Below are 111,621 nucleotides of genomic sequence, written 5' to 3'. Positions count from 1 at the left end.
AGTAGTCGACCCCGCCGTCGGTCAGGTCGACGATTACCTGCTGGATCGGGTCCGAGTGCTCCTTGGGATTGACGAAGTCGGTGGCGCCGAACTGGCGCGCCAGCTCGAACTTGTCGGGATTGACGTCGATGGCGATGATGCGGCTGGCCTTGGCCATCTGCGCGCCCTGAATCACCGCCAGGCCGATGGCGCCCAGGCCGAACACGGCGACGGTGGAGCCCGGCTCGACCTTGGCGGTGTTGAGCACCGCGCCGATGCCGGTGGTCACGCCGCAGCCGAGCAGGCAGATCTTTTCCAGCGGTGCTTCCTTGGAGACCTTGGCCAGCGAGACTTCGGGCAGCACGGTGTACTCGCTGAAGGTGGAGCAGCCCATGTAGTGGTGCAGCATCTGGCCGTCGAGCGAGAAGCGCGAGGTGCCGTCGGGCATCAGCCCCTGGCCCTGGGTGGCGCGCACCGCCTGGCACAGGTTGGTCTTGCCCGATCGGCAGAACTTGCACTTGCCGCACTCGGCGGTATAGAGCGGGATGACATGGTCGCCGGGCTGGAGGCTGGTGACCCCTTCGCCCACAGCCTCGACGATGCCGGCGCCCTCGTGGCCGAGCACGGAAGGAAACAGCCCCTCCGGGTCGGCGCCGGAGAGAGTGAAGGCATCGGTGTGACAGACGCTGGTCGCGGCGATGCGTACCAGCACTTCACCGGCCTTGGGATCCTGGACATCGATTTCGGTGAGCTCGAGGGGCTTGCCTGCTTCGAGAGCAACAGCGGCACGCGACTTCATGCAGTTCTCCTGATGGTTTGCTATCCAGTTTGTATCGATCCCTATCAGTCTAGGTGTGGCCAAGGTTATGATGATATAGAAACAGCGACACAACATTATTCCAAATGAGCAATAATGGGGTGCCTATGGCTCACTGGGATGGCATCGAGGCTTTCGTGGAAGTCGTCCGTCTTGGCACTTTCGCCGCAGCGGCACGACAACTTCAAGTTTCCAATTCACATATCAGTCGACAGGTGGCCCAGCTCGAGCAAGAGCTTGGCTTGCCCCTGCTTTACCGCACCACACGTCAAATTCACCTTACCGATGCCGGCGAACGCTACTATGCGCGCTGCCGCGAACTGCTCGACGGCTTTCGCGAAGCCGAAAACGCCTTGCAGAGCCTGCAGGAGTTGCCCCACGGCGTACTTCGCCTCAGCTGTGCCACTACCTTCGGCGAGCGTTTCCTCGCCCCCCTGGTGAATGACTTCCTGCGCCTGCACCCTCAGCTCGAGATGCGCCTTCACCTGACCAACCGTCAGGTGAACGTGATCGACGAAGGCTACGACGTGGTCATTCGCATGGGTACGCTGCAGGACTCAACGCTGGTGGCGCGCCGCCTGTGCGAGCGGCACGAATACGTCGTCGCGTCCCCCGCTTACTTCCAGGGCATCTCGCAGCCGCACTCGGTAGCGGAACTCATGCATCACCGCTGCCTGATCGGTACCCGCGACCACTGGCGCTTCGACATCGAGGGATTGCACCGCGATATTCGCGTGCAAGGACCCTGGCAGGCCAATTCGGGGCTCGCGCTGCTGGATGCGGCGCTCAAGGGGCTGGGGTTGGCGCAACTGCCCGACTATTACGTCATGCCTTATCTTGCCAGCGGCGAGCTGATCGAAGTGCTCTCCAGCTTTCAGTGCCGCGATGCGGGAGTGTGGGCGGTCATGCCAAGGCATCGCCAGCATGCCGCCAAGGTGCGCCAGTTCGTCGATTACCTGGTCGAGCATCTACCCGCCAGCCTGGAGCAAGCCTGCTCGTTGACGAGGGAATAAAAAAGGCACCCCGCAGGGCGCCAGGAAGAGGCTTGCCAATCGTTACTTAAAGTTCTTGCGATACATCTTCACTGCCTCGCCCACGATGCCGCTGCGGAAGCTGAGCACGCAGAGAACGAAAATGGCGCCCAGGATCGGCCCCACCCAGTTGCCCAGTGGCGACTGCGCAAGCAAGTGCTGCAGGCTGACTACCAGCCCTGCCCCTACCATCGGACCGAACAGCGTGCCAACGCCGCCGAGCAGCGTCATCAGGATCACCTCGCCTGACATGTGCCAATGGGCATCGGTCAGCGAGGCGAGCTGGAACACCAGCGTCTTGGTGGAGCCGGCCAGGCCGGCCAGGCCCGCAGAGAGGATGAACGCCACCAGCTTGTAGGCATCGACGTTGTAGCCGAGCGAAACGGCACGCGGCTCGTTCTCGCGGATCGCCTTGAGTACCTGGCCGAACGGCGAGTGCACGGTACGCTGGATCAGGGCAAAGCCGAACAGGAAGACCGCAAAGACGAAGTAATACATTGCCAGGCTATTGCTCAGGCTGATAAAGCCAAGCAGTTCGCCGCGCGGCACGCCATGCAGGCCATCTTCGCCGCCGGTAAAGGGCGCCTGTATGTAGAAGAAGAACACCAACTGTGCCAAGGCCAGGGTGACCATAGCGAAGTAGATGCCCTGCCGTCGGATCGACAAGGCACCGAAGATGGCCCCTAACACCACGGCGGCGGCCGTACCTGCCAGTATGCCCACTTCCGGGGTCAGCGCCGGATAGCTCGACAGCAGGTAGCCTGTCACGTAGCCACCGGTAGCCAGGAACGCCGCATGGCCGAATGAGAGCAGGCCGGCATAGCCCAGCAATAGGTTGAAGGCGCAGGCGAACAGGGCGAAGCACAACACCTTCATCAGGAACACTGGATAGGCGAAGAAAGGCGCCACCAGGCCGATCGCGATCAGCACCAGATAGAAGGCATTGCGACGCAGGTTGGCGCGACGCTCTCGCTTGATGGATGGGGTCACGGTCTGAGTCGTGGCCATGTCGTCATGCCTCCTTGCCGAAGAGTCCGGTGGGTCTGATTAGCAGCACCAGAATCATCACCAGGAAAATTACGGTGTTGGCCGCCTCGGGGTAGTACACCTTGGTCAAACCCTCGATCAGCCCCATGGCCAGGCCAGTGACGATGGCGCCCAGGATGGATCCCATCCCCCCGATGACCACCACGGCGAAGACTACGATCAGCAGGTTGGAGCCCATGGTCGGCGACACGGGATAGAGCGGTGCGGCAAGTACCCCGGCGAAGGCTGCAAGTGCCACGCCGAAGCCGTAGGTAAGCGTCACCAGCAGCGGCACATTGACGCCGAAGGCCTGCATCAACGACGGGTTCTCGGTGCCGGCCCGCAAATAGGCCCCGAGGCGTGTTCGCTCGATGATGAACCAAGTGCCAAAGCAGATGACAACAGCTGCCAGCAGCACCCAGGCACGGTACTTGGGCAGGAACATGAAACCGGTCTGGTAGCCGCCCTGAAGCGCCTCGGGGGTTGGGTAACGCGCCCCGGAAACACCGAAGAAGTTGACCAGTGAACCTTCGAAGATCAGCGCCAGGCCAAAGGTCAGCAGCAGCCCATAGAGATGATCGAGGTGCGCGATTCGGCGCAGCAACACACGCTCGACCAGCATACCGCCCAGCCCCACCACCAGCGGTGTCAGCAGCAGGGCGGCCCAATAGTTGATACCCAGGTATTGCATCCCCAGCAGGGTGGTGAACGCACCCAGCATATACATGGCACCGTGGGCGAAGTTGACGATCTTCAGCAGGCCAAAGATCACTGCCAGGCCCAGGCTCAACAGGGCGTAGAAGGCGCCGTTGATAAGGCCCAGCAGCAGTTGGCCCATGAACACCGCCAACGGCACCCCGAATATCATCGTCATGTCGGATTCTCCTCGCCCTCAGAGGGCGGTGGCCGCAGCCGCCGCCGACTTGCATTGCTTCAGTTCTGTACCAGGTCGCACTGGCTCTCTGAAAGCGGACGGTAGGCCTCTTCGGCGGGAATGGAGGTAAGGATTTCATAGAGATCCCACTCGTGAGTGGACTCCTCCGGCGACTTCACGCGGGCCAGGTACATGTCGTGCACCATGCGGCCGTCCTCGCGAATGCGGCCGTTGCGGGCGAAGAAGTCGTGTATCGGCTGCTTCATCATGTACTCGCGCACCGTCTGGGTATCGTCGCTGCCGGTAGCCTCGACGGCCTGGAGGTAGTGCATGGTGCTGGAGTAGATACCGGCCTGGACCATGGTCGGCATTCTCCCTACGCGCTCGTAGTAGCGCTCGGCCCACTCGCGTGACTCATCGTCCATGTTCCAGTACCAGCCGGTGGTCAGCAGCAGTCCCTGGGTCGTCTCGAGCCCCATGGCATAGACGTCGTTGAGAAATACCAGCAGACCGGCGAGCTGCTGACCGGCCTCGACCACGCCGAACTGACTGGCGGTATTGATGGCGTTGACGGTGTCGGCTCCCGCATTGGCCAAACCAATGATCTTGGCGCCGGAGCCCTGGGCCTGGAGGATGTAGGAGGAGAAGTCGTCGGTCGGGAACGGATGGTGCACACCGCCGATGACCTCGCCGCCGTTCTCTTCAACCACTTTGGTTACGTCGCCTTCAAGGGCATGGCCGAAGGCGTAGTCGGCAGTGAGCATGAACCAGGTGTCGCCACCCTGCTCGACGACGGCACGCGCGGTACCGTTGGCGAGCGGATAGGTGTCGTAGACCCAGTGAATGTGATTCGGGGTGCAGTGCTCGTTGGTGATGCTCGACGCCGCCGAGCCGGAAACGATGCCCAGCTTGTCGTTGGCTTCCAGCACATTGGTAACGGCAATGGTCACCGAGGATGCGACCATGCCTGCCACCAGGTCGACGTTGCGCTGGTCGACCCATTCGCGCACAGTGTTGGCGCCGACGTCGGCGCTGTTGCGGTCGTCGGCGCTGAACACCTCGATCGGCGCACCGTCGACGCTACCGCCGAAGTCCTCGATTGCCATGTTCAGCGCCTCCAGACCGCCCGGACCGGCCAAATCACGGTAGGTGCCGGACATGTCGGCGAGGTAGCCGATGCGCACTTCTCCGTCGCTGATCTCGGCTTGGGCAGTTGCGGCCATCATCGAGGCGGCAATGGCAATGCTGCTGGCGAGGGTCTTCTTGTTGAAGGTCATTTTCGTCTCCATGGCCCGTTCGGGCGGCTTGTTGTTGTCACGCACACTGCGGTAAATCGCGATTCGTCGTAGTTACGGAATCAATGGTTACGAATTGCTTGTGGTTCTTGTTTTGCTGGTAAGGCACGGCTTGGCAAGTGGCGCGCCTGCCAAGGCATAGCGAGCCGGGGCTTGCTTCGTGGCTGGCTAGACTCCTAGCAGGCTGTTGAGGTGATCACGCTTCGATGACAGCTCGGCCGCACTTATCTCCTCGATGATACGGCCGTGCTCCATGACGTAGTGCCGATCCGCCAACGGTGCGGCGAAGCGGAAATTCTGCTCCACCAACACAATGGTCATGCCGCGGTCGCGCAGCTTGACCAGCACCTCGGCGAGCTTTTGCACGATGACCGGGGCCAGCCCTTCGGTAATTTCGTCAAGCAGCAGCATACGGGCACCGGTGCGCAGGATGCGCGCCATTGCGAGCATCTGCTGCTCGCCGCCCGAAAGGCGAGTACCCGGGCTACGACGTCGCTCGTAGAGGTTGGGAAACATCTCGTAGATCTCGTCGATCGACATGCCACCCGAGCGCACCGTGGGCGGCAGCAAGAGATTCTCCTCCACGTCGAGACTGGCGAAGATGCCGCGTTCCTCGGGGCAGTAACCGATACCCAACCGCGGGATGCGATGCGGCTTGATGCCGATGGTTTCCGTCCCGTTGATCATGATCGAGCCGGTGCGCCTGCCGACCATGCTCATGATCGACTTCAGCGTGGTACTGCGACCCGCGCCGTTGCGGCCCAGCAAGGTGACCAGCTCACCGCGACGCACCTCCATGTCGACACCATGAAGGATGTGCGATTCGCCATAGAAGGCATGCAGGTTGCGGATGCGCAGCATCTCGGCACCGTCGTGGTCACGGTATTCGCTACGCGTCGGTTGTTCGACGACCTGGCTCATGCGCTGGTCTCCTCTGCCTCACTGCCCATGTATGCCTCCCGCACCTGCGGGTCGGCGGAAACCGTTTCATAATCCCCTTCCGCCAGCACGGCACCGCGGGCCAGTACGGTAATCCGGTCGCACAAGCGGCTCACCACGCTGAGGTTGTGTTCGACCATCAGCACCGTACGTCCCTTGGCCACACGACGAATCAGCTCGACGATGCGATCGACATCCTCCGCCCCCATGCCTTGGGTCGGCTCGTCGAGCAGCATCAAGGTCGGATTCATCGCCAGGGTGGTAGCAACCTCCAGCGCACGCTTGCGACCATAAGGCATCTCCACGGTCAGCACGTCGGCGTATTCACGCAGGCCGACTTCGTCGAGCAGCTCGATGGCACGCTCATTGAGGTGATCCAGGGTGCGCTCGGATTTCCAGAAGTGAAACGAGGTACCGATTGGCCGCTGCAGCGCCACGCGCACGTTCTCCAATGCGGTCATATGAGCGAATACGGCGGAGATCTGGAACGAACGCACCATACCCATGCGAGCAATCCCGTTGGCCTTCATGCCGGTGATCGCCTTGCCGCGGTAGAGAATCTCGCCCCGCGTCGGTGGCAGGAACTTGGTGAGGAGGTTGAAGACGGTCGTCTTGCCGGCACCATTGGGTCCGATCAAGGCGTGGATATGCCCCTCACGGACTTGCAGGTTGACGTCGTCCACCGCCGTGAAGCCACGGAACTGCTTGGTCAGCCCGCGAGTTTCGAGGATGAACTCCTGGGTCATGTGGCGTCCTCTCTGGATCGCTTACGGCGATCCCATGCTGTTTATTGTCGTTGTGCTGAAGGCTGCAACTCGTGCTCGGCTCAGCCCGGACTTCTAACCTTTACGTTAACGTAAGCTAGAGGAGAGACACCCGCGGGGCAACCGTTGAAGAGTCGAACTCGACCAATGGCGTAGAGGCAGTCACATTTCAATAGCTTGCAAACAAAAACGCGATGCCGCATGGGCATCGCGTCGATAGGAAGTGAGACTCGGTTAGCCAGCGGCCGCGCCGCCGTCCGTCAACACTCGATGGCGTTCACGGCAAGCCCGCCACGAGACGTCTCCTTGTACTTGTCCTGCATGTCGCGCCCGGTGTCGCGCATGGTGCGAATCGCCTTGTCGAGCGAGATGAAGTGCTCGCCATCGCCACGCAGTGCCATCTGGGCGGCGTTGATCGCCTTGACCGAGGCGATGGCATTGCGCTCGATGCACGGCACCTGCACCAGGCCGCCTACCGGGTCGCAGGTCAACCCGAGGTTGTGCTCCAGGCCAATTTCGGCAGCATTCTCCACCTGACCGACGCTGCCTCCCATGACTTCAGCAAGCCCCGCTGCTGCCATGGCACAGGCCGAACCCACCTCGCCCTGACAGCCGACCTCGGCGCCGGAAATGGAGGCGTTCTTCTTGCACAGAATACCCACCGCTCCGGCGGCCAGCAGGAAGTCCACCACGTCGCGCTCGCAGGCACCGGACTGAAACTTCATGTAGTAGTGCAGCACTGCGGGAATGATACCGGCCGCGCCGTTGGTCGGTGCAGTGACCATGCGCCCCCCGGCGGCATTTTCCTCGTTTACCGCGAGGGCAAAGACATTGACCCAGTCCATCGCGCCGAAGGTCGTCGCGATCAGGCTCTGGTCGTTGCCTGCCGCCTGCAGGCGACGATGCAGTGAAGCGGCACGCCGCTTGACGTTCAGCCCACCGGGCAACACGCCTTCCTGCTCCAGACCGGTATCGACACAGGCGCGCATGGCCTGCCAGATCTGCCATAGGCCATCGCGAATCTCGGCTTCGCTGCGCCACGCTTTCTCATTTTCCAGCATCAGTTCACTGATGCGCATGTCATGCATGCGGCACAGGGCCATCAGCTCGGCAGCCGAGTTGAAGTCATAGGGCAACAGAGTATGGTCCTGATCCAACTCGCCGCGCTCGGCCTGGCCCTCGTCGATGACGAAGCCTCCGCCCACCGAATAATAGGTATTGCGCCACAACTCTTCGCCGTGGCCATGAGCGACCAGCGTCATGGCATTGGGATGGTAAGGCAGGCACTCCTCGTACCACTGCATATCGCGCGCCCACAGGAAGGGAATCGCCAGCCGACCGTCAAACATCAGCGTGTTCGCTTCGAGCAACTCTTCGATGCAGGGCGTGACAACGGCAGGATCGATCCGGTCGGGGCGCTCCCCCATCAATCCCATGATCACGGCGCGATCGGTACCGTGCCCCTTGCCGGTGGCACAAAGCGAGCCGTACAGTTTCACCTCGATGCGAGCCACCCTTTCGAGCAGGTCCTGTTCGCGCAACGCCTGCACGAAGTCATAGGCTGCGCGCATCGGACCCACGGTATGGGAACTGGATGGGCCAATGCCGATCTTGAACAGGTCGAATACGCTGATTGCCATGGATCACCTCGTCGGTAGCCAGCCGATCGCCTCACGTCATGAACAGTCATGCGGGCTAACGAATCAGTCTGGCTAAAACATGTTTGCCTTTACGGCAAGGATGACCTTATGTTGGTGGCGAATCCGACATTCGGCAAACGAGAATAATTGCTCAAGGGTATAGCAAAACTAAACCATGAACCGCCTGCTCCATGCCCAGACCCATGCCTGGCTGAAAGTTTTCGCCGTCAGTGCCCGCCATCTCTCCTTCACCCGCGCGGCCGAAGAGCTGCATGTCACCACCGGCGCGGTGAGCCAGCAGATCAAGCAGCTCGAGGAGCGGCTGGGTTTCAAGCTGTTTCGCCGCCTGCCGCGGCGTCTTGAGCTCACCGAAGAGGGCAAACGCCTTGCCGCCGTGGTCGACGAGGCCTACCAATCGGTCGGCCTCGAGGTGAAACGCCTGCGCAGCGGCGTGATGAGCGGCGTCATCCGCCTGCGCAGCGTACCCGCCTTCCTCAGCAAGTGGCTGATGCCACGCCTGCCGCGGCTTCAGGCTCGCTTTCCCGATATCGAACTGCAAGTCATCGCCGAGGACAGCAGCCTGTCGCTGCGCGAGGGTGAGTTCGACCTGGCGATCGACCTCAATGACGGTCATTACCCGGGGCTTGCCATCACCCCGCTGATCGAAGAGATGATCTTTCCCGTCTGCGCCCCCGCCCTGATGCGGCGCCGGCCGCCGCTGTCGCGACCCGATGACCTGGCCTGGTATCCACTGCTGCATGACGTCACCGCCTGGCGAGGGGGGCACCCATATGCCGAGTGGGAACACTACCTGCAAGCCATCGAGGCACCACCGCTCAACGTTCGCCGCGGCTACACCTTCAACCGTCACCGCCTGGCACTGGAAGCGGCGGTCGCGGGCATGGGGGTCGCCATTGCACGCCAGGCGCTACTGACCGACGAACTACAGACCGGCAGCCTGATAGCGCCCTTCCCCCAACGCATAGCGACCGGCAAGCGCTACGGCATCGTGCATACCAGCGGGGCGCTTGACGACCGCCGAGTCGCCGCAGTGCATGACTGGATCGTGGAGGAGACGCAGCGCAGCCGGGAACTGGCCATGGCAGGTCTCAACCGATGAAGCTACAATTCCTGCCTTGTCCGATACCTGTCCTGCCCCAGCGGAATTTCCATGCCACGAACCTCCTTGTCGCCGCAGCCAACGGCACCCATCGGCCTTGGCGCAGCCTGCTTTCGCGCCACTCTTTACATCTTGCTGATCGCCGCGCTTCTGCAAGGCATCTATTACGAAGCGCTGTATCTTCCTGCCCGGCGCTCCTTCGCCGAGCTGGGTTTCACCGAGCTGTGCCAAAGCATATTGTTGGTAGCCAGCGCTCTGCTGCTGTGCACAGCCCCCGCCCGGCATGAGCTGCCCACCGTCTCGCTGCTGTTACTCGCATTGTTCGTCGCCTCGCTGATTCGCGAGCAGGACTACTACCTGGACAAGTATATCTTCGACGGTGCCTGGCAACTGCTGGTGACGCTGGTGCTGCTCCCCTGCCTCTCGCTTGTGCTGTGGCGCCGTCGACGCCTCGTGAAGGAATTCGAGGCCTACAGCAACAGCTTCTCGTTCGGCCTGTTCGCCTCCGGCTTCCTGGTCACCTACGTATTCTCTCGCCTGTATGGGCGCAGCGAGATGTGGATGGCCATTCTCGAAGAACACTATCAGCGCACCTTCAAGGAAGCCGCCGAGGAGATCACCGAGCTACTCGGCTATAGCCTGATCTTGATCGCCGTCGTCGAACTCATTCTGCTCGCGAGACGCTGGCAGCAGGCCCGGGTAACGCCCTGACTGGCACTTCCTTCTCCACCACCTCCAACGCAAGACGCCTGCAGCCATGGCTGCAGGCGTCTAGTCGTTTGCCCGAGGATCTTCGGGCGAGCGCTACTCGTCGAGGAACGAGCGCAGCGGCTCCGAACGGCTGGGGTGGCGCAGCTTGCGGAGTGCCTTGGCCTCGATCTGGCGGATCCGCTCGCGCGTGACATCGAACTGCTTGCCGACCTCCTCGAGGGTATGGTCGGTGTTCATGTCGATACCGAAGCGCATGCGCAGCACCTTGGCCTCGCGAGCGGTCAGCCCACCCAGCACGTTGCGGGTGGCCTCGATCAAGCCCTCGCCGGTAGCCAGGTCGACCGGCAGCTGCATGGTGCCGTCCTCGATGAAATCACCCAGGTGCGAGTCGTCATCGTCGCCGATGGGCGTCTCCATGGAGATCGGCTCCTTGGCGATCTTGAGCACCTTGCGCACCTTGTCCTCGGGCATTTCGAGGCGTTCGCCCAGCTCTTCGGGCGTCGGCTCGCGGCCCATCTCCTGCAGCATCTGCCGCGATACGCGGTTGAGCTTGTTGATTGTCTCGATCATGTGCACCGGGATACGAATGGTGCGCGCCTGGTCGGCAATCGAGCGAGTGATCGCCTGGCGAATCCACCAGGTAGCGTAGGTCGAGAACTTGTAGCCGCGGCGGTACTCGAACTTGTCGACTGCCTTCATCAGGCCGATGTTGCCCTCCTGGATCAGGTCCAGGAACTGCAATCCGCGGTTGGTGTACTTCTTGGCAATGGAAATCACCAAGCGCAGGTTGGCCTCGACCATCTCCTTCTTGGCCCGGCGCGCCTTGGCCTCGCCGATAGAGAGCCTGCGGTTGATTTCCTTCAACTCCCCCACCGCCAGTTGCACCATATCCTCCTCGAAGGCGATACGACGCTGGGCACGCTGAATGTCGGCACGCAGGGGCTCCAGGCGCTCGGCGAACTTGGCGTTCGCCCCCATGAACTCGTCGACCCACTGTTGACGCGACTCATTGCCCGGAAATGCCTTGATGAAGGTCTTGCGCGGAACCTTGGCCTTCTTGACGAACAGCTGCATCACCGTCTTTTCTTGAGCACGAACCTGCTCGACGCTGATACGCACCTGACCGACCAAGCGTTCGAAATGCTTGGGCACCAGCTTGATCGGCGAGAACAGCTCGGCTAGACGCTCCATCTCGACCTGGGCTTCCGGGCTGCCCCGGCCATGCTTGGCAAGCGCTTCGCGTACCAGTTCGTTCTGTTCACGGATCTGCTCGAAGCGCGCCTTTGCCTCCTCAGGGTCGGGACCGCCGGTGGTCTCCTCCTCAGCCTCGCCGGCATCGTCATCGTCGTCGCTGGCGTCATCGTCATCGGCGGTATCGCTGAGCTCCTCTTCGGGAACTTCGGCCTCGGCAACGCCGGGAATGCCTTCGTCTGGGTCGATGAAACCGGAAAAGAGATCGGAAAGGCGACCGGGCGCCTCTTCATCCTGGGTGGCGTCGTATGCCTCGAGAATCGATTCCACCGCACCCGGTAGCCAGGCGAGGGCCGACATCACTTCACGCGTGCCCTCCTCGATGCGCTTGGCGATCTCGATTTCACCCTCGCGGGTCAGAAGCTCCACGGTCCCCATTTCGCGCATGTACATACGCACGGGGTCGGTGGTACGGCCCACGTCGCTCTCCACCGCCGCCAGGGCAGCCACGGCTTCTTCGGCAGCCGACTCATCGGCGGAGTGATCCGACATCATCAGGGTATCTTCATCGGGAGCTTCCTCGACGACGCTGATACCCATGTCGTTGATCATGCCGATGATATCTTCCACCTGATCGGGATCGGCAATATCCTCGGGTAGGTGGTCGTTGACCTCGGCGTAGGTCAGGTAACCCTGTTCCTTGCCACGCGCGATCAACTCCTTCAGACGTGACTGCTGCTGCGCATTTCCAGCCATAGAAACCCTATCTCGACGAAGAAGAATGAAGCACCTGAAGCGCTGGGGTGGAGAAAACTCATGAAGCCCAATAGTATAGCGGGAAACTCCGCGAGCCCGCCAGTGCGGCCCATTTGCTCGTTCACTCAGGTGTGTTAGTTTAAACGGTTATGCTGTCGCGGGGGCTCAGTGCATGCCTCCTATGTGGTGGCGGTAGACAAGAATTCAACCCACCACCCGTATCCTTCGTCGTCCGTGACGCCTGCATCTCAACTTCCCAGCTCGGCCAGCAACGTCATGAGTCGCTGTCGCTCCTCAGGCGAAAGCCGCTCTCCCGAGCGCTGCCTTGCCAGAAGCGCATCAATCTGCTCTTGGCACGATGGCCGCCTCTGGTGCCGGCGAAAATGCTCGACCAGACCATCCAGCTCCTGGCCCCTGACACTGCGAGGAATCAGCATTTCGCGCCGGGCCAGCTGCGCCAACCGCTCGCCCTGGGCACTGCCCTGGAAATGAGCCAGCACTACCTGTGGGCTGCGGTAGCGCCCGGCACGTAACAGCCGAACCAGCTCGCGACACAGATTGCCATCTCCCTCTCCCTCCGGACACCAGTCGTCCTCGGCGGGCAGACGTTCGACCAGCGCCGGCTCATGCACCAGGAGTTGCAGCACTCGCGCCACCAGCCCCAACGAAGCTCCCTTGGCCGGCGACACATCGCTCACCGCCCCCTGCCCGACAGGCACTTCGGCAGGCGCAGCACTCGGCTCTGCCGCTGACGCCGCCCCGTCCTCATCACGCGCCAAGAGCGCTTCGAAACGCGACTGGTCGACCCCGGTGCGCCGCGCCAGCTCGCCCAGCAGTACCGTCTGCAGCATGCCCTGCGGCAGGCGGCTTGCCGCCTTGAGCACCTGACTGGCGAAGCGCTCGCGATCCTCGACTCGCGACAGGTCGCGCCCCCGCGCCGCCTGATCGAACAGGAATTCCGACAGCGGGCTGGCACAGGTGATGCGACCCTCGAAGGCTTCACGTCCTTCACGACGCACCAGCGTGTCCGGGTCCTCGCCCTCGGGCAGGAACAGGAAGCGCGCCTCCCGCCCGTCGATCATCTGCGGCAGCACGGTTTCCAGCGCACGGCTTGCCGCCTGGCGTCCCGCCTTGTCGCCATCGAAGCAGAACACCACTTCGTTGACCATGCGAAACAATCGAGCCAGATGCTCCTCGCTGGTAGAGGTTCCCAAGGTAGCAACGGCATTACGGAGGCCGTACTGAGCCAGCGCCACCACGTCCATGTAGCCTTCGACGATGACCACTCGCTTCAATCGCGGGTTGGCCTGTCTGGCCTCATAGAGTCCGTAGAGTTCTCGTCCCTTGTGGAAGACCGGTGTCTCGGGCGAATTCAGATACTTTGGCTTCGCATCACCGAGCACCCGGCCGCCAAAGGCAATGGTGCGCCCACGCACGTCGCGGATCGGAAATATCACTCGATCGCGGAAACGGTCATAGGTCCGCCCACTCTCCTCGCGCTGCACCAACAAGCCGTACTCGACCTGCACCGCTTCCGCTATGTCCCGCGCACTCAGGTGGCGCTTGAGCGCCTCCCAGTCGTCCGGGGCATAACCGATGCCGAAGTCGCGACACACCTCTTCTGCAAGACCGCGTCGAGCCAGGTAATCCCGTGCCGACTGTCCTTCGGACATCTTCAACCGCTCACGATAGAAGCTGGCCGCGAGCTCTAACAGGTTGACTCCTTCCTGACGCTTGCGTTCACGCGCCTGGGCACGTGGATCGTCGGCGCCCTCCCGCGGCACCTCGAGCCCCAGCCGTGACGCCAGTTGATCCACCGCTTCGGGAAAACGCAGCTTGTCGTACTCCATCAGGAAACGCAGGGCATTGCCATGGGCACCGCAGCCGAAGCAATGGTAGAACTGCTTGTCGGCACTGACGGTAAACGACGGGGACTTTTCCTGATGGAAAGGGCACAGACCGGAATAGTTGCGCCCGGCCTTCTTCAGCTGCACTCGCTCACCCACCACTTCGACCACGTCGACGCGTGCCAGCAAGTCATCGATGAAACGCTGAGGGATCTGGCCGGCCATGCAGGTCTCGCCACCTCCCGTCGGGGCAGATGAAGGAAAGAGTGGAACGGGTCGTGAAAAACAAGCGGCCACCTGACGGCAGCCGCTTGGTCATCCTTCCGAAAGCACCGAAGCCCAAGGCGTCGGTACTCCCTTAGTACGGATCAATAGAGCCGTTCGAAACGCTTGCGCTCACGCTGGAGCTTCTTGGCGTGACGCTTCACCGCAGCAGCTGCCTTGCGCTTGCGCTCTGCAGTCGGCTTTTCGTAGTGCTCGCGACGACGCACTTCGGAAAGGATGCCGGCTTTTTCACAGGAACGCTTGAAGCGGCGCAGCGCGACGTCAAACGGCTCGTTATCACGTACTTTGACAGAAGGCATTAAGCACTCACCTACCTTAGAAATCTTGAGTTCGGTTCGAACGTACTCCTATGGCTGGAACCGTGCCGTTTATCACGGCAGGCATGGCCAGGTGCACGACCCAATTGTACAGCGCACAGTATTTTAGTCGGCGACATCAAGCATTGCAAATCTGCGTGTCTGGGAAGGGGATGGCAACGCTCCGATTTGGTAGAATGCCGGCTTTCACTCTTCACGAGCCTGCACCATGCGAGTCCTTGGCATCGAGACCTCCTGCGACGAGACCGGCGTCGCGATCTACGACACCGACCGCGGCCTGCTGGCCGACGCCCTTTATAGCCAGGTCGCCATGCATGCCGAGTACGGTGGCGTGGTGCCGGAGCTCGCCTCGCGTGACCACACCCGGCGTTTGCTGCCCTTGATTCAGCAGGTACTCGACGAAGCCGGCATGACCCGCCGCGAACTGGATGCCATCGCCTATACCGCGGGGCCGGGCCTGGTCGGCGCCCTGATGGTCGGCGCCAGCACCGCTCATGGGATGGCCCGAGCGCTGAATATTCCGGTACTGGGCGTGCACCACATGGAAGGTCATCTCATGGCCCCCATGCTCGAAGAGCCCTCGCCCGCCTTTCCCTTCGTCGCACTGCTGGTCTCCGGCGGCCATACCCAACTGGTCGAGGTCCAGGGCCTGGGAAGGTACCGCCTACTCGGCGAATCGGTCGACGACGCTGCCGGCGAAGCCTTCGACAAGGCTGCCAAGATGCTCGGGCTATCCTATCCTGGTGGCCCCTTGGTGGCCCGGCTGGCCGAAGCGGGCGACCCGGGGCGTTTTCGCTTCCCCCGCCCCATGACCGACCGCCCGGGCCTCGACTTCAGCTTTTCGGGGCTCAAGACGCACACCCTGACCACCCTGCGCCGGCTCGAGCAGGCGGGCAAGCTCGACGATCAGGCGCGCGCCGACGTCGCCCATGCCTTCGAAGAGGCCGTTGTCGATACTCTGGTGATCAAGTGTCGCCGGGCACTCGATGACACCGGCCTGAAGCGCCTGGTCATGGCCGGCGGCGTGAGTGCCAACACGCGCCTTCGCGAGCGCCTCGCGCATGAGGTCGTGAAGCGCAGTGCTGAGGTCTATTACCCACGCGGAAGGTTTTGTACCGACAATGGCGCCATGATTGCCCTTGCCGGCGCACTGCGGCTGCTGGCCGGCGAGCGTGACGAAGTCGGTCGCATGCAAGCCGTGCCGCGCTGGCCGATGGAAACCCTCGCGGTACCGGCCGGCAGCTGACACTCGGTGCCCTCGCCCTCCAGGCAGTCTGGAAAATCGTGCGGGCACGCTCATGGCGGGCTAGAGTCCCGGTTCGTCGCCGTGACGCAGCCGGTGAATATTGAGCAGGTGCCGCACCAGCACCAGTGCGGTAAAGGTCACCACCACCAGCACGTAATCCGGTGCCAGCCACAGACTGGCCAGCGGAGCGATGCCGGCACTGACCAAGGACGCCACGGCTGCCGTCCGCACCCGCCAGGCCAACAGCACCCACAAGGCGGCACAGCACAACGCCACCCAGGGCGTCAGTACCAACAGCACGCCGAAGGCGCTGGCCACTGCCTTGCCGCCACGAAAGCGATGCCAAGGCGGGTAGCTGTGTCCCAGCAGCACGGCCAGCCCGACCACACCTTGGGCCCATGGCGCCAGACCAAGCCCCATCGTCAGCCACAGCGCAGGCATGCCTTTCAGTGCGTCGAACAACAAGGTTACCGCCGCCAGCCGGCGACCATGCAGGCGCAGCACGTTGGAGAAGCCCGGGTTGCCCGAGCCCTCCAGGCGGGGATCCCCAACGCCTGCCACTCGACAGACCCATAGCGCGCCCAAGCAGGAGCCGCTGGCGTAGCCCAGCAATGCCAGTGTCAACAGCAGCAGTAGCCCTTCGACCGTCACCCGCCCCCGCCTCCTTCATGCACCCGTCGCAGCATGATGCCAGCCCCGGCGCCTCGGGGACAGCACCGCAAGCCTGTCATTGTGTCCCGACGCTCACGTACAATCGGGCCTCCTTTACCTGCTTGGAGCCGTGCATGGACTGCGTACTGATCGAGTCGCTCGAACTCGAGACGGTTATCGGCGTATACGATTGGGAGCGCAGCATACGTCAGCGGCTGACGCTCGACCTGGAACTGGCCACCGACATTCGCCCGGCGGCTGCCGACGACGACCTGACCAAAACGCTCGATTACGCCGCCATCAGCCAGCGTATCGCCGGCTTTGCCGACGAGCATGACTTCGCCCTGGTCGAAACCTTCGCCGAGCGCCTTGCCCAGCTCTTGATGGGAGAATTTGGCGTACCCTGGCTGCGGCTGACACTGCGCAAGCCAGGTGCCGTGCCCACAGCGGCAGCCGTAGGCGTGCGCATCGAGCGTGGCACACGCCAGGAGAGCACTCGATGACCCAGGTAAGCGTCAGCATCGGCAGCAACATCGACCGGGAGCATCACGTCCGAAGCTGCCTGGATGCCCTTGAGGCCACCTTCGACGGCCTCCTCGTCTCGCGCGTTTATGAAAGCGAGCCGGTAGGCTTCGAGGACGGCCGCAATTTCTACAACCTGGTGGCGGTGTTCGACAGCGACTGGTCGGCCGGGGAGCTACAGGCCTGGTGCAAGCGCATCGAGCAAGATCACGGCCGCCGCAAGGGCACGCCCAAGTTCAGCCCACGGACGCTGGACATCGACCTGCTGACGGTTGGCGATCTCGTCGGCGAACACGACGGGGTCATGCTGCCGCGCGACGAGATTCTTCATCACGCCTTCGTGCTGCTGCCACTTTCGGAGCTGTTACCGAATACGCCCCATCCCGAGGTCGGGCGCACCTACGCCGAGCTGTGGTCCGAATTCAAGGCCGACGATCAGCGCCTATGGCCCGTAGCGTTTGCTAGGAATCCTTAGGCGGTGCGGTAGACTCCGCAACAGAAGCCTTTCGTGGAAGCGTTCTAAACAGATCATCGAGCGCATCAACGCCGACGGCTGAGCCGGCGGCAAGGCGCAGTCAAGGCTGCGACAGTTCGCGCGCGAGTATCGCCTCGCGACGTCGCCCCAGCTCCTCGCCCAGCGCGCCGCCACTGAAGCCTTCCGCCAGCAGATCCCTGGCCTCAAGCCGGGAAACCGAACGCCACGCCCATTCGAGCCGCTCGGCCAGAGCCGAATCATCCACCGCCAGCAGGGCCAGCAGGGGCTCAACTCGCTCGCTTCGCCGCCAGGCATCGATACCGTCCAGCCAACGCTTCACGTTATTCGCATCGAGCATGGCTTGGTGGCGCAGCTGGCGGGTAAGCGCAGCCTGGCGACCCAGGTCGCGATAGCTGCGAGGCAGGCGCAACCGCTCGGCCAGCGCCTCCTGCCGGGCTTCGTCGAGATGCTCTACCAGCCGTGCCCAGCGCCAGCGGGGGCGCTCCTCATCGAGTATGCCGCAAGGTAGTCGGGAGAGCCTGTCCAACGCCCTGCCGAACGCCGGACCGTCCTCGACGAGTTCCGGCGTCAGTACCTCCAGCGCACCGCAATTCTGCAGGGTACGGAAGTAGACCGCAGGGTCGGTCTCCCCCAACGCCTTCTCGGTCTCGGTCCAGACTCGCTCTGCCACCAGATGCGAAAGCTCGCCGCTCTCGACGAGCTCGCGCATCAGCGCCCAGGTTTCCTCGGCGATGGCGAAGCCGAGCCCGGCGTAACGTGCCAGGAAACGCGCGGTACGCAGCACCCGTAAAGGATCCTCGACGAAGGCCGGCGAAACATGACGCAACTGCTTGGCTTCGAGGTCGACCATGCCGCCGTAGGGGTCGACCAGCTCACCCTCCGGCGTCTCGGCCATGGCGTTGATGGTCAGGTCGCGGCGGGCCAGGTCCTCTTCCAGCGTCACGTCGGGGCTGGCGTGAACCTCGAAGCCGGTGTACCCATGGCCGGACTTGCGCTCGGTACGCGCCAGGGCGTACTCCTCATGGGTCTCGGGATGCAGGAAGACCGGGAAGTCGCGCCCCACCGGGCGGAAGCCGCGACGCTGCATCTCCTCCGGCGTCGCCCCCACCACGACCCAGTCGGTATCGACGGTGGGCCAACCCAGCCGAGCGTCGCGCACCGCGCCGCCAACGCGATAGACCGCAAGGCCTTCGCGACAGCGATCCTGCAATCCGCTCATGGACGACCGCGCTCCACCCGTTCGGGCAGACGATGCTCCCATTCGGTGAAACCACCATCGAGGCTGTAGACTTCGGCGAAGCCCTGCCCCGCCAGCCAGGCCGCAGCCTGCTGGCTCGAGTGGCCGTGGTAGCACACCACCACCAATGGCTGCTCGCGAGGCGCCGATTCGAGCAGTGCCGGTGCGCTGTCGTTGTCGAGGTGACGGCTACCGGGAATGTGGCCGCCGGTGAAGCTCATGAGGTCGCGAATATCGACCAGGATGAGCGGGTCGTCGGCCTCGATCCAGGCCGTCAGGGTATCGATCGTCAGATGTTGGAACGAAGGGGTCGCCATAAGGCCTCCCATATAGCAGAAATGGTCAGCGGCGCTGACGACTGGGTACGCCGATGCGTTCACCGCTAGAGAGATTCAGCGCGACGAGGCTGCCACCCCACACGCAGCCGGTATCCAGTGCTTCGGCGCGCACCCGGGCACCTTCGGCACGCCCCTCCAGGGCCGCCCAATGGCCGAACAGTAGCCGCGGGTCGTCGCTGCGAGGATAACGGAACCAGGGGGCGAAACCGGCAGGGGCGCTGTCGAGCCCCTCCTTGGCGCTGAAATCGAGACAGCCGTCGGCGTCGATGAAGCGCATGCGCGTCAGCACATTGACGATGACGCGCAGGCGATCGATACCGTCGAGCGATGCCGCCCAACAGGCGGGCTCGTTGCCGTACATTCGCTCGAGAAAGGACCCGCTGCGCTCACTTCCGAGCCGCTCCTCGACCTCACCGGCCAGCTCTGCCGCCTCCCCGGGGGACCACTGAGGCAGAAGACCGGCATGCGCCATCACGGTATCGCCCTGCCCCTCGAATACCTGGCGCACCAATAGCGGCCGCGACTGCAGCCAGTCGAGCAGCGCCTCTCGGTCGGGAGCGGCCAGGATCCCGTCCAGGGTGTCCTTGCGGTTGAGCCGGGCTCCCCCGCGCGCCACGGCCAGCAGGTGCAGGTCGTGATTGCCGAGCACGGTGAGCGCGGCATCTCCCAGCGCACGCACCTCGCACAGGCAGGCTAGCGATTCGGGGCCACGGTTGACCAGGTCGCCGGCCATCCACAGCCGGTCGCAAACGGGATCGAAGTCGATTCGCTCGAGCAGCTCGACGAACTCGGCATGGCAGCCCTGCAAGTCTCCAATGGCGTAGTCGGTCATGGCATTTTCCATTGCGGCGTGGCTTTGGTCCCTGGCGGCCGAAGTCCGCCCCGGGCCGCTGATATCAGTGTACCTGGTTGGGGCCGGCCAGTCGGAAGGGGGCGATGGCAACCTCGAAGGGACGCTGGCTGGCCGTATCGACGCAGGTGTAGGCGCCCTCCATCACGCCTACCGGGCCGTCGAGAATGGCGCGACTGGTATAACGAAAGGTTTGACCGGGCCCAATCATTGGCTGCTGCCCCACCACCCCCTTGCCGCGCACCTCTTGCACCTTGCCGCTGCCTTGGGTAATACGCCAGTGCCGAGCCAGCAGCTGAACGCTGCGCTTCGAGTGGTTATGAATCGTCACTGTATAGCTGAACACGTAGCGCGATTCGTCGCGCGAGGACTCGTCGTCGCGAAAAGCGGGTTCCACATCGACCAGCACTTCCCGTTCCAATGGCATGTCCGGCGTCTGGGTCATGACGTCGCCTCCGTAGCGGCCAGGTGGTTGGCAATGCGAACGAACTCCTCGACAGCGAGGGTCTGGGGCCGCCGCGCAGGGTCGATACCCAGCTCCGCCATGGCCTCGCCCTCGATCACTCCCTTGAGGTTGTTACGCAGGGTCTTGCGCCGCTGGCCGAAAGCCTGGCGCACGATACTGAACAGCAGGGTCTCGTCAGTGGCTGGACACGGCAACTCGGTGAAGGGCGTCAGCCGCACGATGGCCGAGTCGACCTTGGGCCTCGGCACGAACGCCTCCGGCGGCACCGTGAACAGGTCGTCGACTCGACAACGATACTGCGCCATCACCGACAGCCGCCCCCAGTCGGGACCACCCGGTTCGGCGGCAAGACGTTCCACTACCTCCTTCTGCAGCATGAAGTGCATGTCGGTAATGGCATCGCCCGCCTCGAGCAGATGGGCGATCAGCGGCGTGGAGATGTTGTACGGCAGATTGCCTACCACCCTCAGTGGCTCGCCGTCGCCACGCAGGGCGCTGAAATCGAACTTCAGCGCATCGCCTTCGTGCACGACGAACTCCGGGTAGTTGAAGAACTGCACGCGCAGACCCGGGATCAGGTCACGGTCCAGTTCGATTACCTCGAGGCGGCCACCTGCTGCCTCGATCAGCGGCGCGGTCAGGGCGCCCTGCCCGGGGCCGATCTCTACCAGCCGGTCGCCCGGGCGCGGCGAGATCGTGCGCACGATGCGCGAGATGATGCCGGGGTCACGCAGAAAATTCTGGCCGAAGCGCTTGCGAGCGCGATGAACCGGCGGGCGCGATGCCATGCGAAGAGTCCTTGTATGGGTCAGTGCAGAAACCGACGTCTATTGCTGCTATCTCGGGGCGGCCGCTCCGCGACTGGTCATCTCGGCGGCCAGCGCTACGGCGACTCGAAGGCTGCCGGCATCGGCCAGGCCACGGCCGGCCAGGTCCAGCGCAGTGCCATGGTCCACCGAGGTGCGTACGATCGGCAGGCCCAAGGTGATGTTGGCGGCTCGTCCGAAGCCGGCATACTTGAGCACCGGCAGGCCCTGATCATGATACATCGCCAGCACGGCATCGACGTCTGCCAGATGACGCGGCGTGAACAGGGTATCGGCCGGTAGCGGTCCGTCAAGGGCGAAGCCTTCAGCGCGCAAGCGCTCGATACAAGGCTCGATCACCTCGATCTCCTCACGCCCGAGATGCCCGCCCTCGCCGGCGTGAGGGTTGAGACCACACACGGCGATGCGCGGTACGCCAATGCCGAACCAGCGCTTCAGGTCCGCATGCAGGATGCGAAGGATTCGCTCCAGGCCGGGCCCGGTGATGGCATCGGCAACCTCACGCAGCGGCAAGTGAGTCGTGGCAAGCGCCACTCGCAACGCACTGCTACCCTGCCAGCCGACCTGCCCGGCATGCAGAGCGCTGTCGGTGGCCAGCATCATGACCACCTCATCGACGCCACAGGCATCACGCAGGTATTCGGTGTGTCCACGAAATCCGGCGTGGCCGGCATCCAAGATCACGCCCTTGTGCAGCGGCGCGGTGACGATGCCGTCGGCGCTCCCGTCAAGGCAGGCGGTGACGGCCACATCGAGGGTCTCGAGTACATAGCCGGCATTGGCCACGGCCAGTTCTCCCGGCCGGCTCGGCGCGCGCAGCGCTACCGGCCATACCGGCAGGACGCCGTGGCGCGCTTCCGGCACCGGCTCGCCCCGCGCAAGCTCGAGCAGGTCGATATCGAGACCCAGCAGTGCGGCCCGTTCGGCCAGCAGCGTCGGGTCCCCCACCGCCACCACTCGCCCAGCGGGGCCTTCACCCAGCGCCAGTAGCAGGGTCAGCTCGGGACCGATGCCGGCGGGCTCGCCGCTCGTCACGGCCAGCACGGGAGAGGGTGACCGCATGCTGTCAGCTGCCGCTGGCGAGTCGGTTGTCGACGAAGGCCTCGGCACGGATCTCCTGCAGCCAGGCATCGAGCGCCTCGTTGGCTTTGCGCTGGAATACCATCTGGCGCGCCTGGTCGGGGCTCACGCTGCCGCCCTGCTGCTCAATGAAACGTTCAACCTCACGATTGCTGACGTTGACTCGTCCCCCTATCTGGCGCTGATGCAGCTCGCGCAGCAGCATCTCGCGGCGAATCTCCTCTCTGACGGTGGCCATGGAGAGTCCGTCGGCTTCCAGCGCATCGGCAAACTGGTCGAGGTTCATGCCGTTGCTCTCGGCAATTTCGCGAATCTGGCGATTGAGAGCGGTATCGTCGATGGATAGCCCGGCATCCGCCGCCATCTGCAGCTGGATCTGCTCGAGAATGATCTGCTCAAGTACGTGTTCGCGCAGCGTCGACTCGGGCGGTAGCTGCTGTCCCTGGGCGGCAAGTTGGCTGCGCGCCTGCGCCATACGCTCTTCGAGCTGGCTCTGCATGATGGCCTGCTCGTTCACCACGGCCACGATACGATCCAGGGCCTGGCGCTGTACCGGCTGGAAATTCTGTTCCTGGGCCATAGCCGCAAGCGGCACGGCGCCGAGGCACAAGGCTAGCCCCAAGGCGCCCAGAGTGGCGATTGGTGAAATCCGCATGGTTCTCGTTCCTCTCATGTCTCTCACTTGTGTGGCATCCCGTGCCGATTAGAAAGCCGTGGTACGGTAGCCAGGAATGGCACGTTCAAAGTAGTCGCCGGCATCGCCGCCGACGCCGCCCAACCCCTTGAAGACGAAGCGCAGGAAGATACCTCGGTCAGTGGTATCGTCCTCGATGGTATTGGCGGTGTCGTTGTCCTCGACCCACTCACGCCACACCAATTGCACGCCGTAGCAGCAGTCGTTCCACTGCACACCGGCCATCTGATCCAGACTACGTCTGTTGGTGTGGTCGTACAAAAAGCGACCTATCAAATCTATTCTCGGATTGGCCCGGTAGGCGAAGGAGAGCTCATATTCCTCGCGGTCGTACCCCAGGCGGTCCTCATCTTCTCCCGAAGGATCGAATCCTTCGAGTTGCCAATTGTAGGCAAGGTTCAACACATGGCCTCGTGGGTCGCGATAGGCGACACCTACGCTATTTCTCTCGGTCCGGTTGCGCTGATCGTCATAGAGCCACTCATAGCGCGTACTCCAGCGCTCGTTAACGCGCCAGTCAAGACGCGTGACCACCGGTGAACGATCCCGTGTCGCCTGGTAAAGACGCTCGCCGTCATCGAGCGCTGGCGAAGGCAAGGTATCAGGATCGCCGGCCATGTCGATATTGCGGTCGTCGAAATAGGCCGCCTGCCCCACACCGATCATGAAACGTTCACGACCGGCGGCATCCTCGAGGAAACGACTGCTGATTGCGTAAGAGAGACGATGGAGGTCACCGATACGATCGGCGCCGGAGAAGCGATACGGCGACCACAGCTGGTTCCAGGAAAAGGCACGTTCGTCGCTATCGAACTCAGGAAACTCACTCTGGTCGCGAGCGGGAACGTAGGCGTAGTTGAACCGCGGCTCCAGCGTCTGGCGATAGGCGCGCCCTCCGAGGTCCAACTCGCGCTCGAATACCAGACCGCCATCGATCGAGGTAACCGGCACCGCCCGCTGCAGGTCGGTATCTCGCTCCGTCTGGCGCTCGCCGTAGTCCAGGTCGTAGGCGGTATAGAGCCACTCCACCCGCGGCTCCAGATGGCCCCAGGTCTCATCGAAACGCCACCCGGTTGCGGGTGAGAGATGCAGGCGGGTGCCGATGGCCGCCTCACGTAGAGGAACGCGATTGCGATCCACATCTCGCCAGAAATAGGTGACGTTGGATCGCCATTGCTGATAGAGCCCCCCGGACTGTGTCCAGCGTGCATTAGCGGTCAAGCTGGGCAGGCGATAGAAAGGCTTGTCGCGGTCGCGCAGCGGGTCTTCCAGCTTCTGGTAGCCCTGGGCACGTGCCTCAAGATTCCATACGTCGCCGCGATAGTCGAGCTGGGCCAGGCGGGGCATGCTGCTGGGACCGTCGCCGAAGGCACTGCCGAAATCGTCGAAGTAGCGCCCGTCGCTGGCCGCCCCATAGCGCAGGTTGTAACTCGTGCGCGAATCGAAGTACCCGCGGTGCAGGTAGTCCACGTACCAGCGGTCCTCGCCCTCGTAACGCCCCGCCGCGCTGTCAGAACCACCGCCGTCGCTGGAGAGATAGGCGCCCTCGATCTGCCCGGCATCGCTGGGAAAGAGATAGCGATATTCGCCACCGAGCAATAGTCCGTGCCCACTGATCCAGCGCGGCGTGATGGTGGCATCGTGATTGGGCGCGATATTCCAGTAGAACGGCTGGGCGTAATCGAGGCTGTCGCTGGAGAGCCCCAGCGCGGGCCACAGAAAGCCCGTATGGCGGCGATCGTCGATGGGGAAACGCACCCAGGGCCAGTAGAACACCGGCACCCCACCCATCTCCAGGCGCGCGTGGCGGGCGGTGCCAAAACCGCTCTCGCGATCGAGCACCAGATCACTCGTCGCCAGTCGCCACAGGGAATTGCCGGGGTCGCAGGTGGTAAAATTCGACGAAGTCAGCCGGTAGCGTCCATCCTCCAACCGCGCCAGTTGCAGCGCATCGCCGCGCAGGTGCTGGTCGTGAATCACGTAGTGGGCCGAATCGATGCGGGCCGCATCGCTATTGAGCGAAACCTCGGCTGCCTCGCCACGCACTAGCAGGTTGAGATCGCGCAGCGCGAGAGGCCCCTCGGCGTAGGCCCAATCCCGCTCAGGCGGTACGCTCACCCGTGGTGATTCAAGCTGGCTGTCGCCACGCCGCAGAACCACTTCACCGCCGAGAATCGTCTCGCCGTCGTCCCCGTAATAGGCAGTGTCGGACTCGGAGCGAACCTGACCGGGCTCGTCGGTGGCGGGCAGGCGATAAGCCGGCATCACGTAGACGCCACGGCACAGCGCCTCGGCGGGGCGGTCTTGGCCCCAGGGATGCCAGTCGAGCTGCCATGCCGGTAACGGCTCGAGCGCCATCGTCGATGGCGCGCCAAAGGTCAGGCCGGATGTAATCAGGCCGGCCAACGCCGCACCTGCATGTCGCTTGCCCATGGTCCCTCGATGTCCTTGGCGAAGAGAATCGGTATTATACAGACCGCACCCAGCCTGTCGTATGCGACAGACCGCTCAGCATGCGGCGGCGCCCTACGAGCGTCAACCGGCAGCGCTCAGCACAACAAGGAGCCAGCATGACTTCGGTCGAAAACTCGACGCGATTGGAAGCCCTGCGCCACTGGGCGGCAGCACAGCATCGCCTGCCCGCGGCAGCGCTCGATCTGCGCCTGGCCGCGGGCGATGCCAGTTTTCGCCGGTACTTTCGCCTGCGCCTGCCCGACGGCCGTTCGCGCATGCTGATGGACGCTCCGCCCGCCCATGAAGATAGTCGTCCATTCGTCGAGATCGCCCGTCGCTGGCGAGCCGGCGGCCTGCCGCTGCCAGCCCTCCATGCGGTGGATCTCGGGTCGGGCTTCATCGAACTCGACGACCTGGGCGATACGCCGCTGCAGAGCCGGTTCTCCGGCAACGACCATACCGACACCCTGGTTTGGCACGACCACGCCATCGAGCTGATCCACGCGCTGCAGAATCGCGCCGCTCCGGCTGTTCTGCCCGCTTACGATGCGACACTGCTCGGCCGCGAGCTGGATCTCTTCCCCGAATGGTGCCTGGAGCGCTGGCTCGGCTTGGCTCTCCCTCCCGGCTGGTCAGAACTGCGCCAGGCATTGATCGACTCCGCCCTGGCCCAGCCGGTGGTCGCGGTGCACCGCGACTTCGATGCCATGAACTTGATGGTGCAGGACGAACGGCTTTATCTGATCGATTTCCAGGACGCCGTGGCCGGACCCATCAGCTACGACCTGATCTCGCTGCTGCGTGGACGCTACTGCCGCTTCTCCGCCGAGCGCTTCGCCGGTTGGGTGGAAGACTTCCGGCTTCAGGCGATCAGTGACGGCCGCCTGCCCAGAACCACCGGCAGCGAAACCTTTCACCGCCAGGCCCAGGCCATGGCCGCACAGCGCGCGCTAAAGGTGCTCGGCATCTTCTGCCGGCTGACCCTGCGCGACGCCCGCTCGGGCTATCTCGAACGCTTGCCGCATTTTCTCGCCCATCTCGAGGAGAGCCTCATTGCTCTGCCCGAACATGCCGGCTTCAATAGCTGGCTTGCCGACTCTTTGCGTCCCGCACTCGAGCGGCGCCTGGCCGAAGCGGGCCTGCAGGTGGCGACATGAAGGCCATGATACTGGCGGCCGGCCTGGGCAAGCGCATGCGGCCGTTGACCGATCACTGCCCCAAGCCGCTGCTGCCGGTCGCGGGCAGGCCGCTGATCGTGCACCATCTGGAGCGCCTCGCGGCGGCCGGCATTGGCGAAGTGGTAATCAACGTCAGCTACCGCGCCGAACAGATCGTTGCAGCCCTGGGTGACGGCAATGAGCATGGCGTATCGATTACCTGGAGCCGCGAGACGACCCCACTGGAGACCGGCGGTGGCATCCGCCAGGCGCTGCCGCTACTGGGCAATGCCCCCTTCCTGCTGGTGAATGGAGACGTCTGGAGCGATTTCGATCCTGCCAGCCTGCCCTCGCTGGGCGGCGACCTGGCCCACCTGGTACTGGTCGACAACCCCGCGCACCACCCCACGGGGGATTTTCACCTCGACGCCGCCGGGCGTGTACACCCTCTGGGTGAGCCGCGGTTGACCTACGCCGGGCTCGGCCTGATCGATCCGGCCCTGGTCGCCGACCAAGCGCCGGGCGAGTTCCCCCTGGCCCCACTACTGCGCGAGGCGATGCACGCCGGACGAATCGGCGGCACCCATCACCGCGGCCGCTGGGTCGACGTCGGCACGCCGGAGCGCCTGGCCGAACTGGACCGCGAGCTGAGCGGGCGTCAGGGCTGAGTCAGACTCCGCAGGGTGGTAAGCTGTCCGACCCGAACGTATCGATAAGGAAGCCTAGCTCATGAAAGCCAGCGTCAAGTGGACCGATGGCCGTCAGTTCGTCGCCGAGTCGGGAAGCGGCCACAGCGTGGTCATTGATGGCCCTCCCGACCATGGCGGGCGCAATACCGGGCCCCGCCCGATGGAGATGCTGCTCATGGGCATGGGCGCCTGCACTTCCTTCGACGTGCTGGAGATTCTCGAGAAATCCCGCGCCGGCGTGACCGATTGCGTGGCGAGCATCGAGGCCGAGCGCGCCGACGCGGTGCCGTCCGTGTTCACCCGGATTCACGTTCACTTCACCGTCAGCGGGCACAATCTCAAGGAGAACCAGGTCAAGCGCGCCGTGGAACTTTCCGCCGAGAAGTACTGCAGCGCTTCGATCATGCTAGCCAAGGGCGGCGTAGAGGTCACCCATTCCTACAGCATCGTCGACGACTGACTCGCAGTATCGCCTGGAAATAATGAGGCCCGCTCAGGCGGGCCTTTTGCATCTGTGGGTTCTTCTGCGGCAAGGAAGCGCCTAGATGGGAGGCGCATCGACGTGGCGCCAGAGGTATAGCGCCAGGTGTGAGCGGTAGGGAGTAAAGCGTGCTGCGGTGCGCAGCGTCTTGCGCCGCGGACTGGTAAGGCGCGCGAGGGTCTTGCGCGCAGCCACGTCTCCCTCGGGCCAGACGTCGGGCTCGCCGAAATAGAAGATCGAGATCATGTCGGCAGTCCATTGGCCCACGCCCCATAGCGCGGTCAGGTACCGCGAACGCTCGACATGGTCGAGCCCACGCAGGTCTTCGGCCTCTAGCCGGCCGGCACGGGCTTCTTCGGCGATCAGGCATAGCGCCCTGGTCTTGGCTCCCGAGAGGCCGCAGCCGCGCAGCACATCCTGGTTCGGTTCGACGAAAAACTCCATCAGCGGGGCGTCACCAGCGGCATCGCGTACCCGCGCCCAGATCGAGCGCACCGCCTTGATCGATAGTTGTTGCCCCGCTATCGAACGGCACAGGCGCTCGGCCAACGGCTGGCCGTCGTCGATGCTCAGCGTCAGCGGGCCACCGCACTCGATGGCATCGGCGAGCGGCGGGCTCAGCTCGCGAGCGACTTCGATGCAGCGCCGATGAATCTCTTGTGACATGGCGCCCCGCTCAGAACCGATAGACGCTCTTGGTCATGACCTTGGACATCAGGCTCATGCCGAACTTGACCGGTGCTGGAAAGCGCGCCCCACCGGCCTCCAGCGCGAGATGCGCATGGTGCGCCTCGTCGATGGCCATCTGGCGCAACACGGCTCGGGAGCGGTGGTCGCCCGCGGGAAGCTTGACCATGTGCTCATCAAGATGCTTGCCCACCTGCTCCTCCGTGGCGGCGACGAATCCCAGGCTGACCCGATCGCCGATGGCGCCTGCCACAGCGCCCAGGCCGAAGGAGGCGGCATAGAATACGGGGTTGAGCACGCTGGTGCGGCTGTCGAGCTCCTGCAGACGCTCGTCGCACCAGGCCAGGTGGTCGATCTCCTCCTGAGCGGAGTGCTCCATCTGGCTGCGCACTTCCGGTAGCTTGGCCGTGCAGCCCTGCCCCTGGTAGAGCGCCTGAGCACACACCTCGCCGGTATGGTTGACGCGCATCAGTCCCGCAGCATGGCGACGCTCGTCGGCCGTCATCTCGTCGTCCTGGATGTCGGCCGTGGCCGGCGAGGGCCGCGACGCCACTGCTGCATGTGGAATCAGCGTGCGCAGTACGGTATCGAACTGGTGGATCAAATTGTCGGCATGGGAGTAGTTGCGGTTCATCTCGCTCTTTCCTGTGCGAAGCCTTCTCTACGCAGCCTCAGCTGTACGCGGCAGAACGAAAATTATCTCTCGAACACGCGCCAGACGAAGGCTGCAGGCAAGCATGCCGGCGCCACCCGCAATGGGGTGGCGCCAAGTATGGGATGCACCTGATGCGTCGCACGCCTCGACGCGCGCGGCTTGCTCCGCATAGCGCCGGCTAGCCAGCCGGCCAAGTAAAGCGTCGACCGCCCATCAGGTGCATATGAATATGATAGACCGTCTGTCCTCCCTGGTCATTGCAGTTCATCACCACGCGATAGCCCTCGTCGGCGATGCCGCGCTCATCGGCCAGCCGGGCCGCGACATACGGCAGGCGGCCGACCAGGACCTGGTCGCTCTCCTCGATGTCGTTCAGGGTGGCGATGTGCTGCTTGGGTATGATCAGGATGTGGGTCGGGGCCTGGGGGTTGATGTCGTTGAACGCCAGCACCTCTTCGTCCTCATAGACGATGTCGGCCGGGATCTCGCGCTTGACGATCTTGCAGAACAGGCAGTCTTGCATCGGTTCGGGCTCCTTTCTCGTCGCCATGCTCGGTATTCGCTGCCGCTCAGCGTCAGCGAAAGCGCCGCTGGGCCAGCAGATGACGCACCAACGGCGCCAGGATCAGCTCGATGGCCAGCGACATGCGCGCCCCCGGCACAACCAAGGTATGCGGACGGCTCATGAAGGAGTCTTGAATCATCGCCAGCAGCCAGGGAAAGTCCACCGTCGAGGGGTCGCGAAAGCGGATCACCACGAACGACTCGGCATCGTTGGGGATATCCTGCACCTCGAAGGGGTTCGACGTGTCCACCGTGGGCACGCGCTGGAAGTTGATGTGGGTGCGCGAAAACTGCGGCTGGATGTAGCGCACGTAGTCGTCCATGCGTCCCAGGATGGTGTCGATCACCGCTTCCTGTGAGTAGCCCCGCATCTTGATGTCGCGGTCGATCTTCTGGATCCACTCGAGGTTCATGGTCGGCGCGACGCCGACCAGCAGGTCGACATGCCGGGCGATGTCGTGCTCCGCCGTCACCAGCCCGCCATGCAGGCCCTCGTAGAACAGCAGATCGGTGCCGCAAGGCAGCGGCTGCCATTCGGTGAAGGTACCCACCTGGTAGCCCGCCTCGATCATCTGCTTGTCTTCGGCATGGATGTAGTGCCGGAAGGTGCCGGTGCCGTGCTCGCCGTACTCATGGAACAGCGCCTCGAGGCGATCGAGCAGGTTGGCCTCGACGGCGAAGTGGGACAACTGGTCCTTGCGCTCGGGCTCCTCGCGAAAGATGCGGGCCAGCTCCTCACGGGTATAGCGATGGAAGGCATCGCCGTCGACGAACGCCGCATGCACGTCCTCACGGGAGAACATGCGCTCGAAGGTACGCTTCACCGTGGTGGTACCGGCGCCTGACGAGCCGGTCACGGCAATGATCGGATATTCGCGCGACATCAGGCGCTCTCCGCTCCGGCAATGGCCTGGCTAACGGCATCGGGTATGGCAACGCTGCGCCCTTGGGCGGGATCCACCAGTACCACGTTGAGACGCGCGGTGGCCACGGGACGGCCGCCTTCGGCGTGGCGCACCCGGTGATAGACGACGATCGCCTTGCCCACCGGAGCTGGAATGGCGGTTTCCACCACCAGCGCATCCGGCCAGCGAGCTTCAGACTGGTACTGCACGGCCAGGTCGGCCACCACACTGGGAAACCCGCCCATGTCCCACTCACTGAGCCCGAGCGATCCGAACGCATGTATGCGCGCCTCATGGAGCAGCGATACCAAGGTGTCGTGCCCCAGGTGGCGGCCGTAGTTCATGTCGGTGATGCGCACCGACAACGGCTGCCGATGCACGATGACGGACTCCGGAAATTCCAGCTTGATGCGCTCCATGCCCACTCCCTGACTCTTGTTATTTGATTGATGCGACGGTATTGCCGCGATCAGTCGGCCTGCCGCTCCCGGGCGATGGCGCGATAGGCGATATCGCTGCGGAACTGGGCACCGTCCCAACGGATCGCCGCCACACCCTGGTAGGCCAGATCGCGTGCCTGGGCTACGCCCTGCCCCAGCGCGGTGACGCACAACACACGGCCTCCACTGGTTACTACCCGGCCCTGATCGTCCTCTGCGGTGCCGGCATGGAACACCTTGCAGCCGGTGGCAGCGGCGGCAGCGAGGCCTTCGATCGCGTCGCCCTTACGGTAGCTACCCGGATAGCCGCCAGCGGCCATCACCACGCCGACGGCAGCATGTGGGTCCCACTCACAAGTATGGCCTGCCAGTTCTCCGCGTGCGCCCGCCAGGCACAGCTCAGCCAGATCCGATTGGAGGCGCAGCATGATCGGCTGGGTTTCGGGATCGCCGAAGCGGCAATTGTATTCGATGACCTTGGGATTGCCCTCGGCGTCGATCATCAGGCCGGCGTAGAGGAAGCCGCTATAGGCATGCCCCTCCGCCGCCATGCCGTGCACCGTGGGCATGATGACCCGCTCCATGATGCGCTCATGCACGCTCTCGGTCACCACCGGTGCCGGTGAGTAAGCCCCCATACCGCCGGTGTTGGGACCGGCGTCACCGTCCAGGGCGCGCTTGTGGTCCTGGCTGGTGGCCATCGGCAGCACCGTGGTGCCATCGACCATGACGATGAAACTCGCCTCCTCGCCATCGAGAAACTCCTCGATCACCACACGGGCCCCGGCGTCACCGAAGGCGTTGGCTTCGAGCATGTCGCGCACCGCTGCCTCGGCCTCGGCCAGGGTCATGGCCACGATCACCCCTTTGCCTGCCGCCAGTCCGTCGGCCTTGATCACGATCGGCGCACCCTGCTCGGCAAGGTACGCCAGCGCCGGCTCGACCTCGGTAAAGGTGCGGTAGGCCGCAGTGGGAATGGCATGGCGGGCCAGAAAGTCCTTGGTGAAGGACTTCGAACCCTCGAGCTGTGCCGCGCCCCGGGTCGGCCCAAAAATGGCCAGGCCCGCCTCACGGAAACGATCGACCACGCCTTCGACCAGCGGTGCCTCAGGGCCGACGATGGTCAGCGCAACGCCTTCGTCGCGGGCAAAAGCCACCAGGCGTTCCAACTCGGTCGCCTCGATGGCAACGTTGGTCAAGCCCGGCTCATGGGCCGTGCCGGCGTTACCGGGCGCCACGAAAACCTGCTCGACGCGGGACGACTGGCCGACTTTCCATGCCAAGGCGTGTTCGCGGCCACCGCCGCCGATGATCAGAACCTTCATCCGCTTGCTTATCCTGTCTATTGCTGCGCAGGCCCGGTTGACGATGGGCCTGATGTTCGGCTGGGAAAACGTCGCGGCATTATGGCAGAAAGCGGCCCGGCACGCCCCCGCCCAGAGCGACTATGCCTTGCCTGGCCAGGGTCAGCGACGTCCGCTGCATCGTCACTTGTCGTCGTTTTCGCCTTTCTCTTCCTTCGACTCCGGCTTGCCGGGCTGCCCCTTGCCGATCGCCTGCTGCCAGAAGCGCATGTTCTCCTCGGCCATCTCGCGCATCAGTTCCATGGGCGAGTGGCGCATGGCCTGCTGCCACTGGTCCTGCATGCGCTTCTGCTGTTCGAGCATCAGTTGGGTGCCCTGCTCGAGATAGCGTGCCAACGGTAGCGGTTGAGCCATGTCGTAGACGCGGATGAACTGTGCCAACAGGTCGTTGGAGAACACCTCGGCCTCGCCATCGGCCTGCTCCTGCTCAATGATGATCGACAGCAGGATGGTACGGGTCAGGTCCTCCCCGCTCTTGGCATCCTCGACCCGAAATGGTTCTTCGTCGAGAATCAAGCGGCGCAGATCCTCTAGCGTCACATAGCGACTCTGTTGGGTATCATAGAGCCTGCGGTTGGCATACTTGCGAATCACGCGCACGATGGCACTCCTTGTTGGAAAGGCAAACTGCCCTTGGCTGCTATTGTGCACCGCGCCACCGCCCTTGCAAATCGAAGCGACCAACGAGGCCCGATGAACCTGATCCTGCTAAGCCCCGAGGAGATCCAGCACGACCGCCTGGCATGCCTGCGCGACCCACGCCGCCTGCGTCACCTGAAGGAGGTTCATCGTGCCCGGGTCGGCGACAGCCTGACACTGGGCGTGGCGGGCGGCGGCATCGGTCGCGGCGAGCTCACGCTGCTGAGCGACGACGAGGCCCGCTTTTCCTTCGACGGGCTCGACATGCCCCCCCCTCCGCCGTTGCCGGTGCATCTGGTACTGGCCCTGCCGCGCCCGCGCATGCTGGCCAGAAGCCTCGAACACGTGACGGCAATGGGCGTGAAGCAGATCACACTGCTGCACACCCGTCGGGTGGAAAAAAGCTATTGGCAGTCACCGGAACTTGACCCGGCAAAGATTCGCGAACACTTGGTACTGGGGCTCGAACAGGCCCGCGACACGCAACTGCCCGAGGTACACCTGGCCAAGGGCTTTCGCCCCTTCGCCGATGAGCGCCTGCCAACGCTGCTCGAAGGCCGGCGAGGCCTCATGGCCCACCCCGGCATGACCCAGGCCTGCCCGACGGGCCTCAGTGAGCCGACCGTGCTGCTCGTCGGGCCGGAGGGTGGCTTCATTCCCCACGAGGTGGAGAGGCTGCTCGCAGCCGGCTGCGAGGGCATCCACCTGGGCGCTCGCATCCTGCGCGTGGAAACGGCGGTCGTCGCCCTGCTGGCGCGCCTGTTCTAGGGCGGTCTGCCAGGCGCTAGTCGGACGAGGCCTCATCGCCAAAAGCCTCTTCTTCGTCGGGATCGTGCTCCACCAAGGGGGCGTTCTCGCCGCACTCCGGCTCGCTCAGGAAGGTGCTGCGCACGTCCAACAGCCCCAGGTGGCCGATGGTGCGGCGTCCAAGCAGTAGGGGGTAGTTCATGTCACCACGGTCTCGCAGGCTGAACTGCTCCTCGTAGATGGTATCGCCCAGGCAAACTTTCATCAGCACCACGGGGCGACGGTCGACGCCGCCTGCACCGCGCAGCCTGAGACTGCGATAAAGCGGCAGCTCCAGCCATTCACTGAAGGTCTCGCCATTCGCTTCATCCTCCAGCTTGAGGCGAAAGCGCACCCACTCTTCGTCCTCCTTGTCGAAGCGTTCGATGTCGCGCGCATCGAGCGAGGACGTCAGTGCACCGCTGTCCAGCTTTGCCTTCACCTCGACGCCCCAGGGCTCGAGAGTGCTCTTCTCGACCCAACCGAACACCGCCCGCTCATCCTCAGCCGTTGCCGACATCGGCATCGCCAGCAGGAACAACGCTCCAGCCGAGGCCATCCAGCGCAGCGGGATATGACAAGACTGCCGGTAAATAGCCGACCATTTCATGGGCATGGACCAATCTCCTTCCTTCGCCAACGTTTAGTGGACCCTGTTCCGTCATGCCGGTTCCGGCCCCGACATATGCGTTACGTCTACTACACTGTCCGTGTCACCAAGGATAAGGAGGGCAAAACGATGACACAGCTACGCCTCACAAGGACGACCGTTGCCGTCTCGGCCGGCCTGTTCATCGCCGGTCTCGCCATCGGCGTGCAGGCTCAGTACGACCCGCAGGGTCTCTACTCCGCCCGTGCCATCTTCGACGCCGAGGTGCATTTCGAAGCCGCCCCGGCCAGCCAGCCCAGCGAAGTCGTCGACCTGCTCCTTGGCGACGACCAGAGAGTCCATGCCATCATCGTCGATACTCACGACTCAGTGGGCCAGGACGGCGACACGATCGTCTTTACCAACCAGCACTATCGGCTGGTCAATTACGAGGAAGAGGGCGAGACCCGGCACGACATCATCGTCGAGACCGATGCCGAGTCGCTCAAGGCCCTGCCGCGTTACGATCAGGACTGGTTGAACAGCGCACGCCAGCGCGCTCGTGAGGCCTGGCATACCGCGGGCGAAGGCACCGAAAGTGCCTGGCACCAGACCCAGAAAGGCCTCGAACGCATCGGCGAGGGTGCCGAAACCGCCTGGGAACGCGCCCAGGAAGGGGCCGAGCGGGCCGGACGCCGCATCAGCGAGACCCTCGACGACTGGACCAGCGAGAACGGCAACTGATCGACCTCCGCAATTGACTGCCGGGCTCGATGCGAGCCCGGTCACCTTCAAGGACGCTGCAGGCGCTGCAGCAGGTCCAGGGTGGCAAAACCATCCGGCGTGACGCCGATGCTGCGCTGATAATCGCGCAGCCCAGCGCGAGTGTTGGGTCCCATGACGCCGTCCGGCGTGCCCACTTCGAAGCCGCGCTCATTCAATGCTTGCTGCATCTCGCCCACTTGACTACGACTCAGCGGCTGAACCTCCCGCGGCCAGTCGGCCTGGATACCCTCGCGCCCAGCGATCCTGTTGGCCAAGGTGCCCACCGCCAGGGCATAACTGGTGGCGTTGTTATAGCGCAGGATGGCGCGATAGTTGGGTCCGACCAGGAAAGCCGGCCCACGCGCGCCGGCCGGAGCGATCACCGACGCCTGCTCGAAACCGGGCAGGCTACCGACAGAGATACCCTGCACGCCCTGCTCCGCCCACTCGCGGCTCGATCGACGCGTGCTCAGCTCGGTCTGGGAATAGTCGAAGCCTTGTGGCAGGCGGACCTCCACGCCCCAGGGCTGGCCGAATTGCCAGCCGGCCCGTGCCAGGTAGTTGGCGGTGGAGGCCATCACATCAGGAATGCTGCCCCAGATGTCGCGACGCCCGTCGCCGTCGCCATCCACGGCGTAGGACTCGAAGCTGGAGGGGATGAACTGGGTATGCCCCATGGCGCCCGCCCAGGAGCCGATCATGCGCTCCGGCGAGATATCGCCCGCCTCGAGGATACGCAGGGCGGCCAGCAGTTCGCCGCGGGCAAAGTCGCGCCTGCGCCCATCGAACGCCAGGGTTGCCAGCGCCTCGAGCGTGGAGAAGTCGCCGAAGTTGCCGCCGTAGTTGCTCTCGATACCCCATATCGCTACCACGACTTCGGATGGAACCTCGTAGCGCTGCTCCATACGCTGTGCCGTCTCACGATGTTCGGCGAGCTTGGCCTGCCCTTGGCTGATGCGAGCCTGGGAGACGGCACTGTCCAGGTATTGCCAGATGGGACGCACGAATTCCGGTTGCGAACGGTCGAGCTCGATGACACGTGGTCGATAGCGTACGCCATCCAGTGCACGCGCCAGGGTCGCTTCGCTGACTCCCTCATTGCGTGCCTGGCGGCGAAAATCGCTTAGCCAGACCCGAAAATCTTCGGGCGAAGCCCCCTCGGCCTCGCTGGGAGCGGGATCCGGTGCGTCATCCTCATTCGATGCAATGGCATCCGGCTGGCGCTCGTCGGCTGCCACCTCCTGTACGGGGCCGGACTGGCAGCCGGCCAGCAGCAGAAGGAGGAAGACGGCAGGAAAAAGTGGGTGAATCATGACAACAGTAATCCTTTACTTTGATGGCCATCGATCATCGCGCAGAAGCGGCTGACAGGCCAGTCTTGCAACCTGGGATCGATGTACCGCGCAAGCGGTTGCGCGACCGTTGCGAACGTTAATCGGGGTCGTTCTCGCGGGGTTTATGCACGGCATTGGCCTCCGTTTCAAGGCCGCTCTTGAGCTCATGGGTGAGCGGGTCATAGTTGGGGCGCAGTTCATCCTTGATCGTACCATGCCACAGCTTGGCACCGACGAAATAGCCGGCGCGGCCGATCACGTGAGCGGCCACCGGTGCTGTCAGCATGATGAAGAGAATCACCCCCAGCGCTCGCGCCACCACCGCCACTTCGCCGAAGTGCAGCGCCACTGCCAGCATGATCAGCGAGGTCCCCAAGGTGACCGCCTTGGTGGTGGCATGCATGCGCGTCAGTAGATCGGGTAGACGCACCAGACCGAGTGCGGCCAGGAACATGAAGATGGCGCCGACCAGGATCAGACCGCCCTTGAGCATCTCAATCATCGCGTGGCCCTCCGCGTTCCAGGAAGCGCGCAAATCCGATGGCCGCCATGAACGCCATCAGCGCCATGACGATGGCCACATCCAGCAGACTGGGCACGTCGGTGGCGATTGCCACCACTCCGATGATGCCGACGATCATCGAGGAGAAGAGTTCCAGCGCCACCACCCGATCCGGCAGGCTGGGGCCAATGTATAGGCGCACGAAGGCCAGGCACAGCGCCAAGGTCATGAGTACCAGACTCGACAGGATCACGATCGACACGGTCGCCTCCTCAGCTAGTGGAACAGTTCCAGCGCGCGGCGCTCAAGCTCCGCCAGGTTGCGGCGCAGTTCGGCCTCGTCATCGAGGAACATGGCGTGGATATAGAGCACTCGTCGGTCGTCGGAGACGTCCAGGCTCAGGGTGCCCGGCGTCAGCGAAATCAGGTTGGCCACCAGGGCGATTTCGAACTCGCTACGCGCCTTGAGCGGCATGGCAATCACACCGGGCCTCATGTACCAGGGCGGCGTGACGACATCGAAGGCGACCTTGAGGTTGGCCAGCAGCAACTCCTTGAAGAAGAAGCCCACGAAGCGAATCAGACGCGGGAGACGCTGGGCATAGCCGGCCAGCGCCGGCACTTGAGGTTGGATCAGCGCCAGCACCAGATAGCCGAAGGTCAGGCCGGCGAGCAGGTTGCCGCCACTGAAGTCGCCGGTCAGCACGACCCAGGCGACGCCCAGCAGCAGGTTCCAGGCGGCCCCGATCATGGCGAGCGCTCCTCGAGCGGGCCGAGTACCGCCTCGATATATCGCTCGGGCGCGAGCAGTTCACCCGCCGATGCCTCTGCCAAGTCATAGAGAGGCCCAGCGTTCAGGCCGATGAACAACGTACACAGCGCCAGGCCCACCGCTGGCAGCGACATCAGCCACAGCTCACGCTGCCCGACCGCCGGATGGGTGCGGGATTCGTTTCCGTCAGGCGCCGTCTTCCAGAACACTTCCGACCAGATCTTGACCATCGAGTAGAGCGTGAGCAGCCCCACCAGCAGAGCGATGGCGGTCACGCCGTAGGCTTCGGCCTCGATGCCGGCACGGATCACGATGAACTTGGCGAAGAAACCCGACAGCGGCGGCATGCCGGCCAGCGATAGCGCCGGCACCAGGAAGAGCACGGCCAGCCAAGGGTGACTGCGGTAGAGCCCGCCCAGGCGCTTGAGCCGGTAGCTGCCCTGAAGCCGATGCACGATGCCGCTGACCAGGAAGAGATTCGTCTTCACCAGAATGTGATGCACGATGTAAAAAACCCCGCCGATGATGGCCAGTGGGGTGAACAGCGCCAGGCCCAGGATCATGTAGCCGATCTGGCTGACGATGTGGAACGACAGTATGCGCCGGAACTCGTACTGGGCCGCCGCTCCCAGCACCCCCGAAAGCATGGTGAGCCCTGCGCCCCAAAGCAGGATCTCATGGGTATAGCCCGGGTTGTGATGGAAGATCAGCGTGAATACCCGATACAGCGCGTAGACGCCGACCTTGGTCAGCAGGCCGGCGAACAGCGCCGACACCGCCACCGGCGGCGTGTGGTAGGAGGCCGGCAGCCAGAAGAACAACGGGAAGGCCGCCGCCTTGATGCCGAAGGCAACCATGAACATCATCGCCAGCACATCGGCCATGCCGTTGTCTTCCAGGCTCGCCAGACGACGCGCGATATCGGCCATGTTGAGTGTGCCGACCATGCCGTAGAGCAGCCCCACGGCCACCAGGAAGATCACCGACGACAGCAGATTGAGAGTGACGTACTTGATCGCTCCCTCCATCTGCGTCTTCTCGCTGCCGAGTATCAGCAGTGCGAAGGAAGCAACCAGCATCACCTCGAACCAGACGTAGAGATTGAAGATGTCACCGGTGAGAAAGGCCCCGGCGACCCCAGCCAGCAACAGATGCATCAGCGGAAAGTAGCCGTAGGCCTCGTGGCCACGACCGGTAGTGGCCAGGGAGTAAAGCGCCACTGCGAAGCCGATGATACCGGTGAGAACCACCATGATGGCGCCAAGCAGATCGGCCACCAGGCTGATGCCGAAAGGGGCCGGCCAGTTACCCACCTGCAGCACCAGTATCCCCTCCCTGCTGACCGACGCCAGCAGCCAGATACTGGACGCCAGCAGCAATGCGGTACCAGACACCGCGACTATCCGCTGCATCAGGCGTGAGCGCCAGAACAGCAGCGACACGGCTCCGGCAAGCAGCGGGATCAGGATAGGCAGCGCAATCTGCGGGTTCACGTATCGGTATCCCTCATCCGGTCGAGGTCGTCGGCACGCACGATCTCCCAGGCGCGGCGTACCAGCACCACGGCGAACGACAGCACGCCGAAAGCGATGACGATGGCGGTGAGCACCAGCGCCTGCGGCAGCGGGTCGGCCACGACGCCCTCCGGCGCGATCATCCCCTGCGGCACCAGCGGCGGCGCACCGCGGGTCAGTCCTGCGGAGACGAAGATCAGCAGGTTGGCGGCATTGGAAAGCAACATCAGGCCGATCACCAGCTTGACGATGGAACGGCGCAGCATCATGTAGATGGCTGCGGCGAACAGAATGCCGATGGCAACGGCTAGCAGGGGTTCCATGGAGCCTCCTTGATGTCAGGCATCGTCTTCCCTGTCGGTGTCCACCAGGGCGGTGATGGCAGTCAGTACGGAACCGAGCACCACGAGATAGACACCGATATCGAATAGCAGCGGAGTCGAAGCCTTGAAGTCGATCACCGGAATCGTCCACCACTGAGCGGTGAAGAACGGCTCGCCCTGCCACCAGGCCGGTAGGGTCGAGAGCACGCCCAGCGTCAGTCCGGCGCCGATCAGGTCGCGGGGCGAGACCTTGAGCATGGCATGCATGGCCCGCCCGCCGTAGGCGAAGAGATAAAGCGTAAAGGCACCCGACGCCACCAGCCCGGCGATGAAGCCGCCGCCCGGTTCGTCATGTCCGCGCAATAGCAGGAACAGCGAGAACAGCAGCTGCAGCGGCAGCAGAAGGCGCGCCGCCACGCTGAGGATCAGGGTGCCCGATCTAACCATCGTCACTCTCCCGCGGCGGGATGGGTTCGGTGCCACCCGATTTGGCATGGAAGCGCAGCATGGCCAGCACACCGACGGCCGCCAACGCCAGTACGAACATCTCGCCCAAGGTGTCCAGGGCACGGAAATCCACCAGAATGACATTGACGATATTGTGGCCGTGGCCCTGTGGCTGGCTGTTGGTGATCAGGTAGTCGGAGATGCGAGGCAAGCGCTCGCCGGCCAGCACCGAGAGCATCAGCAGCGTCACCATGATGCCGCTCAGCCCGGCCACGACCAGGTCGCGTGCGCGTTCGGTGGGCGTGGACAGGGTGGCGAAACGCGGCAGCCGGAACAGCACCAGCACCAGCAGGACCACCGTCAGGGTTTCCACCAGCAGTTGGGTGATGGCCAGATCCGGCGCGCTGAACAGGACGAAGACCAAGGCGATTGAGAAGCCCATGATGCCAACCGCGGCGACGGCAGCCAGGCGCGAGCGCATCACGCAGGCGGCCACCGCCCCGGCGACCATCAACCCGGCAACCATGGCCTCGTGCAGGTAAAGGTCCAGAGGTGCCTCGAGGCTCGGCACGTGGCGGAAGAACAGTGCATGGCCGACCAGTCCCAGTAGCGTCAGCAGCGTCACGATCAGGTAGTTACGAATATGTCCGTTCTGCAGCATCCGGGTCTGCCATTCGGCGACCATCACCAGTCCGGCCATCAAGGCCTCGTAGCCGGCTTCGGGGCCGCGCGCCATGAGCGGCCTGAGCCGGGCCAGGTGAGCCCGCAGGCGATCCCAGCGACGCCATACCGCCAACCCCAGCAGCAGGCTAGCCAGCGACATCATGAGCGGCAGATTGATGCCGTGCCAAAGTGCCAGGTGCACGTCATGGTCGACTGCGCCGATCTCGCCCACTGTCACCGCCACCAGGCCGTCGAGCCATCCCGGCGCCAGGCCGAATATCAGAGACAGCGCGGCTAGCAAGGCCGGCCCCACAAGCATGCCGAGTGGCGCCTCGCGGGGTGAGCGTGGCGTTCGACGCAAAGGCCCGAAGAACGGCCGCAGGGCAACGATGGCCGCCACCGCCAGGGTGAGGACGGAAGCCACGAACGTCAGCACGACAATCAAGATTCGATACTGCTCGGCAGCCAACGCCGACTCGAGAAGCAGTTCTTTGCCGACGAAACCCAGCAGCGGCGGCATGCCGGCCAGCGACAGCGCGGCAACCGCGGCAATCGCAGCGGTGCGGGGCATCGCATGGCGCAACCCGCCCATGTGGGTGACATCCTTGGTGCCGGTCTCGTGATCGAGAATGCCTGCCACCAGGAACAGCGCGCCCTTGTAGAGGGAATGCGCCAGCAGAAAGGCCACGAACGCGACCAGCGCCCCGGGGGTGCCAAGCCCCAGCAGCAAGGTCAGGGTACCCAGCGCCATGACCGTGGAATAAGCCAGCAATTTCTTGACGTTGGTGTGATGGATCGCCAGGAAAGCGCCGGTGACCATGGTCATCGCCCCCACCAGCGACAGGCTGAGTGTCCAGGCATCGGTACCACCGAGGGCCGGATGCAGACGGGCTAGCAGATAGATCCCTGCCTTCACCATGGTCGCCGAATGCAGGTAGGCCGAGACCGGTGTCGGTGCGGCCATGGCATTGGGCAGCCAGAAATGGAACGGGAACTGAGCCGACTTGGTAAAGGCGCCGATCAGCAGGCAAACAAGCAATGGCAGGTAAAGAGCGTGGGCGCGCAGCGCCTCGCCCCGTGTCGTCAGTTCGGCCAGCGACCAGCTGCCCCCCGCCATGGCCAGCATGACGAAACCGGCGAGCAGCGCCAGCCCGCCGCCAGCGGTGACATACAGGCCCTGTTGCGCGGCCTTGCGCGCCGACAGGTCACTATGATTGAAGCCGATTAGCAGGAAGGAGGTGATACTGGTGAGTTCCCAGAACACGAACAGTGTCACCAGATTGTCGGCCAGCACCAGGCCGAGCATCGACATCATGAAGGCGACGAGCACGACAAGGAAACGTGGCAGGTCGCGATGGCCGCGCAGGTAGTCGCCGGTATACACCAGCACCAGGCTACCGATCACCGTGATCAGCATGGCGAACAGCCAGGACAGACCATCGATCAGGAAACTCAGCGTGACGTCGAGCCCCGGCACCCAGGCCCACTCGAGCAGCAGCACTTCGCCCGCCGTCACCGTCGGCCACTGCCCGAGCAGCCAGGCGGCCAGGGAAGCCGGCAGCAAGGCCATTACCAGCGGCGTTCGATCACCGAACCAGCGGTGCAGTAGCGGTGCCATTCCCGCCACCACGAAGCCACCCAGTACGGCCAGCTGCATACGGCGTCCTCCCAGGCATTGGGTGGGCGCCACGCCAAGGCATCGCTCCCACCGGTTCGTCGCAATCCACTTTATAGAGACAAGGTATTGAATGGCAAGGAGGCACAAACGTGCCCGCTTTGCGTTGCCATGGTGGGAAGCGGCATTATAGGACCGTTCTGACCCAAGGACGGGAAACAAGCGCTTGATGCTTGCGTCCTCCTGTCCTGTAGGCAAACTATGCCCTCTTCCTCACGGACCCGCGCAGGATGAGCTAACGATGACATTGTTGTGGATACCCCTGCTACCGCTGCTGGGCATGCTGGTGCCCATGTTCAGCGCGCACCGAGGCCGACGCTTCTGCACGCTGGCCACCGCCGCGCCACCGACCCTCGCCCTGCTACTGGCCCTGGCTCAGTGGCCGGCGCTGGCGGCGGACGAAGCGTTGCGCTTCTCACTAGAGTGGCTGCCTGCCCTCGGCCTCGAGCTGGCCTTTCGGCTGGACGGCCTGTCGTTGCTGTTCAATCTGTTGATTCTCGGTATCGGCCTGCTGATTCTGCTCTATGCGCATTTTTATCTTTCACCCGAGGAGCCCTTCGGCCGCTTCTATGCCTATCTGATCCTGTTCATGGCCTCCATGGTCGGCATCGTCATGGCGGACAATCTGATCCTGCTGTGGCTCTACTGGGAGCTCACCAGCATCTCCTCCTTCCTGCTGATCGGCTTTTGGTCCCACCAGAGCGAGGCGCGCAAGGGCGCACGCATGGCCCTGACCGTGACCGGCGCGGGTGGCCTCGCCCTGCTGGCCGGCCTGCTGATGTTGGGCGATATGGTGGGCAGCTACTCCATGGACCAGGTGCTGGCGAGCGGCGACATCATCGTTGCCGACCCCCACTACCCGTTGATGCTAGCACTGGTGCTGCTGGGCGCCTTCACCAAGTCGGCCCAGTTCCCTTTCCAGTTCTGGCTGCCACACGCCATGGCGGCGCCGACGCCGGTCTCGGCCTACCTACACTCCGCCACCATGGTCAAGGCAGGCATCTTCCTGATGGCGCGACTGCACCCGGCCATTGCCGACAGCGCACTGTGGTCGGTAACGGTCTCGCTGGTGGGTGCCGCCACGCTGCTGTACGGCGCCTGGTTCGCGCTGCTCAAGACCGACCTGAAAGGCATACTGGCCTTCTCCACCGTCAGCCACTTGGGACTTATCACCATGCTGCTGGGGATCGGCAGCCCAATGGCCGTGCTAGCCGCGCTCTTTCATATTCTCAACCACGCCACCTTCAAGGCGGCGCTGTTCATGAGCGCGGGCATCGTCGACCACGAGACCGGCACCCGCGAACTCGGCCGTCTGGGCGGGCTGCGCCGCGCCATGCCGGTGACCGCCCTACTGACCACCCTCGCCGCAGCCGCCATGGCCGGCGTACCGCTGCTCAACGGCTTCCTCTCCAAGGAGATGTTCTTCACCGAGACCCTGGCCACCCCGGTATTGGGCGGGTTGAGCTGGCTGCTGCCGGCGCTGGCCACGCTCGGCGGCATTCTCTCGGTCGCCTACTCCCTGCGCCTGGTTCATGCGGTCTTCTTCAAGCCCGCCCAGGAACCGCCGCCGAAGGCGGCCCACGAGCCGCCGCGCCTGATGCGTGCCCCCGTGGAACTGCTAGTAGCGATCTGCGTGGCGGTAGGACTCGTGCCGGTGCTGGCCGAGGGGCTGCTCGCCCCGGCCGTCCGGGCCGCGCTGGGCGAGCCGCTCGAGTTTCACCTGGCGATCTGGCACGGCATCAACCTGCCGCTGATCATGAGCCTGATCGCGCTGGTCGCAGGGGCCGCTGCCTACTGGCGTCACGCGGATCTGCGGCGCTTCGCCCGCAGCTTTCGTCCAGTCGACGCCCGGCTCGTCTTCGAGTCGGCCGTTCAGCGCCTGGGCAATACCGCCGAAGCCGGACTTGCCTGGTTCGACGGTGCTTCGCTGCAGCGCTACATGTCCTGGCTGTTACTCGCCACCTTGGTTGCTGGCGCGCTGGGGCTCGTGGAGATGACCGGCCTTACCGGTGAGAAGGGTAACCAGCCCCTGGATGGCATCCTGTTGCTGGGTGCCGGCCTGCTGCTGTTCGGTGGCCTCGGCACCGCGATCACGCACCGCTATCGCCTGATTTCGCTGCTGCTGCTGTCGGTCGTTGGGCTGGTGGTGTCACTGACCTTCGCTCGCTTCTCCGCCCCCGACCTGGCGTTGACCCAGCTCTCGGTGGAAGTAGTGACCATGATCCTGCTGATGCTGGCGCTGTTCTTCCTGCCGCAGAAGACACCCCCGGAGTCTTCGAATCGCCGCAGCCTGCGCGACATCGTCCTGTCCGGCGCCCTCGGCCTGGTGGTGGCCAGCCTCAACTACGCCGTACTGACCCGCGACAACGCGCCGATCTCCGGTTTCTTCCTGGACAACAGCGTACCCGGCGGCGGCGGCCATAACGTGGTCAATGTCATCCTGGTGGACTTCCGCGGCTTCGATACCCTGGGTGAGATCACCGTGCTGGCGCTGGCGGGCCTGGCCATCTTCAAGCTGCTTAATCGCCTGCGCCTGTTCATGCCGCATAGTGACGGCGAAGGACGCGTGTGGTCGCCAGATCGCTACCCGGCGATCCTCACCTCCATCTCCATGGCGCTGCTGCCACTGGCCCTGTTGGTGTCCGCCTTCATCTTCCTGCGCGGGCACAACCTGCCTGGCGGCGGCTTCATCGCAGGCCTGATCACCGCCGTGGCGCTGATCCTGCTTTACATGGCGCGAGGCGTGGAGTGGGCGCAGCAACGGCTCGATTTTCCCTATCAGCCGGTGGCCGTTGCCGGGGTCGGCATCGCTACGCTGACCGGTCTTGGCAGTTGGCTGTTCGGCTATCCGTTCCTCACGTCGGCCTTTGGCTACTTCAGCCTACCACTGGTGGGCAAGTTCGAGCTGGCCACGGCCATGCTGTTCGACCTCGGTGTCTATCTCGCCGTAGTGGGCGCCACGCTGATGATCCTGGCCAACTTGGGCAAGGTCACCACGCCCCATCGTCCAGCCAAGGAGCCCGTAGAGAGCTTCACCGATACTACGACGCGCCCCAGCAAGGAGAACACCTGATGGAAAGCCTCTACGCCATCACCACCGGCGTATTGACCGCCTGCGGGCTCTATTTGACCCTGCGTGGGCGCACCTTCCCGGTCGTCGTCGGCCTGACCCTGCTCTCCTACGCCGTCAATCTTTTCCTATTCTCCATGGGCGGGCTCACTACCGACGGGGCGGCCATCGTCAATGGTGACGGTGAGTACGCCGATCCGTTGCCGCAGGCACTGGTGCTCACCGCCATCGTCATCGGCTTCGCCATGACCGCCTTCGTGGTGATCCTGGCGATGCGAGCACGCAGCGAGGCCGGTAACGACCACGTCGACGGCCGTTCGCACGACGACGAGGAGCGCAGCTGATGACGCACCTCATCGTTCTGCCCATCGTGCTACCCTTGGTGGCCGGGATCCTGCTGCTGTACCGCCGCCTGGGCGGCACACACCTGAAGCGCCTGGTCGGTGTTGGCAGCACTGCCTTGCTGGTCGCGGTCGGCATCGCCCTGGTCAGCCAGGCGGCAAGCGGCGAGGTGACCTACTATGCCCTCGGTGACTGGCAGCCGCCCTTCGGCATCGTGCTGGTCCTCGATCGCCTGTCGGCCTTGATGATACTGCTCACTGCCGTGCTGGCATTGGGCGCCGTGGTCTTCGCCTGCGACGGAGAGGACGAGCGCGGCAGCAACTTTCACGGCCTGTTCCAGTGGCAACTGATGGGGATCAACGGAGCCTTTCTGACCGGCGACCTGTTCAACCTCTTCGTCTTCTTCGAGGTATTGCTGCTGGCCTCCTATGCCTTGCTGCTGCACGGTGGCGGCAAAGCGCGTATTCAAGCCGGGGTGCACTATGTGGTGCTCAACCTGGCCGGCTCCGCGCTGTTTCTGATCGCCGTGGGCGTGCTCTACGGGGCCACCGGCACCCTGAACATGGCCGACATGGCGGCGCGCCTTGCCGAGCTACCCACCGAGCGGGCGGGGCTGGTTACCGCTGGCGGTCTGATGCTGCTGGTGGTATTCGGGCTCAAGGCCGCCATGCTGCCGCTCTATTTCTGGCTGCCGCGCACTTATGCCGCGGCACCCGCGCCGGTGGCGGCACTGTTCGCCATCATGACCAAGGTCGGCATCTACGCCATATTGCGTGTCTATTCGCTGATCTTCGGCGACCCCGCGGGCCCTCTCGCCAACCTGGAGCAGGCCTGGGTCTGGTGGCTGTCGCTGGCCACCCTGGTCGCAGCCAGCGTCGGTGTGCTGGCGGCACGCGACTTGCGCCTGCTGGTGGCCTACCTGGTGCTGGTCTCGGTGGGCACCCTGCTCGCCGGCATCGGCATGGGCTCGGCGCGAGCGGTCTCCGCCCTGCTCTACTACCTTATCCATACCACTCTGATCACCGGCGGGCTGTTTCTGCTGGCCGAACTCATCGGCCAGCAGCGCGGCAAGGCCGGCACTCGCCTGGTACGGGGCCGCCCGCTACAGCATGGTGGCTGGCTCGCCGGACTATTCTTCCTCGGCGCCGTCTCGGTGGCCGGCCTGCCGCCACTTTCCGGTGCCATCGGCAAGGCACTGCTACTTGTCGCTGCCGAGGGTAGCCAGCGACTCTGGCTGTGGCCGATCCTGCTGCTCACCGGGCTCTGCTCGCTGATCGCACTGTCGCGTGCCGGCTCCACACTGTTCTGGCGCAGCCAGGGTGAGTCTTCCGGTGATTCGCTAACCTGGCGCAAGTGGTTCGGCGTGGCCTGGCTCTTGGCCGCCTCACCGCTGCTGGTGATGCTGGCCGGTCCGGTCAGCGACTATACCAACGCCACCGCCGACCAGTTGGCCGATCCTCAGCTCATGATCGATGCGCTGCTGCCCAGCGCCGGAGATGCCCGATGATCAAACCTCGCTCCTGGCTACCGACACCGCTGCTGTCGATCCTGCTGCTCGTGGTCTGGCTATTGCTGGTGCGCAGCATGGCTTTCGGACAGTTCCTGCTGGGCGCCTTCCTGGCGGTGACGATTCCGCTAGCAACCCACCGTTTCTGGGATGCCCAGCCACTTATCGCCAAGCCCTGGCTGCTGCTGCGTTTCGTACTGCGTGTGCTGGGCGACATCCTGATCGCCAATATCGAAGTGGCCTGGCTGATCATCAATCCGCGCCGCCGCCTACACCCGCACTTCGTGGAATACCCGCTGATGCTGAAGGAGCGTTTCACCATCACGCTGCTGGCCAACACCATCAGCCTGACGCCGGGGACGGTCTCGGCCAACCTGCGCCTGGATGGCAAGACGCTGCTGATCCATGCCTTGAACGCGAAGGACGAGGCAGCGCTGATCGCGCACATCCGCGAGCGCTACGAGCAGCCGTTGAAGGAGATCTACGAATGCTAGACATAGCGCTGACGATCAGCCTGACGCTGGTGGTCCTCGCCCTGCTGCTGAACGTCTACCGGCTGGCCGTGGGGCCGGACATGCCCGACCGCATCCTGGCGCTGGACACCATGTACATCAACTCCATTGCGCTGATCGTGCTGATGGGGCTGTGGCTCAACACCAAGACCTACTTCGAGTCGGCCCTGTTGATCGCCATGCTCGGCTTCATCAGCACCGTGGCGGTATGCAAGTACCTGCTGCGCGGCGACATCATCGAATAGGAGGCCACATGACCCTGTACGTGATCCTCGAGGGCGTGATCGCCTTTTTCCTCGTCGCCGGCGGCGTTTTCGCCTTCATCGGCTCGCTGGGCATGGCCCACCTGCGCGATTTCTACATGCGCCTGCATGGCCCCACCAAGGCCACCACCCTGGGAATCGGCTGCATGCTGATCGCCTCGATGCTCTACTTCTGGGTCACCGAGGGTAAGCCTGATATCCAGGAGATGCTGATCACGCTATTCCTGTTCATCACCGCCCCGGTGAGCGCCCACCTGCTGGCCAAGACCGGGCTTCACATGCAGCTCAAGCACATCGACGAAACCGGTGGGCGCCCCCCCGAGCTACGCCCCGAGGAGATTGGCGAGAAGCCGGTCCCGCACCCCGACCGCGGTCATGGCTGAGTAACGGGCTGGCGGGCTACAGCCAGCCGGCCAGCTCGTTCTCGGCGATTTCCATCAGCGCGGCGACATGATCGTCGCGGTCGTTGAGGCAGGGAACGTAGGTGAAGCGCTCGCCACCGGCCGCCAGGAAGCTGTCGCGGATCTCCTCGTTGATCTCCTCCAGAGTCTCCACGCAGTCGGAGGAGAACGCCGGCGAGATTACCGCAATATGCTTTTTGCCTTGGCGCGCCAGCTCCGCCACGTGATCCACGGTCGGCGGCCCGACCCACTCTTCCGGGCCGAACTGCGACTGGAAGGCGGTCTGAATGGCGCCCTCGGGCCAGCCCAGCTGCTCGCGCAGCAGTCGCGTGGTCTTCTGGCACTGGCAATGGTAGGGATCGCCTTCCATGAGGAAACGCTTGGGTACGCCGTGGTAGGAAGCCACCAGTACCTCCGGCGGTGTTTCCGCGGCGGCGTACACCTCGCGTACCGAGTTGGCCAAGGCCTCGAGGTAGGCAGGATGCGCGAAGTAGGCCGGCACGGTGCGAATGGCCGGCTGCCATTTGAGTTTCATCAGCGTGCGAAAGGCGTGGTCGTTGGCCGTCGCGGTGGTGGGAGAGGCATACTGCGGATAGAGTGGGAAAAACAGGATGCGTTCGCAGCCCTCGGCTTGCAGCCGACGCAGCACGCTGTCGGTGGAAGGATTGCCGTAGCGCATGCAGAAGTCGACCCTCACCCGGTCGCCGTGGCGCGAACGGAGCCCCTCCGCCACCTTACGGGCCTGCTCGCGGGTGAAGGTCAGCAGCGGACTCTCGTTCTTCTCGCTGTTCCAGATACTGCGGTAGGCCTCGCCGGATTTGAACGGACGCCGGCTGAGGATGACCAGTTGCAGCAGCGGCTGCCACTTCCAGCTGGGATAGTCGACCACCCGCTTGTCAGAGAGAAACTCGCTGAGATAGCGCCGCATCGACCAGTAATCGGTAGCGTCCGGCGTGCCCAGATTGGCCAGCACGACGCCTACCTTAGGCTTTGCCACCGAGGGATGATCCGCTGGAGCATGGGCAGGACGCTCCCGCTCCATCGTTTCCGGCTCCACTTGCGATGTGGACATGCGCTGCGCTCCTCATGGAAAAAAGGAGCGACTATTGTATCAGGCGAGGAGCTTGCGCGGCATGAAGTTATACTATGAAAGCAATTTGTATAACTTGGATCAAGGTAGGCCCGGGACGGCTTGTCCGGGTCGCCGCTAACCTAGAATACCAGTGGCATGCGGGACGTCAGCGGATCGTGGTAGTGGGCCTGGCGGCCGATCACCTCATCCTGCGGTACGTGCTGAACCAGAAAGGCGCGATGAATGCCAGCGCGCTGCAACTCGAGATAGACATCCTCCAACGAACGGAACACCGTCGGCTTGCCGCGCTGGGTCAGGAGATGGCGACCTCCCTCCATATCTTCCAGTTCCACCTGGTAGCAGCGGCTACCGGAATGGGTGATGACTCGCACTTCGAAATTGTCGTGTCGGTTAACGAAACTCTTCAGTTGTTCGAATTCCATGGTTCCCTCCATGTCTAGGATGACGTGTCGTTGATGCCGGCTGGATATGCATCGGGCACAGCATGACTGTGCCCGATGTAATCTACATGACGCTGGCATATTCAACCTATGACAACACCGGAGACGGGAAGGTTCCCGAACACTGTTTGCAACCAGGACTATTGATAGTCGGAGGGATCGATCGCCTTGGCCAGCGAGTTGCGGTCGACCCACTTGCCCGCCTTGGTCTCCTTGTAGCGGAACACCACCCGGTCGCCGACTGTCACGGCGAGTTCGGCATCCTCAGTCTGGTAGCTGTAGGCTTCGCCGTCGACGATCAGTTGGAAGCGATAGAGATCCGGCATGCCCAACCACTCCTTGAATGGCCCTTCACGCTCCAGCGACTGGAGTTCGCCGCGCGCTTCCAGTTTTGGTGTGCGCTGACGCTTGCCGCGCCGAAATCCGCCTGCCATGGTGTCTCCTCGAAAACGTCTGTCGGGGGCTCGGCATTATACGGGGCCGCACGAGAGGCTCAAGCGCCGCCTTGAGTTATTCGCCAAACGCCTCGCCATAGCTGTCCGGCGCCAGATCCTCGAAGCGAGTGTACTTGCCGATGAAGGCCATGTGCACCGAACCGATGGGACCGTTACGCTGCTTGCCGATGATCAGCTCGGCCAGGCCCTGGTTGTCCGGGTTATCTGGATTGTAGACTTCGTCACGGTAGACGAAGGCGATCACGTCGGCATCCTGCTCGATGGCACCCGACTCGCGCAGATCCGACATGACCGGACGCTTGTTGGGGCGTTGCTCCAGCGAGCGGTTGAGCTGGGAAAGCGCGATTACCGGACAGCCGAACTCCTTGGCCAGCCCCTTGAGCGAGCGCGAGATCTCCGAGATCTCGCCGGTGCGGTTCTCGGAGAAACCGGGGATCTGCATCAGCTGCAGGTAATCGATCATCACCATCGCCAGGTTGCCGTGCTCACGCACCAGGCGTCGCATCCGCGAGCGCATTTCGTTGGGCGACAGCGCCGCGGTATCGTCGATGAACAGCTGCTTGTCCTTGAGCAGGTTCACCGCCGAGGTCAGCCGCGGCCAATCCTCGTCTTCGAGCTGACCGGTGCGTACCCGGGTCTGGTCGATGCGTCCCAGCGACGACAGCATACGCAGCATCAGCGCATCCGCCGGCATCTCCATGGAGAACACCATGACCGGCTTGTCGCTCGAGATCACTGCATGCTCCACCACGTTCATGGCGAAGGTGGTCTTGCCCATGGAGGGGCGTCCCGCGATGATCACCAGGTCCGAGGGCTGCAGGCCCGAGGTCATCTCGTCGAGGTCGCGAAATCCGGTGGAGAGCCCCGTCATCTCGCCCTTCATGTTGAACAGCTCGTCGATGCGGTCGACCGCCTTGGCCAGCAGTTCGCTCATGCCGATGGGGCCACCCGACTTGGGCCGCTCCTCGCTGATCTGGAACACCAGCCGCTCGGCCTCGTCGAGCAGTTCGTCGGCCGGCCGGCCCTGGGGGCTGAAAGCGCCGTCGGCGATCTGGCTGGCTGCACGAATCAGCTTGCGCAAGGTGGCCCGCTCGCGAACGATGTCGGCATAGGCGCGAATGTTGCTCGCCGAGGGCGTATTACGCGCCAGTTCGGCCAGGTAGGCGAGCCCGCCGACAGTGTCGAGCTGGTCGCGCCTCTCCAGCGCCTCGGAAAGCGTAACCACGTCGAGCGGCCTGGCCGCTTCGGCGAGGCCGATCATGGCGTTGAAGATCAGGCGATGCTCGTAGCGGTAGAAGTCGTCCGCCACCAACCGGTCGGCTACGTTGTCCCAGGCCTGGTTGTCGAGCATCAGGCCACCCAGCACCGACTGCTCGGCCTCGAGCGAGTGCGGCGGCACCTTGAGCGCGGCGGTTTCCTTATCGAGCTCGAGCGTGTCGTTCATGGCGCAACAACCTTCATGGGAACGGGCCGTGCCATTCTACCCGATGGCCGGGGTCCGCCCTACCTTTCGAAACGACAAAAACCGCGACCGAAACCGGTCGCGGCAAAGGATCGAAACAGCATGCGAGCTTGGCTCGTCCTGACGAGCCGTCCTGAACCTAGAACCAGACCTCGGTCTGGACACCGAAGCTCCATTGGCCGCCGGTGAAGCCTTCGCTGCCGAAAGCGTCATCGCCGTCGTAGCCGTTGAGCTCCTCGTCCCAATCGCTCCAGGAGGCAAACAGACGGATCTCGGGGCGCTGCCAGAAGCCGCCCACCTGAGGCTTGAAGGTCGGCGCAATGGTGAACTTGGTGTAGTCGCCCTCGGCGGCGCCGTTACCGCCGTAACCGCGGGAGTCGAGATCCATCCACTGGTAGCTGGCCTCGTACTGCATCTCGAAATTCTCGGTCAGCTCGTTGGCCAGGCGCACGTTGAGGGTCGCCCAGTCGTATTGGTCGCCCTCGACGTAACGGTCCGCACTGGTCTCGGCGAGAATCGCCGGCGCCACGCGCCACGTCGGTGCCAGGTAGGTGGTGCCATAAATGCCGAGGCGAGTCGCGGCGGCGTCATCGGTGAGGTCGCCGTCACTGCCGAGCCCCTTGACCTGGGCGCCCAAGCCCTGGCCGTGCAGCAGCGCCAGCTTGAAGTTGCCCTCGCCCAGGCCGAAGAAGCTGTCGCCATGATAGGCCACCATGGTGTGGAAACCGCTATCGGCGGCGTCCTGGCCATCGCCGATGTCACGCTCGTCATTGTCGGCAGCAGACAAGCCGTTGAGCATCCACTGCCAGTTGCCGAAGTAGTTGTTGGACGTGACGATCAGGCTGTCGGTAGAGCCCGTATCGCCGGGATCCTCGCTATCGACGGGGAAGTCGCTGAAGCTGCGCCCGTAGAGCGAGAAGTTGGAACGCCAGTTGTCGGCCAGCTGCATGTCATAGATACCGGCGCCGGTACCGGCGAGGAAGATGAAATCGCTGTCGAGCCAATGGATGTCGAAATTGTCGCGGTCGAAGCGCTTGCCGGCCCAGATCGAGGCGTTCTCGAAGGCTCCGGTGAAGCTCGGCAGGTCGCTGAACTCGGCATAGACCTGGCGCACGTTGAGGTTGGAGTCGTCATCCCAGTCGTTGCTGGTAGTGGCACCGCTGGCCAGCATGGTGCGGTAGAGCGCCTTGGCGCCGTTGTCGAACTGCATGCGGTAGTTGAGGATCGCCTCGGCGTAGGTATCGGGCTCGTTGCCCAGGCGACCCACGGCGCCACCCAATCCACCGACCGGCGTCACGTAGGGCCCGCCCTCGATGCTCTTGCGATCGTCGCCAAGCAACAACCCCGAGCGGGCGTAGACGTTGAACGAAAAGCCCTCATCACCACTGTCCTGACGCTCGACCTTGGCCAGGCGCTCCTCCACCTCCTCCGCGGACAGGCTGCCCTCGGCCTGGGCCTCGGCCAGTTCGGCGCGCTGCTCCGCGGCGGCGGCACGCTGCTCGGCGGCTGCGATGCGATTCTCGAGCTCGAGCAGGCGCTGCTCCAGGTCGGTGCTATCAGCAACGGCGTGCCCCATCATGCCGAAGCTGGCCACGGCCACGGCAGCAACGAGCGGATTTCGTAGCAAGGCGGTGTTCATCGCAGTTGTTCCTTTTATGTTTGTATGTTCGTTTGTTTTCACAAGAAGGAGGGGCGAAGCACGGCGCTGTATCGTTTCAGACAAGCATCGCAATGATGCCCAGATGGCCTGCCGCCCTGGCCTGAAGCGAAACGGATCCAGGCCAGGCCAAAACTTAATCGTTTAAGAGTTGTGGCGCAAAGGCAAACCGTAATATTACTACCAATGTCTAAGGAACTTATTTCCAGACGAAGAAAAACAAGGGGCGCGGGGAGTATTTCCCCCGCGCCCCTTGGCGTTACTGCTGCGTCAGTCGTGAGGCTTACTCGGCGACTACGACCACACGCACGGTAGCGACGACTTCGGCGTGCAAGTGCAGGTCGATGTCGTACTCGCCGGTCTGGCGGATCGGACCTTCAGGCATGCGAACTTCGCTCTTGGCGACTTCGATACCGGCCTGTGCCAGCGCTTCGGCCAAGTCACGCGGACCGATCGAGCCGAACAGCTTGCCCTCTTCACCAGCCTTGGCCACGAGCGACAGCTCGATTTCGGCCAGTTGGGAAGCACGCGACTCGGCGATCGCCTTGCGCTCGGCGGCCTGCGCCTCGAGCTCGGCGCGCTGCGCCTCGAAGGCTTCCACGTTGTCCTTGGTGGCCGGCACGGCCAGGCCGTAGGGCACCAGGTAGTTACGACCATAGCCGGGCTTGACGGCCACCTTGTCACCCAGGCCGCCCAGCTTGCCAATGTTGTCGAGCAGAATGACTTCCATCTCGTTAACCTCTTGTCAGTCGCTGCGAGGGGCCAGACGGCCGCGGAAATCCACGAACACGTCGATGAAGGCCACCAGCAGCACTATCAGAATCATGGGCCAGGTGGTGATCAGCAGTACGTAGAAAGCAATCAGCCACAGCCCGTTCATGCCTTTTATCCCGATGAAGCCATGCACCAATGCAATGCCGGCTACCAGCAACGGCACCCAGACCAGCATGGAGAGCGACGGCAAGCCCAGCACCATACTCACCACGCCGAGCACCACCAGCAGACCGAGTTCGCGCGGCGCCAGGCGCAGCGCATGGAACTCCTGGCGAAAGCCTCCGGGGTTGTAGAGCCCCGCTTGCCAGGCGCGCGCCAATGCCAGGCAACCGATGGCGGCGACCAGCACGACCAGACCGGTAATGCCACCGATCAGCAGCGTGGCCAGCTCTTCGGTATCGAAGCCTTGCCGCGCCAGCTCGGTCAGCATCGCGTCGATCTCGGCCGACCCCTGGCGCAGCTGCTCCAGCAGAGGCCCGGTACCGCCCGGCGGCACGAAGATGCCAAGCTGGATCATCGCCGCCGTGGCCAGCGTGCCGACGATCAGCGCCTCGCCCCAGCGCATGCGTGAGCGCAGAACCACTGCCATCAGCGTGACCAGCAGAACGCTGGCAAGCGGGATGGCATCGCCCTGGGTCCACCACCAACCGGCGGGGATGGCAGCGGCCACCAGTACCGGCAGCGCCGGCGACAGGCCGCGCCGCAGCGTGACCAGGGCAACGATGGCACCGCTCAGCCAGAACAGCCAGGGCACGATCGCTGCCAACGCTGCCCCGCCTGCGGCGTATGGCGTGCCGCGCATCAACCATCGGGCAATCGGCAACATCGAGACGCGGCTTACTGGTGGCTGTCGGTGTAGGGCAGCAGAGCCAGGTAGCGCGCGCGCTTGATGGCAGTAGCCAGCTGACGCTGGTAACGGGCCTTGGTACCGGTAATGCGGCTGGGTACGATCTTGCCGGTTTCGGTGATGTAGGCCTTCAGAGTGTCCAGATCTTTATAGTCGATCTGCTTCACACCTTCAGCGGTGAAACGGCAGAACTTGCGACGGCGGAAAAAGCGTGCCATGTAAAGACTCCTCGGTACGTGCTAGCGATCAGTTGGCTTCGGCAGTTTCAGTTTCTTCGGTGCGCGGCCGTTCTTCACGACGCGGACGCTTGTCGTCTGCCGGCTTCATCATCGGCGAAGCTTCGGTGATGGCTTCCTTGCAGCGCACCACCAGGCTGCGAATGATGGCGTCGTTGAAGCGGAAGATGTTCTCGATCTCGTCGAGAGTCTCGCCGCCGCACTCGACGTTCATCAGCACGTAGTGAGCCTTGTGAATCTTGTTGATCGGGTAGGCCAGGTGACGGCGGCCCCAGTCCTCCAGACGATGGACGGTGCCACCGCTCTCGGTGACGATGCTGGAGTAGCGCTCGACCATGGACGGCACTTGCTCGCTCTGGTCCGGGTGGACCATGAACACGATTTCGTAATGACGCATGGGTTCTCCTTTCGGGTTGGCAGCTTCCGCGTGAAACCAGAACTGGCGATCAAGGGAAGCAAGGAGGTGATAGTCAAATAATTACGCCCGCTCACGCAGGAACGGGCGCCTGTATTCTAGTGATCCACGTCGACACTTGCAAGATAGCGCGGCGTTCGCGACTCAACCGCCGGCGCCTCGGCGCTGACGTACCGCCTCGAACAGGCAGATGCCGGTGGCCACCGAGACGTTGAGGCTGGAGACACTCCCGGCCATGGGCAGCTTGACCAGGCCGTCACAGGCTTCGCGGGTCAGGCGGCGCATCCCCTTACCCTCAGCGCCCATCACCAGCGCAGTGGGTCCGCAGAAGTCGGCATCGAACAGCTGCGCCTCGGCTTCGCCTGCGGTGCCGGTAATCCATATGCCGGATTCCTTGAGCCGGGCCAGGGCTCGGGCCAGGTTGGTCACTTGGTAGACCGGCAGGCTCTCGGCGGCGCCGCAGGCGACCTTGCGCACCGTGGCGTTCAGAGGTGCCGCCTTGTCCTTGGGCACGATCACACCATGCACACCAGCGGCATCGGCGCTGCGCAGGCAGGCGCCAAAGTTGTGCACGTCGGTGACGCCATCGAGCACCAGCAGCAACGGCGGCGCCTCGTGGGGCCAGGCTTCCAGCTTGAACCACAGCGAGGCTTCGCTTTCGAAGGCCAGCGGCGCAGTGAAGGCGACGACACCCTGGTGCGCGGCTTCCCGAGCCAGGCGGTCCAGCTCGTCACGCGAGCGCAGCTCGATCCGCGCCCCACCCTGTCGAGCCCGATCGACCATCTCGGCCAAGCGTTGCTGCGCCTCCCCCTCCTGCACCCACAGCACACGCGGGGCGTCCCCGCGCTCCAGCAGGGCGCGAACGGCATGAACGCCGAATACTGCATCGAGCCCGCCCGGGATCCCGGGCAGGGCGGGGCCACGTGCCGCACCCTTCCCCGTATCACGCTGCCTGCCCTTGCGTCCCTTCGCCATCAGCCGCGCGCCTTCGGCTTGCGCGGGCCGCGACGGCGCTTGCCGCCCTTACCCTTGCCGCGCTCGCCCTTGTCGTCGGCCGCAGCCTTGCCAGCGTCGGGCCTGGGCGTGAAGGACGCCTCGCCTCCGCCACGGCGCTTGCGCGGCTCACGCTTGGGTCGCGGCTTGTCGTCCTCGAGGGCGAAGTCGATCTTGCGATCGTTCAGGTCTACACGTGCCACTTGCACCGTGACGCCATCGCCAAGACGATAACTCATACCGGTACGCTCGCCCTTGAGACGATGCTTCTCGGGTTCGTAGTGGTAATAATCCGAGGGCAACGAGGTGACGTGTACCAGACCCTCGACGTAGACCTCGTCGAGGCGCACGAAGATACCGAACTGGGTCACCGAGGCAATGGTACCTTCATAGACCTCGCCGAGCTTGTCGGACATGAACTCGCACTTGAGCCAATCTTCGACGTCGCGGGTGGCGTCGTCGGCGCGGCGCTCGGTCATCGAGCAGTGCTCGCCGAGCTCGAGCATCTGCTCGAAGGTATAGGGGCACCACTTGCTCGGCGGATCGACCTTGGCTCCCTCGGCGCGCAGTACGGTATTGGTCTGGCGCGGCCCGCGGACCACCGAGCGAATTGCACGGTGCACCAGCAGGTCGGGATAGCGGCGGATCGGCGAGGTGAAGTGAGCGTAGGCCGGATAGGCCAGGCCGAAGTGCCCCTCGTTCTGCGGCGAATAGACCGCCTGGCTCATGGAGCGCAGCATCACGGTCTGGATCACGTCGGCGTCCGGGCGGCCACGAATCGCCTCGGCCAGCGCCTGATAGTCCTGCGGCGTGGGCTCGTCGCCACCGCCGACCGACAGGCCCAGCTCATTGAGGAACAGCCGCAGCTTGTCGAGCCGTTCCGGCGAGGGCCGTTCGTGGATACGGTAAAGCGCCGGCAGATCGTGCTTGTCGAGAAAGCGTGCAGTGGCGACGTTGGCCGCCAGCATGCACTCCTCGATGATCTTGTGGGCATCGTTGCGCTTGCGCGGCACGATCTTCTCGATCTTGCGCTCTTCGTTGAAGAGTATGGCCGTCTCGGTGGTCTCGAAGTCGATGGCGCCGCGCTCTTCGCGGGCTTGCCGCAGCACACGGTAGAGCTCGTGCAGACCCTGGAGCGGCTTGGTCAGGTCGCGGTACTCCTCGCGCAAGGCATCCGCCTCGGCATCGTCGCCGTCGAGGATCGCCGCCACCTTGTTGTATGTCAGGCGAGCGTGCGACTGGAACACCGCCTCATAGAAGTGGTAGCGGCTGATAACCCCGCTCTTGGAGATGTTCATCTCGCAGACCATCGCCAGGCGGTCGACGTGCGGGTTGAGCGAGCACAGACCATTGGAGAGCAGCTCGGGCAGCATCGGCACCACCTGTCCCGGGAAGTAGACCGAATTGCCGCGACGGATCGCCTCCTCGTCGAGCGGTGTGCCCGGACGCACATAGTGCGACACGTCGGCGATGGCGACGATCAGCTTCCAGCTACCGGACTTGGTCTTCCAAGCGCACACGGCGTCATCGAAGTCCTTGGCCGTTTCGTCATCGATGGTGACCAACGGGATATGGCGAAGGTCGATGCGATGCTGCTTGTCCTGCTCGGCCACTTCGGCGGACATCTCGGCGATCTGGTCGTGCACCTCGGGGGGGAACTCGGCCGGAATCTCGTAACTGCGGATGGCGATGTCGATTTCCATCCCGGGGTCCATGCGCTCACCCAGGACCTCGACCACTTCGCCCACCGGCTGCACCCGCGTGTCGGGTTGCTGCACGATCCGGGCCGATACCACCTGGCCGTCCCGAGCACCGCCGCAGGCACTGTGGGGAATGATCACTTCCTGAGTGATGCGCGGATTCTCGGGGATCAGCACGCCGAACTCGGAGGTGTTCTCGCGGAACACGCCGACGATGGTCTGGGTATTGCGCGCCAGCACTTCGGCAATGGTGGCCTCGTCGCGGCCACGGCGATCACGGCCGCTGACGCGCACCAGCACGTAGTCGCCGTGGAAGACTCGACGCATCTGGCGCGGCGGTAGTACCAGGTCGGGCTTCTTGCCGTCCTCACGCAGTACGAAGCCGAAGCCGTCGCGATGCCCCAACACCTTGCCCTTGATCAGATCGAGCTTGTCGATCAGGGCGTAGGCGCCGGCGCGATTGCGCAGCACCTGCCCGTCGCGCTCCATGGCCGCCAGGCGTCGGCGCACGGCCTCCTGCAGCTCCTCGTCCTCAAGGCCCAGCATGCGGCTCATGGATTCGTGCGTGATCGGCTTGCCGTACTCCTCCAGGCGCGCCAATAGGTACTCGCGGCTGGGCGCCGGCTTGTCGTACTTGTGGGCCTCGCGGCTGGCATGGGGGTCGTCGCTGAGCGTCCAATGAGTCATGCGTGGGGCATCCTTGGCAACGGGGGCAGCGTTCCGGGAAGGGCGCGGGCGAGAGGCCGCGTACGTAGGGTGTTGCTAATGGAGTCGTTTGTCATGCCCGCATTATAGCGCCGGTGCCGGTTCGGCCCAACCATGGCGGCGTTATCCGAACACAAAGCGTGAAACGGAAGCTCAAGAAGTGACCTCCGAGGCCCTCTGGCGGCCTCGACGACGGGGGGAAATTTCTCCCGGCGCTCTTGCATTGGGCCATGAATTGGGTAAGATACGCGTCGCCTGCCCAGATGGCGGAATTGGTAGACGCGCTAGCTTCAGGTGCTAGTGTCCTTATGGACGTGGAGGTTCAAGTCCTCTTCTGGGCACCATTCGATCCCTTGAGGATCGATGGTAGAATCAGGCAGCCGCTCTTTATCAGCTCGAATCGCTCGTGTTCGCCCAGGTGGCGGAATTGGTAGACGCGCTAGCTTCAGGTGCTAGTGTCCTTATGGACGTGGAGGTTCAAGTCCTCTCCTGGGCACCATCCCAGGGTTTGCGAACACGACGACGGCATGATGCGCCCAGGTGGCGGAATTGGTAGACGCGCTAGCTTCAGGTGCTAGTATCCCTACGGATGTGGAGGTTCAAGTCCTCTCCTGGGCACCACTGCTTTGCACTAGCAGATCGCATCATGCAAGCTGAAATCTCACCAGAGCGATCCAGGAAACCGCGACCAATCGCGGTTTTTTTGTGCCTGTAATTTGCTCGCGCAGCCATTTATTTCAATAGCGGGCAGGCAGGCGGGCCACCTCTTCGAGCGCCCACCCATCGACCACGATCTCTCCTTCCAACATCGCTGCCGCTGCTTCGGGTAACTGAGGGAAAAAGTCCAGGCCGGTACGCGCCTCCACCTCGTCGATGCTCACCAGGTAGGCATCCAGCGGCTCGTCGCCGCGCACCTGCTGGGGCATGATGAAGGCCAGCGCCCTGGGCTCCTCGGCCGGTACCACGACGATCTTGTAGAAAGCCTCGGGAATCTCGACGAGGCCCACCCGATTGGCCACGTTGTCGAGGAAGGCCTCGGGAAAGATCGGCCCGGTTATCACCTGCACCACACCGAAGCGCGGCACGAAGTGGTCGATTACCACCTCCTCCAGACGCTGCCACAGTCGGCGGTTGAGATCCGGCCGCTGGGGAGTGATGTTGCTCATCAGAAACGACTGCTGCTGCGCCTGACGCCCATGCACCGAAGCAATGGCGTAGTTGGGGGCCAGGTGGCCGCGGTCGTAACCACTGCCGAAATAGCTGTCGGCGCCGATCGGCCACAGGGTACGCCAATCCTGGCGAAAGTCGGGCCTGGCCCCCGGCCTGGGGTCTTCCACCTCATGCAGCAGGTAACTGACCCATAGCGGGTTGACCCTGACGTCCGACCAACCGACCAGGAAACCGTCGTTGCGCAGAACTCGGTGCACGTTCAAGGGGGTTGGGCTTTCCCAGGTTGGTACGCCCATCCAGCTCAGCTGGTCGCGGTAACCCTGCTCCTGGGTGTACCACAGGCCGCTGCCGACCAGCACGAAGACGAGCGAGATAGCGAACTGGCGGACGCGGGAGCGCCAGCGTGGCAGCGAAGCGCGGCGACGCCTGCTGCGAGAACGTGCCAAGGCCATGAATCGTTCCGAATGGTGCCGCTGCCGGCACGCCTCGGCACCGGCACGCAGCCTCCAGAGTATTGAGAGGGAGAACCGCCGGGCTACCAACCCAGCGAGAACATGGTTTCAAGATCGTGCCGGGAATGCACCTGCATGGCATTCAGGGTTTCGGTATCGCGAATGCCCTCGACGGCATTGAGGCGCTCGGTCACCAGCTCGGCCAGGCTTTCGAAATCACGGGTGCGGGCGATCGCCACCAGGTCGTAGCGACCGCAGGTGGAATAAACCTCGCTGATTCCCTCGACATCGGCGAGCCGTTCGGCCACCGCCTTGACCTGGCCCTTATCGGTGTTGATCAGGATCACGGCATTTTGCATCGGGCATCCTCCCCGTTGGAATAATCGTGCGGCTTGGCACGGCCACGCTGGCGCGAGTATAGCAGGCCGGCCACAGCGGCTGAATCACGGTTCGACCCTCGCATCTAAATGCAAGGCGGCAGGAACACCACCGGGTAGCCGATGAACAGCGTGGCACCCGCCGAGAACAGATGAATCCCGGCCGAGGTGAAGGCAAAGTAGCAGTCGCGGCGAAGCTCAGCCCGACGGGCCGCCGTGACACCGGCCCAGCTCAGCCCCAGCAGCAGCACGGTGGTGGCCAGCGTGGCCAGCCCCACAGCGACATTGATGCCGGTCAGCGTACCTTGCTCGGGGGCGGGAGGCGACACCGAGCAGGCCACCGAAAGCCCGGCATAGATAGCCACGAACCAGAGCCCCCAGAGGGTTGGGCCGACCACCAGGTGGATGGGATGGGTCATTCTCAACAGCCGCTTCATGACGCCCCTCCCAGCAGAGTCGGCATGACCCAGACAGCTACGAACAGGCTCCAGTAGACGATCAGGTTGTAGTACCACAAGCGTAGCACCACCACCGGCTCGAGGGGCGCCTCGGCGCCGACGAAGCCATAGCCGACTCGCAGCCCTTGCAACAGGCATAACAACGCCCCTAGCAGTGCATGGATCAGCACGTAGGCGAGCGCCACCAGTAGCGTGGCATCGTGGGCGGTTTCGCTGGGCGCCAGCTCCGCCCGCCAGATCACCAGGCCTAGCAGAGCCGACTGCAGCGCGCCGAGCCCGGCGACCAGATACATCCCCCCGCCGAGTCCCGAATCGCTATGCCCTCGCAAGCGGCGCACCAGCTTGGCCAGCCACGCGGTGCCCAGCGTCAGCGCGAGGCCCGCCCCCGCCAGCAGAGGCAGCGAGAGCGGAGACGTTTCCGGCATCTGCCACTCGGGGGCTACGGTCCACAGATAGAACCAACCGAACAGCAGCGAGAGATAGAGCGAGCCGTTGGCCAGGTGGGAAACCGACATGGTCCAGACCCCGGGGCCATTCATGGTGCGTGAATGCAGCGGCGGCTGGCCGGGGGCAACCGTGGCGTCGGGCGCGGCCTTGGGATGCGCCCCGTTCTCCCATGACCAGCGCAGCAGGAACACGACCGCCACCAGGGTCGCCACGCCCGCTAATGGATAGAGCTTGACCAGCAGGCAGATGCACACCACCGCCAGGGCCAGCGCGGCGAAGAACGGCCACCAGGAGTTGGTGGGCAAGTGCACCACTTCGCGCAGCTTGCCGGTCAGGGCATCGCTGCCCCAGGTCTCTCGCCGGCCATGTTCGATGGTGTTGAGACCGTGCTTACCCGCGGCGATGGTACGCGGCAGTTCGGGGTCGTCCCATAGCGGATGGCGCGTCTCGAGCCGCGGCAGGCTGACGAAGTTGTAGGGTGTGGGTGGCTTGGGCATGGCCCACTCCAGGGTGCCGGCATTCCAGGGGTTCTGCGGCGCCTTTCGGCCGAAGCGAAAATGCAGCGTAATGTCGAGAATCAGCAGCGCCACGCCGGCGGACATCATGAAGCCACCGACCGATGAGATCAGGTTGTAGATATCCCATCCCATGGCGCTGTCGTAGGTGAACACGCGTCGGCGCATGCCCAGCAATCCCGTCCAGTGCATGACCAGGAAGGTGACGTTGAAGCCGAGGAAGATCAGCCAGAAGCTCCACTTTCCCAGCCGCTCCGAAGGCATTCGCCCCGAGACCAGCGGCAGCCAGTAGTAGAGCCCGGCCAACAGCGGGAACAGCATGCCCCCCACCAGCACGTAGTGCATGTGAGCGACCACAAAGTGGGTGTCGTGAACTTGCCAGTTGAACGGCACCAGAGCCAGCATCACCCCGGTCAGCCCGCCCAGCACGAAGATTACCAGGAAGCCGACGATCCATAGCATCGGCAGCGACATCACCGGCCGCCCAAGCCACAGCGTGGCGAGCCAGACGAAGATCTGGATGCCGGTGGGGATCGCCACCAGCATGCTTGCCGCCGAGAAGAAGGCCAGCGCCAACTGCGGGATACCCAGCGTGAACATGTGATGCACCCACAGGCCGAAGCTGATGAAGCCCATGATCACGATGGCGGCCACCACCCAGCCGTAGCCGACGATGGGACGCCGGGCGAAGACCGGCAACAAGGTCGAGACGATACCCGCCCCCGGCAGGAAGATGATATAGACCTCGGGGTGACCGAACAGCCAGAACAAGTGCGCCCAGAGTACCGGGTCGCCCCCACCCGCCACATCGAAGAACGGCATGCCGGCGGCACGCTCCAGCTCGAGCAGGACGCTGCCCAGGATCAGTGGCGGGAAGCCGACCACGATCATCAGCGCCATGGCCAGGATGTACCAGGCGAACAGCGGCATCTTGTGCAGCGCCATGCCTTCGGTACGCGTGCGCAGGATCGATACGACCAGCTCCACCCCGGCGGAAAGGGCCGATATCTCGACGAAGGTGATACCCAGCAGCCAGAAGTCCGAGCCGAGCCCCGGGGAGTATTCGCCGCTGCTGAGCGGGGTGTACATGAACCAGCCACTGGATGGGGCCATCTCCAGCACCAGGCTGGAGGTCAGGATGATGCCGCCGAACAGATAGCAGAAGTAGCCGAAGGCCGAAAGCCGCGGGCAGACCAGGTCGCGGGCGCCGATCATCTTGGGGATCATGTAAATCGCCACTCCCTCGAGAATGGGGATGGCGAACAGGAACATCATCACCGTGCCGTGCATCGAGAAGACCTGGTTGTAGGTCTCGTGCGACATGAAGGCGTTGCCGGGGAAGGCGAGCTGGGTGCGGATCAGCATCGCCAGCAACCCGCCGATCAGGAAGAAGACCGCACCGGTCACCATGAAGCGCAGGCCAACGCTGGTATGGTTGACAACGGTCAAAGCGCCAAGGCCCGAAGGATTGGCCCAGACTCTGGCCATGCCTTCGTGCAGCCGACGAATCCCCGGGGGCAGTGTCGCGTCCTTGGTATCGCTCATGGTTCCAACGTCTCCAGCCAGGCACCGATGTCTTCGAGTATCTCGGTATCGATTTGGTTATGGGGCGGCATTCGGTTGCCGGACTTGAGCGTCTGGTGGTGCTGCAGCCAGTAGCCGATGGCTCCCTCTTCCATGGGCAATACACCGGCTCCCAGCGTGGGTCGGGAGCCGATGTCGCTGAGGTTGGGCCCTTGGATGTCGTGAGACTTGTCGTCGACGATGAGCTCCTCGGGAAAGCCGTCCACCGTGTGGCAGGCCGCGCAATGCTCGCCGAAAGCCTCCTGCGCCTCGTCGAACCCACCGCGCAACTCGGGTGGTGAGCGGCGCTCGGCCAGCCAGGCCTCGAATTCATCACGCTCGAGTGCCTCGACGTGAAGCAGCATGTGAGTGTGCTGCGCTCCGCAATACTCGGCACACTGGGCGCCGAAGATACCGGTCGACTCCGCCTCGAGGCGGACAGTGGAGTGGCGCCCGGGCACCATGTCCCGCTTGCCACCCAGACGCGGAATCCAGAAGGAGTGAATGACGTCGGCACTGGTCAGACGAAAGTCGACGGGCTCGCCGGCCGGCATCACCAGCCGATTGGCGGTGACGACGTCTCGCTCGCCGTTCTCGCCGGGGTAGCGCACCTCCCACCACCACTGGTGCCCGATCACCTCGATGCGCTCGGCTTCGCCTTCGGCAAGCGGCAACGGCAGCATGCCGCGGCCGGTGGGCGCGGCGAATACCAACAGCGCAATGATGCTGGCCACCGGCAGTGCAATCCCTCCGCCGAGCACCCAGCGCAGCATGATGCGTCGCTCCTCACGTGCCGTGCGCTGCGGCTGCTCTCGCCGCCGAAAGGTAAAGAGCCATAGCGCGAATACCATCGCGGCAACGAACAGGCTGACGGCAAACATGGCCCACCAGATCCAGAACTGGTCCCGGGCCGCCGGCCCTGCGACATCCATGGTCGACATCTCCCCGCCGCAGCCCGCCAGCAGGCTTGACAGCGAAGTGACGTACCAGGTAAGCCGGGGTGCTCGGTTGACCCGGTTGCAGCCAAGGCGTTGAATGCCAGAGAGAGCTTTGGACAGATCGCAAAGGACGCGAACATGGCTGACCAACCGATACGCTCGATCAAGAGCCGCGCCGGCATTGCCGGCCATCCCCTTCACCCCACTGTGGTCCACTTCCCGATCGCCTGCCTGCTGCTGGTGGTCATCAGCGACGCCGCCTTTCTCTACACCGATGATCCGTTCTGGGCACGCTGCAGCCTGTGGCTCGCTGGTATCGGCGCGCTGGCTGGCTGGCTGGCCAGCACCCTGGGTCTGGTCGACCTGATCTCGCTCAAGCGGGTGCGCTATCTCATCCAGGGCTGGTGCCACGCCATCCTCGCCGTCATGATGCTGTCGCTGGCATCGCTCAATTGGCTGTGGCGCTACCTGGACACGTTCCCCCTGCTGCCCTGGGCCATGGCCCTGTCGCTGCTCACCGCTGCCTTGGTCGGCCTGACCGGCGTGCTCGGCGGCATGCTCGTCTACGATCATGCCGTGGGCGTCGACATCGAAGACAAGATTCGTGCAGCCATCGATGACGACTGAGGCTGTCCATGCCCGGCGGGGCACCGCATTGAACATCTTGGCTCTCCTCGTCATGCCTCGAAGGGGGTGCTCAAGACAAGCACCAGCACCACCAACATCAGCGCTGCCGACACAATGGCAATCAAGGCGCTGGCCACTACCAGACCACGTAGCCGCTCCTGCTCCAGCCGCACGATCAGCCCTCCGCACAGGACGTGGCACAGCACCATGCCGCTGACGGCGGCGAGTTTAAGCACCAACCAGCTCGCTGCAATCTGGCCGACAATGAACAGCACGGTGCCGCTCACGATGGCGAGCAGAGCGAAAGGCGTAGCGATATGTGTGAAAACGAAACGCAGTATGATCGGCACGGGTAGGTCGAACGAGGAAGTTCCCCGCGACCTGGCACCAGCCAGCAACATGGCAGGCAAGTAAAGCAGGGCAGCACACCAGCACACCAGCGTGGCGATGTGCAGAATCTTGATCCACGGCATAACAGCATCCTTGCAGCAGCAGTGTGAACCCACCCTAACCAATGTAGGGCAGCGGAGCCAGGTTTACCGGGCGACTTGATTTCACCATGGCACGGCCTCTCCCCTTACACAAACCGCATCGCTGAAACCGCATGACACCAAGCGGAAACGCAGCGCAACAATCCCCAATTGCTACCTTGGGAGAAAAAGTGTCCCCTCTGCTGATACGAAGAACTTCATGCCTATCGTTGAGTCAGATAGCCAGGCCGGTTTACGGCACCAAGCTTGACGCCAGCCTGGTCTGAAACGGGGTATTTTTCCTTGACCGTGTCGAAGCAGGAGAGCCATCCATGGCCCAAAAGAGCCGCCCCTTGGCCGAACAGAGCCGACGTACCTTTCTACGTAACAGTCTGCTGGGCGTAGCCGCCCTGCCCCTGGGAATCGGCGTCATGTCATCTCGAGCGTTCGCCCAGAGTCTGCCAAGACTCGACCCCGACGACGAGCAGGCCCAGGCGTTGAACTACGTCGAAGCGGCCGAGCAAGCCAGCGACCATCCGGCTTATGAAGAGGGTGAGTCCTGTAGCACCTGCATGTTCTTCGAGCGCCGCAGTGAAGGCTGCCAGCTGTTTCCCCAGAACAGCGTCGAGCCCGGCGGGTGGTGCCAATCCTGGGTCACCGCGGAATGAGCGGGCCCTAGGCCCGCCATCGCCCCTCCCTTCCTCCGATTATTCCTTTCCTTCCTCATCGGGTAGCGGCCATTGATAGCGCCGAACGACCGCTCCCTCTTCGGAGATTGACTCCAGGCGCACGGGGAAGCCCCATAGCTGATGGAGATGCCGGATCACCGGATAGACGCTACGCCCCATGGGACGTCGACTGTCCTGCACGTGGTGCAGGGTAAGCGAGCGATTGCCACGTATGTTGGCCTCGTAGACCTGTATGTTTGGCTCTCGCAGCGATAGTGCATATTGCTGCGCCAAGGCCTCGCGAATCCGGCGATAGCCGCGCTCGTCGTGGATGGCCGACACCTCGAGCATCTCCTCCTGATCGTCGTCGACGATGCTGAACAGTTTGAGGTCGCGCATCACCTTGGGCGAGAGGAACTGCTGAATGAACGACTCGTCCTTGAAATTGTGCATGGCGAAGTGCACCGCATCGAGCCAATCGCTGCCCGCCGTGTCGGGAAACCACTCACGGTCTTCGTCGGTGGGGTTCTCACACATGCGCTTGATGTCGCTGAACATGGCGAAGCCCAGCGCATAGGGATTGATGCCGCTGTAGAAGGGGCTGTCGAAACCGGGCTGACTGACGACCGCAGTGTGCGACTGCAGGAACTCCAACATCAAACCCTCGTCGACCAAGCCTTCATCGTAGAGCCGGTTCATCAGCGTGTAGTGCCAGAAGGAAGCCCAGCCCTCGTTCATGACCTGGGTCTGGCGCTGGGGATAGAAGTACTGTGCCAGCTTGCGCACGATACGCACGATCTCGCGCTGCCAGGGTGCCAGCAGCGGTGCGTTCTTCTCGAGAAAGTAGAGCAGGTTCTCCTGGGGCTCGGGAGGATAGCGCCCCCCCGCGTGCAGCCCCAGAGGGTCTTCGTCGCTATCCAGGCTGCCAGGCAGGGTGTCGTCCTGCTGACGCCCTGGGATGGTACGCCACAGCGTATTGACCTGGGCCTGGAGATACTCCTCGCGCTCCGCCTGGCGCCGCACTTCTTCCTCGGCGGAGATCGGCGACGGCCGCTTGTAGCGATCGACGCCGTAGTTCTGCAAGGCATGGCAGGCATCGAGCAGTTGCTCGACGGCCGTCACGCCGTGGCGCTCCTCGCACTCGGCCACGTATTTGCGTGCGAATACCAGGTAATCGACGATCGAGCTGGCATCGGTCCAGGTGCGAAACAGGTAGTTGCCCTTGAAGAAGGAGTTGTGCCCATAGCAGGCGTGCGCCATCACCAGCACCTGCATCATCAGGGTATTTTCCTCCATCAGGTAGGCGATGCAGGGGTCCGAATTGATCACCAGCTCGTAGGCGAGCCCCATCTGGCCGCGCCGATAGGCCTGCTCAACCGCCAGGAACTGCTTGCCGAACGACCAGTGATGGTAACCCACCGGCATGCCTACGCTGGCATAGGCATCCATCATCTGTTCGGTGGTGATGATCTCGATCTGGTTGGGATAGGTGTCCAGCCGATACTCATCGGCCAGCCTGGCCAGCTCCCGCTCGTAAGCATCGAGGATCTCGAAGTTCCAGTCGGAACCGGTGGCAATCGGCTTGCGTCGGGTCATGTTGCCTCCTCGTTCGCTCAATGGGCGGCGCGGCGCTTGAACAATTCGCGGAACACCGGATAGATGTCGCCCGCCTCGACGATCTGGCGCATGGCGAAACGATCGGGGAATTCTGCGGCCACCGTCTCGTACTCCTCCCACAGCGCCTGGTGCGCGTGAGGAGTGATCTCCACGTAGGTGTAGTACTGCAGGCGCGGCATCAGCGTCTTCATCAACCGCTCGCGACAGTTCACCGAATCGTCGTCCCAGTTGTCGCCGTCCGAGGCCTGGGCCACATAGAGGTTCCACTGGGTCGGGGGGTAGCGGCGGGTAATGATCTCGTCGACCAGCGTCAGGGCGCTGGAAACGATGGTGCCGCCGGTCTCCCGCGAGTAGAAGAACTCCTCCTCGTCGACCTCCTTGGCCGCGGTGTGGTGGCGCACGAAGACCAGCTCGACCTTCTCGTAGTTGCGCTCGAGAAAGAGATACAGCAGCAGGAAGAAGCGCTTGGCGATGTCCTTGTGGGCCTGGGTCATTGAGCCCGAGACGTCCATCACGCAGAACATCACTGCCTTGCTCGAAGGCTGCGGCTGATTGACCAGGTTGTTGTAACGCAAGTCGTAGGTGTCGATGAACGGCACCGCCTCGAGACGCTTTTCGAGACGTTCGATTTCATTCTTGAGTTCGGCGATGCGCGACGGGTTGCGCAGTACCGGGTCCTTGCGCTCCTCCTCTTCCAGCGATTCCTGTGCCTCGCGCAGCGCACGGCGTATAGGGGCGCGCATGGCAATGCGCCTGGCATACGCCTCGCGCATGGAACGTACGATATTGATCCGCGCCGGCACCCCATCACGGGTGACCCCGGCACGCACCGGCTTCACTTCATCCAAGTCCTTGAGCGACTTGCGCTCTAGGTGCGGCAGCTCCAGGCCGTCGAAGACGAAGTCGAGAAATTCCTCGCGGGTCAGGCTGAAGGCGAACTCGTCCATGCCCTCGCCCTGGTTGGAGGCATTGCCCTCGCCGGCCCCCCCTCCACCGCCGCCCCCTCCGGGGCGGCGCAGGCGATCGCCCTCGACGAACTCCTTGTTGCCGGGGCTGACGATGGTGCGCTTGCCGCCCGGGCCGTGCTGGAATACCGGCTCCGAAATGTCGCGAGTCGGAATCGAGACCTTCTCGCCACGCTCCATGTCGGTGATCGAGCGGCGGTTGACAGCCTCCTCGACCGAGCGCTTGATGTGCGTCCGGTAGCGGTCGAGGAAGCGCTGACGGTTCACGGCGCTTTTGTTCTTGGCGTTGGCGCGTCGATCGATGAAATAGGTCATGTTGACCTCCTGGCTCGCGCCGGTTATTGCGATTTACGCACCCGCAGATACCACTCCGAGAGCAGCCGCACCTGCTTCTCGGTGTAGCCGCGATCTTTCATGCGGGCCACGAAGTCCTCGTGCTTCTTCTGGTCCGCGGTCGAGGCCTTGGCGTTGAAGGAGATCACCGGCAACAGCTCCTCGGTGTTGGCGAACATCTTGTGCTCGATCACCCCGCGCAACTTCTCGTAGGACTGCCAGCTCGGGTTCATGCCGTTGTTCTGGGCCCGTGCCCGCAGCACGAAGTTGACCACTTCGTGGCGGAAATCCTTGGGATTCGAGATACCCGCCGGCTTCTCGATCTTCTCCAGTTCTTCGTTGAGTGCTTGACGGTTGAACAGCTCCCCGGTTTCCGGATCGCGATACTCCTGGTCCTGTATCCAGAAGTCGGCATAGGTCACGTAGCGGTCGAAGATATTCTGGCCGTACTCGGAGTAGGACTCGAGGTAGGCGGTCTGGATTTCCTTGCCGATGAAGTCGACATAGCGCGGCGCCATGAACTCCTTGATGTAGCGCAGGTAGCGCTCGAAGGTCTCCTTGGGCAGATGCTCTTGTTCGAGGCGCTGCTCGAGGACGTAGAGCAGATGCACCGGGTTGGCGGCGATCTCGTGGTTGTCGAAGTTGAAGACCTTCGACAGGATCTTGAAGGCGAAGCGGGTGGAGAGCCCGTCCATGCCCTCATCGACGCCGGCCGAATCGCGGTACTCCTGGATCGACTTGGCCTTGGGGTCGGTGTCCTTGAGATTCTCGCCGTCGTAGACGCGCATCTTGGAGTAAATGCTCGAGTTCTCCGGCTCCTTGAGCCGCGAGAGCACCGAGAACTGCGCCAGCATGCGCAGGGTGTCGGGAGCGCAGGGCGCCTGATCGAGCGAAGAGTGCTCGAGCAGCTTCTTGTAGATGTTGATCTCTTCGGTGACACGCAGGCAGTAGGGCACCTTGACGATATAGACGCGGTCGAGGAATGCCTCGTTGTTGCGATTGTTGCGGAACGCCTGCCACTCGCTCTCGTTGGAGTGGGCCAACACGATACCGTCGAAGGGAATCGCCCCCATCCCCTCGGTGGGGTTGTAGTTGCCTTCCTGGGTGGCGGTCAGCAGCGGGTGAAGCACCTTGATCGGTGCCTTGAACATTTCGATGAACTCCATCAGGCCCTGGTTGGCCTTGCACAGGCCGCCGGAGAAGCTGTAGGCGTCCGGATCGTCCTGTGAGTAGAGTTCGAGCTGGCGGATGTCGACCTTGCCCACCAGCGAGGAGATGTCCTGGTTGTTCTCATCCCCCGGCTCGGTCTTGGAGATGGCGATCTGGTTGAGCCGCGAAGGATACAGCCGTACCACCTTGAACTGCGAAATGTCGCCGCCGTACTCCTTGAGTCGCTTGGCCGCCCACGGCGACATCACGCTCTTCACGTAGCGGCTCGGGATACCGTACTCCTTCTCGAGCAGCTCGCCGTCCTCCTCGGGAGAAAACAGCCCCAGCGGCGACTCGAAGACCGGCGAGCCCTTGATGGCATAGAACGGGATACGCTCCATCAACAGCTTGAGCCGCTCGGCCAATGACGACTTGCCGCCGCCCACCGGCCCCAGGAGATAGAGGATCTGCTTGCGCTCCTCGAGCCCTTGGGCGGCATGGCGGAAGTAAGCCACGATCTGCTCGATCGCCTCCTCCATACCGTAGAACTCGGAAAAGGCCGGATAGCGGCGAATCACCTTGTTGGAAAAAATACGGGAGAGCCGCGGATCCTTGGCAGTGTCGATCACCTCGGGTTCGCCGATGGCCTTCAGCATCCGCTCGGCGGCGCTGGCGTAGGCCATGGGGTCCTCACGACACAGCTCCAGATACTCCTGCAGGCTCATTTCCTCCTGCTGGACACGAGAGAAGCGGTTCTGCACATGATCGAAGATGCTCATCGAAGCCTCCTGTTTGCCTACCCTGTCGGCCACCCGGTCGGAATGGCCGCCTTGGGTTACTCATCAGCCTAGCCACTTCGGGGCGGAGTGGGTGGCAAAGAATCAACGCAAGGTAAGGATAATCATGAGAACGCCGAAGGCGCCAAGGGTTCGATGAGTGAACCAAGGTGAATTAAACGCTGTGAGGACGCAGTCTCGCCAGCTGCGCTGGCAGTGCCGGAAAGGATGGAGAGACGCTCCAAAGGCGCACGACGTGTGTCCTGCAGCAAAATCCGCCCCTCGAACGTGCCACAAACAAGGTGATCGGCAACGCGACGGCCGGTCGAGTGACCGGCCGTCGCGCCTTGCTGTTGAGGGCATCATGGGCAGCAAGGGATTTCTTCAGCTTAGCTGCCCAGCCGGGTTCTGCTGTCAACGCTACATGTTACAGTCCGGCCGCCACCCGCGTGCCCTGGTCGATGGCGCGTTTGGCGTCGAGTTCGGCGGCTTCGTCCGCCCCGCCGATCAGATGCACCGCCACGCCAGCCTCTTTTAACGGATCGAGCAGCTCACGCACCGGATCCTGACCGGCACAGACCACCACGCTGTCGACCTCGAGCAGGCGCGGCTCCTCGGCGTGGCGGATGTGCAGGCCCTCGTCGTCGATGCCGACATATTCACAGCCGGCAAGCGCCTCGACGCCGCGATGGCGCAGCGACATGCGGTGCACCCAGCCGGTCGACTTGCCTAACCCCTTGCCGGGCTTGGAGCTCTTGCGCTGCAGCAGGTAGACCTGACGCGGCGTATCGGGCCGCTCGGGCGCCCGCAGTCCGCCCCGCTCGGCGACGCCGAGGTCCACGCCCCACTCGGCACACCAGGCCTCGCGATCCAGTGACGGATGCCCCACGTGGGTGAGCAGCTCGGCCACGTCGAAGCCGATGCCGCCGGCACCGATGATCGCCACGCGCGGCCCCACGCGCTCGGGATGCAGGATCGCCGTGGGATAACTCATCACCTTGGGGTGATCGATGCCCGGCAGGTCGAGCCGTCGCGGGCGGACACCGCTGGCCAGGATCACCGCATCGAAACCACGCAGCGTCTGCACATCCGGCTCGCTCCCGAGCCTCACCGAGACGCCGTGCTTGAAGAGCATCACCTTGTAGTAGCGCAGCGTTTCGTCGAACTCCTCCTTGCCGGGGATCTTGCGCGCCAGGTTGAACTGGCCGCCGAGTTCGCCGGTGCGCTCGAACAGCGAGACGCGGTGCCCGCGGCGGGCGGCGGTAAGGGCAGCCGCCATCCCCGCCGGACCGCCACCGACCACGGCGACGTCGCGCAGCGTCTCGGCCGGTTCGACCACGAGCTCGGTCTCATGGCATGCCTGGGGATTGACCAGACAAGAGGTAAGCTTGCCCTGGAAAGTGTGATCGAGGCACGCCTGGTTGCAGGCGATACAGGTGTTGATCTCATCGTCGCGACCCTCGGCCGCCTTGCTCACCCAGGCCGGATCGGCAAGGAAGGGACGCGCCATGGAAACCATGTCGGCATGCCCATCGGCCAGGACCCGCTCGGCCACCTCGGGCATGTTGATGCGGTTGGTGGTGATCAACGGGATGGAGATTTCGGCCTTCATTCGTCGGGTCACCTCGGTGAAGGCTGCCCGAGGCACGCTTGTGACGATTGTCGGCACGCGCGCCTCGTGCCAACCGATACCGGTGTTGATCAGGCTGGCGCCGGCAGTCTCGATGGCGCGCCCCAGGGCCACTACCTCATCCCAGCTGCTGCCCTCCTCCACCAGATCGATCATCGACAGGCGGAAGATGATCAGGAAATCGTCACCCACTGCTTCACGGATACGTGACACGATCTCGACCGCAAAGCGCATGCGGTTCTCGAATGCTCCGCCCCAGCGATCGTTGCGGTGATTGGTGCGCAAGCACAGGAACTGATTGATCAGGTAGCCCTCGGAGCCCATCACCTCGACACCGTCATACCCGGCCTCACGCGCCAGGGAAGCACAGCGCACGTAATCGTCGATCTGGCGCTCCACCTCGTCGTCGCCGAGCTCGCGTGGGATAAAGGGATTGATCGGCGCCTGGATCGGCGATGGCGCCACCAGCTCGGGGGAATAAGCGTAGCGTCCGGCATGCAGTATCTGCATGCAGATATGGCTGCCCTCGGCATGTACCGACTCGACCACGCCGCGATGGTCGGCCACTTGCTCGGCTCGCTCCAGCGTGGCGGCCCCCTGGAATACCGCGCCCTCTGCATTAGGGGCGATTCCGCCGGTAACGATCAAGCCCACGCCCTCACGGGCGCGCTCGGCATAGAAGGTCGCCAGGCGCGCAAAGCCATTCGGCGCCTCTTCGAGATTGGTATGCATGGAGCCCATCAGCACGCGGTTGGGCAGCGTCAGGTGGCCCACCTCGAGCGGACGAAAAAGATGAGGATAGCGCACGCCGAACTCCTCCTTGGGTTGAGTCACGGTTATTTCAAACAACTGTATGATAGCCAGGCGGCAGGCGCAAAGGAAAAGCGAGCCTTACGCCCAAAGACGCAGTACGCTTTGCTTCGCTACGGGAGACGCCGCGACGCATGCATGCCGGGCGAAGGCAAGACGGAGGGAGTATAGACGATACGAAAAGGCCCCGAGCCGGGGCTCAGGGCCTGAAATCGAATGGCGGACCGGACGGGACTCGAACCCGCGACCTCCGGCGTGACAGGCCGGCATTCTAACCGACTGAACTACCGGTCCGCGTGGTGGGTGATACCGGACTCGAACCAGTGACCCCCAGCATGTGAGGCTGGTGCTCTAACCAACTGAGCTAATCACCCACGGATCGCACTTGCGAAGCTCATGCGAAGTGCTCTTGCAGAGGTACACCTGCATGAGTACACCAAGCCAGGTCATCGTGGCGGACCGGACGGGACTCGAACCCGCGACCTCCGGCGTGACAGGCCGGCATTCTAACCGACTGAACTACCGGTCCAACAGATGACACAGCGATGGAAACGATGGCGGACCGGACGGGACTCGAACCCGCGACCTCCGGCGTGACAGGCCGGCATTCTAACCGACTGAACTACCGGTCCGCTGCTTGCTTCCTACGTGATCACCATTGCTTCGAATTTCGAGAGCGATGGTGGGTGGTACAGGGTTCGAACCTGTGACCCCCAGCTTGTAAGGCTGGTGCTCTCCCAGCTGAGCTAACCACCCCTGGTCACGTGGCGCTGAATTCTACAGGGATCGGCTTGGTTGTCAATGCCCTGGCCACGCAAAACGCTATCGAAGATGCAGGTTCCAGCGGCGACAATCGCTGCAGCCCGCGCCATCCGTAACATTGCTCATCCTGCCGCCCTGTGCTCCTTCATGAAGGCGGCGATCACGGTCGCACCGTACTCGATCAGTTCCGCCTGAGTACGGCCCGATCGTCGTCGCGGTTTCCAGTCGTGGTCGCCATCCTCTAACCAGTGCAGCTGCCTCTGCCCAGCCAGTTCATAATGGGCGACCTCGTCGCGAGTACCGAAGGGATCGCGGCTGCCCTGCACCACCAAAGTGGGACAAGTGATCTGCGGCCAATGCGCGAGGCGCAACTTCTCGGGCTTTCGCGGCGGATGGAAAGGGTAGCCACACAGCACCAAGCCGGCCGCTGGTTGGCGTGCCGCCAACAGGCTGGCCACCCGGCCACCCAGGGATTTCCCGCCGAGCCACAGAGTACCCCCTTGAGGATGTGTCAGAGTGTCGCACCAGCGTGATAATTCTTCTACCAGATGGTCGATGGGCGGCGGTGGTATTCGCTTACCTTCGAGCTGCGCTCGCTGCATGTAGCTGAACTCCACGGCCAGGGTCTGGACGCCTTGCTCGGCAAGCGCATTACGCAATCGACTCATATAAAGCGAATGCTGCCCAGCCCCCGCACCATGGGCGATCAGCAAGCGTCCAACGCCTCCCTCACCCTTCACTTCCAACGGACCGAGCCCGTCTTCAAACCAGCTTCCAGGCTCTCGATCGACCCCCTCTTTGCGCACCTGGATTAAACCAATAGTTACCGTATCTAAACGAGCAAAGTTGGACACACGTCAATTTCCTATACGAGTTTCGCCTGTATCCTTATTTCAGTCTGTCAGGCGGCTGCGCTAGAATCCGCCCTGCTTTCTGACCTGCATCACCCTCAACCGGGAACTTTGCCGTGGCCAGCACCACCGCGAGTTCTCGATACGCGTTCGACGGGAACCTGACATGAGCACAGCACTAGAGCATCCGACCTACAACTACAAGGTAGTTCGGCAGTTCGCGATCATGACAGTGGTGTGGGGCATCGTGGGCATGCTCCTCGGTGTCATCATTGCCGCACAACTGGTATGGCCGCAACTCAACCTCGACTTGCCTTGGACGAGCTTCGGCCGCCTGCGCCCGTTGCACACCAACGCGGTCATCTTCGCCTTCGGCGGCTCCGCGCTGATGGCAACCTCGTACTATGTCGTTCAACGCACCTGCCAGACACGGTTGTTCTCGGACCGACTCGCCGCCTTCACCTTCTGGGGCTGGCAGGCGGTTATCGTGTCTGCAGTCGTGACGCTCCCGCTGGGCTACACAACTACCAAGGAGTACGCCGAGCTCGAGTGGCCGATCAACATCCTGATCGCCGTAGTCTGGGTCAGCTATGCCATCGTCTTCCTGATGACCATCAAGCAGCGCAAGACCTCCCACATCTATGTGGCCAACTGGTTCTTCGCCGCGTTCATCCTGACCGTAGCGGTGCTGCACATTGTCAACAACGCGGCGATCCCGGTGTCGTGGATGTACTCCACCTCCATCTATGCCGGCACCATCGACGCCATGGTGCAGTGGTGGTACGGACACAACGCGGTGGGCTTCTTCCTGACCGCCGGCTTCCTCGGCATGATGTACTACTTCGTGCCCAAGCAGGCCGAGCGTCCGATCTACTCTTACCGCTTGTCGATCGTCCACTTCTGGGCGCTGATCATGATCTACATGTGGGCCGGCCCGCACCACCTGCACTACACCGCCCTGCCCAACTGGGCGCAATCGCTCGGTATGGTGATGTCCATCATTCTGCTGGCGCCCTCATGGGGCGGCATGATCAATGGCATGATGACCCTCTCCGGCGCCTGGCATAAGCTGCGCACCGATCCAACCCTGCGCTTCCTGGTCGTGGCCCTGTCGTTCTACGGCATGTCCACCTTCGAAGGCCCGATGATGGCGGTTAAGACGGTCAACGCACTATCACACTACACCGACTGGACCATCGGCCACGTGCATGCCGGCGCGCTGGGCTGGGTGGCGATGATCACCATCGGCTCCATGTATCACCTGATCCCGCGCCTGTTCGGCCGCACCGAGATGCACTCGGTGGGACTGATTGCCGTGCACTTCTGGCTGGCCACCATCGGCACCGTACTCTACATCGCCGCGATGTGGGTCAACGGTATTCTGCAAGGCCTGATGTGGCGTGCCATCAACCCCGACGGCACGTTGATGTACACCTTCATCGAAGCCGTCGAAGCCAGCGGTCCGGGCTACATCGTGCGCCTGATCGGCGGCCTGTTCTGGGTCACCGGCATGCTGATCATGGCCTACAACGTCTTCATGACCGTCAAGCGCAGCCAGGCCCTGGGCCAGCAGCCGCTGCCGCAGACCGCCTGAGCAACCGGGGAAACCGACACCAATGAAACACGAGATCGTCGAAAAGAACGTTGGTCTACTCGCCGTGCTGATCCTGGTGGCGATCAGTTTCGGCGGCCTGGCCGAGGTCGTGCCGCTGTTCTTCCAGAAGCAGACCACGGAACCGGTCGATGGCCTGCGCCCCCTCTCGGCGCTGGAACTGGAAGGCCGCGGTATCTATCGCCGCGAGGGCTGCGTGGGCTGCCATTCGCAGATGGTGCGTCCGTTCCGCGCCGAGACCGAACGCTACGGCCACTACAGCGTGGCCGGCGAGTCGGTCTACGAGCATAACTTCCTGTGGGGCTCCAAGCGTACCGGCCCGGACCTGGCCCGTGTCGGGGGTCGCTACAGCGACGACTGGCATCGCGCCCACCTGTACAATCCGCGCGACGTGGTGCCGGAGTCGATCATGCCGGCGTATCCCTGGTTGTTCGAAAACACCCTCGACGGCGAGGACACCCCGCGCAAGATGGAAGTCCTGCGCAGCCTCGGCGTGCCCTACACCGATGAGGACATCGAGGGCGCCACCAGCGAAGTCCGTGGCCAGCAGGAAATCACGGCACTGGTGGCCTACCTGCAGCAGTTGGGAACCGTGTTCGAGGGCACGCGCTGATCATGGATACAGGTACCTTTCGCGGCATCATCACCGGCCTGCTGATCATCGCTTTCCTCGGCATCGTCTGGTGGGCCTATTCCCGGCGGCGCAAGCCGGACTTCGACGAAGCGGCTCAGTTGCCCTTCGCCGATGAAGACGAACAATCGAACCGAGACCGCAGCGCCTCGCAGCAGGGCTCGCACCGCGAGCAGGCAGGCGAAGCCGATTCCCGTAAAGACAGGGGAGACGAAAACGCATGAGCAATCTTTGGGATGACTCCCTTTCCGGGTTCTGGAGCGCCTGGATCATCTTGATCACGTTGGGCTCCATCGCCTTCGCTTTCTGGATCCTCTACGCCAACCGCAAGACTGACAAGGTGCCCGATGCCGAAGGCAACGTGGAAACCACCGGCCATGCCGCCGACGAGATCGAGGAGTACGACAATCCGCTGCCGCGCTGGTGGTTCCAGCTATATGTGGCCACGGTGGTGTTCTCGCTCGGCTACCTGCTGCTCTATCCGGGGCTGGGCAATTTCACCGGCCTGCTCGGCTGGACCCAGGAAGGTCAGTGGGAGCAGGAGGTCGCCAGGGCCGAGGAGCGCTTCTCGCCGATCTTCGCCCAGTACGAGGAGATCCCGATTCCTGAACTGGCCCAGGACGCCGAAGCCATGCGAGTGGCCGGCCGGATCTTCCAGAATAACTGTGCGGTGTGCCACGGCGCCAACGCTCAGGGCGGCTATGGCTTTCCCGATCTGACTGACGAAGAGTGGCTGTACGGTGGCGAGCCAGAGCAGATCCTGACCACCCTGGTGCGCGGGCGTAACGGCCTGATGCCCTCCTGGCAGCAGCTTGGCGAGGAGAATATCGAGAACGTCGCCAACCACGTACTGTCGCTCTCTGGCCTGGAACACGACGCCGAGCGCGCCGAACTGGGTTCGGCGGTCTACACCTCGGTGTGTGCGGCCTGCCACGGGCCCGACGGCACCGGCACCCAGGCATTGGGCGCGCCCAACCTGACCAACGACAGCTGGCTCTACCTGGCACCCGGTCAGAGCGTCCTCGATTCGGTACGACAGACCCTGCGCAACGGCCGCAACGGCCACATGCCGGCTCAGGAAGCCTATATCGGCGAAGAGCGCGTCCACCTGGTTGCCGCTTACATCTACAGTCTGCGCGACCGCGACTGAGGCCACCCGCCTCCAGGCGGAGCAGTGCGACCCACCGTCGCACTGCCCCGCCAGGCGACGGGCTCTCGATACAATGAAGCCCTCTTCATTGCCTTCCCCATGCGGGCCAGCGTTGCCCGCCGTGAGTCCGACATGAGCGACAAGATTCCCACTCGAGACGTGACCCCGGAAACGGTGGGCCACCACACGCCCCAGGCGACGGTCCGGCAGGAGATGTACGCCAAGCGGCGTCATATCTACGTGCGCGAGATCAAAGGGCTCTTTCAGCGAGTACGCCGAGTCGCAAACTGGGTCCTGATGCTGGCCTTCTTCGGCCTGCCCTGGCTGACCTGGGGCGACCGCCCGCTGATCTGGTTCGACCTGCCCGGGCGCGAATTCCACATCTTCGCCGCGACCTTCTATCCCCAGGAATTCATCCTGCTCTCCTGGCTGTTGATCATCTGTGCGTTCGGCCTGTTCTTCATTACCGTGTTCGCCGGGCGCGTATGGTGCGGCTATACCTGTCCCCAGAGCGTGTGGACCTTTCTCTACATCTGGGTGGAGCATCGCCTGGAAGGCTCGCGCAATCGCCGCATCAAGCTCGACCGCGAACCGTTGAGCCTGGACAAGGCCTGGCGCAAGGTGGCCAAGCACAGCGTCTGGCTGGCCATCGCACTGGCCACCGGGGTCACCTTCGTCGGTTACTTCACGCCGATTCGCGAACTGGTAGTCGACCTGCCGACGCTCGAAGCGCATGGCTGGTCGTATTTCTGGAGCGGCTTCTTTCTCGTCTTCACCTATCTCAACGCAGGCTGGCTGCGCGAACAGGTGTGCATCTACATGTGCCCCTATGCACGCTTCCAGTCAGTGATGTTCGACGCCGATACGCTGATCGTCTCCTACGATGCTACCCGCGGCGAGCCCAGGGGCTCACGCAAGAAAAGCCTCAGCCATGCCGAGGCCCGTGAGGCCGGCCATGGCGACTGCATCGACTGCGATCTGTGCGTGCAGGTCTGCCCCACCGGCATCGACATCCGCAACGGACTGCAATACGAATGCATTACCTGCGCTGCCTGTATAGATGCCTGCGACAGCGTGATGGACCGCATGAACTACCCGCGCGGATTGATTCGCTACACCACCGAGAACGCGCTGGAGGCAAAGCGGTCTCATATCCTGCGCCCTCGCCTGCTCGGTTACTTCGCCGCCCTGATGGTGATGATTGGTCTGTTCGTCTGGGCGCTGGGCGATCGCATGCCGCTCAATGTCGAGGTGGAACGCGAGCGCGGCCAGCTCTATCAAATGACCCGTGACGGGCGTATCAGCAACGTCTATACCCTGACGGTACGCAACCTCGACGACCGCGATCACGGCTACCGACTCGACGTCCGCGGCCTGCCCGGCCTCGAACTCGATACCGAGACGCTACAGGTACCGGCCGGCTCCTCACGGCTGTTCGCCGTTCAGGTCACGGCCGACCCCGCCGTACTGGAATTGCCCAGCCACCCGATCGAGTTGCTGCTGCAGTCGCAGAACGACGAGAATATCGCGCTCGTGCGCGAAACCCGCTTCATCGGCAATACCCGGAGATGACCGAAATGCGCACTCACCCTCCTTGGTACAAGCAGTTCTGGCCCTGGTTCATGATTGGCCTGCTATTTTCGTCGGTGGCCTTCAGTCTCATCTACCTGACTTTATCGATCCGGTTTTTCGACGGCAGCGTGAAGGGGGATTATTACAAGGAGGGGCTGGCCATCAACGAACAGATAGCCAAGCAGCAACACGCCCAGTCATTGGGCTTGGCAGCCACCCTACGCGCCGATCCTCGCACCGGGGATGTCGTCGTCGATCTGCAGGGAGAAGAGCGTCCTGAGCAGCTTCATCTAGCGCTGATATTTCCCACCGACGGCAATCGGGACCGTGAGCTGACGCTTCGACACGTACGACAAGGACGCTACGTGGCCATGGTAGACGAACCGCTTCGCTATCGCTGGTATCTGCAACTGCAACCCTCCGAGGGCAGCGCTGCTGAATGGCGCCTTACCGGTGAGGCCCGCTTCCCCGATGATGCTGCGGTTGCGCTGACACCGGGTATCTAGTGAGACAAATGACGCTCATCTCTCCCTCGACGCCGGAATCGGACGAACGGGCTTCCTGCTACCACTGCGGCAACCAGGTGCCTGCGCAGGCTCCCTGGTCGATCACCTTGGACGACCAGTCCCACCCGCTTTGCTGCCCCGGCTGCGAGGCGGTGGCCCATGCCATCGTCGACGGCGGGCTGGCCAGCTACTACCGCTTCCGTACCGAGCTACCGGAGCGCCCCGACGAGCGGCAGGCGGTCAAGGCGGAGACCTGGGCGGTATTCGACGACCCGGGCCTGCAGCGTCAGTTCGTCCATGCCGACGGGGACACCGACCAGGTCCACGCGACGCTGGCGGTGGATGGCATCACCTGCGCCGCCTGTGCCTGGCTCATCGAGCATCGTCTCAATGCCCTCGAAGGGGTGACGTCCAGCGCCGTCAACCTTAGTCACCATCGCGTGCGCGTGGCCTGGGATCCGGCCCGGCTGAAGCTGTCGCAACTGCTCGCCGAAATGGCCGCCATCGGCTATAGCGCCCAGCCCTACGAACCCGACGCGGCCCAGCAACGTCTTCAGTTCGAAGAGCGCATGAATATCCGCCGCCTGATCGTGGCCGCGGTAGGCATGGCGCAGGTGATGATGTTCTCGATCCCCATCTACGTGTCCGGCCCCGGCGAAATCAGCGAGGACTTCTACGCCCTCTTTCACTGGCTCTCGTTCGCCCTGGCCACGCCGGTGGTGTTCTTCTCGGCCATGCCGTTCTTCCGCAATGCCGTGCGCGATCTGCGTGCGCGAGTGCTGGGCATGGACGTGCCGGTCTCCATCGCCGTCGGCGGCGCCTATCTCGCCAGTGCCTATGCCGTACTCTCGGGCACCGGCGAGGTCTACTTCGACTCGGTGACGATGTTCACCTTCTTCCTGCTCTTCGGGCGCTACGTGGAAGCGCGTGCGCGGCGCCGCAGCGGCCATACCGGCAACGCCTTGAGCGGCGCCCTGCCGCTCTCCGCGGTGCGCCTGGAGGAGAACGGCGAAGAGCGCATCCTGCCCGCCAGCGAACTCTCCGCCGGAGACCGCGTGGTGATCAAGCCCGGCCACGGCGTACCTGCCGACGGCGTGATCGAAGAGGGTGAGTCGAGTCTCGACGAATCGATGCTCACCGGAGAATACCTGCCGGTAACTCGCCGCGTCGGTGACGGCGTCACCGGCGGCAGCCAGAACATCGAGAGCCCGCTGGTAGTGCGTGTCACGCATGCCGGCAAGGAGGCTCGCGTGGCCAGCATCGTCGACCTCACCGACCGCGCCTTCGCCAGCCGGCCGCGCCTGGCGCAGATGGCGGCACGCATGTCGCACCTGTTCGTGCTGCGGTTACTGCTGGTCACGGCCGTGGTCGCCATCGCCTGGTGGTTCATCGATCCCTCGCGGGTGCTGTGGGTGACGCTCTCGGTGCTGGTGGTGACCTGCCCCTGCGCCCTGGCGCTTGCCACACCCACCGCGCTCACCGCCGGCCACGGTCAACTGCGGCGAAGGGGCGTGCTGATCACGCGCGCCGATGCCATCGAATCGCTGTCCCAGGTCGATCGGGTGATCTTCGACAAGACCGGCACGCTGACCTGCGGCGAGATGCAGTTGGTCGACACATGCACGCTCCGGGAAATCACAGCGCAGCGCGCCAGGGCAATCGGCGCAGCGCTCGAGGCCCGCTCGGAGCATCCCATCGCCCGAGCCTTCCGTCCCTGGCGCGACGCCACGCTGGAGGCGAGTGACAGGAAAAGCTACACCGGCCAAGGCGTGGATGGAGTGATCGACGGCAAGCGCTGGTGCCTTGGCCGTCCAGACTTCGTCTGCCCCGGCCAGGCTCCCGAGGCGCCAGGGGACGGCCAATGGCTACTGCTCGGCGAGGCCGGCGAACCGCGCGCCTGGTTCGCCCTGCGCGATAGGCTGCGCGACGACGCTGCCGAGAGCGTGGCAGCACTGAAGGCACGCGGCATGCAGGTCGAGCTGCTCTCGGGCGATACGCCCAGTGCCGTGAGTGGCCTGGCCGAGCAGTTGGACATCGACACCTGGCATGCCGGGGTCAGCCCGGAAGGCAAGCTCGAGCGAATCCGCGCGTGCCAAGCCGTCGGCGAGAAAGTCGCCATGATCGGCGACGGCATCAACGACGTGCCGGTTCTGGCCGGCGCCGACGTCTCGATCGCCATGAACGGCGCCACCGACCTGGCCCGCACCAGCGCCGACGCGGTGTTGCTGAGCCCGCGCCTGATGCGTATCGTCGAGGCGATCGAAATCGCCCGCTCCACGCGGCGCATCATGCGCCAGAACATGATCTGGTCGGTGTTCTACAATTTCTCGGCCCTGCCGCTGGCCGCCATCGGTATCGTGCCGCCTTGGGTCGCGGCGCTGGGCATGTCAGGCAGTTCGCTGGTGGTGGTGGGCAACGCGCTGCGCCTCAACCGTTTCCGCCTGCGTCCCGGCCCCACACCGAGCCCCGACGCGCGACTGGTGAATGCATGACGATTCTTTACCTGCTCATTCCGCTCTCGCTGATTCTGCTCGGCCTGGCCGTATGGGCCTTCTTCTGGGCAGTCAAGAACGATCAGTTCGAGGACCTCGAGGGGCCGGCCCATCGTATCCTGTTCGATGAAGACGAGAACGACCTGACCCCGGCGGAGCGCGAGAGACGGCGCCAGGCCACCCAGCGCAAGCCGTCCGAAGGGGACGACGGTCCGGCGGAGCGCTGATGGATCCCACCGGACTCGGTCTGCCACCGCTGCTGGCGGCCTTCGTCTTCGGCCTGCTCGGTGGCGCGCACTGTATCGGCATGTGCGGCGGCATCATGAGCGCTCTGACCTTCGCCGTTCCTCCCAGCATGCGCAGCCCCGCCCGGCTCACCGGGCTGCTTCTCGGCTACAACCTTGGCCGCATCCTGAGCTACATGGCTGCCGGCACGCTGGTCGCCTCGCTCGGCACCATAGTGGCTTTGACGCCGGCCGCCCGCACGGGGCTGCAGTTGTTCGCCGCCGTCATGCTGATCCTGATGGCACTCTATATCGCCAACTGGTGGAAGGGCCTGTTGCGGGTAGAAGCCCTCGGCAGGCACCTCTGGCGCTTTCTGGAGCCCATCGGCAAGCGGCTGATGCCGGTAGTGAAGATACCCCAGGCCATCGGCCTCGGCGCGGTATGGGGCTGGCTGCCCTGCGGGCTGGTCTATTCGATGCTGGCCTGGAGCCTGGCTACGGCGGATCCGCTGCGCGGCGCGGCGCTGATGGGGGCCTTCGGCCTCGGCACCCTACCCTCGCTGCTGGTCACCGGCTTCGCTGCGCGCCAGCTGGGCACCCTGATCCGTCACCCGGCGACCCGCACCCTGGCTGCCCTCGCCATAATCGCCTTTGCCTTGTGGCAGTTAATCATCCTGTTGCCGCATGGTGCATCTGGCCATTGAGCGGCCGACTCGTACACGACCTTCACTTCGTTTGACGCAGCTCAACCCACCTTGGTCTGCGTACCGCTACATTGTGTCCATGTTAGCCTTTCGGAGTGCCATCATGTCCGTTCCCGCGATGTCCTTGCATCGAGCGATGGCCGATCCTTTCGCCTGGGACGAGTCCTTGCTGCACCGCTACGACACTCTTGGCCCACGCTATACCTCGTACCCCACCGCTGCTTCCTTCAGTGACGACTTCGGCACGCTGGCCTATCAGGATACCCTTGCCCGCAGTAACGCCAACGGCAGGCCCTTGTCGCTCTACGTACACCTCCCCTTCTGTCGCAAGGGGTGCCATTACTGCGCCTGTCACAAGGTCTCGACCAAGTCCACCCGAGTAGTGGAGCCCTATCTTTCGCGCCTGGACCGAGAGATGGTACTGATCAAGCCCCACCTGGACACGCGGCGAGAAGTGGCCCAACTGCACTGGGGCGGCGGCACGCCGACCTTTCTCGGTCTCGACCAGATGAGCGATCTGTTCGATCGTCTCGATGCTCGCTTCGGGCTTTCCAGCGCCCGCGAACGTGACTATGCCATCGAGATCGACCCGCGCGAGGCCGATGTCTTCACCCTGCGTCACCTGCAGGCCCTGGGCTTCAATCGCCTGAGCCTCGGCGTTCAGGATCTCGACCCCAGGGTGCAGCGCGCCGTGAACCGGGTCCAACCGCGCATCCTCACCGAAGTGCTGCTCGATGAGGCCGATCGCCTCGGTTTTCGTTCGCTCAATATCGACCTGATCTATGGCCTGCCCCTCCAGACCCGTGACAGCTTCGCTGCCACCCTGGAACAGGTGATCGCCATGGCACCGGCACGACTCTCGATCTTCAACTATGTCCACATGCCCGAGCGCTTCGCGGCCCAGCACCGCATTCGCGCCGAAGACCTTCCCAGCCAAGAGGAGAAGCTGGCGATACTGCGCGCCACTCTTGCCATGTTGACCGAGGCAGGCTACGTGCATATCGGCATGGAACATTTCGCCCGAGCCAGCGACAGCCTGGTGATCGCCCAGCGCGAGGGTACCCTGCAGTACAACTTGCAAGGCTATTCGAGCCATGCCCGATGCGACCAGGTGGGGCTTGGCGTCTCGGCCATCTCATGCATCGACGACGTCTATGCCCAGAACCATACCCGCCTCGCTGACTACGAGGCCGCCCTCGACAACAGCTGCCTTCCCACGGCACGCGGCATCCGCCTGACCTTCGATGATCGGGTCAGGCGGCATGCCATCGAGCGTTTGGTGTGCGACATGGCGCTCGACCTGGATGCGTTGAGCGAGACCTTCGGCATCGATGCGCCCCGCTATCTGGCAGACTCCCTGGCACGCTTGGAGAGTCTCCAGCGCGACGGGCTGGTGTCCATCGAGAGCAATCGGGTGGTCGCCAAGCCGATCGGTCGGCTGCTGATCCGACACATCGCCATGGCCTTCGACGCTCGGTTGCCGCCACAGCCCGGCGGGCACTACTCTCGCATCGCCTAGAGGCAGGGGAGTTGGCCGGTCAGGCCTAATCTTATTGCGCCCAAAGGGCGCAAGGGGCATTTCACCTGCTTCATTAATGTTCCATAATGCCTCCATGACGATGATCAAGGAGGTGAAGCATGCCGGTCAACGCGGCCAATGCGCTCGGCAGTCGGCGTTCATTACTGCATGAAACCCGCTGTCAGAACTGCAGCTTGAGTTCGCTGTGCCTGCCTCTCGCTCTGGAACTCGAGGACATGGAGCAGTTCGATGCGATCATCAAACGCCGCTCTCCATTGAAGAAGGGCGAGTCATTGTTCCGCCAAGGCAGTGCCTTCAGCAGCGTCTTTGCCGTACGCTCGGGCAGCCTCAAGCAGATCACCACCGAGGGCTCCGGCGAGGATCAGGTCACCAATTTCTATCTGCCCAGTGAGCTGGTCGGCCTCGACGGCATCGACGAGCAGACCTACCCCGGCAGCGTGATCGCGCTCGAAACCACCACCGTGTGCGAGATCCCCTTCGACCGGCTCGACTCGCTCTCCGAGCAGTTGCCCGAACTGCGTGGCCAACTCTACCGCAGCATGAGCAAGGAGCTGCGCGACGACCGCAAGATGATGCGCCTGCTGTCGCGCAAGACCGCCGATCAGCGCCTGGCCAGCTTCTTTTCCAGCCTGTCGGACCGCTTCCGTCGCCGCGGCTACTCGCCCTACAGCTTCCGCCTCTCCATGTCGCGGGCCGATATCGGCAATTACCTGGGTTTGGCGGTTGAAACGGTCAGCCGAATTCTGGGTCGCTTCCAGCAGCAGGCACTGGTCGAGGTCTCGGGCCGCGAAGTGAACATTCTCAATCTCGAGGCACTGGTAGCCCAGGCGCAGGACGAGCACTGAGCCATATGACGACCGGTTGAAATAAGAGAGACCCGCCCGGCATTGGCCGGGCGGGTCTCTTGCTTTGCGCTTTGGATCGGCTGTTTCGGACTCAGCCGCCAGGCGACAGATTCAACGCATCGATCCGGCGCTCGTGCAAACGGGCCTGCTTGGCTTCGAGCCCCTCGAAGTCGAACAGCTCGCGGTCGGCCAACTGCGAGGGCGCCACGTTGGTCACCGCCTTGAACATGGTCTCGATGCGCCCGGGATGCTTGCGCTCCCATTCGGCCAACATCTCCTTGACCACTTGGCGCTGCATGTTGGGCTGAGAACCGCACAGGTTGCAGGGAATGATGGGAAAGTCCATCAGCCGAGCGAACTCGGCGATGTCCGCCTCGCGGCAGTAAGCCAAGGGGCGGATGACGATGTTCTTGCCGTCGTCGGAGAGCAGCTTGGGCGGCATGGCCTTAAGGCTACCGCCATAGAACATGTTGAGGAACAGCGTTTCGAGAATGTCCTCTCGATGGTGGCCCAGCGCTACCTTGGTCGCGCCGATCTCCTCGGCGAAACCGTATAGCGAACCACGACGCAGCCGTGAACAGAGCGCACAGGTGGTCTTGCCCTCCGGCGTCTTCTCCTTGACCACCGAATAGGTATCACGCTCGAGGATGTAGTACTCGACGCCGGTGGACTCCAGATACCCGGGCAGGACGTGCTCGGGGAACCCCGGCTGCTTCTGGTCGAGATTGACCGCTACCAGCGAGAAATTCACCGGCGCATTGCGCTGCAGGTTACGCAGGATCTCGAGCATGGTGTAGCTGTCCTTGCCACCCGACAGGCAGACCATGACCCGATCCCCCTCGTGGATCATGCCGTAGTCGATGATGGCGTTGCCCACTTGGCGGCGCAGGCGCTTCTGCAGCTTGTTGAATCCCCGACGAGCCTTGGCGTCGAGTTCATCCAGCGGCGAGCTCTTCCCGAACTCCTCTCCCTGCGCCTGGTGAGCGTCGGGGCTGTCGGCAACAAGGGGATCGAAAATCGCGGCATCTTGCATGGTCACGGGTAGCCAGAGCGTAGTGAATGACGGGGCCATCCTACCACTGCCGTTGCCCGGAGGCGACGCCATGGCAACGATTCAGCACCTCATGCCTCGCAGCGGTCCTGCAGCACGGCCCGCTCCAGACGCAGGTACATCAGCGCCGTGGTTACGGCGTCGCCGAGTGCGGTATTGCGCCCCATGACAGGTACGCCGAGAGTTTCCGCTACCGCCTCGAAGCGCTGCGATCGCAGCTCGGGTTCCATCACGCTACGACGCTGCTGTCGGTGGTACAGCTGCGCCACATCGATACCACTGTTGGGCAGGTCGAAGCCGAAGCGTGGACGAATCTGGCGATTGAGGATGGCCAGGTCGAAGTCGAGCCGCCAGCCCAGTAGCGGGCGGTTGCCGATGAAGTCGAGCAGCGTTACCAATGCCTCGTCCAGGTTGACGCCGTCATCCAGGTCAATGCCGCGCAGACCGTGCACGCGGATGGAGTCGCCGGTCAGTGTGGCGGGGCGCTTCAGGCGCAAATCAAGCGACTCGCTGGTCAGCACCCTGTCGCCACGCACCTTGACGGCACCGATGGACACGGGCTCTGCAATACGCGTATCGACACCGGTGGTTTCACAATCGATGGCCACCAGCTCATCCCCGGTATAGGGACGGAATAGCCAGCCATACTCGCCGCCCGCATGTCGACGGCGATCATTGGCCCGGCGCAGAACTCGAAACATGCCGTTCCTCCTTGGTTCGTTCCTGCCTGTCTCTCGCGCCTGCCGGCCTCAGGAGTATTCGAGGTGATAGCGCTGCGACAGGCTCTGTTTGAAGTCCTTGACGATATGCAGTGCCTCACGCAGCAAGTCGCGCTCCAGCGACGACAGCTGCTGCACTACGACACGATCCGGGCTTTTGCTGGCGACATCCTCGTCCAGCCGTTCCAGTTGCTGCTTCAGGCGCAGCTCGGTGAACAGCGACAGCGCCTCGGCCAGATTCTCCGCGACTCGCTCCTCCAGCCTTCCATCCGCAGCCAAGGCCTCGAGCCGCTCCAATGTCGAAGTGGGCTTGATGCCCCGCTCCAACGCCATGGTGCGCACCCCATGCACGATGGGAAAGATGCCGCCCTTCTTGATATCGATGCCGTGCTGCGGCTTCTTCAGCGAGCCGAACAGGGTCAGCGGTGTTGAAAAGCGCAGCGCCGTGCGAGCGAAATAGGAAAGCAGTAGCTCGTCACGCGAGCATTGCTCGAAGAGGGACTGGCGCACACGGTCGAGTAGAGCCGGGTTGCCGGCCACGGCGTGGGAATCGAGCATGATGGCAAGCTTCATCAGGCTATCGCCGTCACGCTTCGCGGCCCAGCGGGCGATACGCTCGCGCCACTGCGACACGCTCCCGACCCATTCGGGATTGGATACCATGATATTGCCCGGACAGGGCGGGTAACCCAGTTCGATCAACGTGTCGGTGAGGCGCTGCATCTGTGCTTCGACACCCGGCCACTCGAGCCCATCGGCGAGTATCAGGCCGTTGTCCTGGTCGGTCTTGAGAATCTGCTCGCCGCGCCCCTCACTGCCCATCACCATCAGGCAGCTTTGCTGGTGGTAGCGCTCGTCGATGAGAAAGCCCCAGGCCTTGGACATGATGCGCCCATTGAGCGCCGCCAGCAGACCCATGGCAAAACGCAGCTTGACGCCTTGGGCCATGAGCGCCTTGACCAGTTCCGGCGTACGCCGGCTTGCGCGGAACAGGGCCTCGAGGCTGTCCGCCTGCTCGACCTGCAGGCTGACGACATAGCTGCGGCTGGAGAAATAGCTGAGTACGTCGGTGAGTTCCACCACACCGATCGGCGGGGCTTGTTCTTCCCCCCGTTCCATTACCACGACCCGCTCCACCTTGAAGCGAGTCATCATGACGAGTACTTCGAACAGGTACTGATCGGGGCGTACCGTGACCAACTCGAAATGCGCGATCTGCTGAAGCGAACTCTCCTTGTCACGTTCCTGGAGCACCAGCGCTTCGAGCAGGTCGGTCTTGGTGACCATTCCCGCTCCGCTGTCGCCCTCCACCAGCAGGCTGTCGGCATGACTCTCGTGCAGCCTCGCCACCGCCTCGGCGATGGTCGTCTCCGCCCCCATGCACAGCGGCGGCCGCATGCACTCGCTGACCTTGGCCAGCATGAAGCCGGCCATGGTCACGCCACCCTCGGCGCGCTGCTCGGTCAGCAGACGTGCCTTGTGCGCCAGGGTCTGGCGGAAGAACTCGGCAAAGGCGGGATAGTCGTCGCACAACTGCAGGAACAACGCCTTCGGCATCAGATAGCAGAGACACTCCTGCTCGGCACGAAAGCGGTAGCGGCTCTTTCCGTTGAGAATGCTGATGGCACCGAACAGGTCGCCTGCCGTGTAGTGCCCGATTCGTTCACGGGCTCCCGGCAGGGTGGTGTCCAATTCAGCCACCTCTCCCTTGTGGATGAGAAAGACGTACTCACCAGGCTGACCGGTTTCGAGAATGATCTCGTCGCGGTCGAAGTAGGCCAGGTCGATGCCATTGCGGACGCGATCACGCCCCTCTTCACTCAGAAAAGAGAACGGGGGTTGGGAAAGATCGACATCGATCATGTTGGAGCCCTCGTTGTGCGGCCGCCATCGCCGTCAGCACCCGAACGAGTCTGAAAGGAGGCCTGGCGAGCAGGTCACAGTACCAAGGGGAAACCCAAGCCCATGCCATGCACATCCCTGTCGCCTGAAACAATAGGAAAACAATTCCACTCTATTTCGATGCCACTGGTATCGAACCGGACTTCTTGAGGCAGAATAACAGCCCCTACTTTCAGGACATAACCTAGACCAACGTCAAAGGGAGGAGACTTCCTGTGTCGCACCTAAGACTAGACAATGGTCTTACAATGAAGGATATAGACAAAAGTCCAACGCTAGACAATCGTCCTATCGGATCAGAAGCAACCGCCTCTACCCCTGAGAGAATGAAAATTAACTTACTGTTTTAAAAGGGAAAAATAATCAATAAGATCATTATAGTTTGCTCATGATACCAAAGTCTGGGATTTTAATTTCCACATTTATTGACCACTATTGACACTGTGTCATTCAGGGCAATCGCACATTGATAAAGCGGTTCGACTATCGGTAACCAGACGTGGTGGGAAGTGCGGCTCGTCCGCAGGGAGAATGGGAACATCAGGCGCTGGCCAGCGTCATCGTCCTTACCACTCGACTCGCTTAGTGCGTCCCTGATGAAGCATGCAACTCTCTTGACGACTTCCCAACCTTAAAAACAAGTGGAGAGCAACACTATGGCTGATGACAAATCCAACGCCACTGCATACTGGAAGGCGAACCTACGCCTCATAACCGGCTGCATGATCGTCTGGGCATTCGTCTCTTACGGCTGTGCCATCCTGTTCCGCCCCCTGCTTTCAGGAATTCCTGTCGGCGGTACTGATCTCGGGTTCTGGTTTGCCCAACAGGGCTCCATCCTGACCTTCATCGTGCTGATCTTCTTCTACGCCTGGAAGATGAATCGGCTCGACCAGCAGTTCGGCCTCGGGGAGTAATCCAGCATGAGTCAATTTGCCATCAACCTGCTATTCGTTGGCGCGTCCTTTGCCATCTATATTGGCATCGCCATTTGGGCCAAGGCAGGCTCGACGAAGGATTTCTATGTCGCCGGCGGCGGGGTTCACCCGATCACCAACGGCATGGCGATCGGCGCCGACTGGATGTCGGCAGCATCGTTCATCTCAATGGCGGGCCTCATCGCCGCCGGCGGCTATGCCAACTCAACCTTCCTCATGGGCTGGACCGGTGGGTACGTACTGCTGGCCATGCTGTTGGCCCCCTACCTGCGCAAATTCGGCAAGTTCACCGTGCCCGAATTCATCGGTGACCGCTTCTACAGCAAGCAGGCCCGACTGGTGGCGGTGATCTGCTTGATCGTGGCCTCGGTGACCTACGTCATCGGTCAGATGGCGGGCGCGGGCGTAGCCTTCTCCCGTTTCCTGGAGGTCGATTCGACTACCGGCCTGATCATTGCTGCCGTGGTAGTATTCTTCTATTCAGTGCTGGGCGGCATGAAGGGCATCACCTATACCCAGGTGGCTCAGTACATCGTACTCATCATCGCCTATACCATTCCTGCCGTGTTCATCTCACTGGAACTGACCGGCAACCCGCTTCCGCCTCTGGGTCTGTTCTCCGATCATGCCGAATCCGGCGTGCCGCTGCTGGCCAAGCTCAACGAGGTGGTCACCGCACTGGGTTTCAATGAATACACGGCGATGGTGGACAACAAGCTCAACATGGTGCTGTTCACCCTGACGCTGATGATCGGCACCGCCGGCCTGCCCCACGTCATCATCCGCTTCTTCACCGTGCCGAAGGTGGCCGACGCGCGTTGGTCCGCCGGTTGGGCCCTGGTCTTCATCGGCCTGCTCTACCTGACCGCACCGGCCGTGGCCTCCATGGCACGCCTGAACCTGATGACCACCATCTATCCGGACATGGCGGGCCAGGTCGAGAACATGGAAGACGCCGCCACCAATCCCATCCTCTACGAGGATCGTCCCGAGTGGATCCGCACCTGGGAGGAAACCGGCCTGATCGCCTTCGAGGACAGGAACGACGACGGCCGCATCCAGTTCTACAACGGCAGCGCCGACTTCACCGATCGCGGCTGGGAAGGCAACGAGCTGACCGTCAACAACGATATTCTGGTACTGGCCAACCCGGAGATCGCCAATCTGCCCGGCTGGGTCATCGGCTTGATCGCCGCGGGCGGTCTTGCGGCGGCCCTGTCGACTGCTGCGGGCCTGCTGCTGGCCATCTCCTCGGCGATCAGTCACGATCTGATCAAGGGCTCGATCAACCCCAACATCTCCGAGAAGGGCGAGCTGATGGCGGCGCGGATCTCGATGTCCGTGGCCATCGTCGTGGCCACCTACCTGGGGGCCAACCCGCCAGGGTTCGCCGCTCAGGTGGTGGCGCTGGCCTTCGGTATCGCCGCCGCCTCGCTGTTCCCGGCACTGATGATGGGGATCTTCTCCAAGCGGGTGAACAACGTTGGCGCCGTCGCCGGCATGCTGTCCGGCCTGGTCTTCACCCTGGCGTACATCTTCGTCTACAAGGGCTGGTTCTTCATCCCGGGCACAAATAACCTGCCGGATACCCCGGACAACTGGGTGCTGGGCATTTCGCCGCTGTCCATCGGCGCGATCGGTGCCATCATCAACTTCGCCGTGGCCTTCGCCGCTTCCAAGGCGACCCAGGCACCGCCCCAGGAGATCCAGGATCTGGTGGAAAGCGTGCGCTATCCGAAGGGAGCTGGCATGGCGGTCGACCACTGAGTCATAATCCCACCCCGGCGCCGTCCCGGTGCCGAAACCCATCTCACATCGGGCTTCCTTCGGGAAGCCCGATGGCTGTCAGGAAGTTACCAACATGATTTGGCACTTGATTGCGGCGGTCTTCGCCGGACTGGGCGCTGCGGGCGTCGGACTGCTGCTCCGAACCCTGAGCGGCAAGCGGCTGCCCCGCTGGATCGTCCCTGTCTTCGCTGGCCTGGGCATCCTCGGCTACCAGATTAATCACGAGTACAGCTGGTTCGAGCACAAGCGCAGCCAGTTGCCGGCGACGGCGCAGGTGGTCGACACCGAGGAAGAGCGCATGTTCTGGCGCCCCTGGACCTATGCCGTCCCCCTGACAGTCGGCTTCAGCGTGGTCGATCGGAGCAGCATGAGGCAGATGGAAGCCGAGGGGGATCCCCTGGTCGAATTCATCCTTTATCGCTTCGAGAAGGAGTACATGGACCGTCTGGATCATCAGCTCTATTTAATGAACTGCAAGACCCAGGAAATGGTGCCACTGGTTGGCGAAGAGCCCAGCCCGAACTTGCAGGCTCTACGCGAAGTGGACTCTTCCTCACGGCTTTACGAGGCGGTCTGCGTCAACGGGTAACGCCTCCAACGGCCCGGCACGTGCCCTTGCGTCGCAATACCCTTTAGAATGGTCGGCAATCTTCTGGGGGGAAGCGCATGTTTGCCGGTTGGCTGCTGATCGCCGTATCACTGCTCTACATCGCCATCCTGTTCGGCATCGCCTGGCTGGGCGATCGTAACGCTCGTCGGCGTGGCGCCAGTCGCCAGCGGCCTGTCATCTACATTCTGGCATTGGCCATTTACTGCACCTCCTGGAGTTTCTACGGTGCGGTCGGCCAAGCGGCGACTGCCGGCTGGTCCTTTGCCAGCATCTACGTCGGACCGATACTGACCTTCCTGTTGTTTTGGCCGATTCTGGCCAAGATGATTCGCGTGGCCAAACGGCAGAACATCACGTCGATTGCCGACTTCATCGCCTCGCGTTACGGCAAGGCGCAGTCTCTGGCGGCCTTCGCCAGCCTGGTCGCGCTGATCGGCACGCTGCCCTACATTGCCCTGCAGTTGAAGGCCGTGTCGACCTCGTTCGCCGTGCTGACCGATGCCGCCGACATCACACACACCCCGCTCTTTGCCGATACGGCCTTCTTCGTTGCCATCGTGATGGCCGCGTTCGCCATTCTGTTCGGCACTCGCCATACCGATGCCACCGAACATCACGAGGGGTTGATCCACGCCGTCGCTTTCGAGTCGATGGTCAAGCTGCTGGCTTTCCTGCTGCTCGGCGCCTACGTCACCTGGGGCATGTTCGATGGGCTCGGTGAGCTCATGGCGCTGGCCGATACGCAGATGGAGCTTCAGCGCCAGCTAGCCGACCAGGACTTCGGTCGCGGCTTCTGGGCTCAGACGCTGCTGGCGATGCTGGCAATTTTCTGCCTGCCGCGCCAGTTCCACGTCGCCGTGGTAGAGAACACCCACCCCAACGATGCCTCCAAGGCACGCTGGTTGTTTCCGCTCTACCTGGTGGCCTTCGCCTTTTTCATTTTGCCCATTGCTGCTGCGGGCCTGGCCCTGTTCCCCGACGGCTCGGTGGAGCCCGACACTTTCGTGCTGGCGCTCCCGATGGCTGCCGGCCAGCAGTGGCTGACCCTGCTCACCTATATCGGCGGTTTCTCCGCGGCGACCGGCATGGTCATCGTGGCCACGGTCGCCGTGTCGATCATGATTTCCAACGAGATCGTGATTCCGCTGCTGTTCCGCCTGCGCTGGCTGGATGCCCGCCCACGCGACTATGGACGCCTGGTGCTCCAGGCTCGGCGCATCACCATCGGCGTTATCCTGGCGCTGGCCTACGGCTTTTACCAACTGATCGGCGAGTTCACCTCGCTGGCATCGATCGGCATGCTCTCCTTTGCCGCAGCGGCCCAGTTCGCTCCCGCGCTGATCGGTGGGCTCTACTGGAAGCGTGGCAATCGGCTCGGCGTGGTGGTGGGCATGAATGCCGGTTTCGCCATCTGGACCTACAGCCTGCTCATGCCGGGGATGATCCAGGCTGGTGTGCTGCCGGCCGACTGGCTAACCGGCGGCCCTTTCGGCCACCCCTGGCTGACCCCCACGGCACTGTTCGGACTCAACTTCGGCGACTCCTTCACCCATGGCGTGATGCTCTCGCTCGGGGTCAATCTGTTCTGCTACATCTTCGTTTCCCAGGTCACCTCGCAGCGAGTGGTCGAACGCATCCAGGCCTCGCTGTTCGTCGACAGCGTCGAAACCCGCCAGACCTCAGTCAACCGCCCCTGGACCGGCGCCACCACCGTCGGCGACCTCAAGGTCTTGTGCGAGCGCTTCCTCGGTGCCGGCCAGGTGGCTCGCGCCTTCGACGACTACGCCCGGCGTGCCGGCAAACCGCTGGAGGACGGCAACCGCGCCTCCATCGACGTCATCCAGTTCACCGAACGCTTCCTGGCTTCGGTGCTGGGAGCCTCCTCGGCGCGCATCGTGGTCAACTCGGCACTGCAGGGACGCGGCATCGGCATCTCCGACGTGATCTCCATCGTCGACGAAGCCTCCCAGGTGCTGGAGTTCAACCGCGCCCTGCTGCAGGCAACCATCGAAAACATCAACCAAGGCATCAGCGTAGTCGACCAGAACATGCGCCTGGTGGTGTGGAACCAGCGCTATCTGGAACTGTTCCGTTTCCCCGATCACCTGATCCGGGTCGGTGCGCCAATGGACAAGATATTCCGCTACAACGCGCATAACGGCGAATACGGGCCCGGCGACCCGGAAGAACACGTGCAGCTGCTGATCGACAACATTCGTGACGGCCAACCCCATCGCTACGTGCGCTACCGTCAGGATGGCAGCGTGCTCGAGGTACAGGGCAACCCCATGCCGGGCGGCGGCTTCGTCTATACCTACCAGGACATCACCCAGCAGAAGCGCATCGAGGAAGCGCTGATACGTTCCGAGAACAACATCCGCATCTATACCGACAACGTGCCTGCGCTGATCGCCTACTTCGACAAGGAGTGCCGCTACCTCTTCACCAATCGCGCCTACGAGCAGGCTTTCGGCATCGACCGCAACGAGGTCATCGGCAAGCACGTCAATAGTGTCATCAACGACCGGATGGCGCTCGAGCGCGAGCCTTGGATCCAACGGGCGCTGGCCGGCGAACGAGTCAATTTCGAAGTGTCGCTGCGCCTAGGCGACGACCTGCGCTACATGCTGGTGACCTATACCCCGCACTTCGGCGACAGCGGTACCATCCTTGGTTTCTTTGCCCTCTATCAGGACATCACCGAGCGGCGCCTGGCCGAAATCGCCCTGAAGGAGACCAACGAGACCCTGGAAGAACGGGTGCGCGAACGTACCCAGGCACTGTCGGAAGCCAATACCGCACTGCGCCAGGAAAACCGGGTACGGGCCGAGGCCGAACAGGCCCTGCGCCAGGCCAAGCAGGTGGCGGAGGATGCCAATGCCTCCAAGACCCGCTTTCTCGCCGCCGCCAGCCACGACCTGCTGCAGCCGCTGAATGCGGCGCGCCTGTTCACCTCGGCGCTGTCCCAGGAGATGGAGACCGAGGACATGAAGCGCACCATCGGCCATATCGACAACTCGTTGCAGGCTGCAGAAGAGCTTCTCGGCACCTTGCTCGACATCTCCAAGCTCGACGCCGGTGCCCTCACCCCGCGGCGCAACCACTTCGCGCTGTCCGACATCTTCCGTCCGCTGCGCGCCGAATTCGAAGTCATGGCCGAGGAGCGCGGCCTCGATCTGGTCGTGGTGCCGACCCGCTCCTGGGTCGACAGCGATCCTCAGATGTTGCGGCGGATCGTGCAGAACTTCCTGTCGAACGCACTGCGCTACACCCAGGAGGGCCGGGTACTGCTGGGCTGCCGACGTCGCGGTGCGCGCCTGACCATCGAGGTATGGGATTCAGGCCCGGGTATCCCCGAGTCCAAGCAGGCGGAAATCTTCCAGGAATTTCGTCGCCTGGATCAGGCTTCACGGCATAAGGAGAGCGAGAAGGGACTGGGGCTGGGGCTGTCGATCGCCGACCGCATGAGCCGTGTGCTCGATCACCCGATCAAGGTTTTCTCCCGCGAGGGCATCGGTACCATGTTCTCGGTCAGCGTACCCGTGGTGGCCGCACGCAGCGAGGCCGAGCGCGCCGAAGAAGCGGCCTCGCCGCGGCGCGTGGGCAACAAGCTGGTCGGTACACGGATCCTGTGCATCGACAACGAGACACTCATTCTCGAGGGTATGAAGGCGATGCTCTCGGGCTGGGGCTGTGAGGTCTTCACCGCGACGACTATCGGCGGTGCCAAGTCGATTCTGCGCAATCTGGATGGCGAACCGGATGCGATACTGGCCGATTATCACCTCGACAACGAAGTGACCGGCCTGATGGCACTGGAAGCGCTGATCGAACGGTTGCAGGGCGCAGTGCCTGGCATCGTGATCACCGCCGACCGAACCGAGGAAGTGGCCGAGGAGATCCGCCGCAGCGGCTACCACCTGCTGCAGAAGCCGGTTCGCCCCGCCGCCCTGCGTGCCCTGCTGACCCGCACTCTGCAGGCCAGTCGAGCGCCTAGCGCCTAACGCAACGAGCAACCGGCATCATGCAAAACACGAGGGGCCTACGACATTGTCGTAGGCCCCTCGCTAACAGCTCAGAGCTAACAGCGCAAAGCTAACAGCGCAAAGCTAACAGCGCAAAGCTAACAGCGCAAAGCTAACAGCGCAAAGCTAGGATTCCACCTTGGGCGGCTCAACCTCAAGCTTCTGGGCCGCGATGACCGCCTGGGTGCGTGAATGTACGCCCAGCTTGCGCAGGATGGCGGTGACGTGGGCCTTGATGGTGGCCTCGGAGACGTTCAGCTCATAGGCGATCTGCTTGTTGAGCAGGCCCTCGGTGAGCATGTTGAGCACCCGGAATTGCTGCGGCGTCAAGGAGGCGATAGCCTCGGCGAAACGGGTCTCTTCCTCGTTGGCATCGCCCAGCGAGTCGGCCAGTTCCTGGGGCAACCATACCTCGCCGTCGAGGATCTCGCCGACCGCTTCGGCGATCAACTGCAGCGATGACGACTTGGGAATGAAGCCTGAAGCCCCGTAGTCGATCGCGCGACGCACCACATGGGGCTCGTCGCTGCCGGAAACCACCGCCACCGGAATGTCCGGTGTCTGCCCCCGCAGTTGGATCAGACCGGAAAAGCCATGGGCGCCCGGCATGTGCAGGTCGAGCAGGATCAGATCAGCATCTGGGTGGCGAATAACGACCTCGCAAGTCGCCTCCATGGTATCGGCCTCGACGATCTCGGCCTGTGGCGCCAGCTGGCGCAGCGCCTGCGTCAGCGCTGCACGGAACAGCGGATGGTCATCGGCAACGATGAATTTCTGGGCAAAAGCCATGGATTCTCCTCCGGTTCCTCGGGCTCGGGGCCTGGGGCCGCCACTTTGGGCTCTTCGATTGTTCACCGCATGTTACCCCATGCCAGGGCGCTTCCCAAGCGCGGGAAACGAGTTGTCGACAATACTTTTCGAACTGGCTCGCTTCGAGGGGAAGCCTGGACAACTTTCTTTTCACTTGGAAACAGCAACTCTCTTGATGATTCTGAAAAGCGGCTTCTATCTTCAAAGACGATGGCAGACGCCAGCAGTGCCGGATTCCCGGTAAATGGAAGTACATGGTTGGAATATCCATGCGGAAAGGATTCAAGGAGTTTTATCATGGCACAGCGTAACCAGAACCCTGGCAACTTCGCCAACGACCCGCAGAAAGCCTCACAGGCTGGTCAGAAAGGCGGACAGCGCAGCAGCGGCAATTTCGCCAACGACCCGGAGAAGGCCTCTCAGGCCGGCCAAAAAGGCGGGCAGCGCAGCAGTGGCAACTTCGCCAACGACCCGCAGAAGGCCTCTCAGGCCGGCCAGAAAGGCGGGCAGCATAGCGGTGGCAACTTTGCCAACGACCGTCAGAAGGCCTCCGAAGCCGGTCGCAAAGGCGGCAAGAACAGCTGAATGTCGTTTTCCGACGATCTCTAGCCGATCGGCCCAAGCTGCCGGAGAGTTCTCTCTCCGGCAGCTTCCTCACACATGACGGTCAAGCGTGACAGGCCCTACTACTAGCGGGGCTCTGCCAAACCTCACCCTGGCGCTCAGGAAGAGCAGATCAATCCGCCTAAGTGAGCGGAACCATCATCGATCGCAACCGTAAGGAGACATCAAATGGGTACCCAACCGCAGACACCCAAACATCTTGAAGACTGGCTACGTGACGCCCACGCCATGGAAAAACAGGCGGAGAAGATGCTGGAGGCCCAGGCCAGCCGGATCGAACATTATCCGCAGCTGAAGACCCGCATCGAACAGCACCTGACCGAAACCCGTGGCCAGGCGGAGAAGATCGAACAGTGCATTTCGCTGCTCGGTACCGATCTGTCAGCAGTAAAAGATATCGGCGGCAAGCTGGCCGCATTCGGCCAAGGCATGGGCGGCATGATGGCAAGCGATGAAGTGGTCAAGGGTGGCCTGGCCAGCTACGCCTTCGAGCACTTCGAGATTGCCAGCTATAAGGCCTTGATTCAGGCGGCGGAGAAAGCTTCAAAGCCGGAAATCGCGCGAATCTGCGAAGAGATTCTTCGCGAAGAGGAAGCCATGGCCCAGTGGCTGGCCGAGCATCTCGACGATACCACCCGGCAGTTCCTCGAACGCTCCGAGGATGACCAGCTCACCGCCAAGAAATGATAAGCAACCGACTTTTCTGAGGCTGTTTCTTAGTCCCCTCCTTACCCCGGCTGAACGACCTTCCTATAGGTCACTTCAACGCCGGGGTCTTTTTGTTCAGTTTCAGCGATTTTCCAAGGTCGCGAGTGCCACAGGTGCGTTTCGCCCTTTGCTCTGCCCTGCGCTTGCCCGAAAAAGCCGCACCCGCCAAGGTGCGGCCAAGACCAGGCACAGCCGGCTACTCTCACATATGATCGCGCGGAACCACCTTTTCCCAGTTCTTGGAGAAAACCCGGTAGTCGTCCTCGTAGGCATCGAGCTGGGCGTGAATGAAGAAATTGCTTTCATCACAGCTCAGAATGCTGCGCGTATAGATTTCCACGTTCCAGTCGTCGCGCTTGAAGGAACGCTCGGTATAGGTTTCACCTCGCGCCGAGGTGAAATCGTCATTGAGAGTGGTGTACCACTCCCTCGTGCTGCGACGGATCTCGGTGCCTATGTCCTCGATGCGGAAGTGACCCTGATCGTTGACCACCTCGAGAGTCGACTCCTTGGTCGCCAGGTCGCGGTGCAGTAGCCAGTTGTGTTCACTGGCTTCGAAGGTGTGGGTCTCAAGCGGCGGCGCTTCCTCGGGCTCATCGAACGCCGGCAGTCGTGCGTCCTCCTCGCCCGGCTTTCGCTCCGGTAGCACCAGGGCACAGCTGCTCGGGTAGATCTCGACCTGGGCCGGCTCCGGCGGTAACCAGGCCAGTGGCCAGTAGGAGGTCGACACGGACAGGCGCAACTGGTGACCTGCAGGGAAACGCTGAGCGATACCGTTCATCGGGATGCGAACCCGGTAGCGCCGGTGCGGCACCAGCGGCTCGGGGTTGGCGTCGCTGTCGCGATGCGACAGGTTGAGCAGGCCATAGGTAACCCGAGTCGACTTGCCGTCCGGCGCCACATCGGAGAGACGCACGGCCAGCATGGCCTGTGGCTTGTCGCTCGAGAGCTCGAGCTCAACCACGGGCATGCCGAAGATATCGAGCGGTTCCGCCAGCTGTCGGCTACTGAAAATCAACGAACCGCCATCCTCTTCGCGCTGATCCCCGGGCAGATCGGGCGTGGCGGCATAGGAGCACCATTTACCGGCGAACAGTCCGACGCTCAGCGGCGACTGCAGCGCCAGCGAACTTTCGTGCTCGTCGCGCTGGTGCGGACCGCCATGCCCTTCCCCCATGGCAATGGTATAAGGGCCCAGTCCGTAGCGTCTCAGGCTTATGTTATCGGACGGCCAGCCCGACTCCCCGATCCAGCGTCCAGGGCGTTCGGAATAGGAAGTATCGGGTGGGATGCTGTCTTGCTCCCAGGCACGCAGCATGGGTTCATCCATGATGCCGTTGTCCTTGCCCTTGAGCCAGTAGTCCCACCAGCGCAGGGTTTCCTGCAGGAAACCGATGGCCGGCCCGGGAAGCCCCTGGTGGGGATACTTGTGCCCCCAAGGGCCGATCAGCCCCTTGCGCGGCACCTCGAGATGCTGCATCAATCGCAGCACGGTATTGGTGAAGCCATCGGCCCAGCCGCCGATGGCATACACCGGGCACTCAATGGCCGAGTAGTACTCACAAACCGAACTGGTCGACCAGTAGGCGTTACGTCGCTGGTTCTCGACCCACTGCTCAAGCCACAGCCCGCTGTTCTCCATGCGATCGAACCACATGTCGCGCCAGCGGTTGCCGACGATCACAGGGTCCGGCGGCAGGGTATTGAAGGCGAACATCACCGTGGCTTCCGACAGGTTGTCGCCGAGCAGACAACCCCCCATGTAATGCATGTTGTCAGCATACAGGTCATCGCTCGAGCAGATGCTGATGATCGCCTTGAGTGCCGGCGGCCGCTTGGCCGCCACCTGCAGGCTATTGAAGCCCCCCCAGGAGATGCCCATCATGCCGACGTTACCGTCACACCAAGGCTGCTCGGCGAGCCAGGCGATGGCGTCGACGCCATCCTCCTGCTCCTGCTGGGTGTACTCGTCGGTCAGAACGCCATCCGAATCGCCGCTGCCGCGCATGTCGACCCGAATGCAGACATAACCGTGTCCGGCCAGGTAGGCATGATTGGTGGCATCCCGCCCGCGCGTGATATCGCGCTTGCGGTAAGGGATGTATTCCATGATCGCCGGCATCGGCGTGCGCTCGGCCTCCTCGGGCAGCCAGATCCTTGCGGCCAGCTGCGCGCCGTCGCGCATCGGGATGAAGACGTTCTCGATCTCGCGAACCTGGTAGGGAAACGACTCTACGACACTCACGAAACCTCCTTGAGTTCAGTCCTGTACGGGTTCGATCTCGAATTTCAACTCATCAAGGCACGCCTTGTAGCGCTCCTCGATCTGATCGTGATCCTCACCCGCAATGTAGAGGGTTCCCAGGCGATAGCTAAAGCTGTCCTGGTGCATCAGCTCCCCGAGGCGATCGCCCGGCTCCACATCGAGCCGTACCATGGTGCCAGGGTAGCGTCGCTTGAGTTCCTCGATCTCTTCCTCGCTCGGTACCCGCCGCACGATGCCATCCTCATGCTTGTAGGGTATGAAGCATTTGGCGGCGGCAGGATACTCTCCCTGGCGGTTGACCAGCGAGGGGCGCTCACCTAATGCGATATCGACGGCGACTTCGTGATTCGACATGCCGTCGACCATGATGAAGATCTCGCTGTGGGACTGTGAGATTCGAGTATTGACCTCGATCAGCCACAGCTGATCCTTATCCTCGTCCCACAGGAATTCGGCATTGAAGCAGCCGTTGTCATAGCCGATATGTTCCAGAAATTTCTTGGATACCTCGACCATCTTGTGATGCAGCGTTTCGGGAAGATGGCTGGGGTATTCAATACGATCGTATGGCGCATCACTCGCCTCCGTATTCGGCTGAGATATGATGCCATGCACATTGAACTCACCCCGATATACTGTCCCTTCCGGTGCCCCCTGGACTCCCGCTACAAGCTGCTCTGCGATACAGGAGTTGCCATCCATCTCCTGGATTTCCGGTGGCAACTCCGCATGGCGAAGTGCTTCATTGAACGGATCGCCCAGCTGTCGAATCCCCTCGCGAATCTCCTTGATTGCCTCGTGGAACTGCTCTTCGTTCTCGATTTTGAATCCTAGGTGAGAAGAGAAGGCCTTGACCGGCTTGATCCAGAAGGGATAGTCGAGCGTGACCTGCGAGAGCGGATTCTCCGCAAAGGGGTCGACACCGCAGAACTCGGGCACCACTTCGGGAATGACCTTCTGCTGTTCCAGTCGACTCCAGTACTTGTGCTCGCACTTGAGCACGCTCTCGACCGAGGGTGACGGGATGCCATATTCCCGACACAGGATGGGGACCATGACGCTGGTGGGAAAGTCCCACTGCGCCACAATGGCATCGATGGAGCCATCGAACTCCTTGAGCTTGCGGCGCGCCTCCTCCAGTAACGCATCGAAAGAGAAACGCTCCGACTCCACAGCTGTCTTGACGGACAACAGGCTGTGTACGTTGAACCCATCGGAATGGCGCAGGGTCTCGAGTTCCTGGCGCTGATGGTCTTCCAGCGCTACGACATAAATGTTCCGCTTCATCCGTCTATCTCCATGACAGTCCTGTTGAAGAGTCCCACTGAAAGACTCTCCGCTCTTCCTTACACACATCAAAGATAAGTAAGCGCCGCCCAAGGTTCCATGAGGAAGACGATTCTTTACCCTTCCGAACCCCGTGAAACAAATCGGCACGCGACGTGCCTTGTTTCTGCCTCGATTTGACAGCGTACGGAAGCTGGCTAAGTTGAACCTGATGGCGAGATGAGCCCGAACGGATGCCTACAGGAGGTAACATCATGAACGCTCTCGATCTGCTCAAGGAAGATCATGACAAGGTACGCGACCTGCTGGAGCAACTGGTCAACACGACTGAGCGAGCCGAGAAGAAGCGGCCTGAGTTGCTGGCAAAAATTGAACAGGAGATCCAAGTTCATACCCAGATCGAGGAAGAGATTTTCTACCCAGCGTTCAAAGAGGCCAGCGGCAAGGCGAACGACAAGATGTACTACGAGGCCCACGAGGAGCATCGAGCCGTCGAGGACCTGGTCATGCCCGATCTCAAGCAGGCCGACCCCTCCGGCACGCAATTTTCAGGGCGTGCCAAGGTGCTCAAGGAACTTATAGAGCATCATGCTGAGGAGGAAGAGGAAGAGATGTTTCCCCAGGCCAGAAAGACCATGTCGACACGACAGCTCGAGGAGCTTGGCGAGAAGATGCAGTTACGCAAGAAAGAGCTGATGGCCGCCTGAACCTGAGCGCGTACACACCTTCCGGGCCTTGGCAGAATGCTGGGGCCCATTGCATCAAGCGTCCATTTGGCGACACCGCCAAGCGGAGCTAGGCTGAGAAGAGGTCTTTTGCCTGGGAGCCAGCGGCCAAGGATGGAGCCGATGGAACGACTCGAGGAGTACCGCCGCAAGCGCGACTTCACGCGAACCCGGGAGCCCGCCGGCGAAGCACGCGGCGAGAGCACACCGGGCGAACTTTACGTGATGCACAAGCACGCGGCGAGTCACGACCACTTCGACCTGCGACTGGAACAGGACGGTGTGCTGAGGAGCTGGGCGCTACCCAAAGGGCCGAGCCTCGAGCCCGGCGAGAAGCGTCTGGCCGTCGAGGTCGAGGATCACCCGCTGGAATACGGCGCCTTCGAAGGCGTGATACCCGAAAAGTCCTACGGCGGCGGCACCGTGATGCTGTGGGATCGCGGCACCTGGCGCGTCAAGGGCCGACCCAAGAAGGATCGCATCGACATCGAGCTCGACGGCGAGCGGCTCAAGGGCAGCTGGACTCTGACCCGCATGAGCGGCAAGCGCCAGGACAAGCAGGGACGCAACTGGCTGTTGATCAAGCGTCACGATGACAAGCCGCGAATGGACGACTCGCTCAGCGTCGATGAAGACACCAGCATCGCCAGCGGACGCAGCATGCACGAGATCGCCGAAGATCGCGATGCCACCTGGTCGTCGAACGAAGGCGATGCCCTCCCTGCTCCACCGGAGCCTTCGCTCCTCGATGGCGCCCGGCGCGCGAAACTGCCACGGGAAGTCAAGCCGCAGCTCGCCACCCTGGCCCGCGAAGTGCCCTCCAAGGGCGACTGGATCCACGAGATCAAGCTCGATGGCTATCGCCTGCTCGCTCGCGTCGAGAGCGGCGAGGTACGGTTCATTACCCGCAACGGCAAGGACTGGACCCACCGGTTTCCCGAACTCGCCCGGGCGCTCTCTCCTCTGCCGGTGGACTCGGCACTGCTCGACGGTGAGGTGGTGGCCATGGGCAAGGATGGCATCAGTCGCTTCGGCCAATTGCAGGAGGCACTGAGCAACGGCCGCACTGCTGCCCTCGTCTATCAGGTATTCGACCTACCCTATCTCGCAGGCCACGACCTCTCGAGCGTGCCGCTGCTCGAGCGCAAGCGTACCCTCGAGGCGCTGCTTGGTGCCGCAAACATGAAGGAAGGTACCATTCGCTACTCCGACCATATCGAGACTCATGGCAAGGCCTTCCATGAGCGCGCCTGCCAGATGGGCCTCGAGGGCATCATCTGCAAGCGCGCCGACAGCCGTTACCAGCAGAAGCGCAGCCGCGACTGGCTCAAGGTCAAGTGCGTCAGCCACGAAGAGTTCGTGGTCGGCGGCTTCACCGACCCCGGCGGCTCGCGGAGTGGCTTCGGCTCGCTGTTGATGGGGGCTTATGGCAAGCAGGGATTGGTCTATGCCGGCCGCGTCGGCACCGGCTTCAACAATCGCCTGCTTGAGCAGCTCAGCGCCACACTGCAGGAAATCGAGGTGAAACGCTCGCCCTTCCACGGCAGCGTGCCGGACAGCCGCTCGGTGCATTGGGTGCGCCCCGAAGTGGTGATCGAGGTGGAGTTCACCGAGCGTACTCGCGACGGTCGCCTGCGGCATCCGGCGTTTCGCGGGCTGCGCGAGGATCGCAACCCGGAGGAGATCCGCATGACCCCGACCAAGGAGATGGCCGCCGAAGGCGAGTCCGCAGAGGGCGGCAAGGCAGTTACGACCGGCCGCAAGCGCAAGGACGAGACCTCGCTGCTCGGTGTACGCCTCACCAGCCCCGACCGCGTGCTGTTTCCCGAGCAAGGCCTGACCAAGCTCGACCTGGCGCGTTTCTACGATCAGATTCAGGAGTGGGTTCTACCCCACCTGGCGCGACGGCCGCTGTCGCTGGTGCGCTGCCCCCAGGGTCGCAACGACGAATGTTTCTTCCAGAAGCACCCGCGCCGCGCCATTCCGGCCAGCGTGCCGCGCCTCGACGTGCCGGAGAAGCAAGGCAGCGCCGAGTACGTTTACGTCGAGAGCGCCGCCGACCTGGTGGGCCTGGTACAGGCCGGGGCGCTCGAAATCCACCCCTGGGGCAGCCGCATCGACCACCTCGAGCAGCCCGATAGCCTGGTGTTCGACCTCGACCCCGACGAGGGCATGGCCTGGAAGGAAATCCTGCGTGTTGCCGGCACCCTGCGCGAGCGCATCGAATCGCTGGGGCTCACGCCTTTCCTGCGCACCACCGGCGGCAAGGGGCTGCACCTGGTCGTGCCGCTCGAACCCAGCGCCGAATGGGACCCGGCCAAGGCCTTCGCCCGCGCCGTCGCCGAGCAGCACGCCAAGGACGACCCCAAGCGTCTGACCACCAACATGTCCAAGGCCAAGCGCGAGGGGCGCATCTTCATCGACTATCTGCGCAACGGCCGCGGCGCCACGGCAGTGGCGTCCTACACTGTGAGAGCGCGCCAGAACGCCCCTGTGGCGGTGCCGATCCGCTGGGACGAACTCAATGCCGCGCTGCGTGCGGATCGCTACAACGTCGAAAACCTGAGACGCCGGCTTTCGGCACTGCGAGAGGACCCCTGGGCGGATTTCTCCGAAGCGGCGCGTCCGCTGAATGCCGACCTGCTCAAACGCGTCGGCGTGAAGTAGACAACAGCACAGAACGAGGGAAACGACATGAGCGAAGCGCCCTGGTGGCTTGAGTCCGGTCCCGAAACTTGTCAGTTCTGCCTGCGCACCTTCCACTACGAGGCAGGCTATCACTGCATCTACTGTGACCGGCCAATCTGCCCGGTTTGCGTTGCGACACGCTTCGAGAGCCGCGAAACGGTGTGTCCCGAATGCCATGAGCAGAACGCCCACCAAGCGCAGAAGGAAAGTCACCGGGAGGAAAGCTGATGGCGGCACGAGCAATGTGGAAAGGCGTGATCCGCTTCGGCGAGATCCAGGTCCCGGTCAAGCTCTACTCCGCGGTGCAGGATCGCAGCGTGCACTTTCGCCTGCTCCACGAGAAGGACCATTCCCCGGTCAAGCAGGCCATGGTCAATCCCGAGACCGAGGCTATCGTGCCCTACGCCGAAACGCGACGCGCCTTTCGCACCGACGAGGGCAGCCTGGTGGTGTTCGACAAGGAGGAGCTCGAGGCACTGGAGCCGGATTCGGGGCGCGACATCGAAGTGATCCGCTTCATGCCGTCCCAAGTGATCGATCATCGCTGGTACGACCGACCCTACTACCTCGGCCCGGATGGCAGCGAGTCGCTCTATTTCGCCCTGGCCGAGGCGCTGGGCAATAGCGGCAAGGAAGGGCTGGCGCGCTGGGTGATGCGCAAGAAAAGCTACGTCGGCGCCCTGCGCCTGCATCGCGGCGTGCCCATGCTGATGTCGCTGCGTCACGAGGAACAGGTGGTTCCCGTGGATGCCCTGGAGCCGCCGAAGGGCAAGGCGCTCGATGCCAAGGAGCTCGACATGGCGCGCCAGTTGATCGGCATGCTGGAGGCCGAGTTCGACCCCGAGGAGTACCACGACGAGTATCGCGAACGTGTGCTCGAGCTTATCGAGGCCAAGCAGCGCGGCAAGAGCGTCAAGGTCACGCCCATTCGTCGCCGGGAGCCCTCCGACGACCTGTCGAAGGCGCTCGAGGCCAGCCTGAAGAAGGAGCGCCAGCGTGCCTAGCCAGAGCAAGCGTCCCGGCAAGGGAAAAGACAAGCGCAAGGCCAACGACGAAACGGCCCAGGGCGAAGAGAAGAAGCGCTTCCACGCCAGCGGCCCTCGCCCGCTATGGTCGGGCACCATCACCTTCGGCCTGGTCAGCCTGCCGGTCAATCTCTACCCGGCCAACCGGCCCAAGCCGGTGTCGCTGCGCATGGTCGACCAGGACGGCACACCGCTGTCGCGGCGCTACTTCTGCGAGAAAGAGGAGCGCGTGCTCGACTACGACGAGCTGATTCGCGGCTACGAGGTCGAGAAGAACGAGTTCGTGGTGGTGGAGGATCGCGAGCTCGAGTCGCTGGCCCCGGAAAAATCCCAGGAGATCGATCTGAAGCGCTTCGTCGGCCTCGACGAGATCGACCCGATGTACTTCCAGCGTGCCTACTTCATGACCCCCGACAAGGGCGTGACCAAGGCCTACCGGCTGCTGGCAGAGAGCATGGAAGCCTCCGAGCGCGCCGGCATCGCCACCTTCGTCATGCGCGGCAAAGAGTACCTGGTGGCGATCATCGCCGAGAAGGGCATCCTGCGCGCCGAGACCCTGCGCTTCGCCGAGGAAGTGCGCGCCCCCGAGGACATCGACCTGCCCGAGGCCGCCAGTCCCGACAAGACGCGGGTCAAGACCATGCAGCAGGCCATCGACAGGCTGACCGAGGATGAGCTCGAGCGCGAGGCGCTGCAGGACCTGCAGAGCCAGCGTATCGTGGCGCGCGCAGAGGAGAAGCTCTCCCGCGGCATTGACGTGATCGAGCTGGGAAAGGAGGACGAACCCGATGTCGAGCCGGAACAGGGCGGCGAAGTGATCGACCTGATGCAAGTTCTCAAGCAGAGCCTGGCCGAGGGGCGCCCGCCTGGGCAGGAGGAACGAGGTAGCCGCACGACCGGCAAGCCCAGCAACCAGCACGGTGACGACACTTCCGCCAAGCGCAGTACGGCGCAGAAACACCCGGCGACCAAGCGGGGCGAGAGCGAAAAGCGCAGCGCCGGCAAACGTGGCCACGGCAAGGCCAGTACCGCACCGCGAGGCAAGCGCCGCCCTGCGAAGCTGGATGGGCTCTCGCGCGACGAACTTTACGAGCGCGCCCAGCAACTCGACGTTCCCGGCCGTAGCCGCATGAGCAAGGCCGAGCTGGTCGAGGCCATCTCCAAGGCGAGCTGAGACGAAAAAGCCGGCCCATAGGGCCGGCAAGGGTCGTTCAATTCAGGCTTTCGCTTACTTGATGGCGCGATTCTCGATGAGATCATCCACCACGCTCGGATCGGCCAGGGTGCTGGTATCGCCCAGGCCATCGGTTTCGTTGGCGGCGATCTTGCGCAGGATGCGGCGCATGATCTTGCCCGAGCGGGTCTTGGGCAGGCCCGGCGCCCACTGGATGACATCGGGCGAAGCGATCGGTCCGATGTCCTTGCGCACCCACTGGGTCAGTTCCTTCTTGAGCTCGTCACTCGGCTCGACGCCATCGGTCAGGGTCACGTAGATGTAGATGCCCTGGCCCTTGATGTCGTGGGGGAAGCCGACCACGGCGGCTTCGGCCACGGCCTCGTGGGACACCAGTGAAGACTCGATCTCGGCGGTGCCCATGCGGTGGCCCGAGACGTTGAGTACGTCGTCGACCCGACCGGTGATCCAGTAGTAGCCGTCCTCGTCGCGACGGCAGCCGTCACCGGTGAAATACAGCCCCTTGTAGGTGGAGAAGTAGGTCTGCACGAAGCGGTCGTGGTCGCCCCAGATCGAACGAGCCTGGCCGGGCCAGGAGTCGGTGATCACCAGGTTGCCCTCGACGGCACCCTTGAGCTCGTTGCCCTCGTTGTCGACAAGCGCCGGCATGACGCCGAAAAACGGCAGCGTGGCAGAGCCCGGCTTGAGATCCATGGCACCGGGCAGCGGCGCGATCATGATGCCGCCGGTCTCGGTCTGCCACCAAGTATCGACGATCGGGCACTTGGCGTTGCCGATCACACGGTAGAACCACTCCCACGCTTCGGGGTTGATCGGCTCGCCCACCGAGCCGAGCAGGCGCAGGCTGTTGCGCTGGCTGGAGTCCATCACGCCGTCGCCGTGTGCCATCAGGGCACGAATGGCGGTCGGCGCGGTATAGAGGATGCTGACGTTGTGCTTGTCGACGATCTCGCCCATGCGGCCATGGCTGGGATAGCTCGGCACGCCCTCGAACATCAGCGTGGTGGCGCCATTGGCCAGCGGGCCGTAGACGATGTAGCTGTGACCGGTGACCCAACCTACATCGGCGGTACACCAGTACACTTCGCCATCCTGATAATCGAAGACGTACTGGTGGGTCATGCTGGCGTAAACCAGATAGCCGCCGGTGGTGTGCTTGAGACCCTTGGGCGCCCCGGTGGAACCGGAAGTGTAGAGGATGAACAGCGGGTCCTCGGCGTTCATCTCCTCGGCCGGGCAGTCGCTCGCCTGCTTGTCGACCAGGTCGTGATACCAGACGTCACGGCCTTCCTTCCACTCGATCTCGCCACCGGTGCGCTTGACCACCAGCACGTTCTCGCACACCTCGGTGCCCTTGCGGGTCAGGGCGGCGTCGACGTTGTCCTTGAGCGGTACCTGCTTGCCACCGCGCACCGACTCGTCGGCAGTGATGACGAGCTTGGAGTCGGCACCGATGACGCGCTGGGCCAGGGCGTCGGGAGAGAAACCGCCGAACACCACCGAGTGCACGGCACCGATGCGGGCACAGGCCAGCATGGCCACCGCCGCTTCGGGAATCATCGGCATGTAGAGGGTGACGACATCGCCCTTGCCGATGCCGAGTTCCTTGAGCGCATTGGCCAACTGGCACGTCTTGGCGTGCAACTCACGGTAGCTGACGTGCTTGGAGTCCTTGGGGTCGTCGCCTTCCCAGATGATGGCGGTTTGGTCGCCACGGCTCTCCAGATGGCGATCGAGGCAGCTGACGCTGGCGTTCAGGGTGCCGTCCTCGAACCAGCGAATGTCGACGTTGTGCGCGTCGAAGGAGGTATGCTTGATCTTCGTCGGCGCCTTGAACCAGTCGATACGCTTGGCCTGCTCCGCCCAGAATCCCTCGGGGTCGTCGACGGACTGCTTGTACATGGCCTGATATTTGTCGCGATCGATCCAGGCGTTGGCGGCGAAGTCGTCGCGTACCGGATGGACGTTATGCTGATCGGTCATTGGCTAGCCTCTTCCAGGAGATGCATCCTCACGGTGGATGTTACCGGCAGCCTTGTTGTGGGTTGCGCCGGCTTCAGATTCGTCCATCAGCATATACCCTCGGCGCGGGCCTTCCACTTAGACATTGGTATCAGGATTTTTTCTTTAA

At 63.1% G+C, this 111,621-nt stretch carries 105 protein-coding genes and 8 tRNA genes (1 of these 113 running past the window's edge); 44 read left to right on the top strand and 69 right to left on the bottom strand.

The window, feature by feature from the left end:
• Positions 1-778: the 5' portion of an S-(hydroxymethyl)glutathione dehydrogenase/class III alcohol dehydrogenase gene (locus HNO52_RS04830; RefSeq protein WP_197568067.1), read on the bottom strand. The gene continues 332 nt to the left of window position 1, outside the view; 778 of the gene's 1,110 nt are visible here — the first part of the coding sequence; its start codon is at positions 776-778; the stop codon falls past the left edge of the window.
• Positions 779-903: 125 nt separating this feature from the next.
• Between HNO52_RS04830 and HNO52_RS04825 the strand changes: the two genes are divergently transcribed.
• Positions 904-1,809, top strand: a complete 906-nt coding sequence (locus tag HNO52_RS04825; protein WP_197568066.1) for a LysR family transcriptional regulator — start codon at positions 904-906, stop codon at positions 1,807-1,809.
• A gap of 42 nt (positions 1,810-1,851) precedes the next feature.
• Here the strand turns inward: HNO52_RS04825 and HNO52_RS04820 are convergent, their stop codons facing one another.
• The 6 genes from HNO52_RS04820 to HNO52_RS04795 form a co-directional block, all read right to left on the bottom strand.
• A complete protein-coding gene (locus HNO52_RS04820; RefSeq protein WP_197568065.1) occupies positions 1,852-2,835 on the bottom strand; it encodes a branched-chain amino acid ABC transporter permease in 984 nt (327 codons plus the stop codon).
• Positions 2,836-2,839: 4 nt separating this feature from the next.
• Complete coding sequence (locus HNO52_RS04815) at positions 2,840-3,727, bottom strand: branched-chain amino acid ABC transporter permease (RefSeq protein ID WP_197568064.1); 888 nt, start codon at positions 3,725-3,727, stop codon at positions 2,840-2,842.
• A 59-nt stretch (positions 3,728-3,786) separates the two neighbouring features.
• Positions 3,787-5,004 (bottom strand): ABC transporter substrate-binding protein, encoded by a 1,218-nt coding sequence (locus HNO52_RS04810; protein WP_197568063.1) that lies wholly within the window; start codon positions 5,002-5,004, stop codon positions 3,787-3,789.
• Between the two features lie 186 nt (positions 5,005-5,190).
• On the bottom strand, positions 5,191-5,943 hold the full coding sequence (locus tag HNO52_RS04805; RefSeq protein ID WP_197568062.1) for an ABC transporter ATP-binding protein: 753 nt from the start codon (positions 5,941-5,943) through the stop codon (positions 5,191-5,193).
• Entirely contained in the window at positions 5,940-6,707 is a 768-nt protein-coding gene (locus tag HNO52_RS04800; protein ID WP_197568061.1) for an ABC transporter ATP-binding protein, read from the bottom strand. Before HNO52_RS04800 ends, HNO52_RS04805 begins: the two co-directional genes overlap by 4 nt.
• Positions 6,708-6,985: 278 nt before the next feature.
• Positions 6,986-8,365 (bottom strand): L-serine ammonia-lyase, encoded by a 1,380-nt coding sequence (locus tag HNO52_RS04795; protein WP_197568060.1) that lies wholly within the window; start codon positions 8,363-8,365, stop codon positions 6,986-6,988.
• 175 nt (positions 8,366-8,540) lie between these two features.
• Between HNO52_RS04795 and HNO52_RS04790 the strand changes: the two genes are divergently transcribed.
• Complete coding sequence (locus tag HNO52_RS04790) at positions 8,541-9,485, top strand: LysR substrate-binding domain-containing protein (RefSeq protein ID WP_197568059.1); 945 nt, start codon at positions 8,541-8,543, stop codon at positions 9,483-9,485.
• 51 nt (positions 9,486-9,536) lie between these two features.
• Complete coding sequence (locus HNO52_RS04785) at positions 9,537-10,196, top strand: hypothetical protein (protein ID WP_232090566.1); 660 nt, start codon at positions 9,537-9,539, stop codon at positions 10,194-10,196.
• A 93-nt stretch (positions 10,197-10,289) separates the two neighbouring features.
• On the opposite strand, the gene rpoD is transcribed toward HNO52_RS04785, so the two are convergent.
• The 3 genes from rpoD to rpsU form a co-directional block, all read right to left on the bottom strand.
• Positions 10,290-12,143: an RNA polymerase sigma factor RpoD gene (gene rpoD / locus HNO52_RS04780; protein ID WP_197568058.1), complete on the bottom strand. Its 1,854-nt coding sequence runs from the start codon at positions 12,141-12,143 to the stop codon at positions 10,290-10,292.
• A gap of 248 nt (positions 12,144-12,391) precedes the next feature.
• A complete protein-coding gene (dnaG, locus tag HNO52_RS04775; RefSeq protein ID WP_197568057.1) occupies positions 12,392-14,215 on the bottom strand; it encodes a DNA primase in 1,824 nt (607 codons plus the stop codon).
• A gap of 143 nt (positions 14,216-14,358) precedes the next feature.
• Positions 14,359-14,574, bottom strand: a complete 216-nt coding sequence (gene rpsU, locus HNO52_RS04770; RefSeq protein ID WP_010629611.1) for a 30S ribosomal protein S21 — start codon at positions 14,572-14,574, stop codon at positions 14,359-14,361.
• A gap of 226 nt (positions 14,575-14,800) precedes the next feature.
• Between rpsU and tsaD the strand changes: the two genes are divergently transcribed.
• Positions 14,801-15,838 (top strand): tRNA (adenosine(37)-N6)-threonylcarbamoyltransferase complex transferase subunit TsaD, encoded by a 1,038-nt coding sequence (tsaD, locus tag HNO52_RS04765; RefSeq protein WP_197568056.1) that lies wholly within the window; start codon positions 14,801-14,803, stop codon positions 15,836-15,838.
• A gap of 60 nt (positions 15,839-15,898) precedes the next feature.
• On the opposite strand, the gene plsY is transcribed toward tsaD, so the two are convergent.
• Positions 15,899-16,489 (bottom strand): glycerol-3-phosphate 1-O-acyltransferase PlsY, encoded by a 591-nt coding sequence (gene plsY, locus HNO52_RS04760; protein WP_442907109.1) that lies wholly within the window; start codon positions 16,487-16,489, stop codon positions 15,899-15,901.
• Positions 16,490-16,623: 134 nt separating this feature from the next.
• Between plsY and folB the strand changes: the two genes are divergently transcribed.
• Positions 16,624-16,992, top strand: a complete 369-nt coding sequence (gene folB, locus HNO52_RS04755; RefSeq protein ID WP_197568055.1) for a dihydroneopterin aldolase — start codon at positions 16,624-16,626, stop codon at positions 16,990-16,992.
• Entirely contained in the window at positions 16,989-17,486 is a 498-nt protein-coding gene (folK, locus tag HNO52_RS04750) for a 2-amino-4-hydroxy-6-hydroxymethyldihydropteridine diphosphokinase (protein WP_197568054.1), read from the top strand. Before folB ends, folK begins: the two co-directional genes overlap by 4 nt.
• 100 nt (positions 17,487-17,586) lie before the next feature.
• On the opposite strand, the gene HNO52_RS04745 is transcribed toward folK, so the two are convergent.
• The 8 genes from HNO52_RS04745 to HNO52_RS04710 all read right to left on the bottom strand — a co-directional run bounded on the left by HNO52_RS04745 (position 17,587) and on the right by HNO52_RS04710 (position 25,432).
• Positions 17,587-18,726 carry a tRNA nucleotidyltransferase/poly(A) polymerase-related protein gene (locus HNO52_RS04745; RefSeq protein ID WP_197568053.1) on the bottom strand — a complete coding sequence of 380 codons (1,140 nt, stop codon included), beginning with the start codon at positions 18,724-18,726 and terminating at the stop codon, positions 17,587-17,589.
• On the bottom strand, positions 18,723-19,061 hold the full coding sequence (glpE, locus tag HNO52_RS04740; protein ID WP_197568052.1) for a thiosulfate sulfurtransferase GlpE: 339 nt from the start codon (positions 19,059-19,061) through the stop codon (positions 18,723-18,725). Before glpE ends, HNO52_RS04745 begins: the two co-directional genes overlap by 4 nt.
• Before the next feature lie 25 nt (positions 19,062-19,086).
• Positions 19,087-19,914 (bottom strand): symmetrical bis(5'-nucleosyl)-tetraphosphatase, encoded by an 828-nt coding sequence (locus HNO52_RS04735; RefSeq protein ID WP_197568051.1) that lies wholly within the window; start codon positions 19,912-19,914, stop codon positions 19,087-19,089.
• 64 nt (positions 19,915-19,978) lie between these two features.
• Positions 19,979-20,377, bottom strand: coding sequence for a Co2+/Mg2+ efflux facilitator ApaG/CorD (gene apaG / locus HNO52_RS04730; protein WP_197568050.1), 399 nt, complete (start codon positions 20,375-20,377; stop codon positions 19,979-19,981).
• Positions 20,374-21,186: a 16S rRNA (adenine(1518)-N(6)/adenine(1519)-N(6))-dimethyltransferase RsmA gene (rsmA, locus tag HNO52_RS04725; RefSeq protein ID WP_197568049.1), complete on the bottom strand. Its 813-nt coding sequence runs from the start codon at positions 21,184-21,186 to the stop codon at positions 20,374-20,376. The genes apaG and rsmA overlap by 4 nt, the downstream gene beginning before the upstream one ends.
• 48 nt (positions 21,187-21,234) lie before the next feature.
• On the bottom strand, positions 21,235-22,287 hold the full coding sequence (gene pdxA / locus HNO52_RS04720; RefSeq protein WP_197568048.1) for a 4-hydroxythreonine-4-phosphate dehydrogenase PdxA: 1,053 nt from the start codon (positions 22,285-22,287) through the stop codon (positions 21,235-21,237).
• A 4-nt stretch (positions 22,288-22,291) separates the two neighbouring features.
• Entirely contained in the window at positions 22,292-22,960 is a 669-nt protein-coding gene (locus HNO52_RS04715) for a SurA N-terminal domain-containing protein (RefSeq protein WP_197568047.1), read from the bottom strand.
• 48 nt (positions 22,961-23,008) lie between these two features.
• Complete coding sequence (locus tag HNO52_RS04710; RefSeq protein ID WP_197568046.1) at positions 23,009-25,432, bottom strand: LPS-assembly protein LptD; 2,424 nt, start codon at positions 25,430-25,432, stop codon at positions 23,009-23,011.
• Between the two features lie 137 nt (positions 25,433-25,569).
• Between HNO52_RS04710 and HNO52_RS04705 the strand changes: the two genes are divergently transcribed.
• From HNO52_RS04705 to HNO52_RS04695, 3 genes are all read left to right on the top strand, one after another.
• Positions 25,570-26,610: an aminoglycoside phosphotransferase family protein gene (locus HNO52_RS04705; RefSeq protein WP_197568045.1), complete on the top strand. Its 1,041-nt coding sequence runs from the start codon at positions 25,570-25,572 to the stop codon at positions 26,608-26,610.
• Complete coding sequence (gene murU / locus HNO52_RS04700) at positions 26,607-27,278, top strand: N-acetylmuramate alpha-1-phosphate uridylyltransferase MurU (RefSeq protein ID WP_197568044.1); 672 nt, start codon at positions 26,607-26,609, stop codon at positions 27,276-27,278. The genes HNO52_RS04705 and murU overlap by 4 nt, the downstream gene beginning before the upstream one ends.
• 61 nt (positions 27,279-27,339) lie before the next feature.
• Positions 27,340-27,759, top strand: coding sequence for an OsmC family protein (locus tag HNO52_RS04695; RefSeq protein WP_197568043.1), 420 nt, complete (start codon positions 27,340-27,342; stop codon positions 27,757-27,759).
• 81 nt (positions 27,760-27,840) lie between these two features.
• Here HNO52_RS04695 and HNO52_RS04690 read toward each other — a convergent pair whose 3' ends face one another.
• From HNO52_RS04690 to phaR, 7 genes are all read right to left on the bottom strand, one after another.
• Positions 27,841-28,446, bottom strand: coding sequence for a DNA-3-methyladenine glycosylase family protein (locus HNO52_RS04690; protein ID WP_197568042.1), 606 nt, complete (start codon positions 28,444-28,446; stop codon positions 27,841-27,843).
• A 10-nt stretch (positions 28,447-28,456) separates the two neighbouring features.
• Positions 28,457-29,101, bottom strand: a complete 645-nt coding sequence (gene coq7, locus HNO52_RS04685; RefSeq protein ID WP_197568041.1) for a 2-polyprenyl-3-methyl-6-methoxy-1,4-benzoquinone monooxygenase — start codon at positions 29,099-29,101, stop codon at positions 28,457-28,459.
• Positions 29,102-29,300: 199 nt separating this feature from the next.
• On the bottom strand, positions 29,301-29,645 hold the full coding sequence (locus HNO52_RS04680; protein WP_197568040.1) for a histidine triad nucleotide-binding protein: 345 nt from the start codon (positions 29,643-29,645) through the stop codon (positions 29,301-29,303).
• Positions 29,646-29,697: 52 nt separating this feature from the next.
• Positions 29,698-30,570 (bottom strand): phosphoribulokinase, encoded by an 873-nt coding sequence (locus tag HNO52_RS04675; RefSeq protein WP_167111335.1) that lies wholly within the window; start codon positions 30,568-30,570, stop codon positions 29,698-29,700.
• Entirely contained in the window at positions 30,570-31,010 is a 441-nt protein-coding gene (locus HNO52_RS04670; protein WP_197568039.1) for an acyl-CoA thioesterase, read from the bottom strand. Before HNO52_RS04670 ends, HNO52_RS04675 begins: the two co-directional genes overlap by 1 nt.
• A gap of 50 nt (positions 31,011-31,060) precedes the next feature.
• A complete protein-coding gene (purD, locus tag HNO52_RS04665; RefSeq protein ID WP_197568038.1) occupies positions 31,061-32,356 on the bottom strand; it encodes a phosphoribosylamine--glycine ligase in 1,296 nt (431 codons plus the stop codon).
• 162 nt (positions 32,357-32,518) lie between these two features.
• Positions 32,519-32,995, bottom strand: coding sequence for a polyhydroxyalkanoate synthesis repressor PhaR (gene phaR, locus HNO52_RS04660; protein WP_197568037.1), 477 nt, complete (start codon positions 32,993-32,995; stop codon positions 32,519-32,521).
• Positions 32,996-33,088: 93 nt separating this feature from the next.
• On the opposite strand from phaR, the gene HNO52_RS04655 reads away from it, so the two are divergent.
• The gene (locus HNO52_RS04655; protein WP_197568036.1) at positions 33,089-33,802 is read left to right on the top strand and encodes a 16S rRNA (uracil(1498)-N(3))-methyltransferase; all 714 of its coding nucleotides are present in this window, start codon (positions 33,089-33,091) and stop codon (positions 33,800-33,802) included.
• A 16-nt stretch (positions 33,803-33,818) separates the two neighbouring features.
• Here HNO52_RS04655 and rloA3 read toward each other — a convergent pair whose 3' ends face one another.
• The gene (rloA3, locus tag HNO52_RS04650; RefSeq protein WP_197569098.1) at positions 33,819-34,379 is read right to left on the bottom strand and encodes a retropepsin-like aspartic peptidase RloA3; all 561 of its coding nucleotides are present in this window, start codon (positions 34,377-34,379) and stop codon (positions 33,819-33,821) included.
• A 180-nt stretch (positions 34,380-34,559) separates the two neighbouring features.
• On the opposite strand from rloA3, the gene HNO52_RS04645 reads away from it, so the two are divergent.
• Positions 34,560-35,153: a hypothetical protein gene (locus HNO52_RS04645; protein WP_197568035.1), complete on the top strand. Its 594-nt coding sequence runs from the start codon at positions 34,560-34,562 to the stop codon at positions 35,151-35,153.
• Positions 35,154-35,200: 47 nt separating this feature from the next.
• On the opposite strand, the gene HNO52_RS04640 is transcribed toward HNO52_RS04645, so the two are convergent.
• The 8 genes from HNO52_RS04640 to HNO52_RS04605 all read right to left on the bottom strand — a co-directional run bounded on the left by HNO52_RS04640 (position 35,201) and on the right by HNO52_RS04605 (position 42,385).
• Positions 35,201-36,487, bottom strand: coding sequence for a lytic murein transglycosylase (locus HNO52_RS04640; protein WP_197568034.1), 1,287 nt, complete (start codon positions 36,485-36,487; stop codon positions 35,201-35,203).
• A gap of 118 nt (positions 36,488-36,605) precedes the next feature.
• A complete protein-coding gene (mnhG, locus tag HNO52_RS04635; protein ID WP_197568033.1) occupies positions 36,606-37,010 on the bottom strand; it encodes a monovalent cation/H(+) antiporter subunit G in 405 nt (134 codons plus the stop codon).
• Positions 37,003-37,272, bottom strand: coding sequence for an MrpF/PhaF family protein (locus tag HNO52_RS04630; RefSeq protein ID WP_197568032.1), 270 nt, complete (start codon positions 37,270-37,272; stop codon positions 37,003-37,005). Before HNO52_RS04630 ends, mnhG begins: the two co-directional genes overlap by 8 nt.
• Positions 37,273-37,286: 14 nt before the next feature.
• Positions 37,287-37,760, bottom strand: coding sequence for a Na+/H+ antiporter subunit E (locus HNO52_RS04625; RefSeq protein ID WP_197568031.1), 474 nt, complete (start codon positions 37,758-37,760; stop codon positions 37,287-37,289).
• Positions 37,757-39,274, bottom strand: a complete 1,518-nt coding sequence (locus HNO52_RS04620) for a Na+/H+ antiporter subunit D (protein ID WP_197568030.1) — start codon at positions 39,272-39,274, stop codon at positions 37,757-37,759. The genes HNO52_RS04625 and HNO52_RS04620 overlap by 4 nt, the downstream gene beginning before the upstream one ends.
• Positions 39,271-39,618, bottom strand: a complete 348-nt coding sequence (locus tag HNO52_RS04615; protein ID WP_197568029.1) for a Na+/H+ antiporter subunit C — start codon at positions 39,616-39,618, stop codon at positions 39,271-39,273. The genes HNO52_RS04620 and HNO52_RS04615 overlap by 4 nt, the downstream gene beginning before the upstream one ends.
• Before the next feature lie 15 nt (positions 39,619-39,633).
• A complete protein-coding gene (locus tag HNO52_RS04610) occupies positions 39,634-40,065 on the bottom strand; it encodes a Na+/H+ antiporter subunit B (protein ID WP_197568028.1) in 432 nt (143 codons plus the stop codon).
• A complete protein-coding gene (locus HNO52_RS04605; protein WP_197568027.1) occupies positions 40,058-42,385 on the bottom strand; it encodes a putative monovalent cation/H+ antiporter subunit A in 2,328 nt (775 codons plus the stop codon). The genes HNO52_RS04610 and HNO52_RS04605 overlap by 8 nt, the downstream gene beginning before the upstream one ends.
• 259 nt (positions 42,386-42,644) lie before the next feature.
• On the opposite strand from HNO52_RS04605, the gene HNO52_RS04600 reads away from it, so the two are divergent.
• From HNO52_RS04600 to HNO52_RS04575, 6 genes are read left to right on the top strand one after another with little or no spacing between them, the layout of a single operon-like run.
• Positions 42,645-45,476, top strand: a complete 2,832-nt coding sequence (locus tag HNO52_RS04600; protein ID WP_197568026.1) for a monovalent cation/H+ antiporter subunit A — start codon at positions 42,645-42,647, stop codon at positions 45,474-45,476.
• Positions 45,476-45,817, top strand: coding sequence for a Na+/H+ antiporter subunit C (locus HNO52_RS04595; protein WP_197568025.1), 342 nt, complete (start codon positions 45,476-45,478; stop codon positions 45,815-45,817). Before HNO52_RS04600 ends, HNO52_RS04595 begins: the two co-directional genes overlap by 1 nt.
• Positions 45,814-47,322, top strand: coding sequence for a monovalent cation/H+ antiporter subunit D (locus HNO52_RS04590; RefSeq protein ID WP_197569097.1), 1,509 nt, complete (start codon positions 45,814-45,816; stop codon positions 47,320-47,322). Before HNO52_RS04595 ends, HNO52_RS04590 begins: the two co-directional genes overlap by 4 nt.
• A complete protein-coding gene (locus HNO52_RS04585) occupies positions 47,319-47,816 on the top strand; it encodes a Na+/H+ antiporter subunit E (protein WP_197568024.1) in 498 nt (165 codons plus the stop codon). The genes HNO52_RS04590 and HNO52_RS04585 overlap by 4 nt, the downstream gene beginning before the upstream one ends.
• Positions 47,810-48,079, top strand: a complete 270-nt coding sequence (locus tag HNO52_RS04580; RefSeq protein ID WP_111413250.1) for a K+/H+ antiporter subunit F — start codon at positions 47,810-47,812, stop codon at positions 48,077-48,079. Before HNO52_RS04585 ends, HNO52_RS04580 begins: the two co-directional genes overlap by 7 nt.
• An 8-nt stretch (positions 48,080-48,087) precedes the next feature.
• The gene (locus HNO52_RS04575) at positions 48,088-48,480 is read left to right on the top strand and encodes a Na+/H+ antiporter subunit G (RefSeq protein WP_197568023.1); all 393 of its coding nucleotides are present in this window, start codon (positions 48,088-48,090) and stop codon (positions 48,478-48,480) included.
• 16 nt (positions 48,481-48,496) lie between these two features.
• On the opposite strand, the gene hemH is transcribed toward HNO52_RS04575, so the two are convergent.
• The 11 genes from hemH to rnr all read right to left on the bottom strand — a co-directional run bounded on the left by hemH (position 48,497) and on the right by rnr (position 59,257).
• Complete coding sequence (gene hemH / locus HNO52_RS04570; protein WP_232090564.1) at positions 48,497-49,570, bottom strand: ferrochelatase; 1,074 nt, start codon at positions 49,568-49,570, stop codon at positions 48,497-48,499.
• Positions 49,571-49,710: 140 nt separating this feature from the next.
• A complete protein-coding gene (locus HNO52_RS04565; RefSeq protein WP_197568022.1) occupies positions 49,711-50,013 on the bottom strand; it encodes a DUF6482 family protein in 303 nt (100 codons plus the stop codon).
• Positions 50,014-50,171: 158 nt separating this feature from the next.
• Positions 50,172-50,465 carry a hypothetical protein gene (locus HNO52_RS04560; protein ID WP_197568021.1) on the bottom strand — a complete coding sequence of 98 codons (294 nt, stop codon included), beginning with the start codon at positions 50,463-50,465 and terminating at the stop codon, positions 50,172-50,174.
• Between the two features lie 76 nt (positions 50,466-50,541).
• Positions 50,542-51,930 (bottom strand): replicative DNA helicase, encoded by a 1,389-nt coding sequence (dnaB, locus tag HNO52_RS04555; RefSeq protein WP_197568020.1) that lies wholly within the window; start codon positions 51,928-51,930, stop codon positions 50,542-50,544.
• Between the two features lie 157 nt (positions 51,931-52,087).
• Positions 52,088-53,587 (bottom strand): carbohydrate porin, encoded by a 1,500-nt coding sequence (locus HNO52_RS04550; RefSeq protein WP_197568019.1) that lies wholly within the window; start codon positions 53,585-53,587, stop codon positions 52,088-52,090.
• A 301-nt stretch (positions 53,588-53,888) separates the two neighbouring features.
• Positions 53,889-54,335, bottom strand: a complete 447-nt coding sequence (gene rplI / locus HNO52_RS04545) for a 50S ribosomal protein L9 (RefSeq protein WP_197568018.1) — start codon at positions 54,333-54,335, stop codon at positions 53,889-53,891.
• A gap of 15 nt (positions 54,336-54,350) precedes the next feature.
• On the bottom strand, positions 54,351-55,205 hold the full coding sequence (locus HNO52_RS04540) for a YybS family protein (RefSeq protein ID WP_197568017.1): 855 nt from the start codon (positions 55,203-55,205) through the stop codon (positions 54,351-54,353).
• Positions 55,206-55,216: 11 nt separating this feature from the next.
• Entirely contained in the window at positions 55,217-55,444 is a 228-nt protein-coding gene (gene rpsR / locus HNO52_RS04535) for a 30S ribosomal protein S18 (protein WP_010629658.1), read from the bottom strand.
• A gap of 28 nt (positions 55,445-55,472) precedes the next feature.
• A complete protein-coding gene (gene rpsF / locus HNO52_RS04530; RefSeq protein WP_197568016.1) occupies positions 55,473-55,859 on the bottom strand; it encodes a 30S ribosomal protein S6 in 387 nt (128 codons plus the stop codon).
• 162 nt (positions 55,860-56,021) lie between these two features.
• On the bottom strand, positions 56,022-56,852 hold the full coding sequence (rlmB, locus tag HNO52_RS04525) for a 23S rRNA (guanosine(2251)-2'-O)-methyltransferase RlmB (protein WP_197568015.1): 831 nt from the start codon (positions 56,850-56,852) through the stop codon (positions 56,022-56,024).
• On the bottom strand, positions 56,852-59,257 hold the full coding sequence (gene rnr / locus HNO52_RS04520; protein ID WP_197568014.1) for a ribonuclease R: 2,406 nt from the start codon (positions 59,255-59,257) through the stop codon (positions 56,852-56,854). Before rnr ends, rlmB begins: the two co-directional genes overlap by 1 nt.
• A gap of 275 nt (positions 59,258-59,532) precedes the next feature.
• Here rnr and HNO52_RS04515 point away from each other — a divergent pair.
• The 3 genes from HNO52_RS04515 to HNO52_RS04505 all read left to right on the top strand — a co-directional run bounded on the left by HNO52_RS04515 (position 59,533) and on the right by HNO52_RS04505 (position 59,896).
• Positions 59,533-59,619, top strand: a tRNA-Leu gene (locus HNO52_RS04515).
• A gap of 68 nt (positions 59,620-59,687) precedes the next feature.
• Positions 59,688-59,774, top strand: a tRNA-Leu gene (locus HNO52_RS04510).
• A 35-nt stretch (positions 59,775-59,809) separates the two neighbouring features.
• Positions 59,810-59,896: transfer RNA gene (locus HNO52_RS04505), tRNA-Leu, on the top strand.
• Positions 59,897-60,012: 116 nt separating this feature from the next.
• Here the strand turns inward: HNO52_RS04505 and HNO52_RS04500 are convergent.
• The 5 genes from HNO52_RS04500 to coxB form a co-directional block, all read right to left on the bottom strand.
• Positions 60,013-60,897: a DNA/RNA non-specific endonuclease gene (locus tag HNO52_RS04500; protein WP_197568013.1), complete on the bottom strand. Its 885-nt coding sequence runs from the start codon at positions 60,895-60,897 to the stop codon at positions 60,013-60,015.
• 83 nt (positions 60,898-60,980) lie between these two features.
• Positions 60,981-61,256, bottom strand: a complete 276-nt coding sequence (locus tag HNO52_RS04495; RefSeq protein WP_043510462.1) for an Lrp/AsnC family transcriptional regulator — start codon at positions 61,254-61,256, stop codon at positions 60,981-60,983.
• Positions 61,257-61,360: 104 nt separating this feature from the next.
• Complete coding sequence (locus HNO52_RS04490; protein WP_197568012.1) at positions 61,361-61,711, bottom strand: hypothetical protein; 351 nt, start codon at positions 61,709-61,711, stop codon at positions 61,361-61,363.
• Entirely contained in the window at positions 61,708-64,239 is a 2,532-nt protein-coding gene (ctaD, locus tag HNO52_RS04485; RefSeq protein ID WP_197568011.1) for a cytochrome c oxidase subunit I, read from the bottom strand. The genes HNO52_RS04490 and ctaD overlap by 4 nt, the downstream gene beginning before the upstream one ends.
• Positions 64,236-65,189, bottom strand: coding sequence for a cytochrome c oxidase subunit II (coxB, locus tag HNO52_RS04480; RefSeq protein ID WP_332107661.1), 954 nt, complete (start codon positions 65,187-65,189; stop codon positions 64,236-64,238). Before coxB ends, ctaD begins: the two co-directional genes overlap by 4 nt.
• A gap of 144 nt (positions 65,190-65,333) precedes the next feature.
• On the opposite strand from coxB, the gene HNO52_RS04475 reads away from it, so the two are divergent.
• Complete coding sequence (locus HNO52_RS04475; RefSeq protein ID WP_197568009.1) at positions 65,334-65,822, top strand: DUF2231 domain-containing protein; 489 nt, start codon at positions 65,334-65,336, stop codon at positions 65,820-65,822.
• 50 nt (positions 65,823-65,872) lie between these two features.
• On the opposite strand, the gene HNO52_RS04470 is transcribed toward HNO52_RS04475, so the two are convergent.
• Positions 65,873-66,295 carry a CopD family protein gene (locus tag HNO52_RS04470; protein WP_197568008.1) on the bottom strand — a complete coding sequence of 141 codons (423 nt, stop codon included), beginning with the start codon at positions 66,293-66,295 and terminating at the stop codon, positions 65,873-65,875.
• Positions 66,296-66,645: 350 nt separating this feature from the next.
• Here HNO52_RS04470 and HNO52_RS04465 point away from each other — a divergent pair, with 350 nt between their 5' ends.
• Positions 66,646-66,960 carry a high-potential iron-sulfur protein gene (locus tag HNO52_RS04465; protein WP_197569095.1) on the top strand — a complete coding sequence of 105 codons (315 nt, stop codon included), beginning with the start codon at positions 66,646-66,648 and terminating at the stop codon, positions 66,958-66,960.
• A gap of 39 nt (positions 66,961-66,999) precedes the next feature.
• On the opposite strand, the gene HNO52_RS04460 is transcribed toward HNO52_RS04465, so the two are convergent.
• The 10 genes from HNO52_RS04460 to HNO52_RS04415 all read right to left on the bottom strand — a co-directional run bounded on the left by HNO52_RS04460 (position 67,000) and on the right by HNO52_RS04415 (position 75,742).
• Positions 67,000-68,556, bottom strand: coding sequence for a SpoVR family protein (locus HNO52_RS04460; RefSeq protein ID WP_197568007.1), 1,557 nt, complete (start codon positions 68,554-68,556; stop codon positions 67,000-67,002).
• A 17-nt stretch (positions 68,557-68,573) separates the two neighbouring features.
• The gene (locus HNO52_RS04455; protein ID WP_197568006.1) at positions 68,574-69,857 is read right to left on the bottom strand and encodes a YeaH/YhbH family protein; all 1,284 of its coding nucleotides are present in this window, start codon (positions 69,855-69,857) and stop codon (positions 68,574-68,576) included.
• 23 nt (positions 69,858-69,880) lie between these two features.
• The gene (locus HNO52_RS04450) at positions 69,881-71,803 is read right to left on the bottom strand and encodes a PrkA family serine protein kinase (RefSeq protein ID WP_197568005.1); all 1,923 of its coding nucleotides are present in this window, start codon (positions 71,801-71,803) and stop codon (positions 69,881-69,883) included.
• Positions 71,804-72,227: 424 nt separating this feature from the next.
• Positions 72,228-74,264 carry an FAD-dependent oxidoreductase gene (locus HNO52_RS04445; protein WP_269476076.1) on the bottom strand — a complete coding sequence of 679 codons (2,037 nt, stop codon included), beginning with the start codon at positions 74,262-74,264 and terminating at the stop codon, positions 72,228-72,230.
• A 193-nt stretch (positions 74,265-74,457) separates the two neighbouring features.
• Positions 74,458-74,534, bottom strand: a tRNA-Asp gene (locus tag HNO52_RS04440).
• A gap of 3 nt (positions 74,535-74,537) precedes the next feature.
• Positions 74,538-74,614 (bottom strand) — tRNA-Val (locus HNO52_RS04435).
• 78 nt (positions 74,615-74,692) lie between these two features.
• A tRNA-Asp gene (locus tag HNO52_RS04430) sits at positions 74,693-74,769 on the bottom strand.
• A 26-nt stretch (positions 74,770-74,795) separates the two neighbouring features.
• A tRNA-Asp gene (locus tag HNO52_RS04425) sits at positions 74,796-74,872 on the bottom strand.
• Between the two features lie 48 nt (positions 74,873-74,920).
• Positions 74,921-74,996 (bottom strand) — tRNA-Val (locus HNO52_RS04420).
• Between the two features lie 128 nt (positions 74,997-75,124).
• Positions 75,125-75,742 carry an alpha/beta family hydrolase gene (locus HNO52_RS04415; protein ID WP_332107670.1) on the bottom strand — a complete coding sequence of 206 codons (618 nt, stop codon included), beginning with the start codon at positions 75,740-75,742 and terminating at the stop codon, positions 75,125-75,127.
• A 277-nt stretch (positions 75,743-76,019) separates the two neighbouring features.
• Here HNO52_RS04415 and ccoN point away from each other — a divergent pair, with 277 nt between their 5' ends.
• From ccoN to fnr, 11 genes are all read left to right on the top strand, one after another.
• Complete coding sequence (ccoN, locus tag HNO52_RS04410; protein WP_197568004.1) at positions 76,020-77,447, top strand: cytochrome-c oxidase, cbb3-type subunit I; 1,428 nt, start codon at positions 76,020-76,022, stop codon at positions 77,445-77,447.
• 22 nt (positions 77,448-77,469) lie between these two features.
• Positions 77,470-78,078 (top strand): cytochrome-c oxidase, cbb3-type subunit II, encoded by a 609-nt coding sequence (ccoO, locus tag HNO52_RS04405; RefSeq protein WP_197568003.1) that lies wholly within the window; start codon positions 77,470-77,472, stop codon positions 78,076-78,078.
• A gap of 2 nt (positions 78,079-78,080) precedes the next feature.
• On the top strand, positions 78,081-78,320 hold the full coding sequence (locus HNO52_RS04400; protein WP_197568002.1) for a cbb3-type cytochrome oxidase subunit 3: 240 nt from the start codon (positions 78,081-78,083) through the stop codon (positions 78,318-78,320).
• On the top strand, positions 78,317-79,246 hold the full coding sequence (gene ccoP / locus HNO52_RS04395) for a cytochrome-c oxidase, cbb3-type subunit III (protein ID WP_197568001.1): 930 nt from the start codon (positions 78,317-78,319) through the stop codon (positions 79,244-79,246). The genes HNO52_RS04400 and ccoP overlap by 4 nt, the downstream gene beginning before the upstream one ends.
• Before the next feature lie 132 nt (positions 79,247-79,378).
• Complete coding sequence (ccoG, locus tag HNO52_RS04390; protein ID WP_197568000.1) at positions 79,379-80,818, top strand: cytochrome c oxidase accessory protein CcoG; 1,440 nt, start codon at positions 79,379-79,381, stop codon at positions 80,816-80,818.
• Positions 80,819-80,823: 5 nt separating this feature from the next.
• The gene (locus tag HNO52_RS04385; protein WP_332107660.1) at positions 80,824-81,324 is read left to right on the top strand and encodes a FixH family protein; all 501 of its coding nucleotides are present in this window, start codon (positions 80,824-80,826) and stop codon (positions 81,322-81,324) included.
• An 8-nt stretch (positions 81,325-81,332) separates the two neighbouring features.
• Positions 81,333-83,816 (top strand): heavy metal translocating P-type ATPase, encoded by a 2,484-nt coding sequence (locus tag HNO52_RS04380; protein WP_197567998.1) that lies wholly within the window; start codon positions 81,333-81,335, stop codon positions 83,814-83,816.
• Positions 83,813-84,043 carry a cbb3-type cytochrome oxidase assembly protein CcoS gene (ccoS, locus tag HNO52_RS04375; protein ID WP_197567997.1) on the top strand — a complete coding sequence of 77 codons (231 nt, stop codon included), beginning with the start codon at positions 83,813-83,815 and terminating at the stop codon, positions 84,041-84,043. Before HNO52_RS04380 ends, ccoS begins: the two co-directional genes overlap by 4 nt.
• Entirely contained in the window at positions 84,043-84,744 is a 702-nt protein-coding gene (locus tag HNO52_RS04370; protein WP_197567996.1) for a sulfite exporter TauE/SafE family protein, read from the top strand. The genes ccoS and HNO52_RS04370 overlap by 1 nt, the downstream gene beginning before the upstream one ends.
• 103 nt (positions 84,745-84,847) lie before the next feature.
• Positions 84,848-86,263, top strand: a complete 1,416-nt coding sequence (gene hemN / locus HNO52_RS04365) for an oxygen-independent coproporphyrinogen III oxidase (protein ID WP_232090559.1) — start codon at positions 84,848-84,850, stop codon at positions 86,261-86,263.
• A gap of 119 nt (positions 86,264-86,382) precedes the next feature.
• Positions 86,383-87,129 (top strand): fumarate/nitrate reduction transcriptional regulator Fnr, encoded by a 747-nt coding sequence (gene fnr, locus HNO52_RS04360; protein WP_197567995.1) that lies wholly within the window; start codon positions 86,383-86,385, stop codon positions 87,127-87,129.
• Between the two features lie 91 nt (positions 87,130-87,220).
• On the opposite strand, the gene ttcA is transcribed toward fnr, so the two are convergent.
• From ttcA to HNO52_RS04345, 3 genes are read right to left on the bottom strand one after another with little or no spacing between them, the layout of a single operon-like run.
• Positions 87,221-88,201, bottom strand: coding sequence for a tRNA 2-thiocytidine(32) synthetase TtcA (gene ttcA, locus HNO52_RS04355; RefSeq protein ID WP_232090556.1), 981 nt, complete (start codon positions 88,199-88,201; stop codon positions 87,221-87,223).
• Between the two features lie 50 nt (positions 88,202-88,251).
• On the bottom strand, positions 88,252-88,881 hold the full coding sequence (locus HNO52_RS04350) for a 3'-5' exonuclease (RefSeq protein ID WP_197567994.1): 630 nt from the start codon (positions 88,879-88,881) through the stop codon (positions 88,252-88,254).
• A gap of 48 nt (positions 88,882-88,929) precedes the next feature.
• Entirely contained in the window at positions 88,930-90,762 is a 1,833-nt protein-coding gene (locus tag HNO52_RS04345; protein ID WP_197567993.1) for a DUF294 nucleotidyltransferase-like domain-containing protein, read from the bottom strand.
• Between the two features lie 695 nt (positions 90,763-91,457).
• On the opposite strand from HNO52_RS04345, the gene HNO52_RS04340 reads away from it, so the two are divergent.
• The 4 genes from HNO52_RS04340 to HNO52_RS04325 all read left to right on the top strand — a co-directional run bounded on the left by HNO52_RS04340 (position 91,458) and on the right by HNO52_RS04325 (position 98,141).
• The gene (locus tag HNO52_RS04340) at positions 91,458-91,718 is read left to right on the top strand and encodes a DUF4212 domain-containing protein (RefSeq protein WP_197449805.1); all 261 of its coding nucleotides are present in this window, start codon (positions 91,458-91,460) and stop codon (positions 91,716-91,718) included.
• Between the two features lie 6 nt (positions 91,719-91,724).
• Positions 91,725-93,506 carry a sodium:solute symporter family protein gene (locus HNO52_RS04335; RefSeq protein WP_197567992.1) on the top strand — a complete coding sequence of 594 codons (1,782 nt, stop codon included), beginning with the start codon at positions 91,725-91,727 and terminating at the stop codon, positions 93,504-93,506.
• Between the two features lie 94 nt (positions 93,507-93,600).
• Positions 93,601-94,116, top strand: a complete 516-nt coding sequence (locus HNO52_RS04330) for a hypothetical protein (protein WP_197567991.1) — start codon at positions 93,601-93,603, stop codon at positions 94,114-94,116.
• Positions 94,117-94,193: 77 nt separating this feature from the next.
• Positions 94,194-98,141 (top strand): hybrid sensor histidine kinase/response regulator, encoded by a 3,948-nt coding sequence (locus tag HNO52_RS04325; protein ID WP_197567990.1) that lies wholly within the window; start codon positions 94,194-94,196, stop codon positions 98,139-98,141.
• Between the two features lie 147 nt (positions 98,142-98,288).
• Here the strand turns inward: HNO52_RS04325 and HNO52_RS04320 are convergent, their stop codons facing one another.
• Positions 98,289-98,951, bottom strand: coding sequence for a LuxR C-terminal-related transcriptional regulator (locus HNO52_RS04320; RefSeq protein ID WP_197567989.1), 663 nt, complete (start codon positions 98,949-98,951; stop codon positions 98,289-98,291).
• 318 nt (positions 98,952-99,269) lie between these two features.
• Between HNO52_RS04320 and HNO52_RS21405 the strand changes: the two genes are divergently transcribed.
• Positions 99,270-99,557 (top strand): con-10 family general stress protein, encoded by a 288-nt coding sequence (locus HNO52_RS21405; RefSeq protein WP_197567988.1) that lies wholly within the window; start codon positions 99,270-99,272, stop codon positions 99,555-99,557.
• A 207-nt stretch (positions 99,558-99,764) separates the two neighbouring features.
• The gene (locus tag HNO52_RS04310) at positions 99,765-100,283 is read left to right on the top strand and encodes a ferritin-like domain-containing protein (protein WP_197567987.1); all 519 of its coding nucleotides are present in this window, start codon (positions 99,765-99,767) and stop codon (positions 100,281-100,283) included.
• A 223-nt stretch (positions 100,284-100,506) separates the two neighbouring features.
• Here HNO52_RS04310 and HNO52_RS04305 read toward each other — a convergent pair whose 3' ends face one another.
• The gene (locus HNO52_RS04305; RefSeq protein ID WP_197567986.1) at positions 100,507-102,549 is read right to left on the bottom strand and encodes a CocE/NonD family hydrolase; all 2,043 of its coding nucleotides are present in this window, start codon (positions 102,547-102,549) and stop codon (positions 100,507-100,509) included.
• A gap of 15 nt (positions 102,550-102,564) precedes the next feature.
• Positions 102,565-103,857 carry an ATP-grasp domain-containing protein gene (locus HNO52_RS04300; RefSeq protein ID WP_197567985.1) on the bottom strand — a complete coding sequence of 431 codons (1,293 nt, stop codon included), beginning with the start codon at positions 103,855-103,857 and terminating at the stop codon, positions 102,565-102,567.
• A 254-nt stretch (positions 103,858-104,111) separates the two neighbouring features.
• Between HNO52_RS04300 and HNO52_RS04295 the strand changes: the two genes are divergently transcribed.
• From HNO52_RS04295 to ku (HNO52_RS04275), 5 genes are all read left to right on the top strand, one after another.
• Entirely contained in the window at positions 104,112-104,564 is a 453-nt protein-coding gene (locus HNO52_RS04295; RefSeq protein ID WP_197567984.1) for a PA2171 family ribosome-binding persister protein, read from the top strand.
• A 141-nt stretch (positions 104,565-104,705) separates the two neighbouring features.
• The gene (gene ligD, locus HNO52_RS04290) at positions 104,706-107,249 is read left to right on the top strand and encodes a DNA ligase D (RefSeq protein WP_197567983.1); all 2,544 of its coding nucleotides are present in this window, start codon (positions 104,706-104,708) and stop codon (positions 107,247-107,249) included.
• A gap of 27 nt (positions 107,250-107,276) precedes the next feature.
• A complete protein-coding gene (locus tag HNO52_RS04285; protein ID WP_197567982.1) occupies positions 107,277-107,498 on the top strand; it encodes a hypothetical protein in 222 nt (73 codons plus the stop codon).
• Complete coding sequence (gene ku, locus HNO52_RS04280) at positions 107,498-108,274, top strand: non-homologous end joining protein Ku (protein WP_197567981.1); 777 nt, start codon at positions 107,498-107,500, stop codon at positions 108,272-108,274. The genes HNO52_RS04285 and ku (HNO52_RS04280) overlap by 1 nt, the downstream gene beginning before the upstream one ends.
• Entirely contained in the window at positions 108,267-109,469 is a 1,203-nt protein-coding gene (gene ku, locus HNO52_RS04275; RefSeq protein WP_197567980.1) for a non-homologous end joining protein Ku, read from the top strand. The genes ku (HNO52_RS04280) and ku (HNO52_RS04275) overlap by 8 nt, the downstream gene beginning before the upstream one ends.
• 54 nt (positions 109,470-109,523) lie before the next feature.
• Here the strand turns inward: ku (HNO52_RS04275) and acs are convergent, their stop codons facing one another.
• The gene (acs, locus tag HNO52_RS04270; RefSeq protein WP_197567979.1) at positions 109,524-111,473 is read right to left on the bottom strand and encodes an acetate--CoA ligase; all 1,950 of its coding nucleotides are present in this window, start codon (positions 111,471-111,473) and stop codon (positions 109,524-109,526) included.
• Between the last annotated feature and the right edge of the window lie 148 nt (positions 111,474-111,621).

Origin of the sequence: Halomonas sp. MCCC 1A13316 (assembly GCF_014931605.1) — a bacterium.
GTDB lineage: Bacteria > Pseudomonadota > Gammaproteobacteria > Pseudomonadales > Halomonadaceae > Halomonas.
Note: the sequence above shows the minus strand (reverse complement) of the source record. Positions and strands in the feature narration are given on the sequence as shown.

What these genes read in the sequence shown, in the direction of transcription:
- hemH (WP_232090564.1), bottom strand. Translation starts at nt 49,570, where the DNA reads ATGTCCACATCGCAAGTGGAGCCGGAAACGATGGAGCGGGAGCGTCCT.
- HNO52_RS04625 (WP_197568031.1), bottom strand. Translation starts at nt 37,760, where the DNA reads ATGATCGGGGCCGCCTGGAACCTGCTGCTGGGCGTCGCCTGGGTCGTG.
- hemN (WP_232090559.1), top strand. Translation starts at nt 84,848, where the DNA reads ATGTCCGTTCCCGCGATGTCCTTGCATCGAGCGATGGCCGATCCTTTC.
- HNO52_RS04335 (WP_197567992.1), top strand. Translation starts at nt 91,725, where the DNA reads ATGAGTCAATTTGCCATCAACCTGCTATTCGTTGGCGCGTCCTTTGCC.
- folK (WP_197568054.1), top strand. Translation starts at nt 16,989, where the DNA reads ATGACCCAGGTAAGCGTCAGCATCGGCAGCAACATCGACCGGGAGCAT.
- HNO52_RS04810 (WP_197568063.1), bottom strand. Translation starts at nt 5,004, where the DNA reads ATGACCTTCAACAAGAAGACCCTCGCCAGCAGCATTGCCATTGCCGCC.
- HNO52_RS04350 (WP_197567994.1), bottom strand. Translation starts at nt 88,881, where the DNA reads ATGTTTCGAGTTCTGCGCCGGGCCAATGATCGCCGTCGACATGCGGGC.
- HNO52_RS04450 (WP_197568005.1), bottom strand. Translation starts at nt 71,803, where the DNA reads ATGAGCATCTTCGATCATGTGCAGAACCGCTTCTCTCGTGTCCAGCAG.
- HNO52_RS04310 (WP_197567987.1), top strand. Translation starts at nt 99,765, where the DNA reads ATGGGTACCCAACCGCAGACACCCAAACATCTTGAAGACTGGCTACGT.
- HNO52_RS04805 (WP_197568062.1), bottom strand. Translation starts at nt 5,943, where the DNA reads ATGAGCCAGGTCGTCGAACAACCGACGCGTAGCGAATACCGTGACCAC.
- HNO52_RS04715 (WP_197568047.1), bottom strand. Translation starts at nt 22,960, where the DNA reads ATGCGGATTTCACCAATCGCCACTCTGGGCGCCTTGGGGCTAGCCTTG.
- ctaD (WP_197568011.1), bottom strand. Translation starts at nt 64,239, where the DNA reads ATGAGCGATACCAAGGACGCGACACTGCCCCCGGGGATTCGTCGGCTG.
- rpoD (WP_197568058.1), bottom strand. Translation starts at nt 12,143, where the DNA reads ATGGCTGGAAATGCGCAGCAGCAGTCACGTCTGAAGGAGTTGATCGCG.
- rpsR (WP_010629658.1), bottom strand. Translation starts at nt 55,444, where the DNA reads ATGGCACGCTTTTTCCGCCGTCGCAAGTTCTGCCGTTTCACCGCTGAA.
- HNO52_RS04745 (WP_197568053.1), bottom strand. Translation starts at nt 18,726, where the DNA reads ATGAGCGGATTGCAGGATCGCTGTCGCGAAGGCCTTGCGGTCTATCGC.
- HNO52_RS04345 (WP_197567993.1), bottom strand. Translation starts at nt 90,762, where the DNA reads ATGATCGATGTCGATCTTTCCCAACCCCCGTTCTCTTTTCTGAGTGAA.
- HNO52_RS04565 (WP_197568022.1), bottom strand. Translation starts at nt 50,013, where the DNA reads ATGGAATTCGAACAACTGAAGAGTTTCGTTAACCGACACGACAATTTC.
- HNO52_RS04585 (WP_197568024.1), top strand. Translation starts at nt 47,319, where the DNA reads ATGATCAAACCTCGCTCCTGGCTACCGACACCGCTGCTGTCGATCCTG.
- HNO52_RS04495 (WP_043510462.1), bottom strand. Translation starts at nt 61,256, where the DNA reads ATGCAAAATGCCGTGATCCTGATCAACACCGATAAGGGCCAGGTCAAG.
- HNO52_RS04340 (WP_197449805.1), top strand. Translation starts at nt 91,458, where the DNA reads ATGGCTGATGACAAATCCAACGCCACTGCATACTGGAAGGCGAACCTA.
- HNO52_RS04300 (WP_197567985.1), bottom strand. Translation starts at nt 103,857, where the DNA reads ATGAAGCGGAACATTTATGTCGTAGCGCTGGAAGACCATCAGCGCCAG.
- ccoG (WP_197568000.1), top strand. Translation starts at nt 79,379, where the DNA reads ATGAGCGACAAGATTCCCACTCGAGACGTGACCCCGGAAACGGTGGGC.
- ligD (WP_197567983.1), top strand. Translation starts at nt 104,706, where the DNA reads ATGGAACGACTCGAGGAGTACCGCCGCAAGCGCGACTTCACGCGAACC.
- coq7 (WP_197568041.1), bottom strand. Translation starts at nt 29,101, where the DNA reads ATGAACCGCAACTACTCCCATGCCGACAATTTGATCCACCAGTTCGAT.
- HNO52_RS04490 (WP_197568012.1), bottom strand. Translation starts at nt 61,711, where the DNA reads ATGAAGCGGCTGTTGAGAATGACCCATCCCATCCACCTGGTGGTCGGC.
- HNO52_RS04600 (WP_197568026.1), top strand. Translation starts at nt 42,645, where the DNA reads ATGACATTGTTGTGGATACCCCTGCTACCGCTGCTGGGCATGCTGGTG.
- HNO52_RS04695 (WP_197568043.1), top strand. Translation starts at nt 27,340, where the DNA reads ATGAAAGCCAGCGTCAAGTGGACCGATGGCCGTCAGTTCGTCGCCGAG.
- folB (WP_197568055.1), top strand. Translation starts at nt 16,624, where the DNA reads ATGGACTGCGTACTGATCGAGTCGCTCGAACTCGAGACGGTTATCGGC.
- HNO52_RS04460 (WP_197568007.1), bottom strand. Translation starts at nt 68,556, where the DNA reads ATGACCCGACGCAAGCCGATTGCCACCGGTTCCGACTGGAACTTCGAG.
- HNO52_RS04825 (WP_197568066.1), top strand. Translation starts at nt 904, where the DNA reads ATGGCTCACTGGGATGGCATCGAGGCTTTCGTGGAAGTCGTCCGTCTT.
- glpE (WP_197568052.1), bottom strand. Translation starts at nt 19,061, where the DNA reads ATGGCGACCCCTTCGTTCCAACATCTGACGATCGATACCCTGACGGCC.
- murU (WP_197568044.1), top strand. Translation starts at nt 26,607, where the DNA reads ATGAAGGCCATGATACTGGCGGCCGGCCTGGGCAAGCGCATGCGGCCG.
- HNO52_RS04580 (WP_111413250.1), top strand. Translation starts at nt 47,810, where the DNA reads ATGCTAGACATAGCGCTGACGATCAGCCTGACGCTGGTGGTCCTCGCC.
- rnr (WP_197568014.1), bottom strand. Translation starts at nt 59,257, where the DNA reads ATGACTCATTGGACGCTCAGCGACGACCCCCATGCCAGCCGCGAGGCC.
- HNO52_RS04595 (WP_197568025.1), top strand. Translation starts at nt 45,476, where the DNA reads ATGGAAAGCCTCTACGCCATCACCACCGGCGTATTGACCGCCTGCGGG.
- fnr (WP_197567995.1), top strand. Translation starts at nt 86,383, where the DNA reads ATGCCGGTCAACGCGGCCAATGCGCTCGGCAGTCGGCGTTCATTACTG.
- ccoO (WP_197568003.1), top strand. Translation starts at nt 77,470, where the DNA reads ATGAAACACGAGATCGTCGAAAAGAACGTTGGTCTACTCGCCGTGCTG.
- HNO52_RS04705 (WP_197568045.1), top strand. Translation starts at nt 25,570, where the DNA reads ATGACTTCGGTCGAAAACTCGACGCGATTGGAAGCCCTGCGCCACTGG.
- HNO52_RS04670 (WP_197568039.1), bottom strand. Translation starts at nt 31,010, where the DNA reads ATGGAGCGCATCAAGCTGGAATTTCCGGAGTCCGTCATCGTGCATCGG.
- HNO52_RS21405 (WP_197567988.1), top strand. Translation starts at nt 99,270, where the DNA reads ATGGCACAGCGTAACCAGAACCCTGGCAACTTCGCCAACGACCCGCAG.
- HNO52_RS04540 (WP_197568017.1), bottom strand. Translation starts at nt 55,205, where the DNA reads ATGTTGCCGATTGCCCGATGGTTGATGCGCGGCACGCCATACGCCGCA.
- HNO52_RS04795 (WP_197568060.1), bottom strand. Translation starts at nt 8,365, where the DNA reads ATGGCAATCAGCGTATTCGACCTGTTCAAGATCGGCATTGGCCCATCC.
- tsaD (WP_197568056.1), top strand. Translation starts at nt 14,801, where the DNA reads ATGCGAGTCCTTGGCATCGAGACCTCCTGCGACGAGACCGGCGTCGCG.
- HNO52_RS04560 (WP_197568021.1), bottom strand. Translation starts at nt 50,465, where the DNA reads ATGGCAGGCGGATTTCGGCGCGGCAAGCGTCAGCGCACACCAAAACTG.
- HNO52_RS04605 (WP_197568027.1), bottom strand. Translation starts at nt 42,385, where the DNA reads ATGCAGCTGGCCGTACTGGGTGGCTTCGTGGTGGCGGGAATGGCACCG.
- HNO52_RS04680 (WP_197568040.1), bottom strand. Translation starts at nt 29,645, where the DNA reads ATGCAAGACTGCCTGTTCTGCAAGATCGTCAAGCGCGAGATCCCGGCC.
- rpsF (WP_197568016.1), bottom strand. Translation starts at nt 55,859, where the DNA reads ATGCGTCATTACGAAATCGTGTTCATGGTCCACCCGGACCAGAGCGAG.
- HNO52_RS04655 (WP_197568036.1), top strand. Translation starts at nt 33,089, where the DNA reads ATGAACCTGATCCTGCTAAGCCCCGAGGAGATCCAGCACGACCGCCTG.
- HNO52_RS04710 (WP_197568046.1), bottom strand. Translation starts at nt 25,432, where the DNA reads ATGGGCAAGCGACATGCAGGTGCGGCGTTGGCCGGCCTGATTACATCC.
- HNO52_RS04295 (WP_197567984.1), top strand. Translation starts at nt 104,112, where the DNA reads ATGAACGCTCTCGATCTGCTCAAGGAAGATCATGACAAGGTACGCGAC.
- HNO52_RS04500 (WP_197568013.1), bottom strand. Translation starts at nt 60,897, where the DNA reads ATGGCCTTGGCACGTTCTCGCAGCAGGCGTCGCCGCGCTTCGCTGCCA.
- HNO52_RS04385 (WP_332107660.1), top strand. Translation starts at nt 80,824, where the DNA reads ATGCGCACTCACCCTCCTTGGTACAAGCAGTTCTGGCCCTGGTTCATG.
- HNO52_RS04285 (WP_197567982.1), top strand. Translation starts at nt 107,277, where the DNA reads ATGAGCGAAGCGCCCTGGTGGCTTGAGTCCGGTCCCGAAACTTGTCAG.
- purD (WP_197568038.1), bottom strand. Translation starts at nt 32,356, where the DNA reads ATGAAGGTTCTGATCATCGGCGGCGGTGGCCGCGAACACGCCTTGGCA.
- HNO52_RS04575 (WP_197568023.1), top strand. Translation starts at nt 48,088, where the DNA reads ATGACCCTGTACGTGATCCTCGAGGGCGTGATCGCCTTTTTCCTCGTC.
- rsmA (WP_197568049.1), bottom strand. Translation starts at nt 21,186, where the DNA reads ATGGCATCGCGCCCGCCGGTTCATCGCGCTCGCAAGCGCTTCGGCCAG.
- rloA3 (WP_197569098.1), bottom strand. Translation starts at nt 34,379, where the DNA reads ATGGCCTCGGCTGGAGCGTTGTTCCTGCTGGCGATGCCGATGTCGGCA.
- HNO52_RS04690 (WP_197568042.1), bottom strand. Translation starts at nt 28,446, where the DNA reads ATGTCACAAGAGATTCATCGGCGCTGCATCGAAGTCGCTCGCGAGCTG.
- ku (WP_197567981.1), top strand. Translation starts at nt 107,498, where the DNA reads ATGGCGGCACGAGCAATGTGGAAAGGCGTGATCCGCTTCGGCGAGATC.
- HNO52_RS04550 (WP_197568019.1), bottom strand. Translation starts at nt 53,587, where the DNA reads ATGAACACCGCCTTGCTACGAAATCCGCTCGTTGCTGCCGTGGCCGTG.
- ttcA (WP_232090556.1), bottom strand. Translation starts at nt 88,201, where the DNA reads ATGGCCCCGTCATTCACTACGCTCTGGCTACCCGTGACCATGCAAGAT.
- apaG (WP_197568050.1), bottom strand. Translation starts at nt 20,377, where the DNA reads ATGACCCAGACGCCGGACATGCCATTGGAACGGGAAGTGCTGGTCGAT.
- HNO52_RS04470 (WP_197568008.1), bottom strand. Translation starts at nt 66,295, where the DNA reads ATGCCGTGGATCAAGATTCTGCACATCGCCACGCTGGTGTGCTGGTGT.
- HNO52_RS04785 (WP_232090566.1), top strand. Translation starts at nt 9,537, where the DNA reads ATGCCACGAACCTCCTTGTCGCCGCAGCCAACGGCACCCATCGGCCTT.
- mnhG (WP_197568033.1), bottom strand. Translation starts at nt 37,010, where the DNA reads ATGATTGAGATGCTCAAGGGCGGTCTGATCCTGGTCGGCGCCATCTTC.
- ccoN (WP_197568004.1), top strand. Translation starts at nt 76,020, where the DNA reads ATGAGCACAGCACTAGAGCATCCGACCTACAACTACAAGGTAGTTCGG.
- ccoS (WP_197567997.1), top strand. Translation starts at nt 83,813, where the DNA reads ATGACGATTCTTTACCTGCTCATTCCGCTCTCGCTGATTCTGCTCGGC.
- rpsU (WP_010629611.1), bottom strand. Translation starts at nt 14,574, where the DNA reads ATGCCTTCTGTCAAAGTACGTGATAACGAGCCGTTTGACGTCGCGCTG.
- pdxA (WP_197568048.1), bottom strand. Translation starts at nt 22,287, where the DNA reads ATGCGGTCACCCTCTCCCGTGCTGGCCGTGACGAGCGGCGAGCCCGCC.
- HNO52_RS04370 (WP_197567996.1), top strand. Translation starts at nt 84,043, where the DNA reads ATGGATCCCACCGGACTCGGTCTGCCACCGCTGCTGGCGGCCTTCGTC.
- dnaG (WP_197568057.1), bottom strand. Translation starts at nt 14,215, where the DNA reads ATGGCCGGCCAGATCCCTCAGCGTTTCATCGATGACTTGCTGGCACGC.
- HNO52_RS04475 (WP_197568009.1), top strand. Translation starts at nt 65,334, where the DNA reads ATGGCTGACCAACCGATACGCTCGATCAAGAGCCGCGCCGGCATTGCC.
- dnaB (WP_197568020.1), bottom strand. Translation starts at nt 51,930, where the DNA reads ATGAACGACACGCTCGAGCTCGATAAGGAAACCGCCGCGCTCAAGGTG.
- HNO52_RS04675 (WP_167111335.1), bottom strand. Translation starts at nt 30,570, where the DNA reads ATGTCGCGCGAATATCCGATCATTGCCGTGACCGGCTCGTCAGGCGCC.
- HNO52_RS04815 (WP_197568064.1), bottom strand. Translation starts at nt 3,727, where the DNA reads ATGACGATGATATTCGGGGTGCCGTTGGCGGTGTTCATGGGCCAACTG.
- HNO52_RS04400 (WP_197568002.1), top strand. Translation starts at nt 78,081, where the DNA reads ATGGATACAGGTACCTTTCGCGGCATCATCACCGGCCTGCTGATCATC.
- HNO52_RS04330 (WP_197567991.1), top strand. Translation starts at nt 93,601, where the DNA reads ATGATTTGGCACTTGATTGCGGCGGTCTTCGCCGGACTGGGCGCTGCG.
- coxB (WP_332107661.1), bottom strand. Translation starts at nt 65,189, where the DNA reads ATGGATGTCGCAGGGCCGGCGGCCCGGGACCAGTTCTGGATCTGGTGG.
- HNO52_RS04640 (WP_197568034.1), bottom strand. Translation starts at nt 36,487, where the DNA reads ATGATTCACCCACTTTTTCCTGCCGTCTTCCTCCTTCTGCTGCTGGCC.
- HNO52_RS04735 (WP_197568051.1), bottom strand. Translation starts at nt 19,914, where the DNA reads ATGACCGACTACGCCATTGGAGACTTGCAGGGCTGCCATGCCGAGTTC.
- HNO52_RS04380 (WP_197567998.1), top strand. Translation starts at nt 81,333, where the DNA reads ATGACGCTCATCTCTCCCTCGACGCCGGAATCGGACGAACGGGCTTCC.
- ccoP (WP_197568001.1), top strand. Translation starts at nt 78,317, where the DNA reads ATGAGCAATCTTTGGGATGACTCCCTTTCCGGGTTCTGGAGCGCCTGG.
- acs (WP_197567979.1), bottom strand. Translation starts at nt 111,473, where the DNA reads ATGACCGATCAGCATAACGTCCATCCGGTACGCGACGACTTCGCCGCC.
- rlmB (WP_197568015.1), bottom strand. Translation starts at nt 56,852, where the DNA reads ATGGCGAAGGGACGCAAGGGCAGGCAGCGTGATACGGGGAAGGGTGCG.
- HNO52_RS04615 (WP_197568029.1), bottom strand. Translation starts at nt 39,618, where the DNA reads ATGGAACCCCTGCTAGCCGTTGCCATCGGCATTCTGTTCGCCGCAGCC.
- HNO52_RS04610 (WP_197568028.1), bottom strand. Translation starts at nt 40,065, where the DNA reads ATGGTTAGATCGGGCACCCTGATCCTCAGCGTGGCGGCGCGCCTTCTG.
- HNO52_RS04320 (WP_197567989.1), bottom strand. Translation starts at nt 98,951, where the DNA reads ATGGCTTTTGCCCAGAAATTCATCGTTGCCGATGACCATCCGCTGTTC.
- HNO52_RS04325 (WP_197567990.1), top strand. Translation starts at nt 94,194, where the DNA reads ATGTTTGCCGGTTGGCTGCTGATCGCCGTATCACTGCTCTACATCGCC.
- HNO52_RS04790 (WP_197568059.1), top strand. Translation starts at nt 8,541, where the DNA reads ATGAACCGCCTGCTCCATGCCCAGACCCATGCCTGGCTGAAAGTTTTC.
- HNO52_RS04645 (WP_197568035.1), top strand. Translation starts at nt 34,560, where the DNA reads ATGACACAGCTACGCCTCACAAGGACGACCGTTGCCGTCTCGGCCGGC.
- HNO52_RS04800 (WP_197568061.1), bottom strand. Translation starts at nt 6,707, where the DNA reads ATGACCCAGGAGTTCATCCTCGAAACTCGCGGGCTGACCAAGCAGTTC.
- HNO52_RS04455 (WP_197568006.1), bottom strand. Translation starts at nt 69,857, where the DNA reads ATGACCTATTTCATCGATCGACGCGCCAACGCCAAGAACAAAAGCGCC.
- rplI (WP_197568018.1), bottom strand. Translation starts at nt 54,335, where the DNA reads ATGGAAGTCATTCTGCTCGACAACATTGGCAAGCTGGGCGGCCTGGGT.
- HNO52_RS04820 (WP_197568065.1), bottom strand. Translation starts at nt 2,835, where the DNA reads ATGGCCACGACTCAGACCGTGACCCCATCCATCAAGCGAGAGCGTCGC.